We start from the raw sequence: 100,916 nt of genomic DNA, 5'->3' as shown, positions 1-100,916 counted from the left end.
TTAAGTTAGAAAGGGCGCACGGTGGATGCCTTGGCACTAGGAGCCGATGAAGGACGGGACTAACACCGATATGCTTCGGGGAGCTGTAAGCAAGCTTTGATCCGGAGATTTCCGAATGGGGAAACCCACTGCCCGTAATGGGGTAGTATCCATTTCTGAATACATAGGAAATGGAAGGCAGACCCGGGGAACTGAAACATCTAAGTACCCGGAGGAAGAGAAAGAAACATCGATTCCCTAAGTAGCGGCGAGCGAAACGGGAAGAGCCCAAACCAAGAGGCTTGCCTCTTGGGGTTGTAGGACACTCTATACGGAGTTACAAAGGAACGGGGTAGACGAAGCGGCCTGGAAAGGCCCGCCAAAGAAGGTAACAGCCCTGTAATCGAAACTTCGTTCCCTCCAGAGTGGATCCTGAGTACGGCGGGACACGAGAAATCCCGTCGGAATCCGGGAGGACCATCTCCCAAGGCTAAATACTCCCTAGTGACCGATAGTGAACCAGTACCGTGAGGGAAAGGTGAAAAGCACCCCGGAAGGGGAGTGAAAAAGATCCTGAAACCGTGTGCCTACAAGTAGTCAGAGCACATTCATGTGTGATGGCGTGCCTTTTGTAGAATGAACCGGCGAGTTACGATTTCATGCGAGGTTAAGTCGAAGAGACGGAGCCGCAGCGAAAGCGAGTCTGAATAGGGCGCATGAGTATGAGGTCGTAGACCCGAAACCAGGTGATCTACCCATGTCCAGGGTGAAGGTAAGGTAACACTTACTGGAGGCCCGAACCCACGTACGTTGAAAAGTGCGGGGATGAGGTGTGGGTAGCGGTGAAATTCCAATCGAACCTGGAGATAGCTGGTTCTCTCCGAAATAGCTTTAGGGCTAGCCTCAAGGTAAGAGTCTTGGAGGTAGAGCACTGTTTGGACTAGGGGCCCTCATCGGGTTACCGAATTCAGACAAACTCCGAATGCCAATGACTTGTCCTTGGGAGTCAGACTGCGAGTGATAAGATCCGTAGTCGAGAGGGAAACAGCCCAGACCGCCAGCTAAGGTCCCAAAGTATACGTTAAGTGGAAAAGGATGTGGAGTTGCTTAGACAACCAGGATGTTGGCTTAGAAGCAGCCACCATTTAAAGAGTGCGTAATAGCTCACTGGTCGAGTGACTCTGCGCCGAAAATGTACCGGGGCTAAACGTATCACCGAAGCTGCGGACTGACACCTTCGAGTGTCAGTGGTAGGAGAGCGTTCTAAGGGCTGTGAAGCCAGACCGGAAGGACTGGTGGAGCGCTTAGAAGTGAGAATGCCGGTATGAGTAGCGAAAGAAGGGTGAGAATCCCTTCCACCGAATGCCTAAGGTTTCCTGAGGAAGGCTCGTCCGCTCAGGGTTAGTCGGGGCCTAAGCCGAGGCCGAAAGGCGTAGGCGATGGACAACAGGTTGATATTCCTGTACCACCTTTTTACCGTTTGAGCAATGGGGGGACGCAGGAGGATAGGGTAAGCGCGCTGTTGGATATGCGCGTCCAAGCAGTTAGGCCGGGGTGGAGGCAAATCCTTCATCCTAAAGCTGAGCTGTGATGGCGAGGGAAATTTAGTACCGAAGTTCCTGATTCCACACTGCCAAGAAAAGCCTCTAGCGAGGTAACAGGTGCCCGTACCGCAAACCGACACAGGTAGGCGAGGAGAGAATCCTAAGGTGATCGAGAGAACTCTCGTTAAGGAACTCGGCAAAATGACCCCGTAACTTCGGGAGAAGGGGTGCTCTTGCGGGTGCAAGCCTGCGAGAGCCGCAGTGAATAGGCCCAGGCGACTGTTTAGCAAAAACACAGGTCTCTGCGAAGCCGCAAGGCGAAGTATAGGGGCTGACGCCTGCCCGGTGCTGGAAGGTTAAGAGGAGCGCTTAGGTGTAAACCGAAGGTGCGAATTGAAGCCCCAGTAAACGGCGGCCGTAACTATAACGGTCCTAAGGTAGCGAAATTCCTTGTCGGGTAAGTTCCGACCCGCACGAAAGGCGCAACGATCTGGGCACTGTCTCAACGAGAGACTCGGTGAAATTATAGTACCTGTGAAGATGCAGGTTACCCGCGACAGGACGGAAAGACCCCGTGGAGCTTTACTGCAGCCTGATATTGAATGTTGGTGCAGCTTGTACAGGATAGGTAGGAGCCTTGGAAACCGGAGCGCCAGCTTCGGTGGAGGCATTGGTGGGATACTACCCTTGCTGTATTGACATTCTAACCCGCACCCGTGATCCGGGTGGGAGACAGTGTCTGGCAGGCAGTTTGACTGGGGCGGTCGCCTCCTAAAGTGTAACGGAGGCGCCCAAAGGTTCCCTCAGAATGGTTGGAAATCATTCGCAGAGTGTAAAGGCACAAGGGAGCTTGACTGCGAGACCTACAAGTCGAGCAGGGACGAAAGTCGGGCTTAGTGATCCGGTGGTTCCGCATGGAAGGGCCATCGCTCAACGGATAAAAGCTACCCCGGGGATAACAGGCTTATCTCCCCCAAGAGTTCACATCGACGGGGAGGTTTGGCACCTCGATGTCGGCTCATCGCATCCTGGGGCTGTAGTCGGTCCCAAGGGTTGGGCTGTTCGCCCATTAAAGCGGTACGCGAGCTGGGTTCAGAACGTCGTGAGACAGTTCGGTCCCTATCCGTCGCGGGCGCAGGAAATTTGAGAGGAGCTGTCCTTAGTACGAGAGGACCGGGATGGACGCACCGCTGGTGTACCAGTTGTTCCGCCAGGAGCATCGCTGGGTAGCTATGTGCGGACGGGATAAGTGCTGAAAGCATCTAAGCATGAAGCCCCCCTCAAGATGAGATTTCCCATAGCGCAAGCTAGTAAGATCCCTGAAAGATGATCAGGTTGATAGGTCCGGTGTGGAAGTGTAGCGATACATGGAGCTGACGGATACTAATCGATCGAGGACTTAATCAAATATGAAACATCGTTTTAACGTTTATCTTCTCATTTATCTGGTTTTGAGAGAATGAAACTTTTCTCTTGACTTTTACATAAAATGTAGTATAATAGAGTATGTCGATTGTAAGTTGTCTGGTTGCGATAGCGAAGAGGTCACACCCGTTCCCATCTCGAACACGGAAGTTAAGCTCTTCAGCGCCGATGGTAGTTGGGGGATCTCCCCCTGCAAGAGCAGGACGCTGCCAGGCAGTATTTCATTCCGCAGTAGCTCAGTGGTAGAGCTATCGGCTGTTAACCGATCGGTCGTAGGTTCGAATCCTACCTGCGGAGCCATTGGAGAGCTGTCCGAGTGGCCGAAGGAGCACGATTGGAAATCGTGTAGGCGGCTAACGCTGTCTCAAGGGTTCAAATCCCTTGCTCTCCGCCATTCAATTCAATATACAATGGCCCCTTGGTCAAGCGGTTAAGACACCGCCCTTTCACGGCGGTAACACGGGTTCGAATCCCGTAGGGGTCACCATTTATTTTGTTTTATCGTCGCGGGGTGGAGCAGTCCGGTAGCTCGTCGGGCTCATAACCCGAAGGTCGCAGGTTCAAATCCTGTCCCCGCAATTATATGAATTAGGTAATGCCAAATAGTTACCTACTCATAAGGTCCCGTGGTGTAGCGGTTAACATGCCTGCCTGTCACGCAGGAGATCGCGGGTTCGATTCCCGTCGGGACCGCCATTATTAAAAAGTTGGCTCAGTAGCTCAGTCGGTAGAGCAAAGGACTGAAAATCCTTGTGTCGGCGGTTCGATTCCGTCCTGAGCCACCATTTAATTAATAATTTATATGTTGGTGGGGTAGCGAAGTGGCTAAACGCGGCGGACTGTAAATCCGCTCCCTCCGGGTTCGGCGGTTCGAATCCGTCCCCCACCACCATTTTACAGGGGTATAGTTTAAAGGTAGAACTAAGGTCTCCAAAACCTTCAGTGTGGGTTCGATTCCTACTACCCCTGCCAATTTTCATGGCGGTTGTGGCGAAGTGGTTAACGCATCGGATTGTGGCTCCGACATTCGTGGGTTCGATTCCCATCAATCGCCCCATTCAACTAATATTAATGGGCTATAGCCAAGCGGTAAGGCAACGGACTTTGACTCCGTCATTCGTTGGTTCGAATCCAGCTAGCCCAGTAATGCGGAAGTAGTTCAGTGGTAGAACACCACCTTGCCAAGGTGGGGGTCGCGGGTTCGAATCCCGTCTTCCGCTCCATATAATTAGGCGGCATAGCCAAGCGGTAAGGCACGGGTCTGCAACACCCTTATCACCGGTTCGATTCCGGTTGCCGCCTCCATAAACTATGCCCGAGTGGTGGAATGGCAGACACGGTGGACTCAAAATCCACTGCCTTCGCGGGCGTGCCGGTTCAAGTCCGGCCTCGGGTATTATAAATGAAAGACTTTCAACGATTATGTTGAAAGTCTTTTTTATTGTTTTTACAATTATTAGATGAAGGTTTACTTGGTAATTTTCTCTATGAAAAAAGTTCTTTTTCTTAGTAAAGATTGGGGAATGATAAATGAAAAATAAGGAGTGATGAAATGAAAATATGGATTTGCATCATCTATCTTCTTTTTTCATTTGCACAGCCAATATCAGCAGAATCTCCCTCATCGCCTAAAAAAGAACTAGCCATTGTCATCGATGACCTAGGTAATAATATGAAGGGTACAGCGGACATACTTAACCTTCCGATAACCCTAACCGTTGCTATCATGCCCTTTTTGCCATCTACGAGAGAGGATGCAGAGCTGGCTTACCACAATGGGCATGAAGTTATTGTCCATTTACCAATGGAGCCTAAAATGGGGAAGAAAAGTTGGCTTGGGCCAGGCGCAATCACGACTGATTTAAGCGATAAAGAAATCCGTAAGCGTGTAGAAGCAGCTATTAAGGACGTACCTCATGCTGTAGGAATGAATCATCATATGGGATCAAAAGCAACTGAAGACGAGAGAGTGATGAGGATTGTTCTTGAGGTGTGTAAGAAACATGGGCTGTTTTATCTTGATAGCAAGACTACAGGTAAAAGTGTGGTTGGTAAGTTGGCTAGTGAAATGAACATCCCTTATTTGGAAAACAATCTATTTTTTGATGATATTTATTCAACCCAACATATTACGAAACAAGCAAATTTACTGGTGAGAAAATTAACAGAAACTGAACGACTTATTGCTATCGGTCATGTGGGAGTATCAGGTCCTATGATGTTTAGTGTTTTAAAAGAATACATCCCCGTTTATCAAGACAAGGCAAATATTGTGTCACTATCAAATTTAATACCGGAATTAAAACTGATAAATAAGGTTCCTGAGTATAGTGAATAAAATCAGCCGCAAACATATGTGTTTGCGGCTATAGAATGCAGGCTATAGAAAGATTTCATTAGTCTTTAACTGAGTTTCTTTTTAATAATTGGGTACCTAATAAAATCTTTTCGGGTGGCAAGTTATTATCTTCAATCCGATTATATAATTGAACAACAGCTCTTTTGGCAAAGTACTCCTTATCAATATCTATTGTTGATAATTGTGGTAATGATAATGTAGAGAAATAAGAGTTATCAAAACCACATATGGAGACATCTTCGGCTATTTTATATCCCAAAGAACTTAAAATTCTAGTAAGCAGGAACCCATACTCATCATTAGCACAAAGCCATGCATCTGGAAGTGAATCGAGGTTTTCTATATAATTTTCAATCGCTGCTTCATCTTCTTTTATAGAATGTATCAACCATTTTTCTTCTTGCTTTATGCCAGCTTCTTTTACCGCATATGTAAATCCCTCAAATCTTTCCTTATAACTTGGTGATTTATCAACCTGTCCGATAAAACCTATCGTATTAGTACCATTCGAAAGCAGATATCGTGTTGCTACAAACGCACCTTTGCGATTATCAGTAAGGATTGAATCCACGTTCAAGTCATAATCGTGATGATCAATGAGCACTAATGGAATTCCTGTATTTGCTAGTTGTTGGATATACTCTTTTTTTAAATGGGAAAGGACTAATAACCCATCAATCTTTTTCTCCGTTATAAATGATGGTATCTCATTATTTAATTCGTTATTCTCATCCACTGAGTGAATTAATAGTTGCCCATTCCTTGCCTTAACTTCTTTTTCTATATTTAAATTGATAATCCCAAAGAATGTATTTTCCGAAAAAATATCTTCCCGAGCAATCAATCCTATCATTAATTCGTTATCTGATTTATTTTTATCAGATAATTTTTGTATCGGATATCCAATTTCAGTTGCAACCTCTATAATTTTTTGTCTTAAATCCTCTCCAACTCCACTCTTACCTGTCAATGCAATTGAAACGGAGTTTTTGGAAATGTTTAATCTGTCTGCGATATCTTGCATGGTTGGCTTTTTCAAGCTTAATCTATCCTTTCCAATCAATCTACACCAATTGTAACATTGTAAAGTTAATTGTAAAGTTACAAATAAGGTTGATTAAAATATCCGTGATCTGTTAAGTGGTCACTAAAGTCAACAAGACTATTATCGTTTGTAAAGCCAAAAGCATTTAATTTGTAACTTGAAATTATAGTTATAATCAAGTAGTATTGTATTTGCAGTAATGTTATTTGATTTACCGTTAAGCTTCACTAAAGTTGAAAGCGTTTATCAAGGGTCTAAAATACAAAATTGGAAGGGGTTACGCAATTGTTAAAGAAAAGGTTCTCGATTTTAGTCGTTGCACTTTGTACTTTGCTAGTCTTTGCGGGATGTAGTTCAAAAGAATCGTCTAGTGAAAAAACAAAGAAAGGTGAGAAAGCTACAATAGAATTCGCAGCTTGGGGTGGACCTGAAGAAAATAAAGAACTTGAAGGTTTAGTAGAAAAGGTTAATGCAGATGCGGATGATTACAAAATCAAACTAATTAATATACCGAACGATTACTCTACAAAACTTCAAACAATGATTTCAGGGAAAAAAGCACCTGATATCTTTTATCTATCCCAAGAGTGGGTAGCTAGTTATGCTAGTAAAAATATTTTACTTGATATTACAGATTTAGCTAAAAATGATAATCAATTAGATTTAGATGATTACTATGAAGAACCACTGAAGACTGCTCGTTATAATGACAAGTTATACGGTCTTCCTTGGATTTCACAACCAGTACTGATGTATTATAATAAAGCAATTTTCGATGAAGCAGGATTACCGTATCCAGATAATACATGGGACTGGGAACAGTTTAGAAAAGTAGCAAAAGAACTTACAGTAGATAAAAATAATGATGGCAGATTGGATCAATGGGGAACAATTGCTAACGGTTGGCCACCGGAAAAGATTTGGGCATGGTCATATGGAGGGGGCTTCCTAAATGATAATGGGGAAATAACTATTGATTCCCCGGAAACGATTGAAGGTCTGCAAGTTTACTATGATATTCTGCATACAGATAAAAGTGTACCAAGCTCAAACACAATTGAACAGCAAGGCTTAGCAGAAATGTTTATAGCAGGAAAAGTTGCGATGTTTTTCGGTGGAGCGGCTGATGACCTTGACTATATTGATGGATTAGATGTTGGGGCAACAGTTGTGCCAAAAGGAAAAGAAAGAGCGACCTTTAACTGGATTGCCAACATGGTAGCGTCAGCTGATACAGAGAATCCGGAAATTGCATATAAGGCTCTACGTGATATGACGGATGCCATTCATCATTGGAAGCTGGCACCGCCAAGAAAGTCAATGATGGATAAGTTGGCAGAAATTCAGCCAAAGAAAACGGAAGAAGCACTTGCTGCGATCGAGGAATCAATGGAATATGCTAAAGGCCTTGTTTTACATGAAAAACGCCAAGAAATTGATTCTATCATTTGGGATAACTTAAGTGATCCACTAATTCGTGGTGAAGGAACTCCTGAAGAGCTTGCTAAGAAAACGGCTGAAAAGCTAAAAGAATTCACTGGAAAATAAGTAATAAATAGAATGGATCGAAGGATAGTTCTTCGATCCATTCTATTTAGACACCTAGCAATATTCAATAAAAATGAGGTGAACCTGTGAAACCAAATGTAAGAAAAACATTAAGACGGAATTTAGAAGGATATATATTTATTTCACCTTGGATTCTAGGTATGTTGCTATTTACTGTAGGACCCATCATTGCATCTATTTATATAAGCATGACCGATTGGGATACATTTACGAACCCTGAATTTTTAGGTTTCAAGAATTATGTCGATCTATCACATGATCCTAAGTTTTGGCAGGCATTAAAAGTAACATTTACATTTGCAATATTTAGTGTTCCACTTAACCTCACAGGAGGCTTGTTTACTGCAATCTTATTGAACCAAAAAGTAAAGGGCATGAAAATTTTTAGGACGATATTTTATTTACCTTCTGTCGTTTCAGGAGTTGCAACAGCTCTGCTTTGGAGATGGATCTTTAACACAGATGTTGGATTAATCAATACAGTTCTTGCAAAAATTGGACTATCAGGCCCCAACTGGCTAGGAGATCCTAGTTGGGTAATGCCCTCCTATGTAATTATTAGTTTATGGGGATTCGGGAATGCCATGCTAGTATTTCTGGCCGCATTACAAGATATGCCTAAGGACTTATATGAGTCTGCAGATCTTGATGGAGCAAATCATATTCACAAGTTTTGGTATATTACTGTACCAATGCTATCCCCAATTATCTTATTTAATTTAATTATGGGGATTATCGGAGGATTAAAGATTTTTACAGAAGCGTATGTGATCGGTGGTGCTGGAGATGCGGCACTCTTTTACATGCTTTATTTATGGCGAAATGCATTTGAATTTCTAAAAATGGGATATGCTTCTGCTATGGCATGGGTTTTGTTTACAATCATACTACTCATCACACTAGTGGTTTTAAAATCTTCGCCTTTATGGGTGTATTACGAAGGGAAGAAAAAATGATATGGAAAATATAAAAATCACCAATGATTTACCTCCAAATCATAAGGTAATGTCCCTGAGAGTGGCAAAGTTCTCATATAAACTATTAATCTATGTATTGCTTGTTGCAATGAGTATTGTTTTTCTATTTCCGTTTCTGTGGATGCTTTCTACATCATTGAAGGACTCAGCTCTAATATTTCAATTTCCGCCACAATGGATTCCTGACCCGATCCGGTGGAAAAACTATGCCGACGCTTTTCAGTATGCACCATTTCTAAGATATTTCTTAAATTCAACTTTTATTACTGTCTTAGGAGTAATTGGGGAGGTTATGTCGGCAGCTGTAGTAGCATATGGCTTTGCGAGGTTGCAGTTTTGGGGGAAGAATGTTCTTTTTATCATCGTACTTGCTACGATGATGCTTCCTGGGGAAGTCACGATGATACCAGTGTTTATCATGTTCAGTAAAATAGGTTGGGTAGATACGTATTTACCGTTAATCATACCATCATACTTCGGTGGTCCCGCCTTTTTCATTTTTATGTTAAGGCAATTTTTCTTAACGCTCCCAACGGAGTTAGAAGAAGCTGCAAGAATCGATGGGTGTAACACATTCCAAATCTTTAATAAGGTAATGCTTCCACTCTCAAAGCCAGCGTTAGCTGTTGTTGCAATCTTCTCTTTCCACGGTAAATGGAATGATTTTTTAGGTCCGTTAATTTACCTAAATACGATGGAGAAGTTTACCGTGCAATTGGGTCTAGCGATGTTCCAGGGGATGTTTAAGACAGAATGGGCACTATTAATGGCTGCATCCATTATGGTTTTACTCCCAGTTTTAACAATGTTCTTCTTCTTTCAGAAGTATTTTATTGAGGGTATAAAATTAACAGGTATAAAGGGATAACAAATTTATTTTGCTAGGGAGGAATTGTTTTGAAAGAAATAAAGACATGCACAGATCTTTTGGAGGAGTTTGCTCGTAAAGAACAACCACATAGCCCGGAAAAAATTAACTTTAAAAATGTCGGGGGTAATGATGTTTATAATATTACTGCTCCCTTTGAAGATGATGGGGAGCTAGTTATTGCGGGAAGGGTAGAGTCTCGTGATAGTGAGCATTCGGAGATTGTATTTTTCGTAAAACGTGGGGATAATTGGGTTCCAAAAGAAAACGCTCCTATCTTTCAACTTCAGGATCCGTTTTATACAAGAATTGGTGGGGAATTAATCCTAGGAGGAGTACAAATCTTTCCACATCCAAAAGAAGAAGGCGCGCTTGGCTGGAGAACTGTATTTTATCGAGGAGAAAACTTAAATAGTTTACAGGAGTTTGCTAAAGGTCCAGATGGCATGAAGGACATTAGATTAATAGAATTACAGGACGGAAAGATTGGAGTCTTTACTAGACCACAGGGTGAAAAAGGTGGCAGAGGTAAAATTGGTTTTGCAATCATTCCTTCTCTAAGTGATTTAACCATTGATGTCATTAACGATGCACCTCTTTTAGCAAATCAATTTATTGATCAAGAATGGGGCGGTGTAAATGAGACACATCTTCTATCAAATGGGTTAATTGGTGTTTTGGGCCATATTGCGTCATTTGATCAGGAAAACGATCGTCATTATTATCCGATGATTTTTACTTTTAATCCTGAAACAGGTTCATACTCTGATATTCAATTAATTGCAACCCGTTCTCATTTTTTAGAAGGTCCGGCTAAGCGTCCAGATTTAATGGATGTCGTTTTTAGCGGTGGTTTAGTTCGGAAGAATGACGGAACTGCAGAATTATATGCTGGAATAAGTGATGCAGAAGCACAAAAAATCACAATCAAAGATCCATTTCTACAATACGAAATACAAGGTGGTTGAACAATGAACATCTATAGATATGAGGAAAATCCACTGATCACACCAGAAGACGTGAAACCGCACCGTGATGACTTTGAAGTCATAGGTGCATTTAATGCGGGTGTAACTAAGTTTAATGATGAGATAATCATGTTGCTTCGCGTAGCCGAGCGGCCTGTTAATCAAAATCCTGATATTGTGAAGGTACCTGTTTGGAGTCCTGATGTAAAAGAACTTGAAATATTAGATATAAACATAGAAGATCCTTCCTATGACTTTACTGACTCACGTACAATTAGCTCTATCAGTAATAAAGATGGATTCATGTATTTAACCTCACTTTCTTATCTTCGTATTGCTAGAAGTAAGGATGGCCGTCATTTTACAATTGATGATACACCATTTATATATCCATCCAATGAGTTGGAGGCATTTGGGATTGAAGATCCACGTATCACATTTATTGGTGATACTTATTACATATATTTTAGTGCTATTTCATCCGTAGGTGTTGGTGTATCACTTGTTTCAACGAAGGATTTTGTGAATATAGAACACCATGGAATGATATTTGCACCCGAAAATAAAGATGTAACCATCTTCCCTGAAAAAATAAATGGAAAATATTACGCACTTCATCGACCAGTTCCAAAAAGTGCTGGAGCACCGGAAATATGGATTGCTGAATCTGATAATCTTCGCTATTGGGGAAACCATAAACACCTGATTGGATTGCGCGAGGGCATGTGGGATAATGGCCGAATTGGAGGAGGTGCAGTTCCTATTAAGACGGAGAGAGGGTGGTTAGAGTTATATCACGGGGCATCCCTTGATAATCGCTACTGTATGGGGGCTGTTTTACTAGACCTTGATGATCCTTCTAGGGTTATTGCCCGTTCTGATTCACCATTATTAGAACCGGAAGCTGAATACGAAGTAAATGGATTTTTTGATAATGTTGTTTTTTCTTGTGGAGTTATAGTTGAAGGCGACGTTGTTAAAATGTATTACGGTGTTGCGGATAGATCCATGGCATGTGCTGAATTGAGTTTAGAGGATATTTTAAATTCATTAACTTATGCAACTAGTCAATAAAAAGAACGTTGGTAAAAACAAAAAACTTTCATAATTAGTGTTTTGGGCGATGTACTTTAGATAGTACGCGCTTTTTTTATGCTTTATTTTCCATAAAGTCATTCAGGCAAGAATCACGACGCGAAGAGCAGCTGGTTCATAGAAATATTATAATTACAGTTTAGGTATTTTTTGTTAAACTGGGATAAAACGGGATGCTTTGAAGGGATGGAATTAAATGAATGGTGAAGAAAAATTAGCTAGAAGATATGATATCGATTGGCTTAGAAATCTGGGGATTTTATTATTATTTCCATTTCATTCAGCTCGAGTATTTGACCATTGGGACCCATTTTATGTGAAAAGTGATGTGTTAAGTTGGGGATTGACTTGGTTTGTCTCGATGACGAGCTATTGGTTCATGCCGCTACTGTTTTGGTTGGCCGGATCGGCAAGCTGGTATGCACTTAGTAGAAGATCCAATCGCCAATATATAAAAGACCGCTTTTCTAGACTATTCATTCCGCTTCTTTTTGGAGTATTTATCATTGTGCCACCACAAGGGTATTTCGCTAAATTACATCATACAGGCGAAACAGTGGGATCATATATTAACTTTTTGAAGACTTTTTTTACGGATTTCAGTGATTTATCTGGTTACTTTGGGACATTTACCCCAGCCCATTTATGGTTTATTCTCTATTTATTTGTCCTCTCACTTATTGCTTTACCTTTTTTTAGCTTTGTAATAAATAAAAAAAGACATCATACCATTGAGAAATTCAATGTAGCCTTTAGTCAGCCAATCATTTTTATCCTCTTTTTCATTGTATTGGTATTCACTCAAATATTACCCGCACCCGGTGGTCAAAACCCATTCTATTTTCTAGTTATTTTTATCATGGGCTTTATCACTTGCAGTCATCAAGCTTATCAAGAAATGTTTAATAGGATACGCTTTAAAGCATTAATCTTAATGTTGATATTGGTGCCTACCTGGATGTTTTTAATGTATCAAAATCAAGATGCACTAAAATATTCTACAATCGACATTTCGCTCACCTTTTTAAGAATGTTCAATGTGTGGCTAAGTCTTATTATCCTCCTTGGATATGGAAATAAATTTTTAAATTTTCCAAGTAAATTATTGCCCTATTTAAATGAGGCTGCTTTTCCCATTTATATTATTCATCAAAGTGTGTTAGTTGTCATTGGTTATTTTGTTTTAAAGTTAAACATCAGTACCCTTCCAATGTTTTTAATGATTATGTTGTTAACATTAGCTATTTCACTATTAGTTTATGAATTTATTATTAAGCGAACAGCCTTTACCCGGTGGGTTTTTGGAGTGAAAATTAGGAAAGTCACAAATCATGTGGATAATAACCAAATTAAATCATCATTATAGTTTATTGGAAAAACTCGGAGAGCCTTAAAAGAAGGGAAATTACTTCTAGTATCGAAGTTAATTAAAGAGGTTTCATCGAGAGGAGTTTAGCAATGAAAAAACTTTTGTACATAGGAGTGCCACTTTTTTTAATCATTACAGGAAGCATTGTTTTCTATTTGGGAATAAATAACTCTGAAAGGAATCCTGCTGTAAAGGGAACTGGAGCACCCCCTCAAGTGGAGGCGGTTGGGGAAGCGACATCTCCAATGGCCGTGGATGCAGTGAAAGATGCTCACGAAATCCTAAATGGCTTTGTTGGCTGGGGCGGATCAAAAAACTTCAGTTTTTCCTCAAACGCAAATAAATTTGAGACGCTATATAAATATATTGACTTGGCAATCTTACATGCACCTGAAAAATCGCTGGAGACTGATTTAGAAAATGCATTAAATGCTTTAAAAAAAGCTCAGCAACACAAGGATGTTCAAGGGCTGCTAGTCGCCCATCGAATCCTCCATGACTTGGATGGATACTTGAACAAAGACCCTTTGGACGGTAAGGTTTGGGGTTATACAGAGACAGTAAGTGGGAATGCCCGGAAAGCATTGAAATATATACAATAAATTTATGGTGATTTTCAGCCTTTGTAACAGAATCTTTTTTCGCGAGTAGGGCAAAAGTTTTAAAAATGTTATAATTATATTTATATTGTTTTCAAGATCTTTGCTCCTGAAAGGGGAGCTTTTTTGATGGGAGAGTATGAATGAGGGCTTCTTTTTTGTATGTTTTGTTAGTTTTATTGACCGTTTCATGGGGATTAAATGTGATTGCGATTAAGATTGTAGTCTCACAATTTTCCGCAGTTACGATTACTGCGCTTCGCATCATGACCGCATTTCTTGCAATTGCACCCTTTTTATATTATCGAAAAATATTCCGGACTTTGCCGAAAAGTGAAATGCTTTCTATTGTAGCAATAGCCGTATTTGGAGTTTTAGGTCATCAGTATTTTTTATCTGTTGGACTTGAGCATACTACTGCAGCTAATGGAGGATTGATTCTTGGAACTGTGCCAATAGCAACTTCAATTGCTGCCGCAATATTTCTGGGTGATCGCTTAACTTCATCACGGATCATTGGATTATTATTAGGATTCTTTGGCGTAGCAATGATTGTTCTTGCCAAATCTTCCGGAGTTTTAACTGTGTCATTCGGAGATTTATATGTTTGTTTAGCAGTAGTTACCCAAGCTATAAGTTTTATTTTAATAAAGAGGCTGTCTGAAAATGTTGATTCCGCCTATATTACTAGTTTGTCGCAGTTATTTGGAGCACTGATGTTGTTTACACTAAGCTTAGGGTTAGAGCCTGAAGGACTACAATCTCTTAGCAACGGTACGACGACCGCCTGGCTTGTGTTTTTAGCATCTGGCATCATTTCTACCGGATTAGGGCATTTAGTTTATAACCACGCTATTCAGGAGATTGGTGCGGGGAAATCAGCGCTGTTTCTTAATTTAACGCCATTTTTTTCATTAGTTGGTGCTTATTTCTTTTTTGGTGAAAAAATATTAATATCACAGGCTTTAGGGTTTATTCTAATTGTCTCAGGTGTATTGCTGGGGACTGGAGCTATCGAACAAGTATGGTCAAAAAGGAAGAAAGTAAAGGGAAAAGCAGGACACTTTACTAGTCATACGAACTAAAAAGTATGATGATCGGCTGATCAAAGGACAGCCGATCAAATAACAAAAGTGAATATTTTGTGACAAACGTTGATATTTTTCGATGATTTTTGTATACTATAAAAGTAACCTTTCGAAAGACAATCAATTGCGGGTGTAGTTTAGTGGTAAAACCTCAGCCTTCCAAGCTGATGATGTGAGTTCGATTCTCATCACCCGCTCCATACATATTATTAAACTAACGCAGTGTCCCGTTTCCTAGATGAACGGGGCGCTGCGTTTTATTAATATTATGGACAGCTAATGATTGAGATGGAGCTATCTCCTCCATTAATTTGCGTGAACATCGATGCCAAAGAGGATAGTAAGTCTCTTGCAGCTTCTTCATTTAAAGATGGCGGTAAGTAGACGATTTGGAGTGCATTTCTCGTCGTTTGTGTGATAGCAGTGCGTCGGGAATCTACAAATGGACTACCGAAGGGACCTTGTTTATCAGCAGAAATTAATAAATCTTCCAGTTGATTTTCCCTTCCATTTAGGCCTACATACACTTCTCCGCGCCGACCCTTTCGAAGGACGACATTTCCTTTAATTTTTGATTTGTCATAAATGCCAATTGGAATTCTAAATTTTAAAGAGAAAAAGTTATTGATATCTGCTCCGGAATTCATGCTTGGGAGATAATTTTGTTTCTTCACTCTTCGAAAAAGAGCTTCGGCAGAATGTCGATAGCGATTCGGATCTTTACCAAGCAATTTGAAAATAGACCGCCACTCTTTAATTTCCTCGAATTCATTAATATTCTCTTCTTCTAAGTCAAAAAATAGGGATTCTTGGAATAATTGCAGCCTTCCTTTAAGCATTTGCGGTGATTCTTCAATAATGATATTGTCATATTCGATTATTCCAAGTTTAAACCCTGAGATAGCAGCACATAGATGGGGGTCTAGAGTAATTTCCAACGTTTCCACCTCCAAAAACAATTAAAAATAGTTTACCATAGAATGATGGTTAATACTTTAAGGCGATACTTGCCATTATATATCAACAAAAGAGATAGGGGGTCTGAAAAATGGATTATAAAAAATTGAAAAAAGACATTATTGCATACAGTATAAGTATCGGTATCGATAAAATCGGTTTTGCAAGCTCCGACCCATTTATCGAAATGAAAAATTTATTACTACGTCAGCAGTCGCTAGGCTACCAATCAGGTTTCGAAGAAAAAGATATTGATAAACGAACAGATCCCGCTCTTATTTTTGATGGGCCACGCTCCATCATTGCCATTGCGCTCGCATATCCGTCAAAAATGAAAGATGCTCCCCGCAGTAAACGAGGGGAAAGACGGGGGATATTTTGCCGCGCTTCATGGGGAACAGATTATCATGTCCTTGTTCGTGAAAAGTTGGAACAATTAGCAGCTTATATTGATAGTAGGGTAAGTGAGGCAAGGTTTAAATTAATGGTTGATACAGGTGAACTCGTTGATCGTGCTGTTGCGGAAAGAGCGGGCATAGGCTGGAGCGGTAAGAATTGTGCGATCATCACACCAGAGTTTGGATCATATGTCTATCTCGGCGAAATGATCACAAATCTTCCATTTGAACCTGATGAGCCAATGCATGATCAATGTGGTGAATGTACAAAGTGTATTGATATTTGCCCTACTGGTGCGCTTGTCCAAGGGGGCCAGTTAAATGCTCAGCGTTGTATTGCGTTTTTAACCCAGACAAAAGGTTTTTTGCCTGATGAATTTAGAGGGAAAATCGGAAACCGTTTATATGGCTGCGATACCTGCCAAACAATTTGTCCGAAAAATAAAGGCATGGACTTTCATGTGCATCCCGAAATGGAGCCTGACCCAGAAGTAGTCAAGCCACTTTTACAGCCATTGCTTCAAATTTCAAACCGCGAGTTTAAAGAGAAGTACGGGAAAATTTCTGGATCTTGGCGAGGGAAAAAACCGATCCAGCGAAATGCAATTTTGGCTCTGGCTCATTTTAAAGAAGAAACGGCCGTGTGTGAATTGATAGAGGTCATGCAAAAAGATGTACGGCCAGAAATTAGAGGTACTGCGGCATGGGCCATCGGAAAAATCGGCGGTGAAGATGCAAAATCAGCGTTGATTAAAGCACAGTCAGTAGAACAAGACACAGCTGTATTATTAGAAATTGAAAAAGGACTGGAATTCTTTACTGTACAAGACGGGGTATGATGGCCTCGTCTTTTTTGTACTCTAAAAATTTTCACGACCAATATGAAGTTGCGTCTCTTTTTCTTATTCTGCGGTTTCCTCGCATATATATCGGGAGAGGAGGGATACCGTGAAAAAACAATTGGCTGACAAACTTGAAGAGCGGACAGAACAATTTTTAGGTAGAAGGAAGACAAAAGAAGAAAAAATAATAAGAAAACTTGAATCGCTAGCGGATAGGGAAGCAGAAGTTGTAAAGGTTATGGCAACTGGAAAAATTTTAACTAAAGAGCGGGCGGATGAACACGATGTCCTTTATTATGACGTACATTTGAAGTATTTGATTAATCAATTTGGTTCAATGTATGTGGAAGAAGAAGTTGAACATCGTAAAGCTTTATTTTATAAAGGTGGAGTGTTTGAAGATGTCGAGCTGCCCGTTATTTTCCCGGAGGACGATCCCTCGGAATTTACAACCGATGAAGAGCTCCAGGAAGAGACGCGGGCATTCAATTATGATCGGCTAAAAGCGGTTCGGTATGCGGAGAGATGGTGGAATGACTATAATCCAGCTTATAAAAAATTTCAGGTGGATTGTACGAACTTTATTTCTCAGTGTTTGCACCAAGGGGGTGCTCCAATGAGGGGACAGCCTAATCGAGGTAAAGGATGGTGGCATCAATATAGCAACTGGAGCTATAGTTGGGCTGTGGCAAATTCCTTGAAAAATTATTTGCAATCTTCAAAAGCCGGGCTGAAGGCGATAGAAGTGCATGACCCGCAAGTACTTAAGCTCGGTGACGTTATTTGCTATGATTTCCAAGGAGATGGTCGTTTCGACCACAATACAATCGTAACTGGAAAAGATGCTGCAGGGATGCCGCTTGTAAATGCCCATACGTATAATAGTAGAATGAGGTATTGGGCCTATGAAGATTCCAGCGCCTACACCCCGAACATTAAATACAAAATGTTTACAATAGATGACGCATAAGCTTTTGATGTATAATGACACGGTATAGAGATTAACGAGGTGAATACGAGTGCCAATCCATGTAGTTTTATATCAGCCAGAGATACCGGCAAATACAGGAAATATCGCAAGAACATGTGCAGCGACGGGCACAGCTTTGCATTTAATTCGTCCACTAGGTTTTTCAACAGAAGATAAAATGCTCAAGCGTGCCGGCCTTGATTATTGGGAGCATGTGAATATCACATATCATGATTCAATTGATGATTTTTTTGCTGCAAGCAAGCATGGGGAATATTATTTTCTTTCTAAATTTGGCACAAAACCGCATACCACTTTTAATTATAGTGATTCCGCTTCTGACTATTATTTTATATTCGGTAGGGAGACAAAGGGGCTGCCAAAAGAAATTATCGAAGAATACCGCGAGAGATGCCTTCGAATTCCAATGAATGATCACGTTCGCTCACTTAATTTATCAAATGCAGCAGCCATTCTTGTGTACGAAGCTTTACGACAGCAAGGATATCCGAGTCTATATTAAAAACAAAAGCGAAATCGCCTTGTTATAGGATGAACGGCTAAGGGCGCTATAGCTGGATAATAAAAAAACTGCCAAGTTGGCAGTTTTTTTATTGTTCATATTATTTTTTATTTACTCCAGGCTTATCTTCATATCCCGCAGTAAAAATGGCAGCCAAAAATGCAATGCTTACGCCAATAACTATAATTGTTCTCATTATATATGTAAGCCTCCTTTGATCATTGTCCTTTTCATATTATAGCCCAATTTTTACTGAATGTGAATGTATGACCTTTTTTTAAAATAAGTTTATGGCAAGAAAGTGAATAAGCCCATACATTTTGAATATCTTTTCTTATAGGACATGGTAACGAGCGAAATAATCATGTTTAGTTGTCCACATGCATAATATTAAATAATTATCTCTCATCAAGCTACCAGGGAGGTCCATATGGATATTTTAAAAAAAATTGAACAATATCGGTCGCAGGAAGAAAAGCTGAAATGGGAAGGAACTTTCGCAGATTATTTAAAATTACTGAAAGAAAAGCCATGGGTGGCTCAATCCTCCCACTCGCGCATTTATAATATGATTAAGGACGCGGGAGTTGAGGAGGAGAATGGCAGAAAAACATATCGTTTTTTTAGCCATCAATTGTTTGGGCTGGAAGAGGCGCTTGAAAAATTAGTCGAGGAATATTTTCATCCGTCGGCTAAACGTCTTGATGTCAAGAAGCGGATTCTGCTATTAATGGGACCAGTGAGTGGAGGGAAATCGACACTTGTCACGATGCTGAAAAGAGGACTAGAATCTTATTCGAGGACAGAACATGGCGGCGTGTATGCGATTAAGGGTTGCCCAATGCACGAAGATCCTCTGCATTTGATTCCCCAGCACTTACGGGAAGATTTCTTTGAAGAATACGGGATTAGAATCGAAGGGAATTTGTCCCCACTTAACACAATGAGGTTGGAAGAGGAATATGGCGGCCGGATGGAAGACATGCTCGTTGAGCGGATTTTTTTCTCGGAAGACAAACGGGTCGGGATAGGAACGTTTAGCCCATCAGATCCGAAATCCCAAGATATTGCCGATTTGACAGGTAGTATTGATTTTTCTACCATTGCGGAGTTTGGTTCAGAATCAGATCCGAGGGCATATCGATTTGATGGTGAATTAAATAAAGCGAATCGTGGACTAATGGAATTTCAGGAAATGTTAAAATGCGATGAAAAGTTTTTATGGCATCTGCTCTCTTTAACTCAGGAAGGGAATTTTAAAGCGGGTCGATTTGCTTTAATCTCGGCGGATGAGCTTGTCGTTGCCCATACAAATGAAACGGAATACCGCTCCTTTATCGCAAATAAAAAGAACGAGGCTCTCCATTCAAGGATTATTGTCATGCCTGTTCCATACAATTTGAAAGTATCACAGGAAGAGCGTATTTATGAAAAAATGATCCGTGAAAGTGATGTTGCTAATGTCCATATTGCTCCACATACTCTTAGGGTTGCTGCAATGTTCACTATTTTAACAAGACTGAAAGAACCAAAAAGAGGCGATATCGACTTATTGAAAAAAATGCGTTTGTATGATGGAGAGAATGTGGAAGGGTTTAACTCCGCTGATGTGGATGAGTTGAAAAAGGAGTTTCAAGAAGAAGGCATGAGCGGGATTGACCCGCGGTATGTAATCAATCGCATCTCCTCAACGATTATCCGTAAGGAAATCACATCTATCAATGCGCTTGATGTGCTGAGGTCTTTAAAGGAAGGACTTGACCAGCATCCATCCATTACGCAAGAGCTTAGGGAAAAGTATTTAAACTTTATTTCACTGGCACGAAAAGAATATGACGATATGGCGAAAAAAGAGGTTCAAAAAGCATTTGTATACTCTTATGAAGAATCTGCCAAAACATTGATGGACAATTATCTTGATAATGTAGAGGCTTATTGTAATAAGGTGAAGCTGCGTGATCAGTTGACTGGTGAGGAAATCAATCCAGATGAGAAGTTGATGAGATCCATCGAGGAGCAAATCGGTATTTCAGAAAACGCAAAAAAAGCGTTCAGGGAAGAGATATTGATCCGCATTTCCGCACTGGCAAGAAAAGGAAAGCGATTTGATTACAAATCGCATGACAGATTACGTGAAGCCATTCAGAAAAAACTGTTTGCTGATTTGAAGGATGTTGTGAAAATTACTACATCTTCCAAAACGCCTGATGAGCAGCAATTGAAAAAAATCAATGAAGTTGTGTCACGCCTCATTGATGAGCATGGCTATAATTCAACATCAGCCAATGATCTTCTTCGCTATGTAGGCAGTCTGTTGAACCGTTAATCTAAATGTTGTCCTTCTCTGCATTCGGGTATATTCATCCGCAGAGAAGGTTTTTTATTGAAAAGCATAACAAATCTACATGTCTAGCTCCAGCGCCTAGCCCCTCAAGGTCCGCACGGATGCAGGTCATAACGGCGAAGACATAAGGACGTGGCGCCTAGACGTTCTTCCTTCAAGGCGCTTGCGCTTTTTTAATACTTGTCCAAGCAGAATTTCTTTGTCCAATTCTTTCAATTATTTGTAAATAATTTATCTTCATCGCATAAGATAAAGTAATTACCAAACGTATTTTTATTTCCATTAATCAAAATGGCAGTCGCCTTAATATATGCAGCAGTATAACAATTGGTGATTAAATTTAAGGGGGGCGTTTATATGTCGTCGGATTCAAATCAGCAGCAGTTTGTGATATCGCAGGAAGATTGGTCCCTCCATCGCAAAGGACATGATGATCAGCAGCGCCATCAAGAAAAAGTCCAAGAAGCCATACGCAGCAATTTACCAGATTTAATTACAGAAGAAAGCATCATCATGTCTGACGGACGGGACGTTGTCAAAATTCCTATTAGATCTTTGGATGAATATAAAATTCGTTATAATTATGATAAAAATAAACATGTGGGCCAAGGGGATGGTGATAGCCAAATTGGAGATGTCGTTGCTCGGGATGGCTCAGCCCAAAAAGGACCTGGCAAGGGGCAGGGCGCCGGAGATAAAGCTGGAGAGGATTATTATGAAGCGGAAGTTTCAATGATGGAACTAGAGGAAGCCTTGTTCAAAGAACTTGAATTGCCGAATTTGAAGCGGAAGGAAAAAGATACGAATCAAATAGAGCATATTGAGTATAATGACATTCGAAAAACCGGATTACAAGGCAATATTGATAAAAAAAGGACGATGATGACCGCTTTTAAACGAAATGCGATTAAAGGCGAGCCGAAGTTTTATCCAATTTATCCCGAGGATTTGAAGTTCAAAACTTGGAATGAGATTCAAAAACCAGAGTCTAGTGCAGTTGTATTAGCGATGATGGATACGAGTGGTTCCATGGGGGTTTGGGAAAAATATATGGCACGCAGCTTTTTCTTCTGGATGACCCGTTTTCTAAGAACAAAATATGAATCAGTTACTCTTGAATTCATTGCCCATCATACGGAAGCAAAAGTAGTATCGGAAGAAGATTTCTTTTCGAAGGGAGAAAGTGGAGGAACAATTTGCTCTTCAGTTTATAGAAAAGCGCTTGAAATTATCGACGAGAAATATGATCCTATCCGCTTTAACATTTATCCTTTCCATTTCTCTGACGGCGATAACCTAACTTCGGATAATCCAAGATGTATTAAACTGGTTAACGAGCTAATGGAAGTATCGAATATGTTTGGCTATGGTGAAGTAAATCAATATCAACGTAATTCAACATTAATGTCAGCTTATAAAAATATTAAAGATGAAAAATTTTATTACTATATACTGAAACAGAAATCCGATGTCTTTCATGCAATGAAAAGCTTTTTCAAAAAAGAGACTGATCGACAGCTAGCATAAGCCCTTACCTGAAAAATCCGGAAAATTCATTTTTTCGGATTTTTATTTGTGAATTTTCCGAAAATTCGTTGACATATAAAAAAAAGAGCAGTATCCTTTGAATTAATATAACGTTATTTTGCATTCCAGACAATTTCGCGTCATATAATAGTATGAACGTTAATCTACCTTTTTTTGGTCACTGTGGAGAGCGCTTACAAATTTATGAGAAAGGAGAATAGTAGCATGGAAATGGTCGGAGATCTTTCTTATGAAGAGAAGCTTCTGTTGTTTATGGAAAGAATTAATGCAGGTGAGAAAATCGAAGCAGATGATTGGATGCCGGATGAATATAGACACGCTCTCATTAAACTTATCTCTATGCACGGCATTAGTGAAATTATGGGCGCCTTACCGGAAAAGGAATGGGTGCCAAAAGCGCCCTCACTTCGAAGAAAGCTCGGCATTATGGCGAAAGTCCAGGACGAAATGGGACATGGTCAGCTGCTTTTGCGTGTTACGGAGGATTTAATGGAGCCACTCGGAAAGAACCGAGAGGATATCATAACAGACCTTTTAAATGGAGATTTGAAGTTTCATAATGTATTTCATATGGAAGCACCATCTTGGGCAGATGCCGGTATAATCGGCTGGCTTGTAGACGGTGCGGCGATCATGACCCAGACAAATATGCTGGGGGCATCTTATGGACCGTATTCGAGAGCCCTCCACCGAATTTGTGCTGAAGAAGTTTTTCATGCTCAGCACGGGGAATCCATCATCATGGCACTTGCTGAAGGATCAGAAGAACAAAATGCGATGATTCAAGATGCGCTTAACAGGTGGTGGCCGTCCTTACTCATGTTTTTTGGACCTGCAACAGCGGCAACTACTGGTTCCTCTAAGCAAGATATTACAATCAAATATAAAATCAGAACAAAAACGAATGAGCAATTAAGACAAGACTTTTTTACAAAATACATCCCGCGTGTCCAATCTTTAGGTTTGAAAATACCCGATGAAACATTGAAATTTATTGAAGAAAAAGGCGAATGGGTGTATCGACAGCCGGATTGGAGTGAATTCAAAAAAATCATTTCAAACCAGGGACCTAAATCACAAAGTCGACTGCAGCTTAGGAGGCTTGCATTCGAAAATAATGCATGGGTTCGCGAGGCTCTCGGGTAGCGAAGTATTAAAGGAGATGGTGAGCGTGGACAAAGAACATCCGGGTAATTTTTATGAAATTTTTGAAGTGTTTAGCAAGCGCACTCATAAAAGTGACTTTCAGCATCAGTTCAACCTGCTGGCACCGAATCATGAAATGGCATTCATCATGGCCCAGGAAAATTTTATGCGCCGTGAACCAGTTGTTGATTTATGGATTGTGAAGCGCTCAGATATCCGAATGATGAAGCCAGAAGAACGGGATTCGTTGGCAAGGCTCGATAACAAGGATTACCGAACGACAAAAGGCTATGGTTACTTAAAGAAAAAATGGCGGCATTATGAGCAGCAAATATTGGATGAAAAAGAAATAATGTCTTGGGGAGGATATGCTGATGGCAAAAATCACCTCGGCGCTCGAGGCAAGCAGCAATAAAGAGTATAGAAATGCACTTGTGGAACTGCTCTTCCAGCTCGCGGACGATGAATTTCTCATCGCATTTAGAGGATCGGAATGGCTTGGGTTGGCACCACATATTGAAGAAGATGTGGCATTTTCATCGATTAATCAAAATACAATGGGCCATGCAGCAATGTATTATCGGCTTCTTGAAGAGCTTGGAGAAGGTGATGCAGACGAGTTGGCCCATGCCAGGAAGGCTTTCCAGCGTAAGAATGCTGTCCTTCTTGAACTGGTAAACGGAACTGGCACGTATTTGGAAGAGCCTCGATTTGACTGGGCATTCGCAGTTGTTCGTCATTACTTCTATGATGTTTATAAAAAGTTGAAACTAGAAGCTTTAAAACAATCATCCTATGAACCCCTTGTACATGTAGCCATCAATATTAATATGGAGCAGTATTATCACGTCATGCACTGGCGTACTTGGTTTGAACAACTTTGCGAAGGCAAGGGAAGCGCAAGGGCGAGAATGGAAGCCGCGATTGAAAAGGTATGGGACGAGTTTTCCGGTGTTCTCGATTATGGACCTAAAGGAGGAGCAATGTCGGGTCATGGAATCATTATTGATGAAGCATCATTTCAAAAGCGCTGGGAAACTGAAATGAGGAGAATTTTTGATGCGGTAAATATGTCTTACCCGGGTCAATGTCGTATGAAGAGTGGCAATGGGCGAATCGGTGAGCATACGAAAGACTTAGAGCAGGCAATTTCCACACTGGGCGAGGTATATCATCTCGATCCGCAAGCAGTATGGTAAAAGGCGGTGGCCATTATAGATGTATCGTTGAAAAATGAAGTGCTTTTGAAGCTTCAACACGTAAAGGACCCGGAAATTCCATCCGTCAGTATTATTGAACTCGGCATGATTGAAGAGGTGACAGTATGCTCAGGGAAGGTCTTTGTAAAGGCACTTCCAACTTTTGTCGGCTGTCCAGCCCTTGAAATCATCAAGCAGCACGTACATGAAGCAATTGTCGGAATCGCTGGTGTTGAGGAAGTAACAGTTGATTTCATCTATCATCCGCCTTGGACATCTGACCGTATTTCAGAAGAGGGCAAGAAAAAACTGAAGGAATTCGGGATTGCTCCTCCACCTGTTTTTGAAGATGGCGGCATGTGGGCTATACAATGTCCGTATTGCAATTCTGATTACACAACTTTAGATAACTTATTCGGGCCTACAGCGTGCAGGAGCATCCTGTATTGCAAGTCTTGTAAAAATCCGTTTGAAGCGATGAGACCGGTATCGGATTTAATGTAAATAAAGGGGGAAAACAAATGTTTAAAATGATTGCACTGTTTAAAAAACCTGAGGATCCTGAGGGATTTGATGATTATTATTTTGGTACCCACATGCCACTTACTGAAAAAATTCCAGGTCTTCGGAAGACGGAAGTAACGAAATTTACAGGTTCACCGATGGGAGAAAGTCCGTATTATTTAATGTGTGAAATGTATTATGACAGTAAAGAGGCATTTAAGGAAGCTTCCAAAACGGATGAATCAAAAGCATCGGGGAAAGACGTGATGAAATTTGCCGGCCACTTAGTCACCTTTATGTTTGGTGAAGATGTGAATGGTTAAAGATTCCTTCAAAGATGATTAATGGAGGCCAATATGTACGAGACAATTCTTTATGAATCTAAAAACGCTGTAGCAAGAATTACTTTGAATCGTCCTGAGAAAGTAAATTCCTTTAATAAAACGATGAACATTGAACTGCTAAAAGCATTGAAGCAGGCCGCAACAGCAGAAGAAGTAAGAGCGATTATGATTACAGGAACGGGAAGGGCTTTTTGTGCAGGGCAAGATTTGAGTGAAGTCGATGAAAAGATCGATCATGGTGAGTTGCTGAAAATCTATTATAATCCATTAATTGAAGAGATGGCCCAAATTGGAAAACCAATCATTGCTGCTGTGAATGGGACAGCAGCGGGAGCCGGTTTCAGCCTTGCCCTTGCGGCAGATTTTCGGCTTGTATCAGATAAGGCCAGTTTCTTAAACGCCTTCATCCATGTCGGACTTATCCCGGATTCTGGAAATTTTTATTACTTGCCGCGAATGGTCGGACATGCAAAAGCAATGGAGTTAATGATGCTTGGAGAAAAGATTAGAGCTGAGGAGGCAAAAATGCTGGGACTGGCAACAAAGCTTATCCCAACTGAAAAATGGGAGGCTGAAATCACTGCTTTTACGGAGCGACTGGCTTTCATGCCGACAAAAGCAATGGCTCTAATTAAGAAGAATTTACTCGAATCATGGGAGAGACCACTTTCTGCAACGCTCGAACAGGAAGCATATCTCCAAAGGGTTGCTGGCTTAACAGCAGATCATCAGGAAGGAGTTAAAGCATTTTTGGAAAAGCGACCGCCACAATTTCAAGGAAGATAATTGCTTTGTAAGGGGGATGGTGATGCAGCATATTACTGTCATTGGTTCAGGAATAATGGGTAGAGGTATCGCGTATGTATCAGCCGTGGGCGGCTTTCAAGTCAATGTATTCGATGTCGATCATATGAACTTGGAAAATGCAAAAAACGAGATTGAGGAATTGTTTCAAAAGGCGTTACAACGCGGAAAGCTAAATGCAGAACAAATATATGAAACTAAACAAAGAATTCATTTTTCGTTTAATATGGAAGACGCCATGAACCATGCTGATTTGGCCATTGAAGCAGTTCCAGAAAGATTTGAGATAAAAAAGGCAGTCTTTGAAAAAATGGATGCATGTGCAAAAAGTCAATGCATCCTTGCAACGAACACATCGACCATGAGCCCCACTGAAATCGGATCATGTACAAGGCGTCCCGAAAAAGTGATTGCGATGCATTTTTTTAATCCTGTCCATAAAATGCCGCTCGTTGAAATTATTCGAGGACTTGAAACTTCAACAGAAACAGTCTCGATTGTAAAAGATGTTGCAGAACGAATGGGAAAGGAAACGGTCGTTGTAAATGAGTTCCCCGGTTTTGTGACAAGTAGAATCAGTGCCTTGGTAGGCAATGAGGCGTTCTTTATGCTGCAAGAGGGGGTGGCATCCGCAGAAGAAATTGATAAAGCGATAAAACTTGGGCTGAATTATCCAATGGGACCGTTTGAATTGGCGGACTTAGTGGGCCTCGACACGCGGCTAAATAACCTCACATATTTACACGAGACCTTAGGTGAAAAATATCGGCCTGCACCATTGCTCGTTCAATATGTAAAAGCCGGGAGACTTGGAAAAAAAACAGGCAGAGGCGTATATGATTATTCTCGACGTGAACAGTAAGCGAGGTGGTTTGTAATCGAAACGGTAGTCATTGTCGATGCTGTCCGAACACCGATTGGGCGATATAACGGAGCCTTGAAAAATGTTCGTCCGGATGATATTGGGGCGGCAGTAATAAAAGCATTACTGAAAAGAAATCCCGAACTGCCACCACATCTCATTGAAGATGTCATTATGGGATGTGCGAACCAAGCAGGAGAAGATAATCGGAATGTTGCACGAATGTCTGCATTGCTGGCAGGTTTACCTGTAGAAACATCTGCAACAACCATTAACCGGCTTTGCGGCTCTGGACTTGATGCGGTTATATATGCAGCTAGGGCAATTATGACAGGTGAAGGAGATATTTTCATAGCTGGTGGAACAGAGAGTATGACAAGGGCGCCGTTTGTCATGGCCAAGCCTGAAGCTAGTTTCCCAAGAGGAAATATAGATTTACTTGATACTACGATTGGCTGGCGTTTCATTAACCAGAAGATGCGAACAAAATATGGTTGTGAATCAATGCCAGAAACAGCTGAAAATATAGCTAAAGAATACGGAATCTCTAGAAATGATCAAGATCAATTTGCGTTCTTGAGTCAAATGAGAGCAAAAACTGCAGTTGAAAAGGGTGTCATTGCAGAGGAAATAATCCCTGTTGTCACAAAGGATCAAAAAGGAAATGAAATAATCTTCATGCAGGATGAACATCCTCGGCCAACTACATCATTGGAAAGGCTGTCCTCTTTACGACCAATTTTTAAGGATGGGACGGTCACGGCAGGAAATGCATCTGGCGTAAATGACGGTGCATCAGCATTATTAATGATGAGCGAAGCAAAAGCGAAAGAGCTAGGATTGATACCACTTGTAAAATATAAAACTTCTGCAGTCGCAGGTGTTGAACCTTCGATTATGGGAATTGGTCCTGTCCCGGCATCAAAAAAGGCATTAGCTAGAGTTGGAATGAGTGTGGCCGATATCGATCTCGTTGAATTGAATGAAGCATTCGCTTCGCAATCGATTGCGTGTATAGAGAAGCTGAATCTTGACATAACAAATGTTAACGTAAATGGTGGCTCCATCGCATATGGACATCCGCTTGGTGCGAGCGGCGCTAGAATACTGACAACATTAATCCATGAAATGAAAAGACGGAATGTAGAAACCGGCATGGCGACAATGTGTGTAGGGGTAGGACAAGGAATCACGCTAATTGCAGAAAATATATAAAGCGATCATACTACTCTTCGTATCTATTGTTAATTTGTCCAAAAACGAAGAGGTGGGGAGAAATGAGAAACGGTCCGAATACAAGATCGATGATATTTACTATTTTTGGCGACTATATCCGCCATGATAAACATGATATTTGGATAGGCAGCTTGATTAAACTGCTGAAGGAATTTGGCCATAATGAGCAGTCCGTCCGAGCAGCGGTTTCTAGAATGTACAAACAAGGATGGCTGGAATCGCAAAAAAATGGAAATCGGAGTTTTTACCGGCTTTCGCCGAGAGGCAAAGCAAGAATGGAAGAAGCCGGAAAGAGAATTTTCAAGCTTAGCCCTGATCAATGGGATGGAAAATGGCGTATGTTTTTCTATTCCATACCGGAAGGAAAAAGAAACGTCAGAGAAGATTTAAAAAAAGAGTTAAGCTGGAGCGGTTTTGGAGCTTTATCACCAAACAATTGGTTGACCCCTAATAACTTAATTAAAGAAGCTGAGTACCTAATCGAAAAATATGAACTTGCCGACTATGTTCATTTGTTTACTGCGCAATATGAAGGTGCGGGTGAAAATAAGAGTTTAGTAGAAGCTTGTTGGGATTTAAGCGAAATAAATGAAAAGTATACACTTTTTATAGATATTTATAATAAAAAGTTTAAGGAAGCTAGAGTAAAATCTAATAACGGAAATATAACCTTAGCAGAGTGTTTCGTAGAGAAAACATTGCTCGTGCATGAATACCGTAAATTTTTGTTTATAGATCCAGGATTGCCAGCAGAGCTTTTACCGGAAAAATGGAAAGGGCATGCGGCTGCAGCATTATTTAGCGAGTATTACAAGTACTTAGAGGGACCCGCTGTAGCTTTTTATGAACAAATTTTCAATGAAGGAAATGTGCTCAAAGAAAAGTGGTAGGAGCTATGATATTTTCAACATAACATCCTTTAATTGTTGAAGGGACAGGCAGAAATCGTTAATGTACTAACAACCGTCTTGTCTTCAAAAAAATCCATTCACTGACCTATTCTTATTGTAAGCGCTTTAATTATTCTAAACATTTGAAATCTATTGACTATCTAGCGCAAGCAGTGTACCATAACGATAAAATATTGCCCATATATTCGATAAAAAAACAGGCGATGAACCATATTAAGGGGGAAAAATGGATGAAGATGAGTTGGAAAAAAAGTGCGGTGGCTATTTTTAGTACTGCTTTGCTGTTAGCGGCATGCGGAACTAACAATACTACTACACCGGGAACAAGCGATGACAATAAAGAACCGGTTGAAAAAGAAGAGACAAAGAAATTTAAAATTGGATATACGCAAATTGTCGAACACCCATCATTGAATGCAGCTTTTGACGGCTTTAAAAAAGCACTTGAAGATGCAGGAATTGACGCCGAATATGATAAGCAAATTGCTCAGGGAGATAATAGCGCAAATACAACAATTGCAACTAACTTCGTAAGTGAAAATGTTGATCTCATTTTTGCTAACTCGACACCTAGTGCCCAAGCTGCAGCAAGTGCGACAAAGGATATTCCGATTGTTTTTACTTCTGTCACGGATGCAGTCGGTGCCGAGCTCGTTGATTCTATGGAAAATCCAGGTGGAAACGTAACGGGAACAATCGACGCACATCCAGATGCGATTCCAGATACAATGAAATTCCTAAAAGAAGAGCTTGGGGCTAAAAATGTAGGAATGGTTTTTAACTCGGGTGAGCAAAATTCACGCGCACAAGTTGATTCTGTAAAAAAACTACTTGAAGACATGGATATGAAAGTTGTCGAAGCGCCTGTAGCGACTTCAGCAGATGTTAAGCAGGCTACTGAATCGCTTTTAGGTAAAATAGATTCTATGTATATTATTACAGATAATACTGTTGTTTCCGCACTTGAATCAGTTGTTTCCGTTGCTAATGAAAATAAAATTCCAATGATGGTTGGGGAATTCGACTCAGTGAAGAGAGGCGGTCTGGCTACGTACGGCTTCGAATATTATGATATCGGCTATGAAGCGGGGCAAATGGCTGTGAAAATCCTGAAGGACGGAATCAAGCCAGCTGATATACCAGTGCAAATTCCGCAAAATCTGAAATTTGTGATGAATAAAGAAACAGCGGAAGCAATTGGATTGGAAATTAAAGATGAATGGAAAGCTGAATTTAGTAAATAGATAGGAGATGATTCTGCATGTTTTCAGCTGTGTTTGGCTCCGTAGAGCAAGGAATCATCTATGCCATTATGGCGCTAGGAGTGTATCTCTCCTTTCGTGTGCTTGATTTCCCAGATTTAACAGTTGATGGAAGTTTTGTTTCAGGTGCCGCTGTTGCTGCTACGATGATTGTCTTCGGATATCACCCGGCAGTTGCAACAGCAGCAGCTTTAATTGTCGGTTTTATGGCGGGATGTATCACAGGCCTTTTGCATACGAAAGGAAAAATAAATCCGCTTTTATCTGGTATTTTGATGATGATTGCCCTTTATTCGATTAATTTGCGAATTATGGGCTTTACATCCGAAAATTCGATTGGACGACCAAATATCCCGTTATTGAATGCGGAAACCATATTCAGCAAATTTCACGCATTTTGGGGCTCGCTCGGAATTGATCCGATTATCAATCAATTTTTCAGCATGTTAGGCGTTCAGTTTTTGCCTTCAACTTGGGGCACGGTATTCCTTATGCTTATCATAACGTTACTCATTAAATTTGCGGCGGACTGGTTTCTGCAAACTGAAATTGGCCTAGCAATTAGAGCAACCGGTGATAACAAAAGGATGATTAGGAGTTTTTCGGCAAATACAGATACACTTGTTATTCTTGGACTTGGAATCTCGAACGCGCTTGTCGCTTTTTCAGGTGCTTTAATTGCTCAGTATGCCAAATTTTCGGATATTGGAATGGGTATTGGGATGATTATAATTGGCCTTGCATCCGTAATTATTGGAGAAGCAATCTTTGGCACAAAAAATATTGTTCGAACAACCATTGCTGTCATTGCAGGAGCAATCATTTATAGGATTGTTCTTGGACTTGCACTTAGAATTGATTTGCTTGATACAGGTGATATGAAACTAATCACTGCTTTCATCGTTATATTGGCATTGATCTTGCCACAAATACTTGAGAAGAATCGAGAAAAAAGAAGAAAAGCAAAAAGACATGCAGAGCGGCTTGCTGCCATTGCTCTTGCCGGCCAAGAGGAGGGAACATCCGTTGCTAAAGCTCGAACAGATTAACAAGGTATTTAACGAAGCGACACCTGATGAGAAAATAGCACTCGATCAAATCAACCTGGAACTGGGATCAGGCGATTTCGTTACTGTCATCGGCAGCAACGGGGCAGGAAAATCCACCTTGATGAATATGATTTCTGGAGCACTAACCCCTGATGTAGGCAATGTTTTTATTGATGGGAAAGACGTGACCAAACTTCCTGAATTTAAACGGTCCATGTTAATGGGAAGGGTATTCCAAGATCCAATGGCAGGTACCGCTCCTTCGATGACAATTGAAGAAAACCTGGCAATGGCCTATTCTCGCAATAAGAAACGTGGTTTAAGAAAAGGTGTCGACAAAAAGCGACGAGAATATTTCCGGGAATCGCTTGGAACCTTGCATTTAAATCTTGAAAATCGTTTAAATGCGAAAGTAGGCATGTTGTCCGGTGGTGAGAGACAGGCACTTTCCCTACTGATGGCTACATTTACACAGCCCTCCATATTATTATTGGATGAACATACTGCCGCACTTGATCCTTCAAGGGCGGAATTAATTACTAATCTAACAAAGCAGCTTGTTGAAAAGGACCGTTTGACTACCTTAATGGTCACTCATAATATGCAGCAAGCACTCGATCTTGGTAATCGACTCATTATGATGGACAAAGGACAAATTATCTTGGAAGTGAATGCTGAAAAGAAGCAAAAGTTGACTATTGACAAGCTAATGGCAGAATTTCAGCGAATTCGTGGTGAAAAGCTGACAAATGACAAAGCTTTGCTATCCGTATGATTTCAAACACGATAATGTTTTGGAGGTGTTTGTTCATGAAGCCAGGAATTCAAGTTGGTCAATCCGCTTCCATCAGTTTTAAGGTTACACCTGATATGTTTGCCCAATTTGAAGGTAACCTAGTTCATGAAGCGTATTCTACTGTTTCAATGGTTTACCATATGGAGTGGGTGTCAAGGCAGATTATATTACCATTTCTTGAAAATCATGAAGAAGGTATCGGAGGGGCGATAAACTTAAAGCATATCGCCCCTACTGCTGCCTGTACAAACGTGACGGTAAAAGCAACACTGATAAAATCAAAAAATAATATTGTTATTACAAAAACTGAAGCCTGGAATGATATAGGTTTAATTGGTGTTGGGGAAGTAACACAAATGATTTTGCCTAAAAAGGATATTAAAGAAAAGCTCGCAAAGTCTGCCATAATAGATGAATAGTTAAGAAGGGAATGGCATTCTTTAAAAACGCAATAAATGCAAACGCTTACAATTGAAGCTGTTCATATGAAAAAAATGAATGATAACAGTATTTTCGTAAAATCTCCCTATTTGGCCGATAAGATATTAAGAGTCATTAACACAGTAGAGGAGGGCATTTTGATGTTGCAATTTGATAAAATCTGTTATTTGGATGGTAATGGAAATCTATTAACCAGTGAAATAAAAACTGAGCTTGATGAAGGATTTGTGAAAAAAATTTATCGACAGTTAATTCTAGTACGGACGTTTGATAGAAAAGCCATAAGTCTGCAGCGCCAAGACAGGCTCGGGACATATGCACCTTTTGAAGGCCAGGAAGCAGCACAGGTAGGAAGTGCAATGGCCCTTCAAAAAGATGACTGGCTTTTTCCGACATATCGAGATCATGCCGCTACAATAACTTTTGGTCACTCTCTAACCACAGTATTTCTATATTGGAATGGAAGGATTGAAGGCTGTATACCTCCACCTGACAGAAAAATCTTTCCACCTGCGGTTCCAATTGCGACTCAACTCCCACATGCCACCGGGGCTGCGATGGCTGAAAAATTCAAAGGTACAAGTAATGCCGCTATCGTTTACTTTGGTGACGGTGCAACATCTGAAGGTGATTTCCATGAAGGTCTGAATTTTGCCAGTGTTTTTAAAGCTCCTGTCGTATTTTTAAATCAAAATAATCAATATGCAATATCGGTCCCAATCGAACGTCAAATGAATTCAAAGACTATTGCGCAAAAATCTGTTGCGTATGACATTCCCGGCATTCGCCTTGATGGCAATGACGTCTTTGCTGTTTATTTTGAGACGAAAAAAGCACTTGAACGAGCTCGAAAAGGAGAAGGTCCGACTTTGATTGAAGCAGTGACATGGCGTTACGGTGCCCATACGACAGCTGATGATCCAAGTAAATATCGTGATCAGTTAAAAAGTGATTTCATTCGGGATACAGAGGACCCTATTTTGCGTCTGGAAAAATACATGAAAAAAGCAGGGATGTGGGATGAACAATGGTCTCAGCAACTACACGAAGAAGAAGCAGAAAAAATTGAGCAGGCTGTAAAAGGTATGGAGGCATTTCCACTTCCTGATACTAACGATTTATTCGATCATGTTTTTGAAGAAAATCCATGGGTCATTCAAGACCAAAAAGATCAATACTTTGAATTTTTGCGAGGTGTATATACATGAGTACGTCAACACCTGTTTCACAAAAAATGACGCTCGTTCAAGCGGTTACGGATGGTCTAAGAACAATGATGAAAGAACGTAAGGACGTACTCATTATGGGAGAGGATATCGGAAAAAATGGTGGAGTATTCAGGGCAACGGAGGGCTTGTTTGAAGAATTTGGTGAGCACCGTGTTATTGATACTCCCCTCAGTGAAGCCGGGATTGTCGGAACGGCCATCGGAATGGCTGTCAATGGTTTGCTTCCTATCGTTGAGATGCAGTTTCTTGGCTTTATTTATCCAGCATTCGAACAAATTATGACACACGCCACAAGAATCCGGATGAGAACAAAAAGCCATTTTACAGTTCCGATCGTAATTAGAGCGCCATATGGAGCAGGAATTCGGGCCCCTGAAATTCACTCAGATAGTGTCGAGGCGCTTTTTACTCATATGCCCGGCATTAAAGTTGTTTGTCCATCTAATCCATATGATGCAAAAGGTTTATTGATCGCAAGTATAGAAGACCCTGATCCAGTATTATTTCTAGAATCTATGCGTTCTTATAGGTCATTCAGAGAAGATGTACCTGAAGGAAAGTACTTGGTTGAAATCGGGAAAGCGAAGAGAGTAATGACGGGCAGTGATATTACTATATTCGCTTGGGGTGCAATGGTGCCAGTTGCAGTAAAAGCTGCGAAAAAAGTAAAAGATCGCAAGATTAATTGTGATGTAATTGACTTAAGAACACTTTATCCACTAGATCGAGAGATGATTGCCGAATCCGTTCAAAAAACTGGTCGGGCAGTCATTGTTCATGAAGCACATTCGACAAGTGGCCTAGGAGCAGAAATCATTGCGCTCATACAGGAAACATCGTTTCTATATTTGAAAGCACCAATTGAACGAGTCACTGGATTCGATGTACCAGTACCGTTTTACTCACTGGAAAATCATTATTTGCCAATCCCGGAACGGGTGGAAAATGCAATCGAAAAAGCAGTCAACTTTTAAATGATGAGGGGTGAGCGGTTTTGGTTGAAGTAAAATTACATGATATTGGGGAAGGAATGACGGAAGGAGAGATTATTCAATATTTTATCAATGTAGGTGATAGAGTTAAGGATGATCAGCCACTAGTCGAAGTGCAGACGGATAAGATGACTGCAGAACTTCCTTCTCCCGCAGCAGGTGTTGTAAAAGAAATAATTGTTAGACCTGGTGAAAATGTCTCTGTCGGAACAACATTACTCACTATTGAAAGTGATCAATTACTCCAATTTGACCCTCCAATGAAAACGAATCAGAAAAGACCACAAACTATTGATACAACGATTTTAAATAAAGGGAAAATCATCTTGGCCGCTCCTTATACAAGGAAAATCGCACGAGATCTTGGTGTTAACATTGAAGAAGTAGAAGGAACAGGACCCGCTGGCAGAATTTTGGATGAAGATGTTCTGAGGCACGTTAACAAAAAGAAACCACAAATTACGTCCGCGGAGCCTACAGAGGCTGTCCAATCCGGTGAAGATGTAACCATCCCATTTAAAGGCCGAAGAAAACAAATTGCTGCAAAAATGACCAAATCACTTTATACCATTCCACATGTTACCCATTTCGAAGAAGCAGATGTAACGAATTTGCTTCAGCTAACAAAGAACTTAAAACAAGAAGGGAATTATATTTCGGTTGCTGCTTTTTTCATTAAAGCCGTCCAGCTTACTTTAAAAGAATTTCCTGTATTTAATGCAGTACTGGATGAAGAAAATGAAGTAATTCGCTTGAAGAAAAATTATAATATCGGAGTCGCCGTTGATTCAGAACAAGGACTCGTTGTACCTGTCATCCATAACGTTGAAAATAAGACAATCAAAGAAATTAATACTAAAATGAAGTTCTTAATTAAAAAATCGCAGGAGAATAATTTAACACGGAATGATATTACGGATGGGACTTTTACTATAAGCAATGTTGGTCCACTGGGGAGCATTGCCGCTACACCAATAATCAATTATCCAGAGACTGCTTTAATTGCATTTCATAAAGCTAAAAAGCGTCCGACAGTCGTAAATGATGAAATTGTCATTAGATCGATGATGAACTTATCCATGTCATTCGATCATCGGGTAGCCGATGGGGCAAGGGCGGTCGCCTTTACGAACAGATTTGTCCAACTGATTGAGAATCCTTCCAGAATGTTAGTGGAGCTGATGTAATGGTAGTAGGTGAACTCGTTCAAGAAAAAGACCTCGTTATCATTGGAGGTGGACCAGCTGGATACACAGCTGCCATCCGAGCTGCCCAGCTTGGCAGAGAAGTGCTCCTGATTGAGAAAAACAAGCTTGGAGGGGTTTGTTTAAATGAAGGCTGTATTCCTTCGAAAACATTCGTACATGCAGCAAAACAGAAAGCTCGTCTCAAGAAGATGGAAATGTTCGGATATTCTATTTCTGAAGCGCCATTTGATTTACAAACATTTTATGAACACCGAAATAGCATCATAGCCAATTTGCGTAAAGGGGTAGAATCGCTTTGTAAGGCTAATAAAATTGAAATAGTGTACGGCACCGCTGCCTTTCTAGATGAGGATAGGATTGGAGTGGAAATAGGACATCAGTTTGATATTATACGTTTCGAGCATGTAATCATTGCTACGGGGGCAATATCGAAAGAAAATAAGAAGGAAAACATGCTCACCTCTGTTAACTTATTTAATATGAACGACATCCCATCACATTTAGTATTGGCGGGAATAAATGATAAAACGCTTGAGGCTGCATTTGCCTATCGTGCACTAGGTAGTGATGTTTCTATCATTGAAGGAGATAAGAATGGACTTCAGCTTGACGGTGATATTGCTAAAGAATTACGTAGACTACTGAAAAAAAGAAAAATTGCTTATTATCCAGAGGCTTCAAAAATCTCTTGGGAAGAAGGCGGAATATGCAGCTTTGTTAATTGGAAGGAAGAAAAAGTGAAATTAGTAGCAACTCACTTTTATCAGGAGGAAAGTTGGCAGGGTAATACAGAAGGGCTGACGCTTGAACGATTTGGAATTCAAACAGATGAAAATAACTTTCTCCTAGTTAATAAACAATGCAAAACAAGCGCCAACCAAATATTCGCTGCGGGAGATGTAACAGGTGCGCCATTTCTAGCTGTAAAAGGTATACGACAGGGGAAAACAGCTGCAGAAGGAGCATGTGGAATTGCTGGAGAAGTGGATCTAACATGGATTCCCACAGTGATTCAAACTGATCCTCCGCTTGCTTTTGCAGGTTTTACGGAAGAGGAAGCTATAGCAGCTGGATATTTTGTTAAAATCGGTACCTATCCGATGTTGGGCAACGGATATGCTTCCCTTACAGAAAACAAGGAAGGCATAATGAAAGTAATTTTTGAAGAAGGAACAGACCGCTTGCTAGGGGTCCATTTATTTGAGGAAGGAGCAGCTGAGCTTATATCGATCGCTGTTCTAGGACTAGAGATGGGAGCAAGGGACGAAGATTTTCTATTTCCGCTTTATCCACATCCAAGCTTCAATGAGGCCATACTAGAAGCTGTAGAGCAAACAAAAGGCCTATCTATCCACCAACCACCCAAAAAGGGAGCTGTAAAGACAAAGAACCAAGTCTGACTTCCTAGTCAGACTTGGTTCTTTTCCAATCAGTGTGGCAGAAACGCCAATTGATAGAAGAACATTACTGCAAATAAATAGATAATCGGATGTACTTCCCGCCATTTTCCCGTTGCAATTTTTAAAAGGGGATAGGAAACAAAACCAAGCGCGATTCCTGTTGCTATGCTTGACGTGAGCGGCATGCTCAAAATAATCAGAAAAGCAGGGAAAGCTTCATCGATTTCATCCCACTTAATATTAGAAACGGCGCCAATCATAAGGCTGCCAACAATAATAAGGGCGGGTGCTGTAATGGCTGCAAGCTGTGATACCGAACTTACAAGTGGACCAAAGAAAGCCGCGGCGATAAAAAGGATGGACACTGTAACTGTTGTTAATCCTGTCCGGCCCCCTGCTGCCACTCCAGAGGAGGACTCGATATAAGCGCTCGTTGGACTTGTCCCAAACATTGCACCAATCGTTGTCGCGACTGAATCAGCCAGAAGGGCTTGGCGTGCACGTGGCAACGAGTTTCCTTTCATCAGCCCTGCTTGTTGGGCAACTCCAATCATTGTTCCGGTTGTATCAAATATTGTTACGAGCAAAAATGCAAATACAACTGCATATAAGCTATGTTGGAAAACTTCTGCAAAGGCAGTAATTGGATTGCCTACCAATAACCCTTCCGGCAAATGTGGTAATTTAACAAAACCTTGATCAAAGGATAAATGACCTGTGAAAAAGGCAACAACCCCGGTTACAATCATTCCGATAAATAATGCCCCATGAACTCTTAATGCCATTAATACTAAGGTAACGGCTAGTCCAAGCAACGCAAGCAGCACGCCAGGCTTATGGAGATTTCCCAAACTAACTAGGTTTTCAGGATGGGAAACGATTATTCCAGTCAATCTAAGACCGATAAAAGCAATAAAGAGGCCAATACCTGCCGTAATTCCGTGCTTTAAATTTGCAGGAATTGCTTCAATTAATATTTTGCGGAAAGATGTTAAGGAAAGTAAAACAAAAATGACACCTGCCACAAAAACAGCCGCAAAAGCGGTTTGATATGTAATCCCGCCGTGTGATCCAACAACAGAATAGGCGAAATAAGCGTTCATCCCCATACCTGGTGCAATGGCGATTGGATAGTTGGCAGCAAGGGCCATCCATAATGTACCAATGACCGCTGCAATGATTGTTGCTGTAAACACTTGGTCGAATGGTACTCCCGCATCCGCTAAAATAACGGGGTTTACAACGACGATGTACACCATTGTTAGGAAGGTTGTTAGACCAGCGACAAGTTCCGTTTTTACATTGGTGTTATTTTCTTTTAGCTTAAACATACAAAAAACCTCCAAAAGGCGAACATTATCAAATCCATTACTTATAATATTCGTTTTTAATCAGTTAGGCAAGTATTTTTCTTCGGAAATCATTTTATTTTTTAGGATAGAAATCTTTTTCTAATATTCGGTGATGGAAGAATACAACTCTGTTTCTTTCCAAACCATTTATAACGATATTTTGCGATAATATTATAAAGAAGATTTCGAATAGGTGCAGGGATAACGATGAAAATATAGAACAGTTTCCAAGGACTGTTCAAATGCTTGCAAATACGAAGAGCTGCAGAGGTTTTATAAGATACTTTGCCATCCTCAATTAGGATTATACTATCCATATGAGGTGGTACATTATATTTTATCAATAGAGATTGGCCAATTTCACTTTGTAATGATGTGAAATGAAAATATCCAACAGGATCACGGTTAATAATAAACTGCACACTTGAATCACAAAAGTTGCAGTCACCGTCGAAAAGAATCACAGGATTCATAAGAATAACTCCTTTGTCAAAAAATGATTATTCCTACCTTATTATCCAATAAAAAAAGGAAATCTCCAATAGTGAAGATTCCTTTTCAAAAATTATTTACATAAATAGATTTAATACATAGTATGTGAGGGCAGCAATTGTGCCTGTAATCGGCAGTGTAATGAACCATGTAATAATCATCCGTTGTGCTGTATCCCATTTAACGCCTCTTACCCTATGTGAACTACCGACACCAAGGATTGAGGACGAAATTACATGCGTAGTACTGACGGGCAAGTGAATGAATGTTGCACCAAAAATAATGATTGCGGAGCTTAAATCAGCAGCAACACCATTGACTGGGCGGATTTTCATAATTTTACCGCCGACGGTTTTAATAATTTTCCAGCCACCTACAGATGTACCAATTCCCATTGCAAGGGCACAGGAGAACTGAACCCAATGTTGGATATCTGTTGTAGTTTGGTAATTATTAGCTATCAAGGCCATTGTAATAATCCCCATCGCTTTTTGAGCGTCGTTTGTACCGTGGGTATATGATTGCAACGCAGCAGTGAAAATTTGAAAGTAGCGGAATCGTTTATTTGTTTTAGCTAAATTCAAATTCTTAAAAAAGATTTTAAAAATAAAATAAACCGTAAACCCTAATCCAAAAGCGATTAGTGGTGAAATGATCAAGGCTTGAAGAATTTTAAAGAATCCTTTGTAATTTAAAGCAGCGAATCCAGCAGATGCCATTGCGGCTCCTGCAATCGATCCGATTAGCGCGTGAGAAGAACTACTTGGAATTCCATAATACCAAGTAATTAAGTTCCATGCGATAGCCGAAATTAAAGCCGCCATAATTACGATAGTACCGTTATCCAAAGTAAACGGGTCAACAATATCCTTAGTAATTGTTTTTGCAACTCCGGTAAAAGTCATAGCACCGAGAAAGTTCATAAACGCAGCCATGACGATGGCCACACGTGGTCTCAGCGCTTTTGTTGAAACCGAGGTAGCAATTGCATTTGCCGTATCATGGAAACCATTGATGAAATCAAATGACAAGGCCAATATGACAATGATTAGTGTAATCAGAAAGACTGTATCTATTCCCATTATAAAGGACTCCCTTAAGCGTTTTTCATGACGATGCTTTCAAGTGTGTTGGCAACACCTTGGCAGCTGTCCGCAATTTCTTCGAGATCCTCGTATACCTCTTTATATTTGATCAGGCGGATTGGATCAGTCTCCACTGTGAAGAGATGCTTGATACACTCTCTTAGAACATCATCACACATGGATTCGTATTCTTTAATTTTAATCGCGTGTGGTCGAATTTGTGGAAGTTTCTTACTAAAAATTAACCCGATTGAAATGTCAATTTCATCTACACATTTACGAATAGCCTCAACAAATTTATACATATACTCATCAGCATTGACAATAGAATACATTTCAAACAAAGCTGCCGTATGTTCCATACCATCAAGCACATCGTCCATGATCATTGATAAAGCTAAAATATCTTCGCGCTCAATTGGAGTAATGAACGAATTGTTGAGCTCCATGATGATTTCGTGAACATAGGAATCACCAAGCTTTTCATATTCTTTCATTTTTTCAGCAAATACTTTCGTATCCTCTTTACTTCCCAGTTTATAATCGGCAAAGTAATTAGCGCTTTCCTTTAAGTTTGCGGCAATCTTCTCAAGCAATACAGCAAACTTATCTTTCTTGTTTTTCTTAAAGACCATTGTTAGACCTCCTGATTGACAATGATTGTTTGTACCAAACGTTCTTATTTTATCTTAAATAAGCGAAACTTGAAAGTTTCTGTCGAAGTTTTTTATCGAAAAAACAAGATACTTTTATTGTAAGCGGTTAATAAGTACAATAAAGACAAAAAGACAAAGGATGGGGTAGCATTGGTTAAAAATCTTCAGGATACAATCACTTTACACAATGGCATCAAAATGCCATATGTAGGATTAGGCGTATACAAAATGGAAGATCGACAGGAAGCTGTACATGCAATTCACCATGCAATTGACTATGGATATCGTTCAATCGACACAGCGCATATTTATCAAAATGAAAGGGTTGTCGGTGAGGCAATAAAAGATTCTAGAGTTGCTCGAGCTGACCTTTTCCTTACAACAAAAGTTTGGAATTATGATCAAGGGTATGATTCCACGTTAAAAGCTTTTGAAGCGAGCTTGAAAGGGTTAAATATGGATTATATAGACCTTTACCTAATTCACTGGCCGGTGAAACCTAAATATTTAGATACATGGAGAGCACTTGAGAGACTTTATGATGAAAAACTCGTTCGGGCTATTGGAGTAAGTAATTTTCAAATTCATCATCTTGAAGATTTAGCTGCCCATAGTAATGAAAAGCCGGTTATTAACCAGATTGAATGTCATCCTCGTTTAACTCAGGAAAAGCTGCGAGAATATTGTAATGAGCATAGCATCGCTGTTGAAGCTTGGTCTCCAATTGCAAAGGGACGACTGCTCGAAGAACCTACATTAAATCACATTGCTTCTAAACATGGTAAAACGAGTGTTCAAATTATTTTGCGTTGGCATTTACAAAATGGAACAGTGATCATTCCAAAATCAGTGCGTGAAGAGCGAATTAAAGAAAATGCCGATTTATTTGATTTTGAGCTTTCACTTAGTGAAATGAATGATATTAGTGCGCTTAATCTAAATGAAAGAATCGGAGCGGACCCTGACAATTTTGATTTTTAATAGAGGGAAAATATAAAAGAGGAACCTTAAATTAATTTGGTTTCTCTTTTATATTGTCTACACATATGGATCAAAAATACTTGGTTTATCTAGAAATGGTGCAACAACATTCATTTCTTCTAAAGTGAATGGATGTCTGAAAGATAGTTCGCGAGCATGAAGCGCTAGGCGAGGGAAAATTGGATTTCCCCCATATAGTATGTCGCCTGCAAGAGGATGACCGCTATCGCTTAGATGTACACGAATTTGGTGTGTTCTTCCAGTCTCTAATTTACACTCAATTAAAGTTAGTTGCTCCATAGGAAAGTTTTTAATGACTCGAAAATGTGAAATAGCAGACTGGCCACTTTTGGAAACTCTTCTCCTTGTTGGATGGTGCCGATCACCACCAATTGGTTTGTTAATGGTTTTCTCTTTATAGGGAATGATCCCTTCCGCAAGTGCCCAATATGTACGGTTGATTTTTCTTTCAAGTAGCATCTTATCTAATACTGCATGGCTCAAAGCATGTTTTGCAAATAGGACTGCTCCAGTTGTATCCTTGTCAAGACGATGGACATGGCGTACTTTTCGAATGTCCCCATGCTTTTGTAAATAAAATGCTACTGCATTGACGAGCGTATCTATATCTGCTTGTTCGTTTGGATGTGTGGCCATTCCAGCAGGTTTATTTACAATTAACAGATGGTCATCTTCAAAAAGAACTTCAAATGGAAGGGGGGCTGGATGATCCCTCATCATTTTGTCAATGGGTAGCGAGATTGTAAGGATATCGTCCGGTACTAAACAGTCAGTCCAATTAACGGTCTTTCCATTTACTTCTACCGCCTTGTCCATCCTTAACTCGTGAACCAGTTTTTTCGGGGCCTGCCATACAGAGCGAAACAGATCTTGAACAGCTGTCCCTGACCATAGCTTATTAATAATAATTTGAATTTTTTCGTTATCCGGTTGTTTTGTCATTACATCAAGCCTCCACGTAAAAAGTTTCTTGATTTTCCCATGATTTTTGGATGCGAACGTATGGTATCCTTATTGTATTATCTATAGAGATATCGAAAATGGCAAAAGGCAGGTTTATAACATGAAAGTTGTTTATGCATCAACGGAGCAACAGGAAGAAAAACTTAATCATTTAATTTGCAGCTTCTACTCTTCTGTGTTTCCGCGCTATTTTAATGATCAGGAAATTGCTGGATTTCTGGAAATGAAGATATTACATGTTCCGGCGAATAAGGAAGAGCAATTATATACGCTTGAAGTAGCATTTCAGGCGATTGCAAGTCTTCAAGTGATCATTTCCATCTTGGAAAGGCCTCATCCTCATGAGAATTCCCATTATTATGCCAGCTTAGTTAATAAAAATATTAATATTTTGGAACGTTCCGGTCTATTTTTCCCTTTTACATATGATAGTTTTTTCTCTCGTAAAAGGACAAAGATTGATGATGTTTGTAGTATTTATACAAAGCCAACAAACGAAATATTAATCTGAATACATGAAACCCCCTCTATCCGGAGGGGGTTTCATGTATTCACCACGTTTATTTCACATTTTCATTGAAATACGTTTCGAATTCTTCCTTTGTATGAGCTCCAACAATACGTGATTGCTCTTTTCCATTTTTAAAATGGACAATTGTCGGTGTATATTCAATCCCGTAGTTCCTTCTTCCCTCTGGAAATTCCTTAAGATTAAATTGAAGCAAATTGATATCAATCTTCTTAGCGATGGGGTTCACAATTGGAGTAGTCTGCTTGCAAAAAGAACAGTCAGGACTATAAAAGTAAACGGTCGTATCATCTCCGCTCTTAAGCTTTTTCTCAAGCTCATCAGGCAAAATGATATTTTGATATAAAGGATCATTCAGCTGGTCAATTGTCTCAGGGTGAAGACTTGCTTTTTTATATATATTTCCTTCGGCTTTTTCGTTTTGCTGGACTTTCGTAATAACAGCAATTGCAGCGAAAAGACCAATAATGACGACTAAAAAAATGATAACTTTTTTCATCGGTTTTCCTCCTTGGAACGTTTGAGAACGATGGTGCTCGTGGAAAATATGATCATAAATGCAGTTAAGGAAAGAAACGGGATCGTAATGAACCCAAGCCAATTAATATATTGTCCATTGCAGGGAACGGTGCCGCAAGCAGGAACTTGATTGGCGAAAACAGGAATCTTTTGAATAAGGTAATGATATAAGGAAGCAAGAATACCCAACCCCGAAAAAACAACGGAATATAGCGATGCGTTGTAATCTTTTTTAACTACGGCAATGCCGAGGATAAGGACGAGAGGATACATAATAATTCGCTGATACCAGCACAGTTCACAAGGTGCAAACTGGCGGATTTCAGAAAAATACAAGCTTCCCAAAGTGGCGATGACGGAGACTGCCCATGAAAAAAACATTAAATTATCACGTATATCGCTTTTTTTATCAATCATTTTTTACCTCACATATCTCCGAAAAGTCCATTTTTATTATCGGGATTTGATTCTTATCCACCTCGATTATAGTATTAAGACAATATGAATGGAAATTTCCACACTGTATTTCACAAAACTGTAAAATTTAATGTAAAAGGAGTTTTTTTCATGTCCAATAAGCTAGATCTTGCTCAATTTGAAAAGAAAATGATTATTAGGCCGATGGAACATAGAGATATCGATGACATATTAAAATTACAAACGTTCTGCTTTCCCGGTATGGAGCCGTGGACAATTGATCAGCTTGAAAGTCATCTGGAAATTTTTCAAGAGGGACAGATTATTGCGGAGTTTGATGGTGAAATTATCGGTTCATGTTCCAGTCTGATTATTAACTTTGATGAATATGATGATCGCCACACATGGGATGATGTAACAAATAATGGTTACATAACTAATCATCATCCTGATGGCTATAATCTTTATGGTATAGAAATAATGGTCCATCCGGATTTTCGCCGCATGAAAGTTGGGCATAGGCTATACGAAGCAAGAAAAGAGCTTGCCCGCAAGTATAATTTGAAAAGTATCATAATTGGTGGACGAATCCCTAATTATCATAAATATAAAGATGAAATGACTGCCCGTCAGTACGTTGACGCGGTTTCCTGGCACCAAATATATGACCCTGTACTTTCATTTCAGCTAATTAATGGATTTACGCTCATGCGTATCAACCCCAACTATTTGCCAGATGATAAGCAGTCCAATAAATATGCGACCTTGATGGAGTGGAATAATGTCGATTATGTTCCGCTAAGTAAACGCCATTACAAGACAAGTTATCCCGTCCGTATTTGTTCCGTCCAATATATGATGAGGCAAATTAGTTCATTTGATGATTTTGCCAATCAAGTTGAATATTTTACAGATGTGGCATCCGATGCTTCAGCTGACTTTGTCGTATTTCCCGAAATTTTCACTTCTCAGCTTATGTCGTTCTTAAACGAAAAAAGTCCGTCTTTAGCTATTCGGAAATTGACAGAATATACGGAGCAATATATTGAGCTTTTTACAGATTTAGCTGTTCGATACAATGTAAACATTATAGGTGGATCCCATTTTGTTGACGAAGGAGAGGACATTTATAATATTTCCTACCTATTCCGAAGAGATGGGACAATAGAGAAACAATATAAGATTCATATTACACCAAATGAACGATTATGGTGGGGAATTAGTCAAGGGGACCAAGTCCAGGTTTTTGATACGGATTGTGGAAAGATTGCCATCCAAATTTGTTATGATATTGAATTTCCTGAGCTGGCCCGGATTGCTGTCGATAAAGGGGCAAATATAATTTTCACTCCTTTTTGTACCGATGATCGACAAGGTTATTTACGTGTCCGCTATTGCGCGCAAGCAAGAGCAGTCGAAAATCAAATTTATACAGTGATTTCTGGCACAGTCGGCAATTTGCCGCAAACTGAAAATATGGACATCCAATATGCTCAATCTGCTATTTTTGCACCGTCTGATTTTGAATTTGCACGTGATGGAATTGTTGGAGAAACAAACCCAAATATTGAAATGGTTTTAATTGGAGACGTCGATTTAGAGGTCCTGCGACGACAAAGGCAAGATGGAACTGTAATGCAATTGAAAGATAGAAGGCGAGATATATACGAGGTTGTTTATAAAAAGTGAAAATTTAAACAAACCTAGATTTCATACTAAAGTATTAGAGAAAATTCAATCAAAATGCGAATAAATTTAAGCGGTCTTCTTTTGTATAATAAATAGAGAGAGATAGCTGGAGGGGTTTTCGTGAAGAGTGAGGAACTCGAAAAAAATTCCAATTTACGGGTGCTGAAAGAAATAGCGGAATTGCTTAATGAGGGAACAGAAATTTCTCCACTGTTGTCCGGAGTGTTACAAAAATTACTCCAAGTTACTGGAGTGACAACTGGCTGGATATTCTTAATTAGTCCGGATGGACGCCATACGGTTGCGTCTGCTAATCATCTGCCCCCTGCCCTTGCTAAGAATGGCTGTGAGCCGCTTCGAAAGGGTGGCTGCTGGTGTATTGAGGGCTTTAGAAATGGAAGCTTGACAAAGGCATCGAATATCATTGAGTGTCGACGAATTGAAAAGGCAATTAAACAAAATGAAGGCGGTACGGACGGGATTACTCATCATGCAACGATTCCTCTTCAATCCGGCGAAGAGGTGTTCGGACTTCTGAATGTCGCTGCACCAGGAAAAAAGCAATTTAGCCGTGATGAACTGGCGCTTTTGGAATCTGTTGCACTGCAAATTGGATCGGCCATTAAAAGGATAAGATTGACAAAGAAAGAACAGGAAGTAGCGCTTATAGAAGAAAGAAATCGCCTTGCCCGTGATTTACATGACTCGGTTAATCAGCTCCTATTTTCCCTCACATTAACAGCCCGTGGAGGAGCGGAGATGACAAGTGATGAAGTAACAAAAAATACATTTCGTAATATTCAAGGGCTTGCTCAGGAAGCTTTGACGGAGATGCGTGCTTTAATTTGGCAACTCCGTCCAAGCGGATTGGAAAAAGGCCTAATACAAGCAATTAAAGGATATGGGGAAATGCTTGGACTGAATGTTAGTACAAAGCTTTCGGGCGTGCTTGCATTGCCATCTCTAGTTGAGGAAGCTTTGTGGAGAATCAGTCAAGAAGCGTTAAATAATAGTAAACGACACTCTGGACAGGAACATGTGCATATTTTCATTAAAGTTATGCCATGTGAAGTGCTGCTAATAATCAGTGACGACGGTTGCGGTTTCCTATATGAAAAGGACAGAACGCTTCCCACATTCGGAATTGAGAGCATGCGAGAACGTGTGGAAGCACTAGGTGGCACGTTTCGTTTAAATAGCGATCCTGGAAAAGGAACAACAATATATGTGGCAATGCCTTATTAGGGGGGAGAAAATGGCGATTAACGTTTTAATTGCAGATGATCATCATATAGTCAGGCGAGGGCTGATCTTTTTCCTTCAAACGCAAAAAGATATAAAAATTGTTGGAGAAGCAAAGAATGGCCAAGAAGCCGTAGAGCTTGCTGCCGAACTTCAACCCGATGTTATATTAATGGACCTCGTTATGCCGGTCATGGATGGCATTGAGGCCACTCAAAAAATTAAGGAAAGATTCCCAGATATTGAAATTATGATTCTTACCAGTTTTTCAGATCAAGATCATGTCATCCCAGCAATTGAGGCAGGAGCATCGGGATACCAATTAAAAGATATCGAGCCTGATGATCTTGCCACGGCAATTAGAAAGCTTGCCGACGGAGAAAATACGCTGCATCCAAAAGCAACAAATTTGCTAATGACACGTGTGAATCGCGTGAATACTCCTAATAATTTGCTTGCCGCATTAACAATAAGGGAAAAAGAAGTATTAACTGAAATAGCCAAAGGGAAAAGTAATAAAGAAATCGGAGCCGATTTAAAAATTACCGAAAAAACAGTGAAAACACATGTTTCAAATATATTTATGAAATTGGAAGTGTCAGATCGTACACAGGCAGCCCTTTATGCAATTAAAAATGGTTTTGTTAAACCTTAGTATCGCTAAAATTGTCTGCCTAAACAGCAAGAAGCAAAGGAGCGAAAATACATGAATGTTTTAATTATAAATGGAGGAATGCCAAGAGGCGGAAGGACAGAGCTCATTACACGATTTATAGCTAGTGAATATGGCTTTAAATACGAGGATATCAGTGCAGCGAATCTTCCGTTTTTAACCGGTGAACCTGATCAGTGGCAGCTACCTGAAGTGGTTGCTTTTAAGGAAAAAGTAAGTGCCGCTTCCGGCATTATTCTAATTTCACCTGAATACCATGGCGGAATGACCGGTGCGCTCAAAAACACATTAGATTTTTTGACGAGCGACCAGCTTGCCCATAAACCTGTCGCATTACTTGCTACGGCAGGTGGAGGAAAGGGTGGGATCAACTGTTTAAATAATATGCGAACAGTGATGCGCGGTTTTTATGCGAATGTTATCCCGAAACAGATTGTGCTTGATCCAGAATGTTTTAATTACGATGACGGTACACTTTGGGAAGAATCCAGGATATTAGTTGATGAAATGGTTCACGAATTGAAAATGTATACAAAAATGTCCGAGCAGCTGATACCCCGAGTTATCTTGGATTAATGCCTAAAAAGCTGTCCCATAAAGTCATGGGACAGCTTTTGGTTAAATAGAGATAACGGGATCTTGGTTTATTTTACTGACATTTCCGGTTGCAGTATTTGCATGATCCAAATAGCGGAGCAAAGAATAAAGCTGCCGCTCAATGACCGAGTAGTCACGTGAAAATTGGTAAGCGTGCAGAAAGTGTTCAATCTTTTTTGATAATATATGGTCTTTCGTTCTTACCATTAGCACAATTAAATTATCCCATTCCGAGCGATGGGTATAATATAGAGCACGGTCGTAATCCACAATATTCATTTTTAGCCCTCCTTTAGGAGTTGCTTTTAGTATTTGCTAACTCACAAATAGGCTGCGGTGTAAATGTTGGCATTCACTATTCATATTGCCTTCCTCTTTTTACATGAATATATAGCGGAATAAGGAGGTATCTTAACTTTTACATAAGAAATCTGATGACTTTTACATGAATGCCTCTTTTTCCACATACATTGTGGTAAAAAGGAGGAATCGCCATGAACGCGGATGCAAAAGCATTGGAATATGCAATCAGTGAAATCACTGAAGTTGCTAGCGGATTGGGGCTCGATTTTTATCCAATGCGTTATGAAATATGCCCTGCTGACATCATTTATACATTCGGGGCCTATGGGATGCCGACTCGTTTTTCTCATTGGAGCTTCGGGAAACAGTTTTTCAAAATGAAACTTCATTATGATTTCGGTTTAAGTAAAATTTATGAACTGGTGATCAACTCCAACCCTTGCTACGCTTTTCTTCTCGATTCTAATTCGCTCATTCAAAATAAGCTGATTGTTGCGCATGTGCTTGCACACTGTGATTTTTTCAAAAATAATGTACGGTTTCGAAATACTAAACGTGACATGGTGGAAAGTATGGCGGCTACAGCGGAGAGAGTCCGTGAGTACGAAATCGAATACGGCAAGCAAGAGGTAGAGGATTTTCTAAATGCGGTGCTTGCCATTGAGGAGCATATTGATCCATCATTACTCCGCCCTTCATTAAACTGGAATATGGAAGACGAAGAATGGGAAGAAGAGGTTCCCTCCGCTACCGAATATGATGATTTATGGTCGCTTGATGAAAAAGGAAATCAAAAAAACACGAGGAAAAAACGAAAAAAGCAATTTCCCCCGCAGCCTGAAAAAGATATTATGCTATTCATTGAACAATATAGCAGGGAGTTATCTGACTGGCAGCGTGACATTATGACGATGATTCGTGAAGAAATGCTCTATTTCTGGCCGCAGTTAGAGACGAAAATCATGAATGAAGGTTGGGCTTCATACTGGCATCAAAGAATTCTGCGGGAATTGGACTTAACAAGTGATGAAACCATAGAATTTGCAAAGTTAAACGCGGGCGTCGTGCAGCCTTCTCGCACAAGTATCAACCCATATTATCTTGGAGTTAAGATTTTTGAAGATATCGAGGAACGATGGAATAACCCTGATAAAGAAATGAAGGAGCAGGGGGTAGAGCCAAATTCGGGTCGTGAGAAAATGTTTGAAGTAAGGGAAGTTGAATCAGATATATCATTTTTACGAAACTACCTCACGAAAGATTTGGTGCTACGCGAGGATATGTACTTATTTCAAAAACAAGGTCGTGATTACAAAGTTGTCGATAAAGAATGGAAAGAAGTGCGCGACCAACTTGTGAATATGCGAGTAAATGGAGGCTTTCCTTATATAACGGTCAATGATGGGGATTATATGAAAAATGGCGAGCTATATTTAAAACATTGGTATGAAGGTGTCGAACTTGACTTAAAATATTTGGAAAAGGTATTGCCATATATATATCAGTTATGGGGAAGACCTACCCATATGGAAAGTGTTGTTGAAAACAGACCAATGATGTTTAGCTTTGATGGCCGGAATATGCAGAGGAAATTTCTTTAACAAAAGCGTAGGCGCCTTGCTCAGCCCCGACAAGCAAATGTTCTGAGACAAGAAAAGTCCGGTTTTGACTTTTATTGGCTCAGGTTATTTGACCTCGAGGGGCTAGGCGCTGAAGCTGGACGAGAACAAAAGCGGCAGCGCCTTGCTCAGCCCCGACAACAAAGCACGATATGCTAGCTAAAGCTGTCATATCGTGCTTTTTCTAATTCTCCTGTTTGGAATTTCGATATGCCATAAGAGTTGTTTTCATGGATGCGTACACGCCTACCGCAGCATTGCCGTAGAAAAACCCCATAAAAATAGCACCCCAAAAATTAAATCTGTGTGAAATGAAAAGAGCAAAGATTAATCCGAAAATATTTGCAATTGTTGGGATAAAGACTCTGGAAACGGGAAGTAAGAGCTTTATAATTTGAGTCAGAATTAATACCGCCGGAACCGCAATGATTGCGTCCCAAAAGTTTGTATGGATGATGGGGAAATGTTCCAATTCAATACCACCTATATGTATTTTTTTTTATTATCCCCTCAATAAAAAAAAATATGAATGATTTTTCAATAGTAAAGAAGCGTCCTAAGACGCTTCAATTACTGCTTAGTATACAAATGCTGTACCAACGATAATCAACAGAATAAACAATACGACAATCAACGCGAAGTTCATGCCATGTCCATGTCCTACGTGTCCACTCATAAAACGCCACCTCCTTAAAGGTTGTAATACATTTTATGTAAAACCATAACTTTTTGAATGGGACAAAAAGCTAGAAAAATTCAGGATGTCTTTAATTGGACGGGAATAGATTAAACTGAGTAATTGTAAGCAACCATTAGACGCACAGAATTTTGACTCTCACCTCACTGATGTTATAATATTAGGAAAATTGGTACAGATAGAAAAACAATTTAAGGGGAACCAAATGTCTGTTAAATTTGTAAATAATCAGGAAAGGAAGATTGGAATTATGGCCTTAATTCAAATGAGCTTCAAATCGAAAGCGTTATTAATGCAAACGTCAGTAAACATTATTTTGCCAATGGGAACAAATAGGATTGATTTTGAGGGTACTAATGATTTCACGTATGAACATAAAAAATTTCCGGTTTTATATTTATTACACGGTGCAACAGACGATCATTCTTGTTGGCTCCGTTTATCGTCGATTGAGAGGTATGCAGAAGATAAAGGAATAGCTGTTGTCATGCCAAACGCCGATATGAGTGCCTATAGTGATATGGTTCACGGGCATAAATATTGGACATACATTAGTGAAGAGCTCCCCCAATTTTTACAAGCGGCATTCCCAATATCAGATAAAAGAGAGGATACTTTTGTAGCTGGCCTGTCGATGGGAGGATACGGTGCATTTAAACTAGCTCTCAGACATCCGGATAGATTTGCAGCTGCAGCTTCGTTATCCGGCGCTCTTGATTTAGTAGGTTCCCTTAGAAAAGGTGAAAGCAGTTTATTTGATAATGTGTTCGGTGACCCGGAAAAAGTAGATAATAGTCAAAATGATATTCTCTTTTTAACTAAGCAACTAGCTGAAAGCAATGGTGTAAAACCGCAATTATTTCAAGCCTGCGGAACAGAGGATTTCCTTTATGAGGATAATGTAAAATATAAAAATTACGCAAATGAATTAGGCGTTGATTTAACATATGAGGAGGGTCCGGGAGGCCATGAATGGTCTTACTGGGATACGAATATTCAACGTGTGTTAGATTGGCTCCCAATTGAAAGCAATAAAGTTGTAAGTGTGGAGTAAATGTTAATTACTTTGAGAAGGGGCTGTCCAGAAGGTCATTTGTACTGATTTTCTGGACAGTCCCTGATGGTATAAAGAGACAAACATACGAAGCGTCCATGTGGATAGGGAGGAAGAAAAAGATTTCCTTCTTTTAATAGTTACTTTATACTAGGTAGTTTTAAAAAAACAGGAGTTAAGGTGGATTTATTGCCCAAATCATTTAATGTATGATTAAAAGAACAACAAGTTAATAATTTCACAAAAATGTAAGCGTTATCATAATAATTCAAGGAAAATGGGGGATGAAAGGTTGAAAGTATTCTTTAGATTTACATTAATGTTTGGAATTGTACTCATGTTACATTCTATCATGGGTAGTACAAGTGAAGCTGGATCCACAAAGTATAAAAAGAAATTTGGTCAAATCGAGCGAGTAGATGTAATCTCTGAAGTTCTACCGGAAGGTGAAAAGGTAGTTGCTGTTGCCATAGAATATAAAAAAGAGATTAATAGTAAGTCTTTATCAGCTTCGACTTATGAGGTCAACGCGTTACACGGGGAGAATGCAGCAAGCAGGACCATTACAAAAGTTTATGCAAACACGGCTCCGGAGCTAGATGTGCAAGGAAAGAATGGGAAGTATGTCATAATTGAATTGGATACAAACGATCCTATTGCCGGAACATTATTTTATGATGTTAGGTCGGGAATCAATACTAGATTAGCTCTTGAATATACAGTTACTCAAGAGAAAGCGATTACTACGGCAATTGGAAATCAAGTACCATCCACACCAAATATACTTGTTAACTCAGGTGAGATTAACCTTGTAGTTGACGAATTTTCAAAAAGAAGCATTTCTGATGAGAAGGGTAACTTTTTAAATTATCGACTTTTCGAACCCGATACCAACAGAGAAAAGCAGCCATTAGTCCTTTTCTTGCATGGCGGAGGAGAACGTGGAGTAAGCAACGATGTACAGCTTTTAGCTAACAGGGGAGCAATCAGCTGGGCGGATCCTGAACAGCAAGCTAAGAACTCGGCATTTGTAGCAGCCCCGCAGGCAGCAATTAATGACAGGTGGACAAGTGAGGTAAACATAAGTTTGTTACTTGATCTTATAGAGACACTGAAGGAAGAGTATCCAATTGATCCAGATAGAATTTACGTCACAGGTATATCAATGGGTGGAATGGGAACTTGGTCGCTCATTCAGGACCATTCAGATTTATTTGCTGCTGCCATACCTGTTTGTGGTACGGGAGATATGAAGAAGGCCGGGAATTTAGTGAATTTGCCAATTTGGGTATTGCATTCAGCGGATGACGCAACTGTTAATGTCAGTGGATCTAGAAATATGATCAATGCGATTGAAGCTTCTGGAGCAACAGTTACTAGAGGGGAGTATGCAGGAAATCTGGAACGTCAAGCTGCAAATCAAGCTGCCCAACAATTATTGAACAAAGCATTGGACAATGATAGTCATACTCTTTATACGGAATTCTTGAGAGGGACAACTCCAATTAATAGTCATTTCTCATGGATCCCAACGTATGAAAATGATATTGTGAAAGACTGGTTATTCACCAATGTAAAAGGCCAATAATTTTTTTTAGGCTAATCCTAATTAATTATAGTATTAGGATTAGCCTTATCTTGTTATGTAATCTATTTTGCCTTAAATATCATCAACCATCCTAAAACGACAAGCCCAAAAGAAATATACCCTGCAATCCTAGTGGGATGTTTTTTATCTTTGCCAAATGATTCGAAAACTCTTGACGTCATATCTAAAAATAGTAATGTTCCTACCCCTATTAAAACTCCTGCCCAAACGGATTTCTCCGCCAATTGAAATAAATCCAGTAATTTTGAAATGAAAATAATCCATACATATCCAAGAAAACCATGTAGGATAACTGAATAGATAATCGTTAAATTTTTCACCTAGGTCCACCTCCAAATGTATCATACCATCAATATCAAATTTTATTATTGAAATAATGGCATGTACAAGCCTTTTTTCTACATAGAATGGATTATTAATAAAGGGGGTTAATCCTAATGAACATTATCGATCTTCATTGTGATGTTTTATATAAATTATGGGAGACAAAAGGAAAGCTGGATTTCCAAGATGCGAAGGAACTTGATGTAAATATGCAACGGTTGAAAAAGGGTAAAGTGAAGGTGCAATGCTTTGCCATTTTTATTTCACCAGAACTGAAGGCGGAGGAAAAATGGCAAGCGGCACTTGATCAAGTTGATTATTTTTATACAGAAGTCCTTGGTAAAAACAAGGACATGAAACAAATTAAAACTTGGACGGATATCAACCGCTTGCAGCCTCACGAAATTGGTGCGCTACTCACACTCGAAGGTGTCGATTGCATTGGAAATGACTTACATAAGCTGAATATTTTATTTCATCTCGGCGTTTTGTCTGTTGGACTGACATGGAATAATGCAAACTTGGCGGCAGACGGTGTTGGTGAGCCTCGTGGAACAGGGCTGACAATGTTTGGGAAGGAAATAGTACAAATTAATAATCGAAAAAAGGTATTCACAGATGTCTCTCATTTAAGTGAATGGGCCTTCTGGGATGTAATTGCAATTGCTAATTATCCGATAGCTAGTCATTCGAATGCGAAAGCCATCTGCAATCACAGGAGAAATTTAACCGATCAGCAGGCAATGGCAATTTTTCAGAAAAATAGCATGGTCCATGTGGTTTATTATCCGGAGTTTGTCACTCAAAAGGAACAAGCCACAATTACAGATTTGATTAGGCATATTGATCACTTCTGTTCATTGGGAGGTGTTGGGCAAATCGGTTTTGGGTCAGACTTCGATGGAATTTCCTCACATATTTTAGGTCTTGAGAATGCCTCAAAACAGCAAAATTTAATTAATGAACTACTTAAATACTATTCTGAAGATCAAGTAAGAGGATTTGCTGGGGAAAACTTTTTAAGAATGATAAAAAAGTACCGTTTTGCGTTATAACAAAAACTTTGGGACAAAGAAAGTAAAAAGCATAAAAAATAGAAATGAGCGCCTGGTTAAGCGCTCTAAGAGGTATTACCCATATTCTCTTAATACATTTATATCATTTTCCGTAATACATGTGGTGGTGATGGGGGTGGACATAGTGCATAGAGTGTGGGTGAATTCCTTGATGCTGAAATTGAGTCTGGTCTATCCCATAACCGTGATGATGCCAATGGTGGTGCATTGGATGAACATGATGGTGCATTGGATAGGCATGGTAACCATGAACATGAGGATGCATTTAATCAACTCCTTTTGTTTTTTTATTCTATACACCATATGTCCAAAGAAAAAACATGAAACCTAATATTAATAAATGGGTGAATGTCTATCCTCTATTTTCATTCCAAACCAACTCTATAAGGAAAACCAAAAACCTTGACATTACCATAGTTGATAGCAAATAATAGTAAACAATCGAATAATTTTATCCTTCGGGGCAGGGTGAAAATCCCTACCGGCGGTAATGAGACACTATGTCTCTCAGCCCGTGACCCGGCTCAACGAGTTTTTTGAGACGGTGGATTTGGTGAAATTCCAAGGCCGACAGTGAAAGTCTGGATGGGAGAAGGAAATAACGTCATGTTGATAATTGGTAAAATGGCACATTTTTTTAGTGTGTCAAAATACCAAAAAACAACTAAAGACGGCTTATTAAGCATTGCATTTTTCAGCCCCGAGACAATTGTTCTCGGGGCTATTTGTTTTGTATTGAACTGAAATTGCTGTTTTTCCTATGTTAAAAGAAAGGAGCTAGGAATGGCTACAAAAGAAATGTATATGAAACTGGCACTAGAGATGGCAGAAGCTGTGGTTGGGCAAACGAGTCCAAATCCTACTGTAGGTTGTGTGGTTGTCAAGGATGGCATAATCATTGGCATGGGCGCTCACATGAAAGCAGGAGATGCTCATGCGGAAGTAAATGCATTGAATGATGCGGGCGATGGGGCAAAAGGAGCGGATTTGTATGTGACGCTCGAACCTTGTTCCCATTACGGAAAAACACCTCCTTGTACGGATCTGATTATTGCCAAACAAATCCGAAATGTTTATATCGCATCATTGGACCCAAATCCCCTCGTTTCTGGCAGGGGAGTAGAAAAGCTTCTTCAGGCAGGAATCAATGTGAAGACGGGGATTTGTGAAGATGAAGCGATAAATTTAAACAAATATTTCTTTCATTATATAAAAACGAAGAAACCATATGTCACATTAAAAACAGCAGTCACACTTGATGGAAAAACAGCAGCAACTAGCGGAGACAGTAAATGGATTACATCTGAAGCTTCCCGATTGGATGTTCATGAATACAGGCATAAACACGATGCGATTTTAGCAGGAATCAATACGATTATTCGAGATAACCCTCATCTCACCACCCGATTGCCCCGAGGTGGAAAAAATCCCATTCGAATAATATTGGATACTCATTTGGCTATTCCTTTGAGTTCTAACTTATTAATTGATAAACAAGCCCCGACGATTATTGTTTGCGGCAGTGATGCAGACGGGGAAAAGCAAGGAAAAATTGAACAAACGGGTGCAACCGTTAAAAGGATGGCACAAACGAAGATTGAAATGAGTGATTTGCTCCAATGGCTTGGTGAAGAACAAATCACGTCACTATTTGTAGAGGGCGGAAGCACAGTTCACGGATCATTTTTGGAAAGTGGTTTTTTTCAGGAAATCATTATGTATATGGCGCCGAAACTTCTTGGCGATAGTACGGGTTTTCCTGCCTTTGGCGGTGCAAAGAAATCTTTGATGGCTGAAAGCTATCCATTACATTTCAAATCAGTTGAGTTAATTGGGCCAGACCTAAAAGTTGTAGCGATTCCGGCTAAATGCGGGGGTGATGAAGATATTCACAGGCATCGTTGAAGAAATCGGTACGATTACAAAAATTGAACGAGGAACAACATCACTGAAACTAGTGATCTCGTGCGAAAAGATTCTCAAGGATATTCATTTAGGTGACAGTATTTCAGTTAACGGTGTGTGTTTAACTGTGGCAGAATTTAACAGCCAATCCTTTAAAGCCGACGTCATGCCAGAAACCTTCATGGCAACTGCACTTAACAAGCTTTCTTCAGGAAGTAAAATTAATCTTGAACGCGCCATGGCTGCAAACGGCAGATTTGGAGGGCATTTTGTAAGTGGCCATGTAGATGGAACTGGGACGATTATTGCTAGAAAGAACAAAGAAAATGCGTTGTATATGACAATTCGTCTGCCTGAATCATTTTCTCCTTTTTTAATCGATAAGGGGTCAATCGCCATTGATGGCACATCACTGACATTATTCGAGGTGGAAGGGCAGGACATCACGATATCGTTAATCCCCCATACACAAGAGGAAACAGCACTTGCCTTAAAAAGTATTGGTGAAATAGTAAATATCGAATGCGATATGCTGGCGAAATATATCCATCGCATGATAAAGCAACCCGATAACGCGAAAAAAAATATCACGCTGGATATGTTGTCTGACAACGGGTTTATCTAGTTTCGAGGTGAGAATATGTTTGATTCAATAGAAAAAGCACTGGATGATTTAAAAATGGGAAAAGTGATCATTGTCGTTGATGATGAGGATCGGGAAAATGAAGGGGACTTTGTGGCACTTGCTGAAAAGGCTACTCCGGAAGTAATTAATTTCATGGTGAAAGAAGGAAGAGGACTTGTATGCGTGCCAATTAATGAAAACAAAGCTGCCCAACTAAATTTACCGATGATGAGTGAATTGAATACGGATTCTCATGGAACGGCCTTTACCGTAAGTGTCGACCATATTTCTACACATACAGGCATCAGTGCATTCGAACGCTCGGAAACCATTATGAAACTCGTTTCCGAGGATGCCAAACCTGAAGATTTTAAACGCCCTGGGCATGTTTTCCCTTTAATAGCAAAAGAGGGAGGAGTCTTGAAACGAGCTGGTCACACGGAAGCAGCTGTTGACCTCGCCATAATGAGCGGGGCGAAACCAGCCGGTGTCATTTGTGAGATCATGAAGGAAGATGGCAATATGGCTAGAGTTCCGGAATTAAGAGAAATGGCCAATCAATTTGGACTGTCTATGATCACAATTAAAGATTTGATTTATTACCGAAGTTATAAGGAAGTGCTTGTTCATCGAGAAACGGAAGTATCATTGCCCACTGAATTCGGAAACTTTAAAGCTGTCGCATATACAAACCGATTGGATGATAAAGAGCATCTGGCGCTCGTAAAAGGAGAGATTTCTGCCGATGTTCCTGTAATGGTCCGCATGCATTCCGAATGCTTGACAGGAGATGTGTTCGGGTCTTGTCGATGTGACTGCGGCCCTCAGCTTGAAGCTGCATTACGGCAAATAGAAGCAGAGGGCACCGGGGTCTTGCTTTACCTGAGACAAGAGGGAAGAGGCATTGGGCTCATGAACAAGTTGAAGGCTTACAAGCTTCAAGAAGAGGGATATGATACGGTACAGGCTAATGAAAAGCTTGGTTTTGCTGCGGATTTACGTGATTTCAGGATTGGTGCCCAAATTTTGAGGGAACTAGGTGTCCAAAAAATCCGTTTATTAACGAATAATCCGCGGAAAATTGCCAGCTTGGATGCATCAGGGTTGGAAGTGGTAGAGCGGCTTCCGATCGAATTTTTGCCAAAGAAAGAGAATGAACAATATTTAAAAGTAAAGGCAGAAAAAATGGGACATATGCTGACATTAATTGAGGAGGAAAATGTAAATGAATAATATATATGAAGGTAATCTTGTAGGAACCGGCTTAAAAGTAGGGATTGTCGTAGGCCGCTTTAATGAATTTATAACAAGCAAATTATTATCAGGAGCTGTCGATGCTCTTAAGAGACATGGTGTTTCAGAAGATGACGTTTCTGTTGCGTGGGTGCCGGGCGCATTTGAAATCCCGTTAACAGCAAAAAAAATGGTTGAATTAAATCAATTTGATGCAGTTATTACACTTGGGACAGTCATTCGCGGGGCAACCCCTCATTTTGATTATGTCTGTAACGAGGCAGCAAAAGGTGTAGCAAACGTTGGAATGCAATCAGGGATTCCGGTTATTTTCGGTGTGTTGACTACTGAGACGATTGAACAAGCAATCGAAAGAGCAGGAACAAAAGCTGGAAATAAAGGTTGGGAAGCAGGTGTCAGTGCGATCGAGATGGCAAATCTATACCGTACGATGAAATAAAAAAAAGGGCCGGAATGGCCCTTTTTTTATTCCTTGTCTTTCATAGCTGCTTTTAATGCATCAGCCAAGCTATTACCAAATGATTCTTCTTCGCCGGAATATTTCTTCAGCAGCTGGCGTTCTTCTCGTTTTGAGACTGCCTTTTTTTGCTTATCTGCTTTTTCAACGAGATTACAGCGTCGGCATTGAAAGTATGTTCCTGCCTTTCCGTTGTGAATCTCCATTTTTTTACGGCATTGCGGACAGCGTCGATTCGAAATCTTAGGATCTTTTCTTTTTCTAAATCCACATTCACGACTCGAACAAACAAGTACTCTACCATCTTTCCCTTTTACTTCTTTCATGAGCGATGAACACTCTGGGCATTTAGACCCTGTAATATTATGGGCTTTGTACGTTTTATCGCTCATTTTTATTTCGGATACAAGTTGTTTTGTCTGTTTTCGAATATTTTGCAAAAACACGTCTGATTTTCCTTTGCCCCGCGCAATTGCCTCGAGATCTGCTTCCCATTTAGCTGTTAACTCAGGCGATTTTAACTCATCATTCACCAATTCAATCAATTGTTTTCCTTTCGGAGTAGGGTGAAGACGGTTGTTTTGCCGGTCAATTACTTCCGAACTAAGCAACTTTTCAATGATATCCGCTCTCGTTGCTGGTGTTCCAAGTCCATACTTTTCCATGCGCGCCAATAAATCTGCTTCATTAAATCTTTGCGGTGGCTCTGTCATCTTTTTATCCATGCGGACGTCCTTAATCTCGAAGGATTGCCCGATCTGCATGTTAGATAGCTGTTTTAATTGATGGTCATCCTCACCTTTTCCAGTGACGGACTTAAATCCATTTTCTATTACAATCGATTCTTTGGCGGCGAAGAATTCTTCCGCAACTTGAAAACCTACTTGAATTGTTTCAAATCGGTAGGCTGGATAAAATAGGGCAAGGAACCTACGGACAATGATATCGTACAGTTTTCGCTCATCGGGAGAAAGATCCGCCAATATTGGTCGCTCATCCGTCGGAATGATTGCGTGATGGTCGGTCACTTTATCATTATTAAACACTTTTTTAGCCATTACTTTTCCTTTTTGTCTAACGGCAGGCTGGACCTCTTCCTTATACGCTGACTGAAGTGCTTGTATGCGATCAATCATTGTACTTTCCATATCACTCGTCAAATAACGCGAATCCGTTCTTGGATAGGTGACAAGTTTATGCTGTTCATATAAACCTTGAAGTACATTGGATGTTTTCTTTGCAGAAAAACCGAATCTACGGTTTGCATCACGCTGAAGCTCAGTTAAATCATATGGAAGTGGCTGTGTTTCCGTTTTTTCTTTCCTTTCAATCGATTTAACGATGGCTTGTCTGTTTTTTATCTTATCTAAAATATTTACTGCTTTTGCTTCATCAAATACTCTTTTTTCCCCTTTTTGAGAGGGGGCCTCCCAGAAAGCTGTAAGCGGACCAATTTTTGCTGGAATGGTCCAATATTCTTTGGGAATGAAAGTTTGAATTTCTTTTTCCCGCTCTAATATGAGGGAAAGAGAAGGGGTTTGAACACGACCAGCAGAGAGTGGATCATCGTATTTTGTCGTGAGTGCTCTTGTTACATTTAAACCAATGAGCCAATCCGCTTCCGCCCTGCATACCGCTGATTGATAAAGTGAATCGTATTGTTTAGCTGGTTTTAATTGATTGAACCCGTCTTTAATCGCCCGATCTGTCTGAGATGAAATCCAGAGTCTTTTTACAGGCTTATTCCAACGAATTTTTTCTAATATCCACCTAGCGACAAGCTCACCCTCACGCCCAGCGTCTGTGGCAATGATCAGCTCTTGCAAATCGCTACGTTTTGCAAGCTGTTGAATCCCTTTAAATTGCGATGTAGTCTGCTTAATGATTTTAAGACCCATCCGCTCCGGGATTATTGGCAAGTCTTCCATTTTCCAAGTTTTATATTGGAGATCATAATCCTCCGGCATCTTCAGCTCTACCAAGTGGCCTAGAGCCCATGTAACTACATATTTCGGCCCTTCGATATAATGTTTCTGTTTATTGTTACAACCGAGCACTCGAGCTAACTCGCGGGCAACACTCGGTTTTTCAGCGAGAACAAGTGATTTCATATTTAATAACTCCTTCCAAACGAACAAACTTCCCTCTTAATTATAGCTAAAAGCCATGAATGAGTAAAAGAAACATTTTATTACAAACGTCCATACATATTTTGTAATCATGAATAGACTATGATGCAAGATTGATTTACCGTTTATCTATTCTGGAGGTGAGGCATAATGTGCGGATTCTGCGGTTGCTCCGGCGGTTACGGTTACGGTGGCTATGGCGGAGGCTATGGCATGGGTCGAAACTTTGCGCTAATCGTTGTATTGTTTATTCTATTGATTATCGTTGGTGCGACTATTATTAATTAACAAAAGCGAAATTAATGGAAAATTGGGGGGGAGAGAAATTTTATAGGTTTCTCTTCTCTTATTTGTTTTAAATAAAAAAAACCTCCATTTTTTTGAATAAAATGAGGTTTCATTAGCGTATCGTTTTTAATGAAATTTCCAATCCCTTGACATTTTCTGCAATGATATCGCAAACTTCCTGGTATTTTGCCCATTTTTCTATTTCCGATTTACTCGTTTTTCCTGGATCTGGAATGTTCCATTTAACAAGCTTACCCTTATAGAGGGCAGGTATAGAAGGTTCAATCTCATTATAAAAGTCATAGATAGCAATCACACAAGTAGCTTGTTCCAATAGTTGGTTGCTAACTAGCCGAGAGGGTTTATTGGTGAGGTCTATATTCACTTCATGCATTGCTTTAACACTAAGAGGGTCTCTTTGGACAACACCCCATCCGCAGCTAGTAAATTTCCAATTATCCAGGCTGGACTTTTCCGCCCAAGCTTCAGCAATAGCGCTTCTATTATGGTGTGGGGAAAGGAAATATAATAGGTTTTTTTGCATGTCATTGATGTCCTTTCCTGAATCATTTCATTATTCTATACCCATTAATTCAATAACTATGCACTTGTCATGAATAGATGTAAAAAGTAAGACCCTTTTGAATAGTAATTAGAACAAAGGGCCTCTAGCTTGATACATTTTCCTTAGCATTTGTTAATGGAAGAATAATCGTAAATGTAGTCCATTCATCATCGGAATCGCAAAGTAATTGTCCCCCATGTTTTTCAATAATTTCCTTACAAACATATAAACCAAGCCCTGTGCCGGTTTTTTTAGTCGTAACAAAAGGCTCAAAAATATTAGTTAATAAGTAATCTGGAATTTTTGGACCGGTATTAGATGTTTTCAAAATAATCGATTGATGGTCACGATAGCCTTTAATTTTTATGACGGATGATTTATCCTGATCCGATAAAACATCTAAAGCATTAAAAATGATATTAATAAGAACCTGCTTAATTTCTTCTATGTAGCCTTTTACATATAAATCATCATCTAGTTCCTGCTCAAGTTCTACATGTGCTTCAAGCAGCCTTGGATAGATAAAAGATGTAATTTGTTTCATAAGGTCATTGATGGTAAATAAAGACGCCTTTTGATCGATTAATTCCTTTTTTGAAAGCATCAAAAATTGGGTAATACGAAATTTCAGTTGATCCAGTTCCCCTGAAATGATATCCATATAAGGAAGTTCGGGATTTTCAGAACGAAGCAGTTGTACAAATCCATGTACAGTTGTCAAAGGATTTCTGAATTCGTGAACAAAGCTTGAAGTCATCTGTCCGAGCAAAGTAAGTCGATCTTCATGGCTTTCATGGCTATATCGGTTCTTTTCTTCAATTTGGCGATCTTTCGTATTGCTATAAGAACTGACAGCATGGAATAAAAAGCAATCGGTAATTTCGGAAAATTCAAGGAAGATTGGTCGGAGATTTTCCCAGTTTTCTTCGAATTTAGCAAATTCCACGAGTACTTCCCTTTTAGCTACATTTACATTATAGACAAAAAATCCGATATTGTAATTTTGATTTACTCTTATGTCGGCGGTCTCTATGGCGTTTTTTTCTAAATAGCTTTTCATTTCGTGGTCTGGTAGAGAAAAAGCATGAAGTAGCACTTCAATTAAGAATTTTCCGTCTCTTTCGATGGTATTTCGAATATTATGGTCGGAAGGTATCATGATCTTGTCTTTCCACCTGGCAAAAATGGTGTCTTTCCTTGAATGAATAAAGGATAAAATATCAATTTTGAGCTGGTTCATCATTTCACCTCATTTTCTATTATATCAATTATTTCCTGAAAATCTATGAAATGTAAAAACTGTATAAGATATATATATTAACTTCTTATACAAATATGATAAAATAATCGCTAATTTTTGATTTAGGTGTCGGATACCATAAATATACCCAAAATTATACAACTTTCGCAAACAAATAAACAATATCTGGTTACCATTTTCCTATATCTCGTTTTTAGTTCTTTTTCCCCGGATAGCAACATCGAAACCTACTGATATATGCCTATGTTTATTTGTAGATAAGTCGTCTATAATAGGAGCTAATAAAGGATTTTCTTATTTCGGCATTCATTTACCGAATAATCAGACAAGTATCCATCTTTCCGTATAATTTACGACAGAAATCGAGACATGCAATTGATTTGTCCCCAAATATTACAAAGACAAGCCATGGGTAGTAATTTTCAATACATTATTTATGGAGCGGGGTGAGGGAGATGGAAGACGAAATTGGGAAAAAGCAAACACACCCAGTTATCCGAAAATGCATGCAGCATTTGGAAATTATCGAAGCAAATGATAAAACTAAACAAATAGTTTATATGTATATGAAAGCAATGGAGAATGAAATCATCAAACTTAGGGAAGAAAAAGTAAATGATCCCATATTAGAGTACCAAAAATGACAACCGGTTATTCGGCTGTCATTTTTTGGTCGTTAAGGAATTAATTAAAAAATACTGTGTGGATAAGATGCAAGAAAGTGAATCGTCATCTAGCTCCAGCGCCTAGCCCCTCGAGGTCAAATAACCTGAGACAATAAAAGTCAAGACCGGACTTTTATTGTCTCAGAACATTTGCTTGTCGGGGCTGACCAAGGCGCTTGCGCTTTTGTTCATAGAGTAGGAAATTATTCCCCTGATAAACGAATTAGCTTTTCAGCTGATAAAAAAGTATATTATACTAAAGTGGCTGAGCTTTTGAAAGTGGGGAATTATGATGAAATTTATCTTTATAATAAAAGAAGCACTCAGGAAATTTTGGAAAAGGACTCATTTGAATCAAATATTAATTTTGTTATTGTCCTTAATAGTATTAGGTGGACTGGGTTACTTTGCATGGTTGGCAAGTGCAGCCAATGTAGAATCATTGAAGCAGGGTTTGTCTCAATCAACAGTCATTTATGATAAAGATGGTGATGAGGCAAGCAAAATATCGGCAAATAGGATAGAAGGGGTAGCAATAGGAAACGTCCCCGATCATTTAAAGAATGCAATCATTGCCATTGAAGACCATCGGTTTATGGAACATAAAGGATTCGATGTTAAGGGGATTTTTCGAGCGTTTTTTATCAATTTAACATCGGGAAAAATTAGAGCTGGTGGGAGTACGATTACTCAGCAATTGACAAAAGTTGCATTACTATCACCGGAAAGAACATATAAACGGAAGATAGAAGAGGTTTTTCTTGCAGTTGAGATGGAAAAAACCTTTACAAAAGACGAGATTTTAGAAATGTACATGAATCAAGTGTACTTTGGAAGTGGTGCATGGGGAGTTCAGAATGCTTCAAGAAAGTATTTTGGCAAAGATGTTGAACAAATCACTTTAAGTGAAGCAGCGATGCTTGCAGGGATTATTAATCGACCATCAGCGCTCGATCCGTATAAAAATTATGAAGCGGCAACCGATCGCCGAGATATTGTATTGGGCCAAATGGAGAAATTTGGAATGATCACCAAGGACCAATATGAAGCGGCTATCAATGAGCATATTGTTTTGGAGGACAAGGGTGGGGATCCATTAGAAGGAAAGTATCCGTATTATACTGATGCTGTTATAAATGAAGCGATCAATCGATATGGCTTTACACAGGATGAACTCTTAACAAGAGGATATAAAATATATACACAAATGGATCAGAACCTCCAATCATCACTGGAAAGAGTTTTTCATAACGACTCTCTTTTCCCGGTAAGCGGCGATGGAACCTTGGCACAAAGTGGATCTGTACTTCTAGATCCATCTACAGGTGGAATTCGGGCACTTGTAGGGGGAAGAGGGGAGCATACTTTTCGTTCCTATAATCGAGCAACACAGTTGACAGCTCAGCCCGGTTCCGTAATGAAACCATTGGCAGTGTATACACCTGCCCTCGAAGCAGGATATAAAGCTCAATCTCTACTTAAAGACGAGCAAGATCTGTCATATGACGGCTACCAGCCAAAAAACTATAATCATCAATATCTTGGGGAAGTTCCGATGTATAAAGCGATAGAAGATTCATTAAATGTCCCAGCTGTCTGGCTATTGAATGAAATCGGCTTAGAAAAAGGCGTCGAATCAGTTAAGAAATTCGGGCTTCCCATACAAAAGGAAGATAAAAACTTAAGCCTTGCACTAGGCGGAACAAAGTCAGGCTATTCACCGAAGCAAATGGCAGAAGCTTATGCCGTTTTCGCAAACGGAGGCCAAAGAATCGAAAGTCACATCATTACAAAGATAGTGGGACCTACCGGAAATATAGAAGCTGCAGCAAAACCGAAAAAAACTCGTGTCACTGATCGGAAAACGGCCGAACAAATGACAGCAATGCTTTTAAATGTTGTCGAAACAGGTACTGGTAGAAATGCTAAGGTAAGTGGACATTCTATCGCTGGTAAAACAGGATCAACTCAACTATCATATGCCGACATAACAGAAGGAACGAAAGACCAGTGGTTTGTTGGGTATACCCCTAACCTCGTTGGCGCCGTTTGGCTAGGCTATGATTATACAGACCGAACACATTATCTAAAAGGAAAAAGTGGGGATACCGTAGTACCAATTTTCCAAGCGGTAATGGATGGCGCTCTAAAATATGTTGAACCAGTCGATTTTGAAACACAATCGATCAATCAAAAGCTAGAGGAACAGCAAAAAAAGGAAGAACGATCATTAAAAGAGCAGTTCAATAAATTCGATGAGAAGATGTTGAAAGAAGCTGAAAAGTGGAGAGAAAAGCTGGATAAGGGTAAAGGTAATCTGAAGAAATTTGAAGAGAAGTTGAAAGAGACATTAAAAAAATTACATGGTGAGTGATTAGAGAAATCTAAGCGGAACAATGACTGTAGAGTTTTTGTTCCGCTTTTTGTTAAGAAAAAAATAGTGTAGATGAAAATTATCTAAATATATGAGAAAATAGAAAAGGTAGAATGATTAGTAATAGGAGGCTATACATATGGGTTATCGAATTGAAAGAGATACCATTGGTGAAATCAAAGTTCCTGAAGATAAGTATTGGGGAGCACAAACACAGCGTAGTAAGGAAAACTTTAAAATTGGCAATGAGAAAATGCCTAATGAAGTAATAAAAGCATTTGCCCATTTAAAGAAAGCGGCTGCAAATGCGAATAATGAGTTAGGCAATCTTTCCGATACTAAAAAATCAGCGATTTCAAAAGCGTGTGACGAAGTGTTGGAAGGTAAATTTGACGAGCATTTTCCGCTCGTTGTATGGCAGACAGGAAGCGGCACTCAGTCTAATATGAATGTGAATGAAGTAGTTGCTCGTCGTGCTAATGAGCTATTAAAAGAGGAAGGATCTGACGAGACTATCCATCCAAATGACGATATCAATATGTCTCAAAGCTCGAACGATACTTTTCCAACAGCTATGCATGTTGCTGCCTACGAAGAAATTTACAAACGCTTACTACCGGCATTAGCCCAACTGAAGCAGACCATTCTTGAAAAAGAAAAAGCGTATATGGATATTATTAAAATCGGTCGTACTCATTTACAAGATGCAACGCCACTTACACTCGGCCAGGAAATTAGCGGTTGGAGAGCTATGCTTGAAAAAAGTGAGCAAATGATCAAAGAAAGTGCGGAGCATTTGCTTAATTTAGCAATAGGTGGAACAGCTGTTGGTACCGGAATTAATGCCCATGCTACTTTTGGTGATAAGGTTGCGGCCCAAATTAGTCATCAAACAGGTTATTCCTTTGTTTCATCCGATAATAAGTTTCATGCTTTAACAAGTCATGATGAAATCGTATTCGTCCACGGCGCAATTAAAGGACTTGCTGCTGATTTGACGAAAATTGCTAACGATGTTCGTTGGCTAGCAAGTGGACCTAGAAGTGGGATCGGAGAAATCAATATCCCAGCTAATGAACCAGGTAGCTCAATTATGCCTGGAAAGGTAAATCCAACTCAAAGTGAGGCATTGACAATGGCTGCTGTTCAAGTTTTCGGCAATGATGCCGCCATTGGTTTTGCTGCTAGCCAAGGAAACTTTGAATTAAACGTTTATAAACCTGTTATTATTTATAATTTCTTGCAATCTGTACATTTGCTTGCTGATGGTATGGTTTCTTTTGATGAAAAATGTGTGCAAGGTTTAGAGCCTAATGTGGATGTCATTGAAGAAAATGTAAATCGTTCACTAATGCTTGTTACTGCCTTAAACCCTCATATTGGATATGAAAAAGCAGCAGAAATTGCAAAACTTGCTTTCAATGAAGGAACAACATTAAAAGCAGCTGCGATTAAAACTGGATACTTAACCGAAGAACAATATGATGAATGGATTGATCCGGAGAAGATGGTTAATTTAAAAGCGTAAGCGAGAGACGGAAGAACGGCTAAGATCGCCACGTCCCGTGGCAACGCCGTCCTGACCTGCATCCTGCAGGCCTCCGACAAGCACAAGGCGAATTGCGAGGAGGCAGCACTTCAGCCACCACAGCAATTTGACTTGTGACCTCGAGGGGCTAGGCGCTGGAGCTGGATATAAAAAATATGATAATTCAGCCCCCGGGTTATCCCGGGGGCTTAGCCATTTTTATTAAATTGTGTTATTGTTGTCCAAATCCGCCAAGTTGTTGTTCAGCCATTTGAACTAAACGCTTTGTAATTTCTCCACCTACTGAACCATTAGCGCGAGAAGTTGTATCCGCACCAAGGTTTACTCCAAATTCTGATGCGATTTCGTATTTCATTTGGTCGATTGCTTGTTGTGCACCTGGAGCTACAAGTTGGTTTGAGCTGCTGTTGTTAGCCATTTGTGTCATCTCCTTGTTGTAAAGTATAGTATTGGTTGGGTTAGCCGGAATTGCACCGGCGCACATAAGATTGTGCCAACTATGGGTTAACCCAGCGATTAAATTTTGTTTGTATATTGTATTATGTTTTTTTTGCAAAAAAATATGCGCGGGTGATACAGGGAATTTTTTCCGAAAAAATATGGAATGTTGACAAGAACGTATAATTAATATTTACTTAATAACGAAAAAAACTCCTGCCAAATGGCAGAAGTTTTTTTATTGAAAAGGGCACTTACGCTTGAAATTATCTAATTCTTTGTTCAGTTGTAATATCGAAGAAATGAGCTTTGTTCATATCAAAAGCAAGATCCATTCTTTGTCCTGGTTGAACAATTGTTCTTGCATCGATTCTTGATACGAAATCTTGATTTCCAATGCTTGAATAAAGCATTGTTTCCGCACCTGTAAGTTCCGCAACTTCGATAAGAACGTTTAATTTTGTTCCTGGAGAAGCGTCGATAAATGCGGGCTCATCATGAATATCTTCAGGACGAACACCAAGCACGACATCTTTATTTACATATCCTTGGTCACGAAGCATTTTCATTTTACCTTCTGGGACGTCAACTTTGAATTCATTTTCAAGTAGGAATCCGTCAGCTTCAAGCTTACCATGGAAGAAGTTCATTGCAGGTGAACCGATAAAGCCACCAACAAAAATGTTCTCTGGGTTATCGTAAACTTCTTTCGGTGATCCAACTTGTTGGATGATCCCGTCTTTCATTACGACGATGCGGCTTGCCATTGTCATTGCTTCAGTTTGGTCATGCGTTACATAAATAGTTGTTGTTTGAAGTCTTTGGTGAAGTTTAGCAATCTCAGCACGCATTTGTACACGAAGTTTAGCGTCAAGGTTTGAAAGCGGCTCGTCCATCAAGAATACTTTTGCATCACGAACGATTGCACGGCCTAGTGCAACACGCTGACGTTGACCACCTGATAGAGCTTTAGGCTTACGATCTAGGAAGTTTTCAAGACCTAGAATTTTTGCAGCGTCATTTACACGTTGTTCAATTTCTTTTTTAGGCATTTTACGTAATTTTAATCCGAACGCCATATTGTCATATACACTCATATGAGGGTATAGAGCATAGTTCTGGAACACCATTGCGATGTCGCGGTCTTTTGGTGCAACATCATTTACTCTTTTATCATCAATATAGAAATCACCTTGAGAAATTTCTTCTAATCCAGCAATCATTCTAAGAGTAGTAGATTTACCGCAACCAGACGGACCAACAAAAACGATAAATTCTTTGTCTTTTACGTGAAGGTTAAAATCTTCTACAGCCGTTACTTTATTGTCATATACTTTATGAATGCCATCCAAACGTAGTTCAGCCATTATTAAATCCCCCTAGTAATTGTATTGTATCTGATTACTAGTTTACAGAATGCGCTTTCATGAAGCTATGGACAAGGTGCACAAAAAACGAGTCGAATTTTTGGGCAACGTGCATATTAGTCTTCCTCATGATTGTATAAACAACCTAAATAAGCAAAAAAGGCACCATGGAAAGTTTTAATGTCAATACCTGTTTTTTCAATAAATTTATCGATACGATACTGAAGACTATTTCGATGCATAAAAAGTTGTTTAGCAGTAAGTGTCGCATTCGATTGATTTTCAATATAACGTTTAATTGTTTCAGATAAGTCATGATCTTCAACTAAGAGATTATGTATATCACCGAATAAAATGTTTCTATCACATTTGGGAATGGATCGGAATACATAGGAGGGCATTAATTTTTCCAAAGTGAAAATTCGGTCTTCCGATTGCTCATCAAGCGATAGCTGAAATATAGATTTTTCCAATGTAAATAGCTGCTTTAGTTTGTCATCCGGAGAATGAAAACGACCGATAAAAAAATGGACTTTAAAGAAAAAATCACTTTCAAACGCTTGGATTGCAGAGAAAAGCTCGTCTTCATCCATTTGTAATTCCCTTTGGTCTTCAACGATTACTCCGTCATAACCACTAAATGGTACGATGCTTATTTCATGAGGAAATAAACTTTTAACTGCTTCTTCCCATTCATCGAATTGAAATTGTTCACGCATATTTGATATAGAAAAATGAATAAAGCGGCAATGATTTTGTTGGAATGAAGGTACTGGCTCATCGAACAGAAAAAAATTGCGCCACAGCCGTACAGACTCCGAAACGTTAATCGACTCGTCTACCGCTGTCATTGTAAATAAGGTTTTTAAAATATTGATTTCTTTCGGAGATAAGTCTGTTGAAGGAATTCCCATATATTGTTCTGTATTGTTTTCCTTGAACCAATACATATGGGGATCTAAACTGGGTGTTGCTGTAAAAATAGCATTTGGATATAATTCCGTTAAACGATTAATCATAGGTGTCGCCTCTTTATTTTATAAATTGAATGGGGTGGGCTTTCGATCCTCCACCCCTTTTGATCTTTTATTCCATATATTCCGGTGGGTCTTCAGGAAAAAAGTCTGTCGATTGTTCAATATTGGTGGAATCGGCTCGCATATGGACAGATCCTCCCGACATCCCTTCATTGACCATCCTGTCGACATCCATGTAAAATTGATCTCTTCCTTCATTCTGTGTATCAGGTAAAAAAAGATCTGCATTTCTTTTCTTATCCATGCCATCAGCCTCCTTACATCTAGTGTTGGCTGCAAATAGCATGCTGCATTCAAAGTTGTTCTTGGTAAAGTTTAGCTAACGCTGGGTATCATATATATGATAGAGCATTAAATCATGGATTTGTTTTTCTAAAATGGCCTGATCTTGTTCCTTAGGAGCAAGTGACATCCATTGTATACTCCCATCTGGATGATAGGTTCCTTCGTATTTACATCTATTGAAATAAAAAGAAAACCGCCATCCGGGAAGACGTTTGTCTTCATATAAAGACTGAACCTGGAAATGCAAGAGCATTCTGACTCACCTCATAACCATTGTAGCAAAGATTACTGAATATTTCAGAGTGTTTTTTGCGTCATGTAAATAGCGAAGGATAGAGGAAGCTTTCTTGTTAACATATCTTCGGTCTGCAAACCTGGGTGGGAAAAAATAAACCTGCTTGGTTTTGAATCAGCTTCTAGCATCCATACCTTTCCTTCATAATCAATTCCAAGTTCAAAGCCAATTTCACCGAAGGTACCACCAAGATTTTTTTCAATCCCTTCAGCAAGAGCAAGAGCTGCTATTTCAAGCTTCTCTTTAAATAATTCCAGTTCCTTCTGATCCGGAAAAACATCACTTAGCATTAAGATGAAGTTGTGATTTCGATCAGAGGCTGATCCTTTTCGCTTTTTCGCTGCCATTGCACTGACTTGCCATTTTCCAGTTTCATTTTTATTAACTTGAACACGGAAATCGATGGGCTGCTTTTCTCTACGTATTAACCGAATGCCTTGTTGTACGATGAGCTTCTCTAGAGACTGTCCTTTGAAAACTTTACTCATCAGTCTCTCGAGTGTTTCAAACTTTAGCAATCGGGCTTTTCCTTCATATATACGGCAATAATAAATGCTTTCAATTTTATCGTAAATAATTTGGACGACTCGTCTTTCGGTTCTATCTTGAGGATTTTTCAAAAATACATGACCATATTCAGCCAGCATACGTTCCATTTCAGAAAATGATGTGAAAGATAATGTTTCAGGCAAATAAGTATCAGTTTGGGCGTCGTTGTACAGTCTTTCAAACAATTCAAGCTGGTTAAAAAAACCTGGGTTATACCATGGGATCAAATAATCCTTTTCTAATTTAGACTTGACTATTATCGCTTTTTCCATCGTTTCTGATTGACTATAGGGGAGGCGGTCATAAACTACGTTTGGAAAAGGCACTTTCCTTCGTTCCCAACCTTTATCAAAGTAAAAATATCCATTTATTAATCCATGTTCCCAATCGATATGTTGTTCGCCGAACAGAAAAGATACTGCCCCTACATCGGATTGGACAGAAAGTAACTTGGCAAATAAAGTCGATCTTTCTCCAATTGGTGAAATTTGAAACGGAGTAAATCCAGAAGAGAAGATACCTACAAGCGGTCCTAAATAAATTGTCTCATCATTGGAAAATAAGCAAAGTGAAGAAATTTCTTTAGGCAAATTCAGCTTTTTTGCTAGTCGAGAGCTTACCGAAATTACATTTCGTCCATTAGGCTGTCTTGCGCCTGTAACTTCAGTCCAACTGGAACCAAAGGCAATTTTTTCAGGAGGCACTTCGACTTCATACTCCCTTGGATAAAAAAATTGAAGATCAGGACTATCAAAAACTTCAAGATTAAAATACTCAGCCATTTACAAAACTCCTTTCAAAGCGTCCACGTTTGCGTTGATCTGGAATCTTTCCTTATAATCAGGGGGAACCTTGCAATTGAGATTGGGCGCATTATATTTTTATCGTATGAAAAAAATTAGTTAATGTTCATACAACCCGGTATAACATAGGAGAGGATGATGGAGATGTCTGACTGGGTATGGCGAATGGCTTTTATGGTATTCGTTGGAGCAATTATAGGTGGATTAACCAACTTTTTGGCGATTATAATGCTGTTCCGACCATATAAAACGTATTTTATAGGGAAATGGCAGCTGCCTTTCACCCCTGGATTAATACCTAAAAGAAAAGACGAGCTTGCCACGCAAATTGGGAAGATTGTCGTAGAGCATTTGGTAACTCCTGAAAGCCTCCAAAAAAAATTAAAAGGTGAGAAGTTCAGGCAAGAGACAGAGGCGTTGGTTAGCCAAAAGTTAAACAGCTGGCTAGATAAAGGTTTGACATTGGAGCAATTGCTGAATCAACTTCATATTAATGAACCAATCGCTCAAACGAATGCTTATATTAATAAAAAAATCGAACGAAAATATACAGGTCTAAAAGAACAATATTGGACCAAAAGTATCAATAATATATTGCCAGCAGAGTGGACGGAAGAATTGCAAGGTAAGATCCCGGATGTAGCTGATCATATTATTCAAAAAGTAACCGACTATTTTGCTACACAGGAAGGTAAAGAAAAAATAAAAATCATGATTGAAAACTTCCTTAAAGAACGAGGGAAACTGTGGAATATGGTACAAATGTTTATTGGCAATGATTCGTTAGCAGATAAATTTCAGCCTGAAATTATTAAGTTTTTCAATAATCCCAGCACAAAAACAATGCTTGTAAACATACTTGAATCTGAATGGGACAAGTTGCAAAATAAACCAATAGATGCAATTTTTACAAATATGAAAGATGATCAATTATTGCTTCACACAAAACAAATAGTTGCCAGTATATTTCAAGTGGAGCCATTTTTCAAAAAAACAATTGCTGAGCTAATCTCTCCATATAGAGAAAAATTGCAGGAAGAAATTGTACCGCGTATCCTTGAGGCAGCGGGCGAATATCTCACAAATCGTTCAGGTGAAATTTTAGAAAGATTCCAGGTGGAGGAGATTGTTCGAGAACAAATTGAATCATTCTCCTTGCAGCGGCTCGAAGAACTTGTAATATCGATTGCAAAAAAAGAATTGGCCATGATTACATATTTGGGGGCCATTTTAGGTGGGGCTATCGGGCTAATTCAGGGAATCATTGTTTTGTTGACATAGTAATATGCTAAAATAATGGGGAAAAGGAGGTTTTACCAAATGACAACAAATTTGTATGATTATGCTTATGAACTTGAAAAAGCGATGCGAAAAAGCGACGAGTATATTCATTTGAAAAAGATGTATAAAGAAGTGGAAAACGATGAAACGGCTAGATCTATGTTTGATGCATTCCGAAATGTCCAAATGCAGCTTCAGCAAAAGCAGATGGCAGGTCAAGACATTACAGAAGATGAAATTATGGAAGCACAATCGATAGCTAACCGAGTTCAAGAAAATGAAAAAGTGACAAAGCTGATGGATGCTGAACAGCGCATGAGCATGGCGATTAATGAATTGAATAAAATTATTATGAAGCCCCTCGATGATCTATATGGCAAGATGATGGGATAAAACTTATAAAATCCGCTTTCCTAGTGAAGGCGGTTTTTTTCTATGGTTCTATCCTGAATATGCCCTTCATAAAATATAAAAGTAATAAAGCTCTATGTTGCATTATAAGGGGGGAGCATCATGGTTTATAAACTGCTTGCATTAAATATTGACGGTACATTATTGCAAGATAATGGCCGCATAAATAAAATGACCCGGGAAGCAATTGAGTATGCCAAGAAAAAAGGAATTTCTGTTATCCTTACAACATCAAGAAATTTCCCATCGGCAAAGAGAGTAGCTAAGACACTTAAAATAGATGAATATATCGTTTCCCACCAAGGTGGATATATTGGTAAGGAATGGAAGAAACCCATCTTTGTAAATAGAATTCATGAACAGATTTCAAGCGAAATCGTTTCCTTACTTGAATCATTTCCTTGCCAAATCAAGCTGGTTCATGAACAATTTTCGCTCGGCAATAAAGTGAAATTACCTGAAAATATGATGGCGAAGGTGGTATTTCAACCTTCTGGCAAGTTTTCTTATTCGGAACAATATGTTGACGTGCTAAGTGATAGATTACTTGATAGTCCAGTTTCTCCACCTAAGATTGAAGCCTTATTTGAACATACTGCTGATTTCGCCGACGCAAAGAAAGCTATAACTGAAATGTATGACGAAGTTGATTGTATCGATTCAGGCAGCTTAAAGTTAGAAATTGTAGCGGCGGGAGTTTCGAAATTGAATGGCGTAAAGTTGGTGTGTGAGCGACTTGGTATCCTTCCATACGAAGTTGTTGCAATTGGAGCAGGAATGGATGATTTGCCACTTGTTAAATGGGCAGGACTAGGAGTATCAATGGGGAATGCACCAATAGAAGTTAAACAAGCAGCGAACTGGAATACACGGTCGAATAATGACAACGGTGTTGCCTATATGGTAAAGGAACATTTCCGCAAACAGTATAAACTTGAATTTTTGAAAAAAATTAATGTATTAAAGTAAAGGGCAGTTCCCTTTACAAACAATAATGGTATGCACACTCAATTTTCATATATGAAAGTTAAGTGTGCATCAGACTGTAGACAAACTCGAAATAACGAGTTGTCTACAGCCTTTTTTATTTTTATATGGGATAGAGCAGGTTTTCCGAAGCTTACCGCTCGCTTTCCGCGGGGCGAGCGCCGAGCCGCTTCGTCGCTACGCTCCTGCAGGGTCTCGGCTGTCTCGCATATCCCGCAGGAGTCGAGCGGAAGCTTCTCCAATCCAATAAATTAAGATGAGTTTATTTAGTATGTATTCGGAATTCTCTCCATGCGTCAAACAATTAAAACCAACATGGCTAATCGTAGGTTTTTAGTCTAGGACTAATTTCATTAATTGGGAGATTTTTTCAAAGATTCATTCATTTGAATTGTGAATGAGCGCCCATTCAGTTATCTTATTCTTATAGAGATTGTATAAAGGGAGGTTAAATACTTGGAGACTACGTTCCAAACAGTTGAACTTGAAATTCAAGGGAGCACTGCAGTCGTAAAAATGAACAGGCCAAAGGCATTAAATGCATTAAATTTAATGATGATTGACGAACTGGACGCATGCTTGAAAGTAGTAAGAGCAGATGAAAAACTGAAAATGGTAGTGTTAAGCGGGAACGGGGGAGCATTTTCTGCTGGTGGAGATATTAAGGAAATGCTGCAATTACAAGGGGAAGATGCTTTTTTTAACATAATGGATAAAATCAATGCTCTCATCGTAACAATTTATAGTATGCCACAATTGACGATTGCTGCAATTGAAGGTGCAGCGGCGGGCCTAGGATTAAGTATTGCTCTTGCAGCAGATCACATCATTTGCTCTGAAGAGAGCCGGATTGCTATGAATTTTATTGGAATCGGACTTATCCCAGATGGTGGGGGGCATTTTTTGTTGGGGGAAAGAATGGGTACAAGAAAAGCAAAGCAGCTTATTTGGGAAGGAAAAACATTGACTGCAGATGAGGCGAAAAATATCGGTCTCGTCGATGAAGTTGCTGTGGTTGATGTACAAGCTGCAGTTAGAAGACGGTTAGAATTTTGGGAAAATCGGCCGATGTTAGCTATGATTAAAACGAAAAAAATATATGCTGAGTTAAACAGAGAGAAATTACTGAAAACACTGGAACTTGAAAAGCAGGGACAATGGGTGATGAGACAGACGAGAGACCATCAAGAAGGAATTGAAGCATTTGTAGAAAAACGTCCGCCTGTATTTCGAGGCGAATAATAAATTTACACAGTGACCTTCATATCGAAAATAGCGATATGAAGGCCATTTTTCGTTTTGGAAGAAAAAAAGAATGAGCCGCCTACGTCTAATTCCGCTAGGTCAAATAACCTTTTACCAATATCTGGTCTCTGAAGGTGAAAACAATTTGGAGCTTCCGCATTTATTAGCGATGAAATAAAACAAGCATCCCCTCTGGTGATGTACATCGATGGGTTTTTTCTATTAAGTCTTTTTCAGTAAGTATCGCACTACCTTTTTCTTTAGCCTCATGATGGTCTGCAGCTTCAAAGCCTTCATCAAGCAATTTCTCTCCAGTTTGTTCAAAGGCAGTTAATTTATATATTGGCATCCGAGCCCCTCCTTAACGCTTCCCTTATTAACTGTTATTTTTACATACTCAGCTTCAAATGAAAAGAGTAATAGACTAATTTCCGCTTGTCTTTTGATCCTACTTCTGGCAGCGCGCTACTCCATGTTGTATAATATAGGAACGTATATTCGTTTTGAGGGGAGGACGCACGCTTGGAAGGAATTCGGTTTATTCACACAGCGGATTTGCATTTGGATAGTCCATTCCTAGGACTAAACCATTTGCCTAAGGATTTATTTGAACGCATTCAAGAAAGCACATTTGCTGCATTTGAAAAAGTTGTTGATCTCGCTATTGAGCAAGCGGTTGATTTTGTTGTCATCGTAGGCGATTTATTCGATGGGGAAGATAGGAGCATCAAAGCACAGGCGAGATTAAGAAAACAGATGGAAAGGCTTCGTGATGCTGAAATCTTTGCATTTATAACTCACGGTAATCACGATCACCTCGCAGGTAGCTGGCTTATGTTGGACATGCCTGAAAATGTTCAGATTTTCTCAAGTGAGGTAGAAATGAAATCGGTCACTGTTAAGAGTGGATGTAATGTTCATTTATATGGATTTAGTTATCCTGAAAGACATGTGGTCGATAGGAAAATTTCCGAATATGAAAAAGTAGGCGAAGCACATTTTCATATTGGTCTGTTACATGGCCATTGTGAAGGAGGTATTAGCCTTCATCAGCCTTATGCCCCCTTTTCAATTGTTGAACTACTACAAAAGGATATGGACTATTGGGCCTTAGGACATATACATAAAAAACAAATCTTGAATGAGGATCCTTTTATTGTTTATCCGGGGAATATACAAGGGCGTCACCGAAATGAAGACGGTGAGAAAGGCTGCTATATTGTCACACTGGAATCAAGTGGACATAGTCAATTGGAATTTCATGAAACGGATATTATTCGCTGGGAATCAGTGGATTTAAATTGTGAAGAAAATATGGGGCTCACAGATTTATATACGATCATTACGCAACATATGGAAACATTAAATTCTATTGGACTTGGAATCATGCTTGAAATCAACCTTCAAAATCCAAGTGTCATTTCAGCCGACCTAAAATTAAAAATCGATAATGGTGAGTTTTTGGAAATGCTGCAAGACGGGATTGATTTTACTGAAGCCTTCGTTTGGCCATATAAAATTAATTTAAACTTTGCCGCTGAAAAAGCAAATAGCACCTTGATAGATGTATCATTTATTCACATGCTGAATCTAGCAATAAAGGATATGGAAAAGGATACATTCGATGAAGCAGTTTCTAGTTTGTTTTCACATATTTACGGGAGTCGGTATTTGACGCAGATTGAAGAAATTGAAAAAAAGGCGCTATTAGAATCGGCGAAAGAACTGATTGTTAGGCAGCTTGGAAACTAATGGAGGGAGGCTGAAATATTGAAAGTAAAAAGTTTACATATTTACGGTTACGGAAAACTTATTGATTTTCAGATTCGGGAAATTTCTTCTTTGCAAATTATTTACGGGGAAAATGAAGCTGGAAAATCAACGATCATGTCATTTATCCATAGTATCCTCTTCGGCTTTCCATCCAAGCAGCAAGCAATTTTAAGATATGAGCCGAAAAGACATTCTGCATATGGCGGGCGGCTCATATTGGAAACGAGTACACATGGAGAGGTTGTTATCGAACGTGTAAAAGGTAAATCATCGGGCGATGTATCTATCATCTTAGAGGATGGGACAAGGGGAGGGGAAGAGCTGCTATCTAACTTGCTTGAAGGAATGGATAAAGCAATGTATCAAAGTATATTCTCGTTTAATCTCCATGGCCTTCAAGAGGTACAGCGTATAAAAGGTGATGAAATTGGCCGTTATTTAATTGCAGCTGGCACGATTGGAACGGATATGCTCCTAAGTGCGGAGCAGCTCTTTCAAAAAGAGCTTGACCAACTGTTTAAGCCAAGCGGAAGAAAGCCTAGGCTTAATGAACAAATAAAGGTACTGCGTGAACAGGAGAAAGAACTTAAAAACGCCAAGCAGCAAAATGCCCAATACGAAGCTATTCTTTTGAAGAAAGAGACAATCGAACGCAATATAGCCAAAATAGAAATTGAGTTGAGGAAAGATGAACAAGAGCTTCAAAACGGAAAAGAACTGCTTAGAAAATGGCCTCTCATTTATGAAAATAATCAGCTCCAGAGCCGAATAAAGGAAATCGGTTCCATCCAATTTCCAGCTAATGGTCTTGCCCGATATGAGACAAACCTAGATAAAATAGTCACTATATCTAGTCGTATTAGTGGAATTAAGGAAAGAATTCGACAAACTCATAGATTGCTGAAAGATCATGCTTTTATCGATGCTTTTCAGCCAATGATGGTAAGAGCTGAAAAAATGATTAATGAATGGTCCTATTTTCAGCACCTTGAAACGGTAATCGCAACCTTGCAAAGAAAAAAAATAGATTGTAACGAACGAATAGAAGCAATTTGCCAGGAATTACATTATCCAATAGGGGGGCATTTTCGGGAAGTTAATTTAAGTATTGATATAAAAGGACGAATCAAGGACTTATTGAATCAGGATGTCCGTCTGGATTCGAAGCTCGGAGAAATTAGAACACAAATTATCCAAGCGATGAACAAGCAGAAGAAAATGGAGAATATTTGCCAGGAAATTGAATTGACGTTACTGCCAGAAAATGAATTCAAGCAATTACAAATTGAAAAGCAAGATTGGGAGAATACCGAGCAACTGCGCAAGGAAAAGAAAGATAATGAAAAAGAACTCGAATTATTGTTAAAAAATGAAGCAAGATCTAAGCACCTGAAGAAAAAAGAACGGGATCAAGCATATGCAAGGACGGGAGTTTTTCTTATTATTAGTATTGGACTTCTCATTTGGACATTAAGTTCATCGCAATGGGTGATGTCTACATTTGCTGCGATCGCACTTGCCTTTTCGATATTATCCTTAAATACGATGAGGAAAAACAATGCTACAAGTCCACAGGAAAGTGAGCGTCTGAAGCAACGAATTCAAGTACTTTCTAATACACTTTCTAAGCGAAATACGGGCATGGACGATTCACTTAAGCGCTATGAAGAGCAAGTCCGCCTTAGAGAAGAGTGGAAAAATTCATATTCCCTTCTTGAACAACATAAACAGCAAATCAATGAACTAAGAGAGCAGGAGCAAAAATCTGCTGATTTATATTATGAAAATCAATTAAAGTTACAAGAGATTAGAGATGAACTCGGATTAGTCCAAAATTTCTCTGTATCACGACTTGATGACGCCTATGAACTATTGTTGGAGCTATCGCAACTTATAAAAACGAAAGCAAAAACAAAGGACGAGTTAAAGGAATATTTACAGAGACATGAGCAATGGATTTCCACTCTAAGTGAGCTTTCTCATGCCGCTGGTATTGAATTTGAAGAGCCAGGAGTAACTTTTTTTCAGCTAAAGAAAATATTTAAACAAGAACAAGAAAAAACCATTATTCAAAAAGAGCTCACAGGTAAATTATTAGAGTTAACAGACGAGGCTAGGCCGCTAGAGTTTGAATTGGAACAATATCAATCTTCCCTTAGTAAATTACAAACTTTGGCTGAAGTAGACTGCGAAGAAGAATTTCGGAAAAAAGCGAGAGAGTTTGAAGAATTAACTAAAATGCAGGAGCGGGTCGCGATGTTGACAGCTCAACTTGGAAGTAATTTACCGGATACTGCGCGGATGTCCAAATCAGATGAAGAAATAAAAGAACGGCTGATTGCGCTTAAAGAAAAAAACAAAAAAACATCTGTCCAACTTGATGAACTTCGTAGCGAGCTTGCTTCCGTCCGTCATCAACTGCAGCTCTTGGAAGAAGGCGGGTCGTACACAGAAAAACTGCATCGCTTCCACCAACTTCGATCTATTTTTAATGAGGAATCAAGAAACTGGGCAAGAATTGCGATTGCAAAGTCACTAGTCCAAAAAATCATGGATAATTATAAAAAGGAACGATTCCCAAAAGTCGTGAAAAAAGCGCAAGAATATATGGCTTTTTTAACTGATGGAGAGTATACTCGCTTAACCTTCCTCCCAGAGGGCAGCCTTGTTGTAGAGAGTTCGGATGGCGTTCTATTTGATCCAGCAGAATTAAGCCAAGGAACCGGGGAACAGTTGTATACTGCGTTGCGGTTTGCGCTGGTCCAAGTTCTTAAAGGGGATTACCCATTTCCAATTATTATAGATGATGGATTTGTAAATTTCGATTATGTGCGGACCCAAAAAGTCCTTCGGCTTATTGAAAAGGTTAGTGAGACTACGCAAATTCTGTTGTTCACATGTCACGAACATATACGAAATCATTTCCAAGATGAATCTATTGTTTCTTTGCCCGGAAAAAAGGAACAGCTAATCGTAAATAATCAATGATGGCTCCTTTCTGAGCAGCTAATAAAATGATATGATATACTCTTTTTAGATATTTTTTCGGAATCGGAGGCGTTATGATGGCAAAAGAACTATTGATGCATGATGTTGGGGAACAGGTTGATCTCTTTTTACTAATTAAGAGTGCAACAAAAGGAATTGCAAGCAATGGAAAACCTTTCCTTACTATTATTCTACAAGATCAATCGGGAGATATTGAAGCAAAACTATGGGATACCTCGGACGATGAAGTGAAAATGTACCAGCCTGAAACTATTGTCCGTGTTGCGGGGGAGGTACATAATTACAGAGGAAGAATGCAGTTGAAAATCAGACAGATAAGACCTTCTTCTCCTCAAGATGGTGTAAGTGTATCAGATTTACTTGAGACGGCACCAATTAGTAAGGATGAAATATCTAGTAAAGTAACGCAATATATTTTTGAGATGAAAAATCCTAACATCCAAAGAATTACAAGGCATTTATTAAAAAAATATCTTCAGGGTTTTTTGGAATATCCGGCTGCAACAAAAAATCATCATGAATTTGTTTCAGGTCTTGGCTATCACGTCGTTTCCATGCTCGACTTAGCGAAAGCCATCGCAGAGCTCTATCCGTCATTAGACAAGGATCTCTTGTTTTCTGGAATTATCCTTCACGATCTAGGAAAAGTGATTGAGTTATCGGGTCCGGTCTCCACATCATATACAGTAGAAGGGAATTTGCTAGGCCATATTTCGATCATGGTTAATGAAATAGGCAAGGCAGCTGATGAGCTGGGAATACATGGAGAAGAAGTAGTTATTTTACAACATCTAGTCTTAAGTCATCATGGTAAATTAGAATGGGGAAGCCCAAAACAGCCAATGATTAAGGAAGCAGAAATTTTACACTTAATTGATAATCTTGATGCCAAAATGAATATGCTTGACCGAGCATTGAAGCGGGTAAAACCGGGAGAGTTTTCAGAACGAATCTTTCCTCTTGACAATCGCTCCTTTTATAAACCCACCTTTCATTTATAATACCCTTTTTAAAAGGGTATTTCAGACTGTAGATAAACTCCAAAAAGCGAGTTGTCTACAGTCTGTTTATTTTTATATTAGATAGACCAGGTTTTTCGAAGCTTACCGCTCGCTTTCCGCGGGGCGAGCGCCGAGCCGCTTCGTCGCTACGCTCCTGCAGGGTCTCGGCTGTCTCGCATATCCCGCAGGAGTCGAGCGGACGCTTCTCCAAACCAATACGGCTTATCGTTGGTTTTTAGGTTTCGATTTTCATACAAAAGTGCCTCATTTCACTACCTTTGGTAAAAATTATGTGTGTCGTTTTCAAGATACGGAGTTATTTGAACAGATTTTCTATCATATTTTAGTTATTATAGATAAAAAATTTTTAGCGCAGAACATGTGTACATTAATTCCATTCATGTTTAGGCAAGTGCAATTAAACGTAAGCTGGAAAAGAAAATCGGGCGTAAAGAAGCTCGCGCATATGAGGAAAAACTCTAAGAGGAACTGAATCCCAGTTGAATGGAGCGGAGGGCACTCGACTCCTGCGGGATCGAGAGGTTACGGGAGACCCCGCAGGCGCCAAAGCGCCGAGGGAGGCTCCCGGACCTCCCCGCGGAAAGCGAGTGCTCGGAGCGAAATCAACAGGCCGGTTAGCAGAGAGCGTCAATTAATGAAAAATTGCAGAGAAACATACCCTTTATTGACAATCTGTAATACCCTTTTTAAAAGGGTATTTTTTTTGATTACTAGACATATAGTGTAGCAAGTGGACAAGCATATGAAAGGAGCGTAAAACATGTCTTTGCCATTTTGGGTTTATATCGTTATATTGGGGATTTTCTCCAGCGCATTTATGGCAATAAAAACAGCAAAGGAAGACCAGCAAGTGGAAACAGAATGGATTGAGAAAGAAGGACAAGTGTTTATGGACAGGATGGAGGAAGAGAAAGAGCGGAGACGGCAATTGAACGAAACGGGATGAAAAGGATTAGGAAGTACAAAAAAAGCTGCGCAAGGCAGCTTTTTTTGTTATTTCTTTTCTTCTTTTTCCTTTGGCGCGCCATCTTCTTGGGCAGGTACGTTAAGGATTGGATCGAAAGTAGACTTCAATTCTTTATCTTCTACTTTCACTTTAGATTTTTCAAGCTCATTTTTTAATGTTTTTTGTACAGTATCTGGATCGAGCTTGGACACTTTTAGTTCGTACTCATACTTGTCTTTGACTTTATCGAATGGTTCTTTTTCTTTTATATCCGTTACTTGGATAATGTGATAGCCGAATTGTGTTTGAACAGGCACACTGATTTCATCTTTTTTCAGTTTAAACGCAGCTTCTTTAAATTGCTCATCCAAACTAGGGTCTTCCGTGGAAATAAATCCAAGTTCTCCACCTTTTTCAGCAGATCCCGGGTCTTTAGAATATTCTTTTGCCACTGCAGCAAAATCTTCACCTTTATCAAGCTTTGCTTTTGCTTCTTTTGCAGTCTTTTCTTCTTCAACCAAAATATGTCTTACTTCAATTTCAGGCTTTTTACTGTCGTAATACTCTTTTACTTCTTTATCTGTAACTTTAATGTCTTTCGTTGCTGCTTTTTCTTGGAGAAGGCTCAGTTTTAACGAATGACGAAAATCTTCTTCGTCTTTATATCCGTAATTTGAAAGTAGCATTTCAAACTGTGGTCCCACTTGGGATTTTACCTCTTCAACTTTTTCATCGACTTCTTTGTCACTCACTTTATAATCCTTGGAAAGCACTTTGTCTAATACGAGCTGCTGAAGAACTTGCTCGCCAACTTTGTCTTTCATTGCTTCATAAAGTTCTTCTTTTGTAATATTACCCGCGCTTGTCTTAACAACAGCTTCCCCACCACTGTTGCTGCTGCATCCTGCAAGACCAATTACCCCGGCAGCCAAAGAAAGCGATAACACCCATTTTTTCATATAAGACAACTCCCTGTATTATCTATGATTGTTTAAAGCCACAAAACATACTATATCACAATTTACATAAGAAAAAAAACAATTTTGGGACTTTCATAAAAAAAATGGGCATTTGATTCAACCAAGACGCCCGCCAAGGGCATATGCTGTAGCGAAAGATAAAAGGAGGTAATCGATATGGGAGTTGGATTTGGTTCGGGATTTGCGCTGCTTGTAGTTCTATTTATATTGCTGATCATCGTAGGTGCAGCATTCATTTGCTAAAAATGATTTAAATTAAGAGCGAAAATCCTAACACCTGAATAAAAAGCTGAATAGGATAAACAAAGCAAAATGAAGGAGGTGTCAAAAGTGGGAGGAGCTGTAGGAGTAGGATATGGCGGAGGCTTTGCCTTACTCGTAGTGTTGTTTATTTTGTTAATCATCGTAGGAGCTTCATGGTTTTACTAAAATAATAAAAAACCATGGCTTAACAAGCATTAAACAAAAAAGACGGACTCCCACTGGAGGTCCGTCTTTTTTATGTCTACTCACAGCCACTCTCCAAAATGCTTCAACTTTTCTTTGTCCAGCTCCAGCGCCTAGCTCCTCGAGGTCAAATAACCTGAGTCATTAAAAGTCAAGACCGGACTTTTATTGCCTCAGAACATTTGCTTGTCGGGGCTGATCAAGGCGCTTCCGCTTTTCTTACTTAAGTATATAAAACTTCAATATAAGATGAGAAAAGCAAAATGGTAATCAGAATATTTATCGTGCGAAATACTTTAGGTTGTCGTTCTTCAGGTATTTCCCTTTGCACACAGAGGGAATTTGTTAAATTATTAAATATGTAGAATATGAAAATAGCAAATACAATAAAAGCGGAGATCAATACCCATCCTCCCCTTCGTCTCCTAATAGTAAAAGAATAGCAAATTTATTTAAAAAAAGATAGATAAATACATTTCCGAAAATGGAAAAAAATTAGAAGGACCCTTTTAAAAGGCTCTTTTCTAAGTGATTGTTGCTTATAAAACGAAAACTATTGAAGGTTGATTGGAGTGGAAGTGCGAGACTCCTGCGGGAGCAGCGGGACAGGTGAGACCCCACAGGCGTTTACGCCGAGGAGGCTCACCGCCCGCCCCGCGGAAAGCGAGCAACTGGAGCGGAAAATCAACCACTCCGCACTATTTGGTAAATAACAACAAAGTTTGCGAAAACAGTCTTTTAAAAAGAGCCATTAAAATTTATTCTTTTATCAAAATTTCATATCCGTTTTCATTTTCTTCAATTAGGGCATCTTTTGGCGACGAAAATAAGGATTTAATATACATTAAGTCAACCGCACAGATTCCGATGTGATAGGCTAGTAAAATAGTGGCATAATGGACATATGCAGGAAAAATGAAAATAGCCGATAATAAAATGGTGTTAATAGCGAGAAACGGAAAAATCAGTGAAGCTGCAAATTTCTTTTTAGAAATGGGATTTTGAACTTTTATATCGATAATTGGAAGTATATAAAAATAAAAATCTATTTCCAATTTAAAATCTTGATAATGATTAACTATAGGAAGCACATGAAATAGTTTATGCACAGGATAAAGCAAAATGAACATGCATAAAAAGACAATAAAGTAATTATCTTTGAGCTGTTCTGAAGCAACTGTTTGCATAGGAACGTATAACGTGATAAAAACAAGAAGCGTGATCAAGGAAGAGATAATAAAAAGCCGATAAAACTGATACCTTTTATCTACATGATATGATTTCCAGCAATGCATGGATGATAGCCTCCAGATAGTTCTAATTTTACAGCAGCTTCAACTCTACATACTGTACGACGAAAAAAGCTGAAAAGCAATAGGGATTTTACCATTTTTACAATTTAAAAAACACCTATAGAAATCTAAAGGGAATATAGAAAAAATAGCGAATAGTTTTAATGAGGCCAATGAAAAATGAGGGAATATATATGGATAAATTATGGTCAAAAATAGAACGTCTTGAGTACCATCAAAAGTTATTATTAAAAATGATCAAAAGTGAGGGTCATGAATTTGATCGGCTCATTATTGAAAAAAATCTGGATGAAAAAGAAACAGCAGAGTTTTATTTGTTGTGTGAAGAATTGAGCAAAGAAGCGCAAAAGCAGAAAGCGGATAAATTTGTTTTTTTTGCTCCGCTTTTTATTGAATTTCTATATAAGTTAAACCCAAAATTAGAAGCCGTCGAAGTGATCGATGCTTGTCTAAAACAAAACATTTATCCACAGTTAATGAAAATATTACAAAAAAATTTATAACAGGGAGGCGTCATACTACTTTTTCCACTTCTAACTTTTTAACTTTACCGTCTTCTTCCGTGAATTGCGTTTCAATATTATGAAAAGATTTTTCAAATATATCCATAAAATCCTCCCCATATACATTTCGGATAATTGCCATGAGTTCGATGATGTCAGGAAATTTTCCGTATAATTCGCGAAGTGGGAGGGCACCTTGGTAAACCGAATTGTTTTTCGGTTCGTATACTTCCATTATTTCGAGCAAGAGGTTTTTACCTTTCTCAGTAAGTTGGATGTACGTATTGCGTTTATCGCTTTCTTTTTTTGAGAATTGCAGTAGTCCCCGTTCTTCTAACTTTTTAGAGAAGTTGAATGCAGTAGAAACATGCATAACCCCGAATTTGGCAATATCTGAGATAGACGCACCATTTAAATGATAGGCAATCCATAATATATGGTGTTCATTAATATTTAAATCAAATGGTTTGATCCATCGTTGCCAATCCTTTTCAATCGATTTCCATAATGCTTTGCTTAGTTGTGCCATTCTTTGGCTAAATAGCATTGATTCTTTCATCGATATTATTTTTTCATCCATCGTTTTCCCCGCCTTATTGTCTTTATTATTATTATGCCAATAAAGTAAAAATTAATAAAGGTGTAAATAGACAAAATTTTTAGAAACAGAGAAATATATATAAAAACTGGCCCAAAGTTATGGGCCAGAAGCAGTTTAAGTCATATAAAAGCTAAAATTACAAAAATCTTATCTATTCATAATTATTTCGATGATGAAACAGTTGTTTTTTCTTCTTGGAGCTTTTGTTCCAATTGTGCAATTGTATGTTGGATTTCTCTCATTTCTTCTCTCATTGCGTCTTTATTTGGTTCAATATCTCTTTGCCATTCCTCAACAGCCAACTTGACATCACTGGCCAGCTCTTTAATTATTTCTTTTCCTTCTATCGATAGTTTAGTGACGGAATCTTTAATTTCCATGGCATCTTCTTTAATATCTTGTGCAATCCTAATCCATTCGCCTTTAGCATCCTTCACCTGGTTGCGAAGCTCTTTCCCTGAAAGGGGGGCTGTTAAAAGCGCTGTTGCCGCTCCTACTACTCCGCCAATCAAGATTCCGTATGCGAGTGCTTTTTTATTCATTAATATCACCTCAGCCATAATATGTTCTTATTCTTACCTTTTCTCTAAAGATTTAAAATCTCCTGCTTTCATCTTTACCCTATTTCATTCATGGGAACACTTTTTTATGCATAGAATTTAAGGAGCGGGACTAGACTGAGGTGAGCCAGGCATGAAAGTCATCATGATTATTTTTATTATGATAGGGATCATTCTGCTTGTGGGAATGCTCCATTTTTTGGCAGCACACCAGCGGCCTGGAATATATCCGCCAAAAAGGATATTGAGGCAAAGAGCGATAACATTGGGTGGGGCTGGTTTCGTTTTTTTTATCATTGGTATGTTGCTTGCTGTCCTAGCAAAATAAAGAAGAACCCGGATTCTATCCAGGTTCTTCTGCCATTTATGACTGTGCTGGTTCGATTAAGTTTGTTCTTTTCAAAATGGTTTTGACGACTGGGTAAAGGATGAACATAACAAGACCATTTAAGATTGTAGCAGGAAGGACAGCGACAGTGAATAATCCGATAAATGATGCTCCTCCAGGTAATTCAAAGAAAATTGAAGCGGTACCTAGGAAGAGAACCCCCGAAACGATTGTACATAAAGCAGTCAAGATGGTTACTCCAGCAATATGTGGGATTTTTTTAACAATTAATAAATATAATCCAAAAAATACAAATGCAGTAATTGGTTTGTCAATCATATTAGGTATTTGTCCCATTGGAAAACCCGTGGTCAGCGCAGTTAGAAGCCCTGTAACAATTCCTAATAATAAAACATTCTTTTTTTCTGGGAACAATACGATTCCAAGAAACATCATGGAAAGCATCATGTCAGGCTTTATTCCCATGATCGGGGGAATGATAAAATGGAGTGCTGTTCCAATTCCCAATAGTAGTGATAAAGATACAAGTGTTCTAGTATTCATTTGTAAATCTCTCCTCTTCTCAGCTATTCTTTTCTCTGTTCTTTCCTAGACATGCACTCGTTGCTGCCAGCGAAAGATTAAGAATATTGTAGCATATACATGAGGAATAAAGAAGTGAATTTTTCAAGGAAAAACTCCCGCCAAAGGCAGGAGTAATGATTAATTCATATTTTTTTGTATGGCTTTGGCAAGGTTTTGTAGGTCTTCGGAACTATAATCTTTTTGATGGCTTATATATTTTGTACCAAATCCATCGTTTTCATTATAGCGGGGAATGAGATGTAAGTGAAAATGGAAGACCTCTTGGCCCGCAAATGATCCATTATTATTTAATAAATTTAATCCTTGTGGATTGAACTCTGCCTTAATGGCACGGGAAATTTTTGGAACTGCTTCGAATAATTTTCCGGCTATTTCTGGTGCCATATCGTATATATTTTCATTATGTATTTTCGGAATAACAAGCGTATGACCTTTGGTTATTTGGCTTAAATCCAGAAATGCTAAAACATCGTCATTTTCAAAAACTTTAGCCGAAGGCAGCTCTCCGTTTACGATTTTACAAAAAATACAATCGCTCATATAATGATTCACCTTTCCTAGAGTTGATATGAATAGTCTAACATAACCAGGAAAAAGTGAAAACGTGCAGGGTTTCAAACAAACCCTGCACGCTGAAGGGATTAGCGGGTTACTTGGAAAGTTTCCTTTGTAGACCATTTCGTTTTAATGAAATGATCTTATTAAAGGAATATCCGAATCTTCATTATCATGCCCAACGCAATCATCTCCCTTGTCATGTTTATCAAGATCGATAATCGAAGTCATGCTCAATGTTCATCGTGGCTTTCCGCTTCTACTGCAGATACGTGTCTTCGACAACCACCCCAGTTTCATTTAGTATCAATGGATACTAATCAGAAATACGCGATTTTTCATTATCATGCCCAACGCAATCATCTCCCTTGTCTAGTTAGTCAAGATTGATAATCGATGTTCATGTTCAATGATTATCGTTACTTTCCGCTTCTACTGCGAGATTCTGTCTTCGACAACCACCCCAGCTTCGCTTAGCCCCGCTCCTTCGATATTATATTATCCGAATTCAAGATCAGTATAAGAGGTAAAATTAACCAGTGGTTAATATACAATCGTTGGTTAACTTTTGGTACAATAACATTATTGTAATGTTGATAAGAAAGGGCGTTATTACATGTCTTTACTTGAGGTTAAGAATTTGACAGGCGGCTATACGAAGAAACCTGTTTTGAAAGATGTTTCTTTTTCACTCGAAGCAGGTCAAATAATAGGGCTTATTGGACTAAATGGCGCTGGTAAGAGCACAACAATTAAGCATATTATCGGATTAATGGAGGAAAGATCGGGTTCCATCACAATTAATGACTTAAAGCTGAAGAAATCTCCAGAAGAATATCGAAAACAGTTTTCATTTGTTCCTGAAACACCCGTTTTATATGAGGAACTGACATTGGAAGAACATTTAAAACTGACAGCGATGGCATATGGCCTTCCCGAAGCATTATATGAGGCTCGGGTTCGTCCATTATTAAAAGAATTCCGACTCGATAAAAAAATGAAGTGGTTCCCATCACATTTTTCAAAAGGCATGAAGCAAAAGGTTATGATTATGTGTGCCTTTTTGATTGAGCCGTCATTATATATTATTGACGAGCCATTTGTAGGGCTTGATCCGCTTGCCATTCAATCACTCCTTGAATTGATGGACAGGATGAAAGAAAAGGGTGCAGGAATATTAATGTCGACACATATTTTGGCAACTGCAGAACGTTACTGCGACGGATTTATTATTTTGCATAATGGGGAAGTTCGTGCAAAAGGAACGTTGAAAGAGCTCCAAGAGGAATTTTCCATGCGCGGTGCTACTTTAGATGATATTTATATACAGCTAACGAAGGAAGAGATCGATGAAACAGATTGACGAGTTATGGCGGGAGAGGGTCCAAGCCTATATAAAAGAACTTCGGCGGTATTTCAAATATATTTTCAATGATCATTTGCTTTTTGTCCTCATTTTTGGGGGAGGAGCAGCCATTTACTATTACTCTGAATGGGTAAAGACTCTCGGTTCGGGGTTCCCAGTTGGAATGGTTATGGCTGTTGTACTAGCAATATTCCTTGCGGCAAGCCCGATTCATACACTGTTAAAACAAGCGGATATCGTTTTTTTATTGCCATTGGAAATTAAGCTGAGCAGTTATTTTAAAAAAGGGATTAAGTTAAGTGTCGTCACTCAAGGATATATTCTTTTGCTTTTGCTTGCTGCATTCATGCCAATGTATGCAAAGGTAACTGGCAATGGATTCAAAACATTTTTTTATTTGTTAGCGATCATTCTTGTTTTGAAAGTATGGAACTTATATATCCATTGGATGATGTTAAAGGTTAATGATCGGCATGCATTATTTTTTGACTGGCTTATCCGTTATTTACTCAATGCTATTTTGCTGTATTTTATTATTGAAGAGGCATCTTTTTGGTTTATCGGAGTTATATTATTGATCATGGCTGCGATTACACTTTATTTCCGAGAGACTGTTAAAAATAAGCCATTAAGATGGGATCTATTGATCGAAAAAGAGCAGGGGAGAATGCAAGTATTTTATCGAGCTGCCAATATGTTTACAGATGTTCCTCATTTGAGTGGACAGGTTAAAAGAAGGAGGTGGCTTGATCCGCTGTTTTCGCATATCCCATATGGGAGCGGACAAACGTATCGTTTCTTATATGCCAGGACAATTGTGAGGACCAGTGAATTTTCCGGGTTGATCATCCGGTTATCCATTATTTCTGCGATTTTACTCATTTATAACAGTAATGTATATTTTTCAGCTGCGATTTCTATGCTTTTCTTATATTTGACAGGATTTCAGCTTGTGCCAATGCTTCGCAGGCATGAATTAAAGGTTTGGACGGGTCTTTATCCTGTAAATCCATCGCAAAAAAGAATTGCCTTTTTGGGTTTGCTTTTAAAAGTGCTTGTATGCCAGGCAATATTATTTGGTATCAGTGCCGGAATTGGCAGTAACATTCAGCATGGTGCAGTTATTGGGGGCGTTGCTATTGTCTTTGCATTTCTATTTGCAAAGGTATATGCACCCGGCAGAATTGCAAAGTTGGAAAAGGACTAAAAAAATCACCCGGGGATTTTCTCCGGGTGAAATGTGTTTATGGCTGAGACTTTAATGCTGCCCAGCCGAGTGTTTTAGCCGCTGCCAGCATTGCTTTTTCATTTATATCAAATTTCGGGTGATGATGGGGATAGGGATGATCGACGTTATCCGGCATTGCTCCTGTGAAAAAGAAGGTTCCATTAACATGTTGTAAATAATAGGCGAAGTCTTCACCGCCCATTTCAGGCTTTGCTTCTACTATGTTTGTGTTCTCCGGTACTTCTTCCGCGCATGTAACGAGAAATTCCGTTTCGGCATCATGGTTGACAACCGCCGGGTAGCCTCTTGGGTACTCGAATTCATATTCACAACCAGCAGCCAAGCATGTGCCTTTTACAATTCTTTCTATTTCATCTTCAATTATATCCCTCACATCTTCATTGAAGGTACGTACCGTTCCACCAATCCTTGCGCTATCCGCAATGACATTAAACGCATTATCGGAAACGAAAGAGCCGATTGAAAGCACAGCTGATTCGATTGGATCCACTTTTCTACTGACAATTTGCTGTAAATTCATGACAAGCTGTGAACCAATCACAATTGCATCTTTAGTTTTATGAGGCTGTGCACCGTGACCGCCATAGCCTTTAATTGTAATTTCAAACCGATCGGCTGCTGCCATAATTGGTCCTTTTCGATAGCGAATTGTACCGTATGGAGCGTCTGCCCATAGGTGTGTGCCGAAAATAACATCTACCCCGTCAAGACAACCGTCCTCAATCATGGAAACAGCGCCGCCTGGAGCATATTCTTCCGCATGCTGATGGATCATCACATATTCTCCAGAGAGTTCCTCTTTCATCCCGTGAAGAACTTTTGCCAGGACCAATAATGTTGCTGTATGTCCATCATGACCGCACGCGTGCATTACCCCAGGTACGAGCGATTTAAATGAAACATCTGTTTCTTCGTGAATCGGCAAAGCATCGAAATCCGCTCTTAGGGCAACGGTTTTACCTGGCTTGCCGCCTTTTATACGAGCGACGACACCATTTCCACCCACATTAGTTTGTACATCTACGCCAAGTTGCTTATAAAAATCGGCTATATAGGCAGCTGTTTCTACTTCCTTAAAAGAAAGTTCGGGATGTTGATGCAAATATCGTCTAATTTCAACCATTTCGTCATAATGATTTTCTAATTGTTCAAATAGAATTTGTTTCATATGTATGAACACCCGCCTATAAAATATTTTTAGTATCGAAATAATTATAGCAATTTTTCGGCGGATTTGTTTAGAAATTACAAATAGTAAAAAAACGGTTTGGAAATATAGAATTTCCAAACCGTTTTTACATTTTGATTATTTTGCTTCTTCAATCTCTTCGTCTCCAACAAAGAAAGTGGAGACATAGGACGGACCTGAAAATACACTTCCGACTGATTTAGCACTTTCCGTTTGAGTGTGTACTTTTGCGAATGTTTTAGAGCTTTTCCAAGCTTCGTAAGCTTCTTCATCTTCCCACATCGTCATGAATACGTAAGTATCACTTGAAAGTGGGCGTAGTACGCGCATCGCTATAAAACCAGGCTCATTTTCGATAAGCTTTTCTTGGTTTGTAAATCCAAATTCAAAAACGGGGCGGCCTTCGTCTCGAACAGGTATATTATTGCACGCGACAAAGCCAACTTCAGAAAAATCCCCCGCAGCATCAATCACTTCATATTTGCGTGGAGATTGAAACACAGTAGCCTTAGATGTCTCATGCCATAAATGTGACGATTGGACACTCTGCATTAATAGCATATTTTCGGTGGTATGCTTTTCTGCAATTTTTTTCAAAAAATCATACGTTCCAGATGTAATATATGTGAACATTCAATCCCTCCAGTTTTCAGGCGCTCGCGCTTTTGTTATTCATATCACAAACTTTACCCTGAATTTGCCTAATAAAACCAGCTTGTGGATAAGTAGTGAACAAAAGGATAGCCAAAAAGGACAAATTTATGACAAGAGTTGTGGTTACCTATACTTTGGACAGGAAAAATACTATAGTAAGAACGGATTGTACAGATGATAAATTTTTAGTTAATGTAGCTTTTATAATACAATATACATAAGAAACCTTGAAAGGTGGACTGCAAATTATGACAAGAATTACGAACGATACATTTTTGAGAGCAGCGAGAGGTGAGAGAACCGATCATGTTCCAGTTTGGTATATGCGGCAAGCAGGGCGTTCTCAAGCAGAATATCGGAAAATAAAAGAAAAATATTCTTTATTTGAGATTACGCATCAGCCGGAAATTTGTGCCTACGTTACACGTTTACCTGTTGACATGTATGATGTCGATGCAGCAATTTTATATAAAGATATTATGACTCCATTACCAGCTTTAGGTGTAGATGTTGAAATTAAAAGTGGCATTGGCCCTGTGATTGACAATCCAATCCGCTCGACAGCAGATGTGGAAAGACTCGGGGAGATTGATCCTGAAAAAGATATTCCGTATGTGCTTGATACAATCAAAATTTTAACTGAAGAACAACTGACGGTTCCTTTGATTGGTTTTGCTGGAGCTCCTTTCACATTAGCGAGCTATATGATTGAAGGTGGACCATCGAAAAACTATCATAAAACGAAAGCTTTCATGTATTCAGAGCCAAAGTCCTGGAATTTGTTAATGGAAAAGCTATCGGAAATGACCGTAACGTATTTGAAAGCCCAAGTTAAAGCGGGCGCAAGTGCTCTACAAATCTTTGATTCATGGGTTGGTGCATTAAGTCGAGCAGACTATCAGAAATTTATTAAACCATTCATGGCAAAAATCTTCACAGAAATGAGAGAAACTCAAGTTCCGCTCATTATGCACGGAGTAGGCGCAAGCCACTTGGCACTTGAATGGAATGACTTACCGCTTGATGTAGTCGGTCTCGATTGGAGATTACCAATTGCTGATGCACGTAAGCTCGGTGTGACAAAAGCGGTACAAGGTAATTTAGACCCAGCTGTTTTAATTTCTAACTGGGAGACAGTTGAAGAGCGTGCGAAAGAGATTATTGACCAAGGAATTGAAAAGCCTGGCTTTATTTTCAATTTAGGGCACGGAGTTTTCCCAGAAGTTAATCCTGAAATGTTAAAACGTCTAACTGCATTTATTCATGAATACAGTGCAGAAAAAATCAAGCAAACGCGATAAAGGAGTGCATAAGCTTGGCTAAAAAGCAAATGGGGCTATTAGTAATGGCCTACGGAACACCATATCATGAAGACGATATCGAACGATATTATACACATATTCGCCATGGAAGACCGCCTTCGAAGGAAGCTCTCGAGGATTTGGAAAATCGTTATCAAGCGATTGGGGGCATTTCTCCGCTTGCAAAAATAACAGAGCAACAGGCATTTGGCCTTCAAGACCGCCTGAATGAAATTCAAGATGAAATTGAATTTAAAGCATACATAGGCTTAAAGCATATTGAGCCGTTTATTGAAGATGCTGTGGAGAAAATGCATGCAGATGGGCTTGAAGAAGCTGTTTCCATTGTACTTGCCCCACATTTTTCTACTTTCAGCGTAAAATCTTACAATGGACGTGCGAAAGAAACTGCCGATAAGCTTGGTGGCTTAAGGATTACTTCGGTAGAAAGCTGGTATCAGGAGCCTAAATTCATCGACTACTGGGTGAACAAGGTCAAGGAAGTATATGAAGGAATGCCCGAAGAGGAAAGGAATGCAGCGTGCTTAATTGTATCAGCACATAGCCTTCCAGAAAAAATTCTCCAATTCGGTGATCCGTATCCTGAGCAGCTTCAGGAAACAGCTGAACTTATTGCCAATGAAGCGGGCATTTCTGAATATGCAGTCGGCTGGCAAAGTGAAGGCAATACGCCTGAACCATGGCTCGGACCAGACGTGCAGGATTTGACGCGAGATCTTTTTAATGAAAAAGGCTATAAAGCATTTGTTTACATTCCAGTAGGATTTGTTTCCACACATCTAGAGGTTCTCTATGATAATGACCACGAATGTAAAGTAGTGACAGACGAAGTGGGTGCTGCTTATTATCGCCCTGCCATGCCAGATGCACAGCCTGATTTTATTGATGCGATGGCAAATGTTGTTTTAAAACAATTAGACAAATAACACTAATATATACGAAGAAGGCGATTTAACCTTGAAAGAACAGAAGAAAAAGGTTGTTGTGATCGGTGGTGGAATAACCGGTTTGACAGCAGCCTATTATCTGCAAAAAGAATATGCGAATCAAAACCAGCTAGTTGATGTCACCCTAGTGGAAGCAAGTCATAAATTAGGGGGCAAAATACAGACAGTATATAAAGACGGTTTTATTATAGAAAAAGGTCCAGATTCCTTTTTAGAAAGAAAGACAAGTGCAGCTGAACTAGCAAAAGATGTTGGCTTGGAGAATGACCTTGTCAATAATACGGCAGGCAGAGCCTTTGTACTTGTAAAGGATAAGCTTCATCCAATGCCTAAGGGCGCAGTCATGGGAATTCCAACGAAACTGGGTCCATTTGTCACAACAGACTTGTTCTCCGTTCAAGGAAAAATGAGAGCTGTGGGCGATTTCATTATGCCTCGTTCCAAAACGGAAGGGGATCAATCCTTAGGGGATTTTTTCCGGAGACGCCTTGGAGACGAAGTAGTTGAAAATTTAATAGAACCACTTTTATCAGGGATTTACGCAGGCGATATAGACCAGCTCAGCCTTATGTCAACATTTCCCCAATTTTATCAAGTTGAACGAGATCATCGCAGCTTGATTCTCGGGATGAAAAAGACGACACCCCAAGCGCCTAAAAATCGTTTGAACAGTAAGAACCAAGGGATTTTTCTAACGTTAAAAGGCGGCTTAGAATCATTGGTTGATGCCATTGAAGACAAAATGTCACCTGGCTCAGTAATGAAAGGGACTCGTGTTTTATCTGTTGAAAAAAATAATGATGCATATGAAGTTTCCCTTAATAATGGTGAAACATTGCAAGCGGACAGTATCGTTGTCGCACTGCCGCATTTAGCCCTTGCTGATTTGTTCCCGGAACATGAATTTCTTAGTAATTTTAAAGAAATGCCGGCTACTTCCGTTGCGACAGTGGCCATGGCTTTTGATGCGGAAGAAATTGAAGATAAGCTGGACGGAACGGGCTTTGTCGTGTCAAGAAATAGTGATTACACAATAACCGCCTGTACGTGGACACATAAAAAGTGGCCGCACACAACACCGGAAGGAAAAGTTTTGCTGCGTTGTTATGTTGGCCGTGCAGGTGAAGAAACAGTTGTGGATTTATCAGATGCTGAAATTGAGAAAATTGTCCTTGATGATTTAAAAGAAACGATGAATATTTTGGCAACTCCTGAATTTACGATTGTTACACGTTGGAAAAATGCGATGCCGCAATACACAGTTGGCCATCAGGAACGAGTTAAGACAATGAAAGCACAAGTAGGAGCAAATATGCCGGGTGTTTTCGTTATTGGCAGCTCATTTGAAGGTCTTGGGCTTCCAGATTGCATCGATCAAGGAAAAGCGGCAGTTGAAGAGGTAATTGAATACTTGCAATAAAAGCGGCCAAATGAATGGCCGTTTTTATTTTGATAAAATATTGCATAAAAGAATGATATATGATATTTTAGGTGATGTACTTAATGACCAAATGAGTTTTATGGTCAATCTCCTTAAAAAGAGGTGAATTTGGATATGTCTGTTGACCGGAAACAGTTAATTATTGATGCTGCAACCAAATCCTTTTCTTTATTTGGGTATAAGGCAACGACAATGGATCAGGTGGCAAAGTTAGCAAACGTAGGCAAGGGAACGATTTATACATTTTTTAATAATAAAGAGGAACTGCTTGATGAAATTGTCACCTCCCTAATTAAAGAAATGAAGGCTAAAGCGGAAGAAACGATTCAAGATGATCTCTCTTTTCATGAAAATGCCAATCGCACTCTTTATCGATTATTAGAGTTTCGGAAAGAGCACCAGCTGACGATTAAGCTTTTTCAAGAAGAAAAAGAAATAGGTACACCTGCTGTAATGGATGTATTACAAAAGGTTGAAAAAGCAATCATCAATTACATTAAAGAAAAGGTTTCCGTGGCAATTGAAAAAGGTGAAATTAAAGAATGTGATCCTGAGATGACCGCATTCATTATGTTAAAGCTTTATTTTTCGCTTATTATTGACTGGGAAAAACACCATGAACCACTTTCCAGGGAAAAAATCACCTCTCTTTTTGAATTTTATTTATTTACAGGATTATCAAAGTAGATGATCCTCATTTTTTACCTAAAAGTGACCGATTGAGATAAATGGTCATTTAGTATTTTAGATTTTAGGAGGCATTAATCAACAATGAAACACACATCATTTTCTTCTGAATGGAAAGCTGTTTTTCGAAACAAAAAGTTACTCATCCCACTTATTGCTGTCATGCTTATCCCAGTTTTATATAGTGGCATGTTCCTATGGGCTTTTTGGAATCCATATGACCGGCTCCAGGATTTACCAGTAGCCATTGTAAACAATGACAAGGGTGCTATGTTCGAAGGAGAAAAGTTGCAGTTGGGCGATGAACTAGTGAAAAAATTAAAAGAGAATGATCAATTTTCTTTTCATTTTGTTGACAAAAATCGTGGCTATCAGGATTTGAAAGCAGAGAAATATTATATGTTAGTTGAAATTCCTGAAACTTTTTCAGAAAATGCAACAACATTATTGGATGATAAACCAAAAAAATTGGAACTAAAATATGTTCCAAATGAAAGCTTTAACTTTTTATCCGCTCAAATTGGGGAAACAGCCGTCAAAGAAATTAAATCTGCCGTTTCGAAAGAAGTGATAGCGACATATTCCGAAACTATGTTTGATAAAGTAAAAGAACTGGCCGATGGGTTTGCACAGGCGAGTGACGGCGCTAGTGAATTAGATGAAGGAGTAGGAAAATTATCAAATGGGTCGAAAAAACTGAAAGAGAATCTTGATCATCTTGCTTCCAAATCTATCGAATTTCAAAACGGAGTTTCAAAAGTTCAGGCGGGAACAGGTGAACTTGCAGCCGGAACCTCAAAACTTGCCAATGGACTCAACCAACTTGCTGATGGACACGGTCAATTACTGAATGGTGTTGAAACAGCAAATGATGGCGCACATAAATTGGCAGGAGGGGCAAAAGAAATTCAAGCGGGACTTGGTCAAGCAGACAGTTCAATGGGTGAAATCATTGGCGGTACAGCCAAAATCCAAGATGGTGCTGCTACTTTAGCAAATAAATTGACAGAATTTCAAGCGGGGGCAGGGCAGGTTGCTCAAGGTGCAAATCAATTGCATGCAGGCGTTCAGCAAATGAAAAATCAACTGAGTGAAATTGATGCGGTCATAGCTGGCTTACCTCTTCCCGATGAAGTTAAGGCACAATTAGGAAATCAATTAAAATCAAAACTTGAAGAGGGTATTTCCCAAATAGAAGCTGGCAGCGGCAACCTTGCAGCTGGGACAGAGCAACTGCAAACATCAGCAGGTGAACTTCAAAATGGCGCAAGTACACTTGCCAACAAGATAGAAGAATTAAATAACGGCCAGAAACAGTTCAAGGCTGGACTTGCTGAACTTACATCTGGGACTGCAACTCTCACAGATGGCGCTAATAAGCTTGCAGCTGGTCAAACGGAATTAGTAAATGGTATGACTCTTTTCGATCAAAAATTAAATGAGGCAACATCAGGAGCGAGGGAACTGAATAATGGTGCTTCTAAATTAAATGGCGGAATGAGTGAACTGGCTGATGGTTCAGGCAAATTAAGCGACGGCAGCCGCCAATTGGCAGATGGATCAACAGAGCTAGCAGACGGTACCCAGAAGCTACAGGAAGGTACGTCAGAAATGAAAGAGAAGCTTGGGAAAGCTGCTAATAAAGCCGGCTCCGTTCACGCAACTGGTGACACATACGATATGATGGGCGAGCCTGTAAAAGTTGAAAATAAAGCAATCAACAAAGTTCCGAACTATGGTACTGGATTTGCACCCTACTTTTTATCGCTTGGTTTATTCGTCGGAGCGCTTCTATTGTCGATTGTATTCCCACTTCGAGAGCCAGCAACACGTCCAAAAAATGGTTTCTCATGGTTTATCGGGAAATTTGGCGTTATCGCGATTGTTGGAGTGCTACAAT

101 protein-coding genes, 14 tRNA genes, 2 rRNA genes, 1 pseudogene and 1 riboswitch (1 of these 119 only partly in view) are annotated in these 100,916 nt (G+C 39.4%); of the genes and pseudogenes, 86 read left to right on the top strand and 32 right to left on the bottom strand.

Annotated features, from left to right (window positions below; translation table 11 throughout):
• The 16 genes from KHA88_RS09320 to KHA88_RS09245 all read left to right on the top strand — a co-directional run bounded on the left by KHA88_RS09320 (position 1) and on the right by KHA88_RS09245 (position 5,286).
• Positions 1-2,930: ribosomal RNA gene (locus KHA88_RS09320) — 23S ribosomal RNA — on the top strand.
• A 116-nt stretch (positions 2,931-3,046) separates the two neighbouring features.
• Positions 3,047-3,163, top strand: a 5S ribosomal RNA gene (gene rrf, locus KHA88_RS09315).
• A gap of 10 nt (positions 3,164-3,173) precedes the next feature.
• Positions 3,174-3,248 (top strand) — tRNA-Asn (locus KHA88_RS09310).
• A 2-nt stretch (positions 3,249-3,250) separates the two neighbouring features.
• Positions 3,251-3,342 (top strand) — tRNA-Ser (locus KHA88_RS09305).
• Positions 3,343-3,360: 18 nt separating this feature from the next.
• A tRNA-Glu gene (locus tag KHA88_RS09300) sits at positions 3,361-3,435 on the top strand.
• Between the two features lie 18 nt (positions 3,436-3,453).
• Positions 3,454-3,527: transfer RNA gene (locus KHA88_RS09295), tRNA-Met, on the top strand.
• 41 nt (positions 3,528-3,568) lie between these two features.
• Positions 3,569-3,644 (top strand) — tRNA-Asp (locus KHA88_RS09290).
• Positions 3,645-3,657: 13 nt separating this feature from the next.
• Positions 3,658-3,733 (top strand) — tRNA-Phe (locus tag KHA88_RS09285).
• A 22-nt stretch (positions 3,734-3,755) separates the two neighbouring features.
• Positions 3,756-3,840 (top strand) — tRNA-Tyr (locus KHA88_RS09280).
• Positions 3,841-3,846: 6 nt separating this feature from the next.
• Positions 3,847-3,920, top strand: a tRNA-Trp gene (locus KHA88_RS09275).
• Positions 3,921-3,929: 9 nt separating this feature from the next.
• A tRNA-His gene (locus tag KHA88_RS09270) sits at positions 3,930-4,005 on the top strand.
• A gap of 15 nt (positions 4,006-4,020) precedes the next feature.
• Positions 4,021-4,092, top strand: a tRNA-Gln gene (locus tag KHA88_RS09265).
• Positions 4,093-4,096: 4 nt separating this feature from the next.
• A tRNA-Gly gene (locus KHA88_RS09260) sits at positions 4,097-4,171 on the top strand.
• 8 nt (positions 4,172-4,179) lie between these two features.
• A tRNA-Cys gene (locus KHA88_RS09255) sits at positions 4,180-4,253 on the top strand.
• Between the two features lie 8 nt (positions 4,254-4,261).
• Positions 4,262-4,344, top strand: a tRNA-Leu gene (locus KHA88_RS09250).
• Positions 4,345-4,500: 156 nt separating this feature from the next.
• Positions 4,501-5,286, top strand: a complete 786-nt coding sequence (locus KHA88_RS09245; RefSeq protein WP_213096212.1) for a divergent polysaccharide deacetylase family protein — start codon at positions 4,501-4,503, stop codon at positions 5,284-5,286.
• A gap of 58 nt (positions 5,287-5,344) precedes the next feature.
• On the opposite strand, the gene KHA88_RS09240 is transcribed toward KHA88_RS09245, so the two are convergent.
• Complete coding sequence (locus KHA88_RS09240; RefSeq protein ID WP_249305907.1) at positions 5,345-6,346, bottom strand: LacI family DNA-binding transcriptional regulator; 1,002 nt, start codon at positions 6,344-6,346, stop codon at positions 5,345-5,347.
• A 291-nt stretch (positions 6,347-6,637) separates the two neighbouring features.
• Between KHA88_RS09240 and KHA88_RS09235 the strand changes: the two genes are divergently transcribed.
• From KHA88_RS09235 to KHA88_RS09195, 9 genes are all read left to right on the top strand, one after another.
• On the top strand, positions 6,638-7,900 hold the full coding sequence (locus tag KHA88_RS09235) for an ABC transporter substrate-binding protein (RefSeq protein WP_213096213.1): 1,263 nt from the start codon (positions 6,638-6,640) through the stop codon (positions 7,898-7,900).
• Positions 7,901-7,986: 86 nt separating this feature from the next.
• Positions 7,987-8,877, top strand: a complete 891-nt coding sequence (locus KHA88_RS09230) for a carbohydrate ABC transporter permease (RefSeq protein WP_346729021.1) — start codon at positions 7,987-7,989, stop codon at positions 8,875-8,877.
• A 1-nt stretch (position 8,878) separates the two neighbouring features.
• Positions 8,879-9,766 (top strand): carbohydrate ABC transporter permease, encoded by an 888-nt coding sequence (locus KHA88_RS09225; RefSeq protein WP_249305906.1) that lies wholly within the window; start codon positions 8,879-8,881, stop codon positions 9,764-9,766.
• 29 nt (positions 9,767-9,795) lie between these two features.
• Complete coding sequence (locus KHA88_RS09220; RefSeq protein WP_249305905.1) at positions 9,796-10,734, top strand: MTP-1 family protein; 939 nt, start codon at positions 9,796-9,798, stop codon at positions 10,732-10,734.
• A gap of 3 nt (positions 10,735-10,737) precedes the next feature.
• Entirely contained in the window at positions 10,738-11,808 is a 1,071-nt protein-coding gene (locus KHA88_RS09215; RefSeq protein ID WP_213096214.1) for a BtaManbiosPhlase, read from the top strand.
• Between the two features lie 217 nt (positions 11,809-12,025).
• Positions 12,026-13,195 (top strand): acyltransferase family protein, encoded by a 1,170-nt coding sequence (locus tag KHA88_RS09210; protein ID WP_213096215.1) that lies wholly within the window; start codon positions 12,026-12,028, stop codon positions 13,193-13,195.
• Between the two features lie 92 nt (positions 13,196-13,287).
• Positions 13,288-13,800 (top strand): hypothetical protein, encoded by a 513-nt coding sequence (locus tag KHA88_RS09205; RefSeq protein ID WP_213096216.1) that lies wholly within the window; start codon positions 13,288-13,290, stop codon positions 13,798-13,800.
• 140 nt (positions 13,801-13,940) lie between these two features.
• Positions 13,941-14,882: a DMT family transporter gene (locus tag KHA88_RS09200; RefSeq protein WP_213096217.1), complete on the top strand. Its 942-nt coding sequence runs from the start codon at positions 13,941-13,943 to the stop codon at positions 14,880-14,882.
• Between the two features lie 129 nt (positions 14,883-15,011).
• Positions 15,012-15,085 (top strand) — tRNA-Gly (locus tag KHA88_RS09195).
• A gap of 66 nt (positions 15,086-15,151) precedes the next feature.
• Here the strand turns inward: KHA88_RS09195 and KHA88_RS09190 are convergent.
• Complete coding sequence (locus tag KHA88_RS09190; RefSeq protein WP_213096218.1) at positions 15,152-15,823, bottom strand: B3/B4 domain-containing protein; 672 nt, start codon at positions 15,821-15,823, stop codon at positions 15,152-15,154.
• Positions 15,824-15,933: 110 nt separating this feature from the next.
• Here KHA88_RS09190 and queG point away from each other — a divergent pair, with 110 nt between their 5' ends.
• The 22 genes from queG to KHA88_RS09080 all read left to right on the top strand — a co-directional run bounded on the left by queG (position 15,934) and on the right by KHA88_RS09080 (position 37,850).
• Positions 15,934-17,079 (top strand): tRNA epoxyqueuosine(34) reductase QueG, encoded by a 1,146-nt coding sequence (gene queG / locus KHA88_RS09185; protein ID WP_213096219.1) that lies wholly within the window; start codon positions 15,934-15,936, stop codon positions 17,077-17,079.
• Positions 17,080-17,188: 109 nt separating this feature from the next.
• Positions 17,189-18,052: an amidase domain-containing protein gene (locus KHA88_RS09180; RefSeq protein ID WP_213096220.1), complete on the top strand. Its 864-nt coding sequence runs from the start codon at positions 17,189-17,191 to the stop codon at positions 18,050-18,052.
• Positions 18,053-18,101: 49 nt separating this feature from the next.
• A complete protein-coding gene (gene trmL / locus KHA88_RS09175) occupies positions 18,102-18,575 on the top strand; it encodes a tRNA (uridine(34)/cytosine(34)/5-carboxymethylaminomethyluridine(34)-2'-O)-methyltransferase TrmL (protein WP_213096221.1) in 474 nt (157 codons plus the stop codon).
• A 430-nt stretch (positions 18,576-19,005) separates the two neighbouring features.
• The gene (locus KHA88_RS09170; RefSeq protein ID WP_213096222.1) at positions 19,006-20,901 is read left to right on the top strand and encodes a PrkA family serine protein kinase; all 1,896 of its coding nucleotides are present in this window, start codon (positions 19,006-19,008) and stop codon (positions 20,899-20,901) included.
• Positions 20,902-21,276: 375 nt separating this feature from the next.
• On the top strand, positions 21,277-22,446 hold the full coding sequence (gene yhbH, locus KHA88_RS09165; RefSeq protein WP_213096223.1) for a sporulation protein YhbH: 1,170 nt from the start codon (positions 21,277-21,279) through the stop codon (positions 22,444-22,446).
• Between the two features lie 225 nt (positions 22,447-22,671).
• Complete coding sequence (paaA, locus tag KHA88_RS09160) at positions 22,672-23,613, top strand: 1,2-phenylacetyl-CoA epoxidase subunit PaaA (RefSeq protein WP_213096224.1); 942 nt, start codon at positions 22,672-22,674, stop codon at positions 23,611-23,613.
• A 25-nt stretch (positions 23,614-23,638) separates the two neighbouring features.
• Positions 23,639-24,028: a 1,2-phenylacetyl-CoA epoxidase subunit PaaB gene (gene paaB, locus KHA88_RS09155; RefSeq protein WP_346728943.1), complete on the top strand. Its 390-nt coding sequence runs from the start codon at positions 23,639-23,641 to the stop codon at positions 24,026-24,028.
• Positions 23,988-24,812: a 1,2-phenylacetyl-CoA epoxidase subunit PaaC gene (paaC, locus tag KHA88_RS09150; RefSeq protein WP_213096225.1), complete on the top strand. Its 825-nt coding sequence runs from the start codon at positions 23,988-23,990 to the stop codon at positions 24,810-24,812. Before paaB ends, paaC begins: the two co-directional genes overlap by 41 nt.
• A 27-nt stretch (positions 24,813-24,839) precedes the next feature.
• Complete coding sequence (gene paaD / locus KHA88_RS09145; RefSeq protein WP_249308196.1) at positions 24,840-25,316, top strand: 1,2-phenylacetyl-CoA epoxidase subunit PaaD; 477 nt, start codon at positions 24,840-24,842, stop codon at positions 25,314-25,316.
• A gap of 17 nt (positions 25,317-25,333) precedes the next feature.
• The gene (locus KHA88_RS09140) at positions 25,334-25,639 is read left to right on the top strand and encodes an EthD family reductase (protein WP_213096226.1); all 306 of its coding nucleotides are present in this window, start codon (positions 25,334-25,336) and stop codon (positions 25,637-25,639) included.
• A 33-nt stretch (positions 25,640-25,672) separates the two neighbouring features.
• Positions 25,673-26,446: an enoyl-CoA hydratase-related protein gene (locus KHA88_RS09135; RefSeq protein ID WP_213096227.1), complete on the top strand. Its 774-nt coding sequence runs from the start codon at positions 25,673-25,675 to the stop codon at positions 26,444-26,446.
• 19 nt (positions 26,447-26,465) lie between these two features.
• Positions 26,466-27,326, top strand: coding sequence for a 3-hydroxyacyl-CoA dehydrogenase (locus KHA88_RS09130; protein WP_213097771.1), 861 nt, complete (start codon positions 26,466-26,468; stop codon positions 27,324-27,326).
• A gap of 15 nt (positions 27,327-27,341) precedes the next feature.
• Positions 27,342-28,541: an acetyl-CoA C-acyltransferase gene (locus tag KHA88_RS09125; protein WP_213097772.1), complete on the top strand. Its 1,200-nt coding sequence runs from the start codon at positions 27,342-27,344 to the stop codon at positions 28,539-28,541.
• A gap of 62 nt (positions 28,542-28,603) precedes the next feature.
• On the top strand, positions 28,604-29,452 hold the full coding sequence (paaX, locus tag KHA88_RS09120; protein ID WP_213096228.1) for a phenylacetic acid degradation operon negative regulatory protein PaaX: 849 nt from the start codon (positions 28,604-28,606) through the stop codon (positions 29,450-29,452).
• 251 nt (positions 29,453-29,703) lie between these two features.
• Positions 29,704-30,717, top strand: coding sequence for an ABC transporter substrate-binding protein (locus KHA88_RS09115; protein ID WP_213096229.1), 1,014 nt, complete (start codon positions 29,704-29,706; stop codon positions 30,715-30,717).
• A 17-nt stretch (positions 30,718-30,734) separates the two neighbouring features.
• A complete protein-coding gene (locus tag KHA88_RS09110; RefSeq protein WP_213096230.1) occupies positions 30,735-31,784 on the top strand; it encodes an ABC transporter permease in 1,050 nt (349 codons plus the stop codon).
• Positions 31,762-32,559, top strand: a complete 798-nt coding sequence (locus KHA88_RS09105; RefSeq protein ID WP_213096231.1) for an ABC transporter ATP-binding protein — start codon at positions 31,762-31,764, stop codon at positions 32,557-32,559. The genes KHA88_RS09110 and KHA88_RS09105 overlap by 23 nt, the downstream gene beginning before the upstream one ends.
• Positions 32,560-32,594: 35 nt before the next feature.
• Positions 32,595-32,999, top strand: coding sequence for a thioesterase family protein (locus tag KHA88_RS09100; RefSeq protein ID WP_213096232.1), 405 nt, complete (start codon positions 32,595-32,597; stop codon positions 32,997-32,999).
• Between the two features lie 162 nt (positions 33,000-33,161).
• On the top strand, positions 33,162-34,229 hold the full coding sequence (gene pdhA, locus KHA88_RS09095) for a pyruvate dehydrogenase (acetyl-transferring) E1 component subunit alpha (RefSeq protein WP_213097773.1): 1,068 nt from the start codon (positions 33,162-33,164) through the stop codon (positions 34,227-34,229).
• On the top strand, positions 34,226-35,224 hold the full coding sequence (locus KHA88_RS09090) for an alpha-ketoacid dehydrogenase subunit beta (protein ID WP_213096233.1): 999 nt from the start codon (positions 34,226-34,228) through the stop codon (positions 35,222-35,224). The genes pdhA and KHA88_RS09090 overlap by 4 nt, the downstream gene beginning before the upstream one ends.
• A 20-nt stretch (positions 35,225-35,244) precedes the next feature.
• Positions 35,245-36,429, top strand: coding sequence for a dihydrolipoamide acetyltransferase family protein (locus KHA88_RS09085; protein ID WP_213096234.1), 1,185 nt, complete (start codon positions 35,245-35,247; stop codon positions 36,427-36,429).
• The gene (locus KHA88_RS09080; protein ID WP_213096235.1) at positions 36,429-37,850 is read left to right on the top strand and encodes a dihydrolipoyl dehydrogenase family protein; all 1,422 of its coding nucleotides are present in this window, start codon (positions 36,429-36,431) and stop codon (positions 37,848-37,850) included. Before KHA88_RS09085 ends, KHA88_RS09080 begins: the two co-directional genes overlap by 1 nt.
• Before the next feature lie 29 nt (positions 37,851-37,879).
• On the opposite strand, the gene KHA88_RS09075 is transcribed toward KHA88_RS09080, so the two are convergent.
• From KHA88_RS09075 to KHA88_RS09060, 4 genes are all read right to left on the bottom strand, one after another.
• Positions 37,880-39,181, bottom strand: coding sequence for an NCS2 family permease (locus KHA88_RS09075; RefSeq protein WP_213096236.1), 1,302 nt, complete (start codon positions 39,179-39,181; stop codon positions 37,880-37,882).
• 101 nt (positions 39,182-39,282) lie between these two features.
• On the bottom strand, positions 39,283-39,675 hold the full coding sequence (locus KHA88_RS09070; RefSeq protein WP_213096237.1) for a thiol-disulfide oxidoreductase DCC family protein: 393 nt from the start codon (positions 39,673-39,675) through the stop codon (positions 39,283-39,285).
• 96 nt (positions 39,676-39,771) lie between these two features.
• Complete coding sequence (locus KHA88_RS09065) at positions 39,772-40,776, bottom strand: inorganic phosphate transporter (protein ID WP_249305901.1); 1,005 nt, start codon at positions 40,774-40,776, stop codon at positions 39,772-39,774.
• A 14-nt stretch (positions 40,777-40,790) separates the two neighbouring features.
• Entirely contained in the window at positions 40,791-41,414 is a 624-nt protein-coding gene (locus tag KHA88_RS09060; protein WP_213096238.1) for a DUF47 domain-containing protein, read from the bottom strand.
• Between the two features lie 171 nt (positions 41,415-41,585).
• Between KHA88_RS09060 and KHA88_RS09055 the strand changes: the two genes are divergently transcribed.
• Positions 41,586-42,416 (top strand): aldo/keto reductase, encoded by an 831-nt coding sequence (locus KHA88_RS09055; protein WP_213096239.1) that lies wholly within the window; start codon positions 41,586-41,588, stop codon positions 42,414-42,416.
• 57 nt (positions 42,417-42,473) lie between these two features.
• Here KHA88_RS09055 and KHA88_RS09050 read toward each other — a convergent pair whose 3' ends face one another.
• A complete protein-coding gene (locus KHA88_RS09050; RefSeq protein ID WP_213096240.1) occupies positions 42,474-43,379 on the bottom strand; it encodes an RluA family pseudouridine synthase in 906 nt (301 codons plus the stop codon).
• Between the two features lie 121 nt (positions 43,380-43,500).
• Between KHA88_RS09050 and KHA88_RS09045 the strand changes: the two genes are divergently transcribed.
• Positions 43,501-43,911 carry a DUF5365 family protein gene (locus KHA88_RS09045; protein ID WP_213096241.1) on the top strand — a complete coding sequence of 137 codons (411 nt, stop codon included), beginning with the start codon at positions 43,501-43,503 and terminating at the stop codon, positions 43,909-43,911.
• A gap of 49 nt (positions 43,912-43,960) precedes the next feature.
• Here KHA88_RS09045 and KHA88_RS09040 read toward each other — a convergent pair whose 3' ends face one another.
• Both KHA88_RS09040 and KHA88_RS09035 read right to left on the bottom strand, forming a co-directional pair.
• Positions 43,961-44,428 (bottom strand): thioredoxin family protein, encoded by a 468-nt coding sequence (locus tag KHA88_RS09040; protein WP_213096242.1) that lies wholly within the window; start codon positions 44,426-44,428, stop codon positions 43,961-43,963.
• Positions 44,425-44,865: a disulfide oxidoreductase gene (locus tag KHA88_RS09035; RefSeq protein ID WP_213096243.1), complete on the bottom strand. Its 441-nt coding sequence runs from the start codon at positions 44,863-44,865 to the stop codon at positions 44,425-44,427. Before KHA88_RS09035 ends, KHA88_RS09040 begins: the two co-directional genes overlap by 4 nt.
• Before the next feature lie 150 nt (positions 44,866-45,015).
• On the opposite strand from KHA88_RS09035, the gene KHA88_RS09030 reads away from it, so the two are divergent.
• From KHA88_RS09030 to KHA88_RS09015, 4 genes are all read left to right on the top strand, one after another.
• Positions 45,016-46,554, top strand: coding sequence for a bifunctional GNAT family N-acetyltransferase/carbon-nitrogen hydrolase family protein (locus KHA88_RS09030; RefSeq protein WP_213096244.1), 1,539 nt, complete (start codon positions 45,016-45,018; stop codon positions 46,552-46,554).
• 120 nt (positions 46,555-46,674) lie between these two features.
• Positions 46,675-47,799, top strand: a complete 1,125-nt coding sequence (locus KHA88_RS09025) for a GAF domain-containing sensor histidine kinase (protein WP_346729022.1) — start codon at positions 46,675-46,677, stop codon at positions 47,797-47,799.
• Between the two features lie 10 nt (positions 47,800-47,809).
• Entirely contained in the window at positions 47,810-48,451 is a 642-nt protein-coding gene (locus KHA88_RS09020) for a response regulator (RefSeq protein ID WP_213096245.1), read from the top strand.
• 51 nt (positions 48,452-48,502) lie between these two features.
• Positions 48,503-49,045 (top strand): NADPH-dependent FMN reductase, encoded by a 543-nt coding sequence (locus tag KHA88_RS09015; protein ID WP_213096246.1) that lies wholly within the window; start codon positions 48,503-48,505, stop codon positions 49,043-49,045.
• 42 nt (positions 49,046-49,087) lie between these two features.
• Here the strand turns inward: KHA88_RS09015 and KHA88_RS09010 are convergent, their stop codons facing one another.
• Complete coding sequence (locus tag KHA88_RS09010) at positions 49,088-49,345, bottom strand: YhdB family protein (RefSeq protein ID WP_213096247.1); 258 nt, start codon at positions 49,343-49,345, stop codon at positions 49,088-49,090.
• Positions 49,346-49,560: 215 nt separating this feature from the next.
• Here KHA88_RS09010 and KHA88_RS09005 point away from each other — a divergent pair, with 215 nt between their 5' ends.
• Positions 49,561-50,970, top strand: coding sequence for a SpoVR family protein (locus KHA88_RS09005; RefSeq protein ID WP_213096248.1), 1,410 nt, complete (start codon positions 49,561-49,563; stop codon positions 50,968-50,970).
• Positions 50,971-51,172: 202 nt separating this feature from the next.
• Here KHA88_RS09005 and KHA88_RS09000 read toward each other — a convergent pair whose 3' ends face one another.
• Positions 51,173-51,460 (bottom strand): hypothetical protein, encoded by a 288-nt coding sequence (locus KHA88_RS09000; protein ID WP_213096249.1) that lies wholly within the window; start codon positions 51,458-51,460, stop codon positions 51,173-51,175.
• Between the two features lie 105 nt (positions 51,461-51,565).
• On the bottom strand, positions 51,566-51,664 hold the full coding sequence (locus KHA88_RS08995) for a YjcZ family sporulation protein (RefSeq protein WP_213096250.1): 99 nt from the start codon (positions 51,662-51,664) through the stop codon (positions 51,566-51,568).
• A gap of 271 nt (positions 51,665-51,935) precedes the next feature.
• On the opposite strand from KHA88_RS08995, the gene KHA88_RS08990 reads away from it, so the two are divergent.
• Both KHA88_RS08990 and KHA88_RS08985 read left to right on the top strand, forming a co-directional pair.
• Positions 51,936-52,739 carry an alpha/beta hydrolase gene (locus tag KHA88_RS08990; protein ID WP_213097776.1) on the top strand — a complete coding sequence of 268 codons (804 nt, stop codon included), beginning with the start codon at positions 51,936-51,938 and terminating at the stop codon, positions 52,737-52,739.
• Positions 52,740-53,031: 292 nt separating this feature from the next.
• The gene (locus KHA88_RS08985) at positions 53,032-54,327 is read left to right on the top strand and encodes a prolyl oligopeptidase family serine peptidase (protein ID WP_213096251.1); all 1,296 of its coding nucleotides are present in this window, start codon (positions 53,032-53,034) and stop codon (positions 54,325-54,327) included.
• A 62-nt stretch (positions 54,328-54,389) separates the two neighbouring features.
• Here KHA88_RS08985 and KHA88_RS08980 read toward each other — a convergent pair whose 3' ends face one another.
• The gene (locus KHA88_RS08980; RefSeq protein WP_213096252.1) at positions 54,390-54,668 is read right to left on the bottom strand and encodes a hypothetical protein; all 279 of its coding nucleotides are present in this window, start codon (positions 54,666-54,668) and stop codon (positions 54,390-54,392) included.
• A 117-nt stretch (positions 54,669-54,785) separates the two neighbouring features.
• On the opposite strand from KHA88_RS08980, the gene KHA88_RS08975 reads away from it, so the two are divergent.
• From KHA88_RS08975 to ribH, 6 genes are all read left to right on the top strand, one after another.
• Complete coding sequence (locus tag KHA88_RS08975; protein WP_213096253.1) at positions 54,786-55,727, top strand: dipeptidase; 942 nt, start codon at positions 54,786-54,788, stop codon at positions 55,725-55,727.
• 156 nt (positions 55,728-55,883) lie between these two features.
• Positions 55,884-56,072 carry a hypothetical protein gene (locus KHA88_RS08970; RefSeq protein WP_213096254.1) on the top strand — a complete coding sequence of 63 codons (189 nt, stop codon included), beginning with the start codon at positions 55,884-55,886 and terminating at the stop codon, positions 56,070-56,072.
• Between the two features lie 126 nt (positions 56,073-56,198).
• A riboswitch (FMN riboswitch) is annotated at positions 56,199-56,349 on the top strand.
• A gap of 182 nt (positions 56,350-56,531) precedes the next feature.
• A complete protein-coding gene (gene ribD, locus KHA88_RS08965; RefSeq protein ID WP_213096255.1) occupies positions 56,532-57,653 on the top strand; it encodes a bifunctional diaminohydroxyphosphoribosylaminopyrimidine deaminase/5-amino-6-(5-phosphoribosylamino)uracil reductase RibD in 1,122 nt (373 codons plus the stop codon).
• Positions 57,634-58,278 (top strand): riboflavin synthase, encoded by a 645-nt coding sequence (gene ribE, locus KHA88_RS08960; RefSeq protein ID WP_213097777.1) that lies wholly within the window; start codon positions 57,634-57,636, stop codon positions 58,276-58,278. The genes ribD and ribE overlap by 20 nt, the downstream gene beginning before the upstream one ends.
• A 15-nt stretch (positions 58,279-58,293) precedes the next feature.
• Positions 58,294-59,511 carry a bifunctional 3,4-dihydroxy-2-butanone-4-phosphate synthase/GTP cyclohydrolase II gene (locus tag KHA88_RS08955; RefSeq protein ID WP_213096256.1) on the top strand — a complete coding sequence of 406 codons (1,218 nt, stop codon included), beginning with the start codon at positions 58,294-58,296 and terminating at the stop codon, positions 59,509-59,511.
• The gene (gene ribH, locus KHA88_RS08950) at positions 59,504-59,971 is read left to right on the top strand and encodes a 6,7-dimethyl-8-ribityllumazine synthase (RefSeq protein WP_213096257.1); all 468 of its coding nucleotides are present in this window, start codon (positions 59,504-59,506) and stop codon (positions 59,969-59,971) included. The genes KHA88_RS08955 and ribH overlap by 8 nt, the downstream gene beginning before the upstream one ends.
• A 26-nt stretch (positions 59,972-59,997) precedes the next feature.
• Here ribH and KHA88_RS08945 read toward each other — a convergent pair whose 3' ends face one another.
• Complete coding sequence (locus KHA88_RS08945; protein ID WP_213096258.1) at positions 59,998-62,100, bottom strand: DNA topoisomerase III; 2,103 nt, start codon at positions 62,098-62,100, stop codon at positions 59,998-60,000.
• A 168-nt stretch (positions 62,101-62,268) separates the two neighbouring features.
• Between KHA88_RS08945 and KHA88_RS08940 the strand changes: the two genes are divergently transcribed.
• Entirely contained in the window at positions 62,269-62,406 is a 138-nt protein-coding gene (locus KHA88_RS08940; RefSeq protein WP_213096259.1) for a YjcZ family sporulation protein, read from the top strand.
• 112 nt (positions 62,407-62,518) lie between these two features.
• On the opposite strand, the gene KHA88_RS08935 is transcribed toward KHA88_RS08940, so the two are convergent.
• Together KHA88_RS08935 and KHA88_RS08930 are read right to left on the bottom strand one after the other, a co-directional pair.
• Positions 62,519-62,950: a low molecular weight phosphatase family protein gene (locus KHA88_RS08935; RefSeq protein WP_213096260.1), complete on the bottom strand. Its 432-nt coding sequence runs from the start codon at positions 62,948-62,950 to the stop codon at positions 62,519-62,521.
• A gap of 124 nt (positions 62,951-63,074) precedes the next feature.
• A complete protein-coding gene (locus tag KHA88_RS08930) occupies positions 63,075-64,211 on the bottom strand; it encodes a histidine kinase N-terminal domain-containing protein (RefSeq protein WP_213096261.1) in 1,137 nt (378 codons plus the stop codon).
• A 476-nt stretch (positions 64,212-64,687) separates the two neighbouring features.
• On the opposite strand from KHA88_RS08930, the gene KHA88_RS08925 reads away from it, so the two are divergent.
• The 3 genes from KHA88_RS08925 to fumC all read left to right on the top strand — a co-directional run bounded on the left by KHA88_RS08925 (position 64,688) and on the right by fumC (position 68,799).
• Positions 64,688-64,876: a hypothetical protein gene (locus KHA88_RS08925; protein ID WP_213096262.1), complete on the top strand. Its 189-nt coding sequence runs from the start codon at positions 64,688-64,690 to the stop codon at positions 64,874-64,876.
• Positions 64,877-65,189: 313 nt separating this feature from the next.
• Positions 65,190-67,271 carry a transglycosylase domain-containing protein gene (locus KHA88_RS08920; protein WP_213096263.1) on the top strand — a complete coding sequence of 694 codons (2,082 nt, stop codon included), beginning with the start codon at positions 65,190-65,192 and terminating at the stop codon, positions 67,269-67,271.
• Between the two features lie 139 nt (positions 67,272-67,410).
• On the top strand, positions 67,411-68,799 hold the full coding sequence (fumC, locus tag KHA88_RS08915) for a class II fumarate hydratase (RefSeq protein WP_213096264.1): 1,389 nt from the start codon (positions 67,411-67,413) through the stop codon (positions 68,797-68,799).
• Positions 68,800-69,031: 232 nt separating this feature from the next.
• Here fumC and KHA88_RS08910 read toward each other — a convergent pair whose 3' ends face one another.
• From KHA88_RS08910 to KHA88_RS08885, 6 genes are all read right to left on the bottom strand, one after another.
• On the bottom strand, positions 69,032-69,238 hold the full coding sequence (locus tag KHA88_RS08910; RefSeq protein ID WP_213096265.1) for an alpha/beta-type small acid-soluble spore protein: 207 nt from the start codon (positions 69,236-69,238) through the stop codon (positions 69,032-69,034).
• 286 nt (positions 69,239-69,524) lie between these two features.
• Positions 69,525-70,625, bottom strand: coding sequence for an ABC transporter ATP-binding protein (locus KHA88_RS08905; RefSeq protein WP_213096266.1), 1,101 nt, complete (start codon positions 70,623-70,625; stop codon positions 69,525-69,527).
• Positions 70,626-70,741: 116 nt separating this feature from the next.
• The gene (locus tag KHA88_RS08900; RefSeq protein WP_213096267.1) at positions 70,742-71,644 is read right to left on the bottom strand and encodes a helix-turn-helix domain-containing protein; all 903 of its coding nucleotides are present in this window, start codon (positions 71,642-71,644) and stop codon (positions 70,742-70,744) included.
• A gap of 67 nt (positions 71,645-71,711) precedes the next feature.
• Complete coding sequence (locus KHA88_RS08895; protein WP_213096268.1) at positions 71,712-71,906, bottom strand: hypothetical protein; 195 nt, start codon at positions 71,904-71,906, stop codon at positions 71,712-71,714.
• 75 nt (positions 71,907-71,981) lie between these two features.
• Entirely contained in the window at positions 71,982-72,200 is a 219-nt protein-coding gene (locus tag KHA88_RS08890) for a YheE family protein (RefSeq protein WP_213096269.1), read from the bottom strand.
• Positions 72,201-72,244: 44 nt separating this feature from the next.
• Positions 72,245-73,573, bottom strand: coding sequence for a YheC/YheD family endospore coat-associated protein (locus tag KHA88_RS08885; protein WP_213096270.1), 1,329 nt, complete (start codon positions 73,571-73,573; stop codon positions 72,245-72,247).
• Between the two features lie 165 nt (positions 73,574-73,738).
• Here KHA88_RS08885 and KHA88_RS08880 point away from each other — a divergent pair, with 165 nt between their 5' ends.
• The 4 genes from KHA88_RS08880 to KHA88_RS08865 all read left to right on the top strand — a co-directional run bounded on the left by KHA88_RS08880 (position 73,739) and on the right by KHA88_RS08865 (position 77,515).
• Positions 73,739-74,875: a DUF445 domain-containing protein gene (locus tag KHA88_RS08880; RefSeq protein ID WP_213096271.1), complete on the top strand. Its 1,137-nt coding sequence runs from the start codon at positions 73,739-73,741 to the stop codon at positions 74,873-74,875.
• A 39-nt stretch (positions 74,876-74,914) separates the two neighbouring features.
• Positions 74,915-75,268, top strand: coding sequence for a YlbF/YmcA family competence regulator (locus KHA88_RS08875; RefSeq protein ID WP_213096272.1), 354 nt, complete (start codon positions 74,915-74,917; stop codon positions 75,266-75,268).
• Between the two features lie 120 nt (positions 75,269-75,388).
• Positions 75,389-76,255: a Cof-type HAD-IIB family hydrolase gene (locus KHA88_RS08870; protein ID WP_213096273.1), complete on the top strand. Its 867-nt coding sequence runs from the start codon at positions 75,389-75,391 to the stop codon at positions 76,253-76,255.
• A gap of 474 nt (positions 76,256-76,729) precedes the next feature.
• Positions 76,730-77,515, top strand: coding sequence for an enoyl-CoA hydratase (locus tag KHA88_RS08865; protein WP_213096274.1), 786 nt, complete (start codon positions 76,730-76,732; stop codon positions 77,513-77,515).
• 166 nt (positions 77,516-77,681) lie between these two features.
• Here the strand turns inward: KHA88_RS08865 and KHA88_RS08860 are convergent, their stop codons facing one another.
• Complete coding sequence (locus KHA88_RS08860) at positions 77,682-77,867, bottom strand: YhzD family protein (RefSeq protein ID WP_213096275.1); 186 nt, start codon at positions 77,865-77,867, stop codon at positions 77,682-77,684.
• A gap of 173 nt (positions 77,868-78,040) precedes the next feature.
• Here KHA88_RS08860 and KHA88_RS08855 point away from each other — a divergent pair, with 173 nt between their 5' ends.
• From KHA88_RS08855 to KHA88_RS08835, 5 genes and pseudogenes are all read left to right on the top strand, one after another.
• Positions 78,041-79,270, top strand: coding sequence for a metallophosphoesterase family protein (locus tag KHA88_RS08855; protein WP_213096276.1), 1,230 nt, complete (start codon positions 78,041-78,043; stop codon positions 79,268-79,270).
• An 18-nt stretch (positions 79,271-79,288) separates the two neighbouring features.
• Positions 79,289-82,279, top strand: coding sequence for an AAA family ATPase (locus KHA88_RS08850; protein WP_213096277.1), 2,991 nt, complete (start codon positions 79,289-79,291; stop codon positions 82,277-82,279).
• Positions 82,280-82,356: 77 nt separating this feature from the next.
• Entirely contained in the window at positions 82,357-83,301 is a 945-nt protein-coding gene (gene yhaM / locus KHA88_RS08845) for a 3'-5' exoribonuclease YhaM (protein WP_213096278.1), read from the top strand.
• A gap of 205 nt (positions 83,302-83,506) precedes the next feature.
• Positions 83,507-83,781 (top strand): annotated as a pseudogene (locus KHA88_RS08840) (transposase); the annotation flags it as partial.
• 301 nt (positions 83,782-84,082) lie between these two features.
• A complete protein-coding gene (locus KHA88_RS08835) occupies positions 84,083-84,268 on the top strand; it encodes a sporulation YhaL family protein (RefSeq protein ID WP_213096279.1) in 186 nt (61 codons plus the stop codon).
• A gap of 47 nt (positions 84,269-84,315) precedes the next feature.
• On the opposite strand, the gene KHA88_RS08830 is transcribed toward KHA88_RS08835, so the two are convergent.
• A complete protein-coding gene (locus tag KHA88_RS08830; RefSeq protein ID WP_213096280.1) occupies positions 84,316-85,227 on the bottom strand; it encodes a peptidylprolyl isomerase in 912 nt (303 codons plus the stop codon).
• Between the two features lie 177 nt (positions 85,228-85,404).
• Here KHA88_RS08830 and KHA88_RS08825 point away from each other — a divergent pair, with 177 nt between their 5' ends.
• Positions 85,405-85,491, top strand: coding sequence for a YjcZ family sporulation protein (locus tag KHA88_RS08825; protein WP_213097779.1), 87 nt, complete (start codon positions 85,405-85,407; stop codon positions 85,489-85,491).
• 87 nt (positions 85,492-85,578) lie between these two features.
• Positions 85,579-85,677 carry a YjcZ family sporulation protein gene (locus KHA88_RS08820; protein ID WP_346728939.1) on the top strand — a complete coding sequence of 33 codons (99 nt, stop codon included), beginning with the start codon at positions 85,579-85,581 and terminating at the stop codon, positions 85,675-85,677.
• Between the two features lie 241 nt (positions 85,678-85,918).
• On the opposite strand, the gene KHA88_RS20965 is transcribed toward KHA88_RS08820, so the two are convergent.
• Positions 85,919-86,098 (bottom strand): hypothetical protein, encoded by a 180-nt coding sequence (locus KHA88_RS20965; protein WP_249305899.1) that lies wholly within the window; start codon positions 86,096-86,098, stop codon positions 85,919-85,921.
• Between the two features lie 355 nt (positions 86,099-86,453).
• Positions 86,454-86,990, bottom strand: coding sequence for a DUF3267 domain-containing protein (locus KHA88_RS08815; RefSeq protein ID WP_213096282.1), 537 nt, complete (start codon positions 86,988-86,990; stop codon positions 86,454-86,456).
• 191 nt (positions 86,991-87,181) lie between these two features.
• Between KHA88_RS08815 and KHA88_RS08810 the strand changes: the two genes are divergently transcribed.
• On the top strand, positions 87,182-87,511 hold the full coding sequence (locus KHA88_RS08810; protein ID WP_213096283.1) for a DUF1878 family protein: 330 nt from the start codon (positions 87,182-87,184) through the stop codon (positions 87,509-87,511).
• A 10-nt stretch (positions 87,512-87,521) separates the two neighbouring features.
• On the opposite strand, the gene KHA88_RS08805 is transcribed toward KHA88_RS08810, so the two are convergent.
• The gene (locus KHA88_RS08805; protein ID WP_213096284.1) at positions 87,522-88,091 is read right to left on the bottom strand and encodes an HTH-type transcriptional regulator Hpr; all 570 of its coding nucleotides are present in this window, start codon (positions 88,089-88,091) and stop codon (positions 87,522-87,524) included.
• Positions 88,092-88,273: 182 nt separating this feature from the next.
• On the bottom strand, positions 88,274-88,654 hold the full coding sequence (locus KHA88_RS08800) for a YtxH domain-containing protein (protein ID WP_213121714.1): 381 nt from the start codon (positions 88,652-88,654) through the stop codon (positions 88,274-88,276).
• 151 nt (positions 88,655-88,805) lie between these two features.
• Here KHA88_RS08800 and yhzF point away from each other — a divergent pair, with 151 nt between their 5' ends.
• Complete coding sequence (gene yhzF / locus KHA88_RS08795) at positions 88,806-89,000, top strand: membrane protein YhzF (RefSeq protein ID WP_213096286.1); 195 nt, start codon at positions 88,806-88,808, stop codon at positions 88,998-89,000.
• Between the two features lie 36 nt (positions 89,001-89,036).
• Here the strand turns inward: yhzF and KHA88_RS08790 are convergent, their stop codons facing one another.
• Entirely contained in the window at positions 89,037-89,564 is a 528-nt protein-coding gene (locus KHA88_RS08790) for a tryptophan transporter (RefSeq protein WP_213096287.1), read from the bottom strand.
• A gap of 159 nt (positions 89,565-89,723) precedes the next feature.
• A complete protein-coding gene (locus KHA88_RS08785; protein WP_213096288.1) occupies positions 89,724-90,146 on the bottom strand; it encodes an HIT family protein in 423 nt (140 codons plus the stop codon).
• A 631-nt stretch (positions 90,147-90,777) separates the two neighbouring features.
• On the opposite strand from KHA88_RS08785, the gene KHA88_RS08780 reads away from it, so the two are divergent.
• Complete coding sequence (locus KHA88_RS08780; protein WP_213096289.1) at positions 90,778-91,524, top strand: ABC transporter ATP-binding protein; 747 nt, start codon at positions 90,778-90,780, stop codon at positions 91,522-91,524.
• Entirely contained in the window at positions 91,511-92,734 is a 1,224-nt protein-coding gene (locus KHA88_RS08775) for an ABC transporter permease (protein WP_213096290.1), read from the top strand. The genes KHA88_RS08780 and KHA88_RS08775 overlap by 14 nt, the downstream gene beginning before the upstream one ends.
• A gap of 37 nt (positions 92,735-92,771) precedes the next feature.
• Here the strand turns inward: KHA88_RS08775 and KHA88_RS08770 are convergent, their stop codons facing one another.
• Together KHA88_RS08770 and KHA88_RS08765 are read right to left on the bottom strand one after the other, a co-directional pair.
• Positions 92,772-93,944, bottom strand: a complete 1,173-nt coding sequence (locus KHA88_RS08770) for a M20 family metallopeptidase (RefSeq protein ID WP_213096291.1) — start codon at positions 93,942-93,944, stop codon at positions 92,772-92,774.
• 138 nt (positions 93,945-94,082) lie between these two features.
• Entirely contained in the window at positions 94,083-94,598 is a 516-nt protein-coding gene (locus tag KHA88_RS08765) for an antibiotic biosynthesis monooxygenase family protein (RefSeq protein ID WP_213096292.1), read from the bottom strand.
• 269 nt (positions 94,599-94,867) lie between these two features.
• On the opposite strand from KHA88_RS08765, the gene hemE reads away from it, so the two are divergent.
• The 5 genes from hemE to KHA88_RS08740 form a co-directional block, all read left to right on the top strand.
• On the top strand, positions 94,868-95,920 hold the full coding sequence (hemE, locus tag KHA88_RS08760; protein ID WP_213096293.1) for a uroporphyrinogen decarboxylase: 1,053 nt from the start codon (positions 94,868-94,870) through the stop codon (positions 95,918-95,920).
• A gap of 14 nt (positions 95,921-95,934) precedes the next feature.
• A complete protein-coding gene (hemH, locus tag KHA88_RS08755; protein WP_213096294.1) occupies positions 95,935-96,867 on the top strand; it encodes a ferrochelatase in 933 nt (310 codons plus the stop codon).
• A 31-nt stretch (positions 96,868-96,898) separates the two neighbouring features.
• The gene (gene hemY / locus KHA88_RS08750) at positions 96,899-98,308 is read left to right on the top strand and encodes a protoporphyrinogen oxidase (protein WP_213096295.1); all 1,410 of its coding nucleotides are present in this window, start codon (positions 96,899-96,901) and stop codon (positions 98,306-98,308) included.
• A 135-nt stretch (positions 98,309-98,443) separates the two neighbouring features.
• Entirely contained in the window at positions 98,444-99,016 is a 573-nt protein-coding gene (locus tag KHA88_RS08745; protein ID WP_213096296.1) for a TetR/AcrR family transcriptional regulator, read from the top strand.
• An 84-nt stretch (positions 99,017-99,100) separates the two neighbouring features.
• Positions 99,101-100,916 carry the 5' portion of a YhgE/Pip domain-containing protein gene (locus KHA88_RS08740; RefSeq protein ID WP_213096297.1) on the top strand. The gene runs 422 nt beyond the window's last position, so only the first 1,816 of its 2,238 coding nucleotides appear in the window; it begins with the start codon at positions 99,101-99,103; the stop codon falls past the right edge of the window.

The sequence above is a fragment of the Lederbergia citrea genome (assembly GCF_018343525.1).
Taxonomy (GTDB): domain Bacteria; phylum Bacillota; class Bacilli; order Bacillales; family Bacillaceae_C; genus Lederbergia; species Lederbergia citrea.
This window is presented reverse-complemented; position numbering and strand designations above follow the sequence as displayed.

Coding starts and splice junctions, on each gene's coding strand:
- KHA88_RS09245 (WP_213096212.1), top strand. CDS start 4,501: ATGAAAATATGGATTTGCATCATCTATCTTCTTTTTTCATTTGCACAG.
- KHA88_RS09225 (WP_249305906.1), top strand. CDS start 8,879: ATGGAAAATATAAAAATCACCAATGATTTACCTCCAAATCATAAGGTA.
- KHA88_RS09215 (WP_213096214.1), top strand. CDS start 10,738: ATGAACATCTATAGATATGAGGAAAATCCACTGATCACACCAGAAGAC.
- KHA88_RS09210 (WP_213096215.1), top strand. CDS start 12,026: ATGAATGGTGAAGAAAAATTAGCTAGAAGATATGATATCGATTGGCTT.
- KHA88_RS09205 (WP_213096216.1), top strand. CDS start 13,288: ATGAAAAAACTTTTGTACATAGGAGTGCCACTTTTTTTAATCATTACA.
- KHA88_RS09200 (WP_213096217.1), top strand. CDS start 13,941: ATGAGGGCTTCTTTTTTGTATGTTTTGTTAGTTTTATTGACCGTTTCA.
- queG (WP_213096219.1), top strand. CDS start 15,934: ATGGATTATAAAAAATTGAAAAAAGACATTATTGCATACAGTATAAGT.
- KHA88_RS09170 (WP_213096222.1), top strand. CDS start 19,006: ATGGATATTTTAAAAAAAATTGAACAATATCGGTCGCAGGAAGAAAAG.
- yhbH (WP_213096223.1), top strand. CDS start 21,277: ATGTCGTCGGATTCAAATCAGCAGCAGTTTGTGATATCGCAGGAAGAT.
- paaA (WP_213096224.1), top strand. CDS start 22,672: ATGGAAATGGTCGGAGATCTTTCTTATGAAGAGAAGCTTCTGTTGTTT.
- paaC (WP_213096225.1), top strand. CDS start 23,988: ATGGCAAAAATCACCTCGGCGCTCGAGGCAAGCAGCAATAAAGAGTAT.
- KHA88_RS09140 (WP_213096226.1), top strand. CDS start 25,334: ATGTTTAAAATGATTGCACTGTTTAAAAAACCTGAGGATCCTGAGGGA.
- KHA88_RS09135 (WP_213096227.1), top strand. CDS start 25,673: ATGTACGAGACAATTCTTTATGAATCTAAAAACGCTGTAGCAAGAATT.
- paaX (WP_213096228.1), top strand. CDS start 28,604: ATGAGAAACGGTCCGAATACAAGATCGATGATATTTACTATTTTTGGC.
- KHA88_RS09115 (WP_213096229.1), top strand. CDS start 29,704: ATGAAGATGAGTTGGAAAAAAAGTGCGGTGGCTATTTTTAGTACTGCT.
- KHA88_RS09110 (WP_213096230.1), top strand. CDS start 30,735: ATGTTTTCAGCTGTGTTTGGCTCCGTAGAGCAAGGAATCATCTATGCC.
- KHA88_RS09100 (WP_213096232.1), top strand. CDS start 32,595: ATGAAGCCAGGAATTCAAGTTGGTCAATCCGCTTCCATCAGTTTTAAG.
- pdhA (WP_213097773.1), top strand. CDS start 33,162: ATGTTGCAATTTGATAAAATCTGTTATTTGGATGGTAATGGAAATCTA.
- KHA88_RS09090 (WP_213096233.1), top strand. CDS start 34,226: ATGAGTACGTCAACACCTGTTTCACAAAAAATGACGCTCGTTCAAGCG.
- KHA88_RS09080 (WP_213096235.1), top strand. CDS start 36,429: ATGGTAGTAGGTGAACTCGTTCAAGAAAAAGACCTCGTTATCATTGGA.
- KHA88_RS09075 (WP_213096236.1), bottom strand. CDS start 39,181: ATGTTTAAGCTAAAAGAAAATAACACCAATGTAAAAACGGAACTTGTC.
- KHA88_RS09070 (WP_213096237.1), bottom strand. CDS start 39,675: ATGAATCCTGTGATTCTTTTCGACGGTGACTGCAACTTTTGTGATTCA.
- KHA88_RS09065 (WP_249305901.1), bottom strand. CDS start 40,776: ATGGGAATAGATACAGTCTTTCTGATTACACTAATCATTGTCATATTG.
- KHA88_RS09060 (WP_213096238.1), bottom strand. CDS start 41,414: ATGGTCTTTAAGAAAAACAAGAAAGATAAGTTTGCTGTATTGCTTGAG.
- KHA88_RS09050 (WP_213096240.1), bottom strand. CDS start 43,379: ATGACAAAACAACCGGATAACGAAAAAATTCAAATTATTATTAATAAG.
- KHA88_RS09045 (WP_213096241.1), top strand. CDS start 43,501: ATGAAAGTTGTTTATGCATCAACGGAGCAACAGGAAGAAAAACTTAAT.
- KHA88_RS09040 (WP_213096242.1), bottom strand. CDS start 44,428: ATGAAAAAAGTTATCATTTTTTTAGTCGTCATTATTGGTCTTTTCGCT.
- KHA88_RS09035 (WP_213096243.1), bottom strand. CDS start 44,865: ATGATTGATAAAAAAAGCGATATACGTGATAATTTAATGTTTTTTTCA.
- KHA88_RS09030 (WP_213096244.1), top strand. CDS start 45,016: ATGTCCAATAAGCTAGATCTTGCTCAATTTGAAAAGAAAATGATTATT.
- KHA88_RS09020 (WP_213096245.1), top strand. CDS start 47,810: ATGGCGATTAACGTTTTAATTGCAGATGATCATCATATAGTCAGGCGA.
- KHA88_RS09015 (WP_213096246.1), top strand. CDS start 48,503: ATGAATGTTTTAATTATAAATGGAGGAATGCCAAGAGGCGGAAGGACA.
- KHA88_RS09010 (WP_213096247.1), bottom strand. CDS start 49,345: ATGAATATTGTGGATTACGACCGTGCTCTATATTATACCCATCGCTCG.
- KHA88_RS09005 (WP_213096248.1), top strand. CDS start 49,561: ATGAACGCGGATGCAAAAGCATTGGAATATGCAATCAGTGAAATCACT.
- KHA88_RS08995 (WP_213096250.1), bottom strand. CDS start 51,664: ATGAGTGGACACGTAGGACATGGACATGGCATGAACTTCGCGTTGATT.
- KHA88_RS08990 (WP_213097776.1), top strand. CDS start 51,936: ATGGCCTTAATTCAAATGAGCTTCAAATCGAAAGCGTTATTAATGCAA.
- KHA88_RS08975 (WP_213096253.1), top strand. CDS start 54,786: ATGAACATTATCGATCTTCATTGTGATGTTTTATATAAATTATGGGAG.
- ribD (WP_213096255.1), top strand. CDS start 56,532: ATGGCTACAAAAGAAATGTATATGAAACTGGCACTAGAGATGGCAGAA.
- KHA88_RS08955 (WP_213096256.1), top strand. CDS start 58,294: ATGTTTGATTCAATAGAAAAAGCACTGGATGATTTAAAAATGGGAAAA.
- ribH (WP_213096257.1), top strand. CDS start 59,504: ATGAATAATATATATGAAGGTAATCTTGTAGGAACCGGCTTAAAAGTA.
- KHA88_RS08945 (WP_213096258.1), bottom strand. CDS start 62,100: ATGAAATCACTTGTTCTCGCTGAAAAACCGAGTGTTGCCCGCGAGTTA.
- KHA88_RS08940 (WP_213096259.1), top strand. CDS start 62,269: ATGTGCGGATTCTGCGGTTGCTCCGGCGGTTACGGTTACGGTGGCTAT.
- KHA88_RS08935 (WP_213096260.1), bottom strand. CDS start 62,950: ATGCAAAAAAACCTATTATATTTCCTTTCCCCACACCATAATAGAAGC.
- KHA88_RS08930 (WP_213096261.1), bottom strand. CDS start 64,211: ATGAACCAGCTCAAAATTGATATTTTATCCTTTATTCATTCAAGGAAA.
- KHA88_RS08925 (WP_213096262.1), top strand. CDS start 64,688: ATGGAAGACGAAATTGGGAAAAAGCAAACACACCCAGTTATCCGAAAA.
- KHA88_RS08920 (WP_213096263.1), top strand. CDS start 65,190: ATGAAATTTATCTTTATAATAAAAGAAGCACTCAGGAAATTTTGGAAA.
- fumC (WP_213096264.1), top strand. CDS start 67,411: ATGGGTTATCGAATTGAAAGAGATACCATTGGTGAAATCAAAGTTCCT.
- KHA88_RS08910 (WP_213096265.1), bottom strand. CDS start 69,238: ATGGCTAACAACAGCAGCTCAAACCAACTTGTAGCTCCAGGTGCACAA.
- KHA88_RS08905 (WP_213096266.1), bottom strand. CDS start 70,625: ATGGCTGAACTACGTTTGGATGGCATTCATAAAGTATATGACAATAAA.
- KHA88_RS08900 (WP_213096267.1), bottom strand. CDS start 71,644: ATGATTAATCGTTTAACGGAATTATATCCAAATGCTATTTTTACAGCA.
- KHA88_RS08895 (WP_213096268.1), bottom strand. CDS start 71,906: ATGGATAAGAAAAGAAATGCAGATCTTTTTTTACCTGATACACAGAAT.
- KHA88_RS08890 (WP_213096269.1), bottom strand. CDS start 72,200: ATGCTCTTGCATTTCCAGGTTCAGTCTTTATATGAAGACAAACGTCTT.
- KHA88_RS08885 (WP_213096270.1), bottom strand. CDS start 73,573: ATGGCTGAGTATTTTAATCTTGAAGTTTTTGATAGTCCTGATCTTCAA.
- KHA88_RS08880 (WP_213096271.1), top strand. CDS start 73,739: ATGTCTGACTGGGTATGGCGAATGGCTTTTATGGTATTCGTTGGAGCA.
- KHA88_RS08875 (WP_213096272.1), top strand. CDS start 74,915: ATGACAACAAATTTGTATGATTATGCTTATGAACTTGAAAAAGCGATG.
- KHA88_RS08870 (WP_213096273.1), top strand. CDS start 75,389: ATGGTTTATAAACTGCTTGCATTAAATATTGACGGTACATTATTGCAA.
- KHA88_RS08860 (WP_213096275.1), bottom strand. CDS start 77,867: ATGCCAATATATAAATTAACTGCCTTTGAACAAACTGGAGAGAAATTG.
- yhaM (WP_213096278.1), top strand. CDS start 82,357: ATGGCAAAAGAACTATTGATGCATGATGTTGGGGAACAGGTTGATCTC.
- KHA88_RS08835 (WP_213096279.1), top strand. CDS start 84,083: ATGTCTTTGCCATTTTGGGTTTATATCGTTATATTGGGGATTTTCTCC.
- KHA88_RS08830 (WP_213096280.1), bottom strand. CDS start 85,227: ATGAAAAAATGGGTGTTATCGCTTTCTTTGGCTGCCGGGGTAATTGGT.
- KHA88_RS08825 (WP_213097779.1), top strand. CDS start 85,405: ATGGGAGTTGGATTTGGTTCGGGATTTGCGCTGCTTGTAGTTCTATTT.
- KHA88_RS08815 (WP_213096282.1), bottom strand. CDS start 86,990: ATGCATTGCTGGAAATCATATCATGTAGATAAAAGGTATCAGTTTTAT.
- KHA88_RS08810 (WP_213096283.1), top strand. CDS start 87,182: ATGGATAAATTATGGTCAAAAATAGAACGTCTTGAGTACCATCAAAAG.
- KHA88_RS08805 (WP_213096284.1), bottom strand. CDS start 88,091: ATGGATGAAAAAATAATATCGATGAAAGAATCAATGCTATTTAGCCAA.
- KHA88_RS08800 (WP_213121714.1), bottom strand. CDS start 88,654: ATGAATAAAAAAGCACTCGCATACGGAATCTTGATTGGCGGAGTAGTA.
- yhzF (WP_213096286.1), top strand. CDS start 88,806: ATGAAAGTCATCATGATTATTTTTATTATGATAGGGATCATTCTGCTT.
- KHA88_RS08790 (WP_213096287.1), bottom strand. CDS start 89,564: ATGAATACTAGAACACTTGTATCTTTATCACTACTATTGGGAATTGGA.
- KHA88_RS08785 (WP_213096288.1), bottom strand. CDS start 90,146: ATGAGCGATTGTATTTTTTGTAAAATCGTAAACGGAGAGCTGCCTTCG.
- KHA88_RS08780 (WP_213096289.1), top strand. CDS start 90,778: ATGTCTTTACTTGAGGTTAAGAATTTGACAGGCGGCTATACGAAGAAA.
- KHA88_RS08775 (WP_213096290.1), top strand. CDS start 91,511: ATGAAACAGATTGACGAGTTATGGCGGGAGAGGGTCCAAGCCTATATA.
- KHA88_RS08770 (WP_213096291.1), bottom strand. CDS start 93,944: ATGAAACAAATTCTATTTGAACAATTAGAAAATCATTATGACGAAATG.
- KHA88_RS08765 (WP_213096292.1), bottom strand. CDS start 94,598: ATGTTCACATATATTACATCTGGAACGTATGATTTTTTGAAAAAAATT.
- hemE (WP_213096293.1), top strand. CDS start 94,868: ATGACAAGAATTACGAACGATACATTTTTGAGAGCAGCGAGAGGTGAG.
- KHA88_RS08745 (WP_213096296.1), top strand. CDS start 98,444: ATGTCTGTTGACCGGAAACAGTTAATTATTGATGCTGCAACCAAATCC.